The 114208-nt window shown below is 57.4% G+C and carries 103 protein-coding genes, 1 tRNA gene and 1 pseudogene; 38 read left to right on the top strand and 67 right to left on the bottom strand.

From position 1 onward, the window contains the following. The first annotated feature begins 57 nt into the window (after nt 1–57). Nucleotides 58–438 (top strand): cyclic nucleotide-binding domain-containing protein, encoded by a 381-nt coding sequence (locus SynPROS71_RS13340; RefSeq protein ID WP_186595716.1) that lies wholly within the window; start codon nt 58–60, stop codon nt 436–438. On the opposite strand, the gene speB is transcribed toward SynPROS71_RS13340, so the two are convergent. Next, nucleotides 432–1316 (bottom strand): agmatinase, encoded by an 885-nt coding sequence (gene speB, locus SynPROS71_RS13335; RefSeq protein WP_186595715.1) that lies wholly within the window; start codon nt 1314–1316, stop codon nt 432–434. The genes SynPROS71_RS13340 and speB overlap by 7 nt on opposite strands. Continuing rightward, nucleotides 1313–2176: a polyamine aminopropyltransferase gene (gene speE / locus SynPROS71_RS13330; protein ID WP_186595714.1), complete on the bottom strand. Its 864-nt coding sequence runs from the start codon at nt 2174–2176 to the stop codon at nt 1313–1315. The genes speB and speE overlap by 4 nt, the downstream gene beginning before the upstream one ends. Nucleotides 2177–2228: 52 nt before the next feature. Here speE and SynPROS71_RS13325 point away from each other — a divergent pair, with 52 nt between their 5' ends. The 3 genes from SynPROS71_RS13325 to SynPROS71_RS13315 all read left to right on the top strand — a co-directional run bounded on the left by SynPROS71_RS13325 (nt 2229) and on the right by SynPROS71_RS13315 (nt 4461). Then, a complete protein-coding gene (locus tag SynPROS71_RS13325; RefSeq protein ID WP_186595713.1) occupies nt 2229–2975 on the top strand; it encodes a hypothetical protein in 747 nt (248 codons plus the stop codon). Between the two features lie 18 nt (nt 2976–2993). After that, entirely contained in the window at nt 2994–3428 is a 435-nt protein-coding gene (gene arfB / locus SynPROS71_RS13320) for an alternative ribosome rescue aminoacyl-tRNA hydrolase ArfB (protein ID WP_186595712.1), read from the top strand. Nucleotides 3429–3720: 292 nt separating this feature from the next. Then, the gene (locus SynPROS71_RS13315) at nt 3721–4461 is read left to right on the top strand and encodes a dienelactone hydrolase family protein (RefSeq protein WP_186595710.1); all 741 of its coding nucleotides are present in this window, start codon (nt 3721–3723) and stop codon (nt 4459–4461) included. Nucleotides 4462–4493: 32 nt separating this feature from the next. On the opposite strand, the gene SynPROS71_RS13310 is transcribed toward SynPROS71_RS13315, so the two are convergent. Genes SynPROS71_RS13310 through SynPROS71_RS13300 form a run of 3 tightly spaced genes read right to left on the bottom strand, consistent with a single transcriptional unit; the run spans nt 4494 to nt 7672 of the window. After that, nucleotides 4494–6236 carry a carboxylesterase family protein gene (locus tag SynPROS71_RS13310; RefSeq protein ID WP_186595709.1) on the bottom strand — a complete coding sequence of 581 codons (1743 nt, stop codon included), beginning with the start codon at nt 6234–6236 and terminating at the stop codon, nt 4494–4496. Nucleotides 6237–6284: 48 nt separating this feature from the next. Beyond that, nucleotides 6285–7130 carry a nucleoside triphosphate pyrophosphohydrolase gene (gene mazG / locus SynPROS71_RS13305; protein ID WP_186598097.1) on the bottom strand — a complete coding sequence of 282 codons (846 nt, stop codon included), beginning with the start codon at nt 7128–7130 and terminating at the stop codon, nt 6285–6287. A 29-nt stretch (nt 7131–7159) separates the two neighbouring features. Further along, nucleotides 7160–7672, bottom strand: a complete 513-nt coding sequence (locus SynPROS71_RS13300) for a metal-binding protein (RefSeq protein ID WP_186595708.1) — start codon at nt 7670–7672, stop codon at nt 7160–7162. Nucleotides 7673–7726: 54 nt separating this feature from the next. Here SynPROS71_RS13300 and SynPROS71_RS13295 point away from each other — a divergent pair. Then, nucleotides 7727–7798: transfer RNA gene (locus SynPROS71_RS13295), tRNA-Val, on the top strand. 26 nt (nt 7799–7824) lie between these two features. Here the strand turns inward: SynPROS71_RS13295 and SynPROS71_RS13290 are convergent. The 3 genes from SynPROS71_RS13290 to SynPROS71_RS13280 are packed head-to-tail and all read right to left on the bottom strand — an operon-like array spanning nt 7825 to nt 9448. Continuing rightward, nucleotides 7825–8217 (bottom strand): transcriptional repressor, encoded by a 393-nt coding sequence (locus tag SynPROS71_RS13290; RefSeq protein ID WP_186595707.1) that lies wholly within the window; start codon nt 8215–8217, stop codon nt 7825–7827. 11 nt (nt 8218–8228) lie between these two features. Then, nucleotides 8229–9149, bottom strand: coding sequence for an oxidoreductase (locus tag SynPROS71_RS13285; RefSeq protein WP_186595706.1), 921 nt, complete (start codon nt 9147–9149; stop codon nt 8229–8231). 41 nt (nt 9150–9190) lie between these two features. Further along, entirely contained in the window at nt 9191–9448 is a 258-nt protein-coding gene (locus SynPROS71_RS13280; RefSeq protein ID WP_006042806.1) for a hypothetical protein, read from the bottom strand. Nucleotides 9449–9515: 67 nt separating this feature from the next. On the opposite strand from SynPROS71_RS13280, the gene SynPROS71_RS13275 reads away from it, so the two are divergent. Then, nucleotides 9516–9974: a protein phosphatase gene (locus SynPROS71_RS13275; RefSeq protein ID WP_186595705.1), complete on the top strand. Its 459-nt coding sequence runs from the start codon at nt 9516–9518 to the stop codon at nt 9972–9974. Nucleotides 9975–10035: 61 nt separating this feature from the next. After that, nucleotides 10036–10605 (top strand): 2OG-Fe(II) oxygenase, encoded by a 570-nt coding sequence (locus SynPROS71_RS13270; RefSeq protein WP_186598096.1) that lies wholly within the window; start codon nt 10036–10038, stop codon nt 10603–10605. Here the strand turns inward: SynPROS71_RS13270 and SynPROS71_RS13265 are convergent. Together SynPROS71_RS13265 and SynPROS71_RS13260 are read right to left on the bottom strand one after the other, a co-directional pair. Further along, on the bottom strand, nt 10556–11830 hold the full coding sequence (locus tag SynPROS71_RS13265) for a mechanosensitive ion channel family protein (protein ID WP_186595704.1): 1275 nt from the start codon (nt 11828–11830) through the stop codon (nt 10556–10558). The two genes, SynPROS71_RS13270 and SynPROS71_RS13265, sit on opposite strands and share 50 nt — an antisense overlap. Next, a complete protein-coding gene (locus SynPROS71_RS13260) occupies nt 11827–13083 on the bottom strand; it encodes a sugar ABC transporter substrate-binding protein (RefSeq protein ID WP_186595703.1) in 1257 nt (418 codons plus the stop codon). Before SynPROS71_RS13260 ends, SynPROS71_RS13265 begins: the two co-directional genes overlap by 4 nt. An 86-nt stretch (nt 13084–13169) precedes the next feature. Here SynPROS71_RS13260 and SynPROS71_RS13255 point away from each other — a divergent pair, with 86 nt between their 5' ends. After that, complete coding sequence (locus SynPROS71_RS13255; protein ID WP_186595701.1) at nt 13170–15914, top strand: valine--tRNA ligase; 2745 nt, start codon at nt 13170–13172, stop codon at nt 15912–15914. Here the strand turns inward: SynPROS71_RS13255 and SynPROS71_RS13250 are convergent, their stop codons facing one another. After that, complete coding sequence (locus SynPROS71_RS13250) at nt 15915–16604, bottom strand: response regulator transcription factor (RefSeq protein ID WP_186595699.1); 690 nt, start codon at nt 16602–16604, stop codon at nt 15915–15917. Nucleotides 16605–16703: 99 nt separating this feature from the next. Between SynPROS71_RS13250 and SynPROS71_RS13245 the strand changes: the two genes are divergently transcribed. The 3 genes from SynPROS71_RS13245 to SynPROS71_RS13235 all read left to right on the top strand — a co-directional run bounded on the left by SynPROS71_RS13245 (nt 16704) and on the right by SynPROS71_RS13235 (nt 22848). Further along, nucleotides 16704–17642 carry a PhnD/SsuA/transferrin family substrate-binding protein gene (locus SynPROS71_RS13245; RefSeq protein WP_255442534.1) on the top strand — a complete coding sequence of 313 codons (939 nt, stop codon included), beginning with the start codon at nt 16704–16706 and terminating at the stop codon, nt 17640–17642. Between the two features lie 2 nt (nt 17643–17644). After that, a complete protein-coding gene (locus SynPROS71_RS13240) occupies nt 17645–19108 on the top strand; it encodes a sensor histidine kinase KdpD (RefSeq protein ID WP_186595695.1) in 1464 nt (487 codons plus the stop codon). A 140-nt stretch (nt 19109–19248) separates the two neighbouring features. Then, nucleotides 19249–22848 carry a choice-of-anchor I family protein gene (locus SynPROS71_RS13235; RefSeq protein ID WP_186595693.1) on the top strand — a complete coding sequence of 1200 codons (3600 nt, stop codon included), beginning with the start codon at nt 19249–19251 and terminating at the stop codon, nt 22846–22848. Nucleotides 22849–22935: 87 nt separating this feature from the next. On the opposite strand, the gene SynPROS71_RS13230 is transcribed toward SynPROS71_RS13235, so the two are convergent. The 6 genes from SynPROS71_RS13230 to SynPROS71_RS13955 all read right to left on the bottom strand — a co-directional run bounded on the left by SynPROS71_RS13230 (nt 22936) and on the right by SynPROS71_RS13955 (nt 27758). Then, complete coding sequence (locus SynPROS71_RS13230) at nt 22936–24000, bottom strand: mechanosensitive ion channel family protein (RefSeq protein ID WP_186595691.1); 1065 nt, start codon at nt 23998–24000, stop codon at nt 22936–22938. 99 nt (nt 24001–24099) lie between these two features. Continuing rightward, a complete protein-coding gene (locus SynPROS71_RS13225) occupies nt 24100–25431 on the bottom strand; it encodes a mechanosensitive ion channel family protein (protein ID WP_186595689.1) in 1332 nt (443 codons plus the stop codon). Then, nucleotides 25428–26660 (bottom strand): extracellular solute-binding protein, encoded by a 1233-nt coding sequence (locus SynPROS71_RS13220; protein WP_186595687.1) that lies wholly within the window; start codon nt 26658–26660, stop codon nt 25428–25430. The genes SynPROS71_RS13225 and SynPROS71_RS13220 overlap by 4 nt, the downstream gene beginning before the upstream one ends. Continuing rightward, entirely contained in the window at nt 26657–27016 is a 360-nt protein-coding gene (locus SynPROS71_RS13215; RefSeq protein WP_186595686.1) for an AAA-associated domain-containing protein, read from the bottom strand. The genes SynPROS71_RS13220 and SynPROS71_RS13215 overlap by 4 nt, the downstream gene beginning before the upstream one ends. A gap of 20 nt (nt 27017–27036) precedes the next feature. Continuing rightward, a complete protein-coding gene (locus SynPROS71_RS13960; protein WP_255442533.1) occupies nt 27037–27399 on the bottom strand; it encodes an ABC transporter permease subunit in 363 nt (120 codons plus the stop codon). 17 nt (nt 27400–27416) lie between these two features. Continuing rightward, entirely contained in the window at nt 27417–27758 is a 342-nt protein-coding gene (locus tag SynPROS71_RS13955) for a hypothetical protein (RefSeq protein WP_255442214.1), read from the bottom strand. 30 nt (nt 27759–27788) lie between these two features. On the opposite strand from SynPROS71_RS13955, the gene SynPROS71_RS13205 reads away from it, so the two are divergent. Then, complete coding sequence (locus SynPROS71_RS13205) at nt 27789–28424, top strand: TVP38/TMEM64 family protein (RefSeq protein WP_186595685.1); 636 nt, start codon at nt 27789–27791, stop codon at nt 28422–28424. On the opposite strand, the gene SynPROS71_RS13200 is transcribed toward SynPROS71_RS13205, so the two are convergent. The 4 genes from SynPROS71_RS13200 to SynPROS71_RS13185 are packed head-to-tail and all read right to left on the bottom strand — an operon-like array spanning nt 28406 to nt 32269. Continuing rightward, nucleotides 28406–28594 (bottom strand): hypothetical protein, encoded by a 189-nt coding sequence (locus SynPROS71_RS13200; RefSeq protein ID WP_186595684.1) that lies wholly within the window; start codon nt 28592–28594, stop codon nt 28406–28408. The genes SynPROS71_RS13205 and SynPROS71_RS13200 overlap by 19 nt on opposite strands. Further along, the gene (locus SynPROS71_RS13195; RefSeq protein WP_186595683.1) at nt 28591–29706 is read right to left on the bottom strand and encodes a TIGR00341 family protein; all 1116 of its coding nucleotides are present in this window, start codon (nt 29704–29706) and stop codon (nt 28591–28593) included. Before SynPROS71_RS13195 ends, SynPROS71_RS13200 begins: the two co-directional genes overlap by 4 nt. 18 nt (nt 29707–29724) lie before the next feature. Continuing rightward, nucleotides 29725–31815, bottom strand: a complete 2091-nt coding sequence (gene ligA, locus SynPROS71_RS13190; RefSeq protein ID WP_186598095.1) for an NAD-dependent DNA ligase LigA — start codon at nt 31813–31815, stop codon at nt 29725–29727. A 22-nt stretch (nt 31816–31837) separates the two neighbouring features. Continuing rightward, nucleotides 31838–32269 carry a hypothetical protein gene (locus tag SynPROS71_RS13185; protein WP_186595682.1) on the bottom strand — a complete coding sequence of 144 codons (432 nt, stop codon included), beginning with the start codon at nt 32267–32269 and terminating at the stop codon, nt 31838–31840. 91 nt (nt 32270–32360) lie between these two features. Between SynPROS71_RS13185 and SynPROS71_RS13180 the strand changes: the two genes are divergently transcribed. The 3 genes from SynPROS71_RS13180 (at nt 32361) to SynPROS71_RS13170 (ending at nt 34114) form a co-directional block, all read left to right on the top strand. Continuing rightward, complete coding sequence (locus SynPROS71_RS13180; RefSeq protein ID WP_186595681.1) at nt 32361–32909, top strand: SprT family zinc-dependent metalloprotease; 549 nt, start codon at nt 32361–32363, stop codon at nt 32907–32909. Between the two features lie 110 nt (nt 32910–33019). Next, nucleotides 33020–33550 (top strand): RNA helicase, encoded by a 531-nt coding sequence (locus SynPROS71_RS13175; protein WP_186595679.1) that lies wholly within the window; start codon nt 33020–33022, stop codon nt 33548–33550. A 42-nt stretch (nt 33551–33592) separates the two neighbouring features. After that, nucleotides 33593–34114, top strand: a complete 522-nt coding sequence (locus tag SynPROS71_RS13170) for a DUF1269 domain-containing protein (RefSeq protein WP_186595677.1) — start codon at nt 33593–33595, stop codon at nt 34112–34114. Here SynPROS71_RS13170 and SynPROS71_RS13165 read toward each other — a convergent pair. The 7 genes from SynPROS71_RS13165 to SynPROS71_RS13135 form a co-directional block, all read right to left on the bottom strand. Further along, on the bottom strand, nt 34101–34529 hold the full coding sequence (locus SynPROS71_RS13165) for a hypothetical protein (RefSeq protein WP_186595675.1): 429 nt from the start codon (nt 34527–34529) through the stop codon (nt 34101–34103). The two genes, SynPROS71_RS13170 and SynPROS71_RS13165, sit on opposite strands and share 14 nt — an antisense overlap. Before the next feature lie 87 nt (nt 34530–34616). After that, nucleotides 34617–35177, bottom strand: coding sequence for a chorismate lyase (locus tag SynPROS71_RS13160; protein WP_186595673.1), 561 nt, complete (start codon nt 35175–35177; stop codon nt 34617–34619). A 32-nt stretch (nt 35178–35209) separates the two neighbouring features. Next, entirely contained in the window at nt 35210–35926 is a 717-nt protein-coding gene (locus SynPROS71_RS13155) for a hypothetical protein (protein WP_186595671.1), read from the bottom strand. A 24-nt stretch (nt 35927–35950) separates the two neighbouring features. Next, complete coding sequence (mnmG, locus tag SynPROS71_RS13150; RefSeq protein WP_186595669.1) at nt 35951–37930, bottom strand: tRNA uridine-5-carboxymethylaminomethyl(34) synthesis enzyme MnmG; 1980 nt, start codon at nt 37928–37930, stop codon at nt 35951–35953. Nucleotides 37931–37952: 22 nt separating this feature from the next. Continuing rightward, on the bottom strand, nt 37953–39371 hold the full coding sequence (gene dnaB / locus SynPROS71_RS13145; RefSeq protein WP_186595667.1) for a replicative DNA helicase: 1419 nt from the start codon (nt 39369–39371) through the stop codon (nt 37953–37955). Between the two features lie 97 nt (nt 39372–39468). After that, on the bottom strand, nt 39469–39927 hold the full coding sequence (rplI, locus tag SynPROS71_RS13140; RefSeq protein ID WP_186595665.1) for a 50S ribosomal protein L9: 459 nt from the start codon (nt 39925–39927) through the stop codon (nt 39469–39471). 41 nt (nt 39928–39968) lie between these two features. Then, on the bottom strand, nt 39969–40901 hold the full coding sequence (locus SynPROS71_RS13135) for a fatty acid desaturase (RefSeq protein ID WP_186595663.1): 933 nt from the start codon (nt 40899–40901) through the stop codon (nt 39969–39971). A gap of 55 nt (nt 40902–40956) precedes the next feature. Here SynPROS71_RS13135 and SynPROS71_RS13130 point away from each other — a divergent pair, with 55 nt between their 5' ends. Further along, nucleotides 40957–41682: a hypothetical protein gene (locus SynPROS71_RS13130; RefSeq protein ID WP_186595661.1), complete on the top strand. Its 726-nt coding sequence runs from the start codon at nt 40957–40959 to the stop codon at nt 41680–41682. On the opposite strand, the gene SynPROS71_RS13125 is transcribed toward SynPROS71_RS13130, so the two are convergent. Then, on the bottom strand, nt 41670–42581 hold the full coding sequence (locus tag SynPROS71_RS13125) for a fatty acid desaturase (RefSeq protein ID WP_186595659.1): 912 nt from the start codon (nt 42579–42581) through the stop codon (nt 41670–41672). The genes SynPROS71_RS13130 and SynPROS71_RS13125 overlap by 13 nt on opposite strands. Before the next feature lie 120 nt (nt 42582–42701). Here SynPROS71_RS13125 and SynPROS71_RS13120 point away from each other — a divergent pair, with 120 nt between their 5' ends. From SynPROS71_RS13120 to SynPROS71_RS13105, 4 genes are all read left to right on the top strand, one after another. After that, entirely contained in the window at nt 42702–44021 is a 1320-nt protein-coding gene (locus SynPROS71_RS13120) for a methionine gamma-lyase family protein (RefSeq protein ID WP_186598094.1), read from the top strand. Nucleotides 44022–44042: 21 nt separating this feature from the next. Continuing rightward, nucleotides 44043–44432, top strand: coding sequence for a glycine cleavage system protein GcvH (gcvH, locus tag SynPROS71_RS13115; protein WP_186595657.1), 390 nt, complete (start codon nt 44043–44045; stop codon nt 44430–44432). A 57-nt stretch (nt 44433–44489) separates the two neighbouring features. Beyond that, entirely contained in the window at nt 44490–47426 is a 2937-nt protein-coding gene (gene gcvP, locus SynPROS71_RS13110) for an aminomethyl-transferring glycine dehydrogenase (RefSeq protein ID WP_186595655.1), read from the top strand. A gap of 97 nt (nt 47427–47523) precedes the next feature. Further along, nucleotides 47524–47784, top strand: coding sequence for a hypothetical protein (locus tag SynPROS71_RS13105; protein ID WP_186583625.1), 261 nt, complete (start codon nt 47524–47526; stop codon nt 47782–47784). 6 nt (nt 47785–47790) lie between these two features. On the opposite strand, the gene SynPROS71_RS13100 is transcribed toward SynPROS71_RS13105, so the two are convergent. From SynPROS71_RS13100 to SynPROS71_RS13080, 5 genes are all read right to left on the bottom strand, one after another. Then, nucleotides 47791–47997, bottom strand: a complete 207-nt coding sequence (locus SynPROS71_RS13100; RefSeq protein WP_186583624.1) for a hypothetical protein — start codon at nt 47995–47997, stop codon at nt 47791–47793. Between the two features lie 237 nt (nt 47998–48234). Then, nucleotides 48235–49248: a DMT family transporter gene (locus SynPROS71_RS13095; protein ID WP_186595653.1), complete on the bottom strand. Its 1014-nt coding sequence runs from the start codon at nt 49246–49248 to the stop codon at nt 48235–48237. Nucleotides 49249–49253: 5 nt separating this feature from the next. Further along, the gene (locus SynPROS71_RS13090; protein WP_186595651.1) at nt 49254–49994 is read right to left on the bottom strand and encodes a pirin-like bicupin family protein; all 741 of its coding nucleotides are present in this window, start codon (nt 49992–49994) and stop codon (nt 49254–49256) included. Between the two features lie 8 nt (nt 49995–50002). Further along, nucleotides 50003–50530: an NADPH-dependent FMN reductase gene (locus tag SynPROS71_RS13085; RefSeq protein ID WP_186595649.1), complete on the bottom strand. Its 528-nt coding sequence runs from the start codon at nt 50528–50530 to the stop codon at nt 50003–50005. Further along, the gene (locus tag SynPROS71_RS13080) at nt 50527–50793 is read right to left on the bottom strand and encodes a CDGSH iron-sulfur domain-containing protein (protein ID WP_186595647.1); all 267 of its coding nucleotides are present in this window, start codon (nt 50791–50793) and stop codon (nt 50527–50529) included. Before SynPROS71_RS13080 ends, SynPROS71_RS13085 begins: the two co-directional genes overlap by 4 nt. A 93-nt stretch (nt 50794–50886) precedes the next feature. Between SynPROS71_RS13080 and SynPROS71_RS13075 the strand changes: the two genes are divergently transcribed. Next, nucleotides 50887–51240 (top strand): helix-turn-helix domain-containing protein, encoded by a 354-nt coding sequence (locus SynPROS71_RS13075; RefSeq protein WP_186595646.1) that lies wholly within the window; start codon nt 50887–50889, stop codon nt 51238–51240. Here SynPROS71_RS13075 and SynPROS71_RS13070 read toward each other — a convergent pair. The 4 genes and pseudogenes from SynPROS71_RS13070 to SynPROS71_RS13055 form a co-directional block, all read right to left on the bottom strand. Further along, a pseudogene (locus tag SynPROS71_RS13070) lies at nt 51210–51350 on the bottom strand (rubredoxin); the annotation flags it as partial. The gene SynPROS71_RS13075 and the pseudogene SynPROS71_RS13070 overlap by 31 nt on opposite strands. 96 nt (nt 51351–51446) lie before the next feature. After that, nucleotides 51447–51974 carry an NAD(P)H-dependent oxidoreductase gene (locus tag SynPROS71_RS13065; RefSeq protein ID WP_186595644.1) on the bottom strand — a complete coding sequence of 176 codons (528 nt, stop codon included), beginning with the start codon at nt 51972–51974 and terminating at the stop codon, nt 51447–51449. A 74-nt stretch (nt 51975–52048) separates the two neighbouring features. Beyond that, nucleotides 52049–53878: a diflavin flavoprotein gene (locus SynPROS71_RS13060; RefSeq protein ID WP_186595642.1), complete on the bottom strand. Its 1830-nt coding sequence runs from the start codon at nt 53876–53878 to the stop codon at nt 52049–52051. Continuing rightward, nucleotides 53878–55632: a diflavin flavoprotein gene (locus SynPROS71_RS13055; RefSeq protein WP_186595640.1), complete on the bottom strand. Its 1755-nt coding sequence runs from the start codon at nt 55630–55632 to the stop codon at nt 53878–53880. Before SynPROS71_RS13055 ends, SynPROS71_RS13060 begins: the two co-directional genes overlap by 1 nt. Before the next feature lie 72 nt (nt 55633–55704). Here SynPROS71_RS13055 and SynPROS71_RS13050 point away from each other — a divergent pair, with 72 nt between their 5' ends. Then, entirely contained in the window at nt 55705–57009 is a 1305-nt protein-coding gene (locus tag SynPROS71_RS13050) for an NRAMP family divalent metal transporter (protein WP_186595638.1), read from the top strand. A gap of 74 nt (nt 57010–57083) precedes the next feature. On the opposite strand, the gene SynPROS71_RS13045 is transcribed toward SynPROS71_RS13050, so the two are convergent. The 5 genes from SynPROS71_RS13045 to SynPROS71_RS13025 form a co-directional block, all read right to left on the bottom strand. Continuing rightward, on the bottom strand, nt 57084–57497 hold the full coding sequence (locus SynPROS71_RS13045) for an Hsp20/alpha crystallin family protein (protein WP_186595636.1): 414 nt from the start codon (nt 57495–57497) through the stop codon (nt 57084–57086). 174 nt (nt 57498–57671) lie between these two features. Continuing rightward, nucleotides 57672–58151, bottom strand: a complete 480-nt coding sequence (locus SynPROS71_RS13040; protein WP_186595634.1) for an MEKHLA domain-containing protein — start codon at nt 58149–58151, stop codon at nt 57672–57674. Then, nucleotides 58144–59046, bottom strand: a complete 903-nt coding sequence (locus SynPROS71_RS13035) for an SWIM zinc finger family protein (protein WP_186595632.1) — start codon at nt 59044–59046, stop codon at nt 58144–58146. Before SynPROS71_RS13035 ends, SynPROS71_RS13040 begins: the two co-directional genes overlap by 8 nt. Next, the gene (locus tag SynPROS71_RS13030; RefSeq protein ID WP_186595630.1) at nt 59043–62255 is read right to left on the bottom strand and encodes a DEAD/DEAH box helicase; all 3213 of its coding nucleotides are present in this window, start codon (nt 62253–62255) and stop codon (nt 59043–59045) included. The genes SynPROS71_RS13035 and SynPROS71_RS13030 overlap by 4 nt, the downstream gene beginning before the upstream one ends. Beyond that, nucleotides 62252–62677, bottom strand: coding sequence for a hypothetical protein (locus SynPROS71_RS13025; RefSeq protein ID WP_186595628.1), 426 nt, complete (start codon nt 62675–62677; stop codon nt 62252–62254). The genes SynPROS71_RS13030 and SynPROS71_RS13025 overlap by 4 nt, the downstream gene beginning before the upstream one ends. A gap of 35 nt (nt 62678–62712) precedes the next feature. On the opposite strand from SynPROS71_RS13025, the gene alaS reads away from it, so the two are divergent. From alaS to SynPROS71_RS12990, 7 genes are all read left to right on the top strand, one after another. After that, nucleotides 62713–65388: an alanine--tRNA ligase gene (gene alaS / locus SynPROS71_RS13020; protein WP_186595626.1), complete on the top strand. Its 2676-nt coding sequence runs from the start codon at nt 62713–62715 to the stop codon at nt 65386–65388. 42 nt (nt 65389–65430) lie between these two features. Next, nucleotides 65431–65781 carry a DUF3307 domain-containing protein gene (locus SynPROS71_RS13015; RefSeq protein ID WP_186595624.1) on the top strand — a complete coding sequence of 117 codons (351 nt, stop codon included), beginning with the start codon at nt 65431–65433 and terminating at the stop codon, nt 65779–65781. A gap of 27 nt (nt 65782–65808) precedes the next feature. After that, nucleotides 65809–67305 (top strand): mechanosensitive ion channel family protein, encoded by a 1497-nt coding sequence (locus tag SynPROS71_RS13010; protein WP_186595622.1) that lies wholly within the window; start codon nt 65809–65811, stop codon nt 67303–67305. A 166-nt stretch (nt 67306–67471) separates the two neighbouring features. Beyond that, nucleotides 67472–68029 (top strand): hypothetical protein, encoded by a 558-nt coding sequence (locus SynPROS71_RS13005; protein WP_186595620.1) that lies wholly within the window; start codon nt 67472–67474, stop codon nt 68027–68029. Between the two features lie 100 nt (nt 68030–68129). Beyond that, nucleotides 68130–69119 carry a fatty acid desaturase gene (locus tag SynPROS71_RS13000; RefSeq protein WP_186595618.1) on the top strand — a complete coding sequence of 330 codons (990 nt, stop codon included), beginning with the start codon at nt 68130–68132 and terminating at the stop codon, nt 69117–69119. A 69-nt stretch (nt 69120–69188) separates the two neighbouring features. Continuing rightward, on the top strand, nt 69189–69539 hold the full coding sequence (locus SynPROS71_RS12995) for a hypothetical protein (RefSeq protein ID WP_186595616.1): 351 nt from the start codon (nt 69189–69191) through the stop codon (nt 69537–69539). Then, on the top strand, nt 69536–69781 hold the full coding sequence (locus SynPROS71_RS12990; protein ID WP_186595614.1) for a hypothetical protein: 246 nt from the start codon (nt 69536–69538) through the stop codon (nt 69779–69781). Before SynPROS71_RS12995 ends, SynPROS71_RS12990 begins: the two co-directional genes overlap by 4 nt. Nucleotides 69782–69785: 4 nt before the next feature. On the opposite strand, the gene SynPROS71_RS12985 is transcribed toward SynPROS71_RS12990, so the two are convergent. The 4 genes from SynPROS71_RS12985 to SynPROS71_RS12970 form a co-directional block, all read right to left on the bottom strand. Next, entirely contained in the window at nt 69786–71009 is a 1224-nt protein-coding gene (locus SynPROS71_RS12985) for a cupin-like domain-containing protein (RefSeq protein ID WP_186595612.1), read from the bottom strand. A 101-nt stretch (nt 71010–71110) separates the two neighbouring features. Further along, on the bottom strand, nt 71111–72232 hold the full coding sequence (locus tag SynPROS71_RS12980) for a fatty acid desaturase (RefSeq protein ID WP_186595610.1): 1122 nt from the start codon (nt 72230–72232) through the stop codon (nt 71111–71113). Nucleotides 72233–72317: 85 nt separating this feature from the next. After that, the gene (locus SynPROS71_RS12975) at nt 72318–73265 is read right to left on the bottom strand and encodes a GNAT family N-acetyltransferase (RefSeq protein ID WP_186595608.1); all 948 of its coding nucleotides are present in this window, start codon (nt 73263–73265) and stop codon (nt 72318–72320) included. A 202-nt stretch (nt 73266–73467) separates the two neighbouring features. Next, nucleotides 73468–73620 carry a hypothetical protein gene (locus tag SynPROS71_RS12970; RefSeq protein WP_186595607.1) on the bottom strand — a complete coding sequence of 51 codons (153 nt, stop codon included), beginning with the start codon at nt 73618–73620 and terminating at the stop codon, nt 73468–73470. Nucleotides 73621–73652: 32 nt separating this feature from the next. On the opposite strand from SynPROS71_RS12970, the gene SynPROS71_RS12965 reads away from it, so the two are divergent. Further along, nucleotides 73653–74627: an N-acetyltransferase gene (locus SynPROS71_RS12965; protein WP_186595605.1), complete on the top strand. Its 975-nt coding sequence runs from the start codon at nt 73653–73655 to the stop codon at nt 74625–74627. Between the two features lie 37 nt (nt 74628–74664). Here the strand turns inward: SynPROS71_RS12965 and SynPROS71_RS12960 are convergent, their stop codons facing one another. From SynPROS71_RS12960 to SynPROS71_RS12940, 5 genes are all read right to left on the bottom strand, one after another. Beyond that, on the bottom strand, nt 74665–76545 hold the full coding sequence (locus SynPROS71_RS12960; protein ID WP_186595603.1) for a CHASE2 domain-containing protein: 1881 nt from the start codon (nt 76543–76545) through the stop codon (nt 74665–74667). Between the two features lie 154 nt (nt 76546–76699). Beyond that, the gene (locus tag SynPROS71_RS12955) at nt 76700–78907 is read right to left on the bottom strand and encodes an NHLP family bacteriocin export ABC transporter peptidase/permease/ATPase subunit (protein WP_186595601.1); all 2208 of its coding nucleotides are present in this window, start codon (nt 78905–78907) and stop codon (nt 76700–76702) included. A gap of 11 nt (nt 78908–78918) precedes the next feature. After that, nucleotides 78919–80040 carry an HlyD family efflux transporter periplasmic adaptor subunit gene (locus tag SynPROS71_RS12950; RefSeq protein WP_186595599.1) on the bottom strand — a complete coding sequence of 374 codons (1122 nt, stop codon included), beginning with the start codon at nt 80038–80040 and terminating at the stop codon, nt 78919–78921. Further along, nucleotides 80037–82736, bottom strand: coding sequence for an ATP-binding cassette domain-containing protein (locus tag SynPROS71_RS12945; protein ID WP_255442207.1), 2700 nt, complete (start codon nt 82734–82736; stop codon nt 80037–80039). Before SynPROS71_RS12945 ends, SynPROS71_RS12950 begins: the two co-directional genes overlap by 4 nt. Next, nucleotides 82733–83743 (bottom strand): cyclic nucleotide-binding domain-containing protein, encoded by a 1011-nt coding sequence (locus SynPROS71_RS12940; RefSeq protein WP_186595597.1) that lies wholly within the window; start codon nt 83741–83743, stop codon nt 82733–82735. Before SynPROS71_RS12940 ends, SynPROS71_RS12945 begins: the two co-directional genes overlap by 4 nt. A 333-nt stretch (nt 83744–84076) precedes the next feature. On the opposite strand from SynPROS71_RS12940, the gene SynPROS71_RS12935 reads away from it, so the two are divergent. Beyond that, on the top strand, nt 84077–88171 hold the full coding sequence (locus SynPROS71_RS12935) for a CHAT domain-containing protein (RefSeq protein WP_186595595.1): 4095 nt from the start codon (nt 84077–84079) through the stop codon (nt 88169–88171). Nucleotides 88172–88182: 11 nt separating this feature from the next. Here SynPROS71_RS12935 and SynPROS71_RS12930 read toward each other — a convergent pair whose 3' ends face one another. The 6 genes from SynPROS71_RS12930 to SynPROS71_RS12905 all read right to left on the bottom strand — a co-directional run bounded on the left by SynPROS71_RS12930 (nt 88183) and on the right by SynPROS71_RS12905 (nt 95920). Continuing rightward, entirely contained in the window at nt 88183–89841 is a 1659-nt protein-coding gene (locus SynPROS71_RS12930; RefSeq protein ID WP_186595594.1) for a ShlB/FhaC/HecB family hemolysin secretion/activation protein, read from the bottom strand. A 274-nt stretch (nt 89842–90115) separates the two neighbouring features. After that, nucleotides 90116–90691 carry a cyclic nucleotide-binding domain-containing protein gene (locus SynPROS71_RS12925; protein ID WP_186595592.1) on the bottom strand — a complete coding sequence of 192 codons (576 nt, stop codon included), beginning with the start codon at nt 90689–90691 and terminating at the stop codon, nt 90116–90118. A 57-nt stretch (nt 90692–90748) separates the two neighbouring features. Beyond that, on the bottom strand, nt 90749–91411 hold the full coding sequence (locus SynPROS71_RS12920; RefSeq protein ID WP_186595590.1) for a Coq4 family protein: 663 nt from the start codon (nt 91409–91411) through the stop codon (nt 90749–90751). 65 nt (nt 91412–91476) lie between these two features. Then, on the bottom strand, nt 91477–93393 hold the full coding sequence (locus SynPROS71_RS12915) for a hypothetical protein (protein ID WP_370586878.1): 1917 nt from the start codon (nt 93391–93393) through the stop codon (nt 91477–91479). Between the two features lie 65 nt (nt 93394–93458). Further along, nucleotides 93459–95342: a CHASE2 domain-containing protein gene (locus SynPROS71_RS12910; protein WP_186595587.1), complete on the bottom strand. Its 1884-nt coding sequence runs from the start codon at nt 95340–95342 to the stop codon at nt 93459–93461. Nucleotides 95343–95344: 2 nt separating this feature from the next. Continuing rightward, nucleotides 95345–95920, bottom strand: a complete 576-nt coding sequence (locus SynPROS71_RS12905; protein ID WP_186595585.1) for a cyclic nucleotide-binding domain-containing protein — start codon at nt 95918–95920, stop codon at nt 95345–95347. Nucleotides 95921–96102: 182 nt separating this feature from the next. On the opposite strand from SynPROS71_RS12905, the gene SynPROS71_RS12900 reads away from it, so the two are divergent. After that, on the top strand, nt 96103–96792 hold the full coding sequence (locus SynPROS71_RS12900; protein ID WP_186595583.1) for a Crp/Fnr family transcriptional regulator: 690 nt from the start codon (nt 96103–96105) through the stop codon (nt 96790–96792). Between the two features lie 16 nt (nt 96793–96808). On the opposite strand, the gene speA is transcribed toward SynPROS71_RS12900, so the two are convergent. Then, on the bottom strand, nt 96809–98719 hold the full coding sequence (gene speA, locus SynPROS71_RS12895; protein WP_186595581.1) for a biosynthetic arginine decarboxylase: 1911 nt from the start codon (nt 98717–98719) through the stop codon (nt 96809–96811). A 136-nt stretch (nt 98720–98855) separates the two neighbouring features. Between speA and ndk the strand changes: the two genes are divergently transcribed. After that, complete coding sequence (ndk, locus tag SynPROS71_RS12890; RefSeq protein WP_006042870.1) at nt 98856–99314, top strand: nucleoside-diphosphate kinase; 459 nt, start codon at nt 98856–98858, stop codon at nt 99312–99314. A 114-nt stretch (nt 99315–99428) separates the two neighbouring features. Then, nucleotides 99429–100730, top strand: coding sequence for a glutamine synthetase family protein (locus SynPROS71_RS12885; RefSeq protein WP_255442204.1), 1302 nt, complete (start codon nt 99429–99431; stop codon nt 100728–100730). Here the strand turns inward: SynPROS71_RS12885 and SynPROS71_RS12880 are convergent. Next, the gene (locus tag SynPROS71_RS12880; protein ID WP_186595577.1) at nt 100723–101850 is read right to left on the bottom strand and encodes an FAD-dependent oxidoreductase; all 1128 of its coding nucleotides are present in this window, start codon (nt 101848–101850) and stop codon (nt 100723–100725) included. The two genes, SynPROS71_RS12885 and SynPROS71_RS12880, sit on opposite strands and share 8 nt — an antisense overlap. A gap of 68 nt (nt 101851–101918) precedes the next feature. Between SynPROS71_RS12880 and gatB the strand changes: the two genes are divergently transcribed. Then, a complete protein-coding gene (gene gatB, locus SynPROS71_RS12875) occupies nt 101919–103406 on the top strand; it encodes an Asp-tRNA(Asn)/Glu-tRNA(Gln) amidotransferase subunit GatB (protein ID WP_186595575.1) in 1488 nt (495 codons plus the stop codon). Between the two features lie 5 nt (nt 103407–103411). On the opposite strand, the gene SynPROS71_RS12870 is transcribed toward gatB, so the two are convergent. The 5 genes from SynPROS71_RS12870 to coaE all read right to left on the bottom strand — a co-directional run bounded on the left by SynPROS71_RS12870 (nt 103412) and on the right by coaE (nt 107784). Then, on the bottom strand, nt 103412–103879 hold the full coding sequence (locus SynPROS71_RS12870; protein ID WP_255442202.1) for a hypothetical protein: 468 nt from the start codon (nt 103877–103879) through the stop codon (nt 103412–103414). Between the two features lie 181 nt (nt 103880–104060). After that, the gene (locus SynPROS71_RS12865; protein ID WP_255442200.1) at nt 104061–105239 is read right to left on the bottom strand and encodes a hypothetical protein; all 1179 of its coding nucleotides are present in this window, start codon (nt 105237–105239) and stop codon (nt 104061–104063) included. 217 nt (nt 105240–105456) lie between these two features. Further along, the gene (locus tag SynPROS71_RS12860; RefSeq protein WP_186595571.1) at nt 105457–105897 is read right to left on the bottom strand and encodes a hypothetical protein; all 441 of its coding nucleotides are present in this window, start codon (nt 105895–105897) and stop codon (nt 105457–105459) included. 228 nt (nt 105898–106125) lie between these two features. Further along, on the bottom strand, nt 106126–107076 hold the full coding sequence (locus SynPROS71_RS12855; protein WP_186595569.1) for a hypothetical protein: 951 nt from the start codon (nt 107074–107076) through the stop codon (nt 106126–106128). Between the two features lie 111 nt (nt 107077–107187). Further along, complete coding sequence (gene coaE, locus SynPROS71_RS12850) at nt 107188–107784, bottom strand: dephospho-CoA kinase (protein ID WP_186595567.1); 597 nt, start codon at nt 107782–107784, stop codon at nt 107188–107190. On the opposite strand from coaE, the gene argJ reads away from it, so the two are divergent. Together argJ and SynPROS71_RS12840 are read left to right on the top strand one after the other, a co-directional pair. Further along, nucleotides 107783–109075 (top strand): bifunctional glutamate N-acetyltransferase/amino-acid acetyltransferase ArgJ, encoded by a 1293-nt coding sequence (argJ, locus tag SynPROS71_RS12845; protein ID WP_186595565.1) that lies wholly within the window; start codon nt 107783–107785, stop codon nt 109073–109075. The two genes, coaE and argJ, sit on opposite strands and share 2 nt — an antisense overlap. Nucleotides 109076–109292: 217 nt before the next feature. Continuing rightward, nucleotides 109293–109538: a hypothetical protein gene (locus SynPROS71_RS12840; protein ID WP_186595563.1), complete on the top strand. Its 246-nt coding sequence runs from the start codon at nt 109293–109295 to the stop codon at nt 109536–109538. A 497-nt stretch (nt 109539–110035) separates the two neighbouring features. Here the strand turns inward: SynPROS71_RS12840 and SynPROS71_RS12835 are convergent, their stop codons facing one another. Then, nucleotides 110036–110482, bottom strand: a complete 447-nt coding sequence (locus tag SynPROS71_RS12835) for a hypothetical protein (protein WP_186595561.1) — start codon at nt 110480–110482, stop codon at nt 110036–110038. Nucleotides 110483–111069: 587 nt separating this feature from the next. On the opposite strand from SynPROS71_RS12835, the gene SynPROS71_RS12830 reads away from it, so the two are divergent. Further along, entirely contained in the window at nt 111070–111300 is a 231-nt protein-coding gene (locus SynPROS71_RS12830) for a hypothetical protein (protein WP_186595559.1), read from the top strand. 1697 nt (nt 111301–112997) lie between these two features. On the opposite strand, the gene SynPROS71_RS12825 is transcribed toward SynPROS71_RS12830, so the two are convergent. Continuing rightward, the gene (locus tag SynPROS71_RS12825) at nt 112998–113432 is read right to left on the bottom strand and encodes a hypothetical protein (RefSeq protein ID WP_186595557.1); all 435 of its coding nucleotides are present in this window, start codon (nt 113430–113432) and stop codon (nt 112998–113000) included. Nucleotides 113433–114208: the final 776 nt, after the last annotated feature.

Here is a 114208-nt window from a genome sequence, read left to right as displayed (position 1 = left end):
GTCTCTATTAGAGAATAAAAAATCATCTAAACGAGTCTGTTGCCAGCGACGACCACAATGCCGACGGCTGTGCAGCTAATCGCCGAGCATCGCAATCACGATCAATTGATCCTTCCAACCGGAAGTTTGCTGTTCGGTCGTGGGACTCCTGCCAGGTCGATCTACGCGATTGAACGCGGTTTTGTTGAGTTGTCGAGTGGGGGGCGCGATCGACTGCGCTACGGAGGTGGTGAGGTGTTTTTCTTTGAAGATCTCATTGGTGAGAGGCAGAGACACAGCCGAACAGCGACGGCCATCACGCCGATTCATGCCTTCTCGTTGGATCGCAACAGCTTTATGGAGTTGATCCATCAACACCCGACCCTGGTGCTCACCTTGTTGGGCCGGCAGCACGCCAGGCTGAGAGAACAGCGCATGGATGCGGCTCACTTTTATTGAGCCATCAGCAGCAGCAAGCTTCGGGTGACCTTGGCAGCCAGCACACTGCTAATGCCGCTCGGATCGAGTTGAGGGGCGAGTTCAACAACATCCGCTCCCACCAGGTGGTGATGCTGCAGCTCATTGATCAGAGCAGCGAATTCAGCCCAGGTGAAACCCCCGGGTTCTGGTGTTCCGGTGCCAGGCATCACCGCAGGGTCGAACCAATCGAGATCCACGGTGAGGTAGATCGGCCGTCCGCGCAGATCGCTGAGCTTTTGGCTCATCTGATGCAGTGGAATCAAGCGGCCACTGCGATGCAGTTCTGAGAATTCCTCGGCCGTTCCGCTGCGGATGGCGATCTGCAGCAGATCGCCGCTCGGCAGCACGTCCAAGCAGCGGCGCATGGCGCAGGCATGGCTGTGCCTTGCGCCGAGCCAGCTCTGCCTCAGGTCTGCATGGGCATCGAGTTGCACCAGCACCAGATCAGGATGGTCTTTGGCCACAGCTGCGACGGCGCCGGAACTGATGGAATGCTCCCCACCGAGCATCAGCGGTTTGAGGCCCAGGGCAAGAATTGTTGCCGTTGCCCGTTCAACAGCTTCCACTACAGGCTCGGGTGCTCCGAAGGCGATGTTGAGCGCGCCGAGATCGGCGTAGGCCAGGGTGTCGAGGTCTCGATCGAGCTGCGGGCAGTACGTCTCCAGACCGGGGCTGACCTCGCGAATCGCTGCAGGGCCGAATCGGGTTCCAGGGCGAAATGATGTGGTGCCGTCATAGGGCACGCCGAACACACCGACCTGACAGCCGGCTGGATCGCGGCGAGCGCCCATGAAAATCGCTCCGTCTTGGTCAAACATCTCCTCAGCGTCGAAGGCCTGCAATCGGTTTGTCGTCATGCGGCGAGCTCCCTTTCGATGCTGGCGGGGATGGCCTCAAACGCTCCCATTTGCCAACGTGGGCTCCAGATGTCACAGCCATCGCAGATCGCTGCGGCGCGTGCGGGATCGGGACTGCGGTAGCGGGGACCGTCGCTAGCCGCGAAGGTCCAGCTCCACCAGCCGCTGGGGTACATGGGGACCCAGCCATAGAGAGGGTCCGCATAACCGAAGACCTCACGCAGCATGCGCACGGTGTCGATGTGAACCGCGCGGAACGCTTCCGGTGATTCGCTTTGGGTTGCAAACACTCCACCGGGCTTGAGAATGCGGCGGCAGTGCTGGAAGAAGCTGCGGTTGAACAGCCCCTCCGCCGGCCCCGCTGGATCGGAACCATCCACCAGCACCACGTCGTAGCTGGCGTCTGAAGCCTGACTCACCCAGGCGATTCCATCTCCCACGGTGAGCTGAAAACGCGGGTCGCTCCAGCATCCACCGCCGATCGCCGCCAGATGTTTCTGGCTGAGCTCAACAACGCGACCATCAATTTCAACGAGATCGACGTGCTTCACCTCGCGATGACGCAGGCATTCACGGGCCGTTCCGCCATCGCCGCCGCCAATCACCAGGATTCGATCGATCGAGCTGGCTGCACAAAGGGCGGGATGAACCAGGGGCTCGTGATAGTGGCGCTCCTGATGTTCGGCTGTCATCCAGCAGCCATCGAGGAGGAGCCCGTTTCCGTAGCGATTGCTATGGATCACCGTGATCCGCTGGATCGCGCTTTGTTCGTCCACGATCACTTCGCCCTGAAGTCCGTAGCGCACCCCGTTGTGGTGTTCGTCGATCCAGTCGCATGCAGTTGAGGGGGCTTCGCTCATGATGTGGCGCCCAAGGTTTCCTGATTCCAGCTAAGGGCACGACGGGTTTGCCATGCCTGAGCCGCGGCTGCTGCAGACTGACGCCAACGACTCCGGCAGTGTTGTGGGTGTTGTCCAGCGGTTTTTATCGATTTTCAAGGACACCAGGGAGTGTCTGGACCCACTTCGCTTTGACGATCCAGTGGCGCTGCGCACGAACTGGACGCCTGTTGTGCATGGCGGAAATAACTTTTGCACCCATCGCTTGCTGTTGAAAAGCGGGCTAATGAGTTCCTCTGTCACCTTTCGGACCACCCCCGCCATGTTGGCGTTCTGCCTGTTGTTCCTCGTTGGCGGAGTGGGTGTTGCGGTGGCAATGCTGGTGATGAGCGTTGGGAATGGTATTCCGTTCTCAGCGGGGGTGCTGGTGCCGCTGGCGTTTGCTGTGGGTGGAGGCCTGATGCTGAAACAAGCGCGGGCTCATGAGGCCAGTTTTGATCGAACGTCGGGCCAGTGCAGGGTGCGAGCGAAGAATTACTCGATCCGTGAGGTGCACGCGTTGCAGTTGCTGCGTGAAACCGTGCGGGGGAACGATTCCAACTATCACAGTTACGAGTTGAATCTGGTGTTCCGGGATGGCAGTCGCAGCAATGTGACCGATCACGGTGCCCTCTCAGCGATTCGCAGGGATGCCAGTGGTCTTGCGGACTATCTGCAAATCCCCGTCTGGGATGCCATTGACTACAGACTCCCGGAGCATCTGCGCGGTGGCGGTGGTGATCCCAAGCTCGATCTTCTGAGAAACAATTTGGGCCTGTAAATCAAGAGGCCAGTTGCTTTGGTTCAGGAGCTGCGGATCAATGAACGCTTGGTGATTCCAGCTGCCGAACTGCAGTGGCGCTTCTCCCGTGCATCCGGTCCAGGAGGGCAGGGGGTCAACACCACCGACTCAAGAGTTGAGCTTCGATTTGATGTGGAAGGTTCCCGGGTGCTCGGACCTTTTCGGAAGGCGCGGTTGAGGGAGCAGTTGGCGTCCCGTCTGGAGGATGGTTGCCTCAGGGTTGTGGTCGCTGAGGAGCGATCGCAGTGGCAAAACCGTCAGCGGGCGATGGCACGTCTGGCGGATTGGTTGCGGGAAGGGTTGAAGCCCCCTCCGCCCCAACGCCGTGCCACCCGTCCTGGGCGTGCAGCCGTGAAACGTCGGCTCGATGCCAAGGGCCGGCGCAGCGAGCTCAAGCGCCGCCGACAAGCGCGCCCATCCGCGGACGACTGAGTGAATTCACCGATGGATTGTTAGTTATGAACTGGTTAAGCTCTTAATGGTTACAGGGTTAGGCATGGTCAATGCGATGAATAGGCGGCCGGTGGATGACCTCCTAGATCTGCTGCTGATCGAGGAGAGGGCCAGGTGCTGCTTCACGCGAGCTCAAGCGCAATTGCTGATCAGGGAAGCCGATCAGGTCAAGCGTGCTCTCTGGGGTTCCCAAGCAAGATCCGTTAACCCGCATTTCTGATCCCACCGAGCATCAACCCGGCCTACGGTCCAGTCATCGGCCAGCCGCAGTGTGCAGATCCGTCGCGACACCATCGGCCTGACTGTGGATGGGAGCTTGATGCGCCTCTATGTCGCACAGCCCCAGCCTGTAGGTCGCCGGCCTGGGGTGCTGTTCTACTCGGATATTTATCAGCTTGGTGATCCGATCACGCGCTTGGCGGATCGTTTAGCGGGTTACGGCTACGTGGTGGCCGCTCCTGAGATCTTCCACCGCCGTGAACCGATCGGCGCGGTGATCAAGCCCGATGCCACGGGTCGGCTGCGGGGGAATGACAACGCCAGAAACACCTCCACAGCAGCGTTTGATGCGGACGCTGCTGCTGTTCTCGATTGGCTCACGGATCAGGCCGCCGTCGATGGTGCCCGTCTGGGAGCTGTGGGCTTCTGTATCGGTGGGCACCTGGCCTTTCGAGCCGCCCTGCGGCCTCAAGTGCGGGCCACAACCTGCATCTACCCCACGGGGCTCCACGATGGTGTGCTGGGTTCAGATCGTGCCGATTCCCTCCAGCGTGCTGCTGAGATCCAGGGGGCCTTGCTCACGATCTTTGGCAGCCTCGACCCCCATGTGCCGGAGCCGGCCCGCGAGGCGATCCTCGCTGCGTTCGCTGCAGTGCCTGGCCTGCGGCAGACAACCCGTCTCTATGAGGCGAATCACACCTTCATGCGTGATGACGGTGAACGCTGGGACCCCCAGTGTTCAGACCAAGCCTGGGGGGACGTGATCGCCTTTCTCCAAAAGGAGCTGGGTTGACGCGTCAACCCAGACAGAGGTCTTTGGCGCCATCAGGGAAGCAACATCGGCTTCCAGAAGGCGTAACGGGCTTCGGGCATCAGCATGCCCTGGCCCACAGGGTTGTTCCAGACCACCACATCGCTGCTGGGTGTGCCGTCGAAGCGGGGATGTCCCCAGCCGCTGAGTGGATCCTTGGCGAAGCCGGCCCAGGCCGCGTTCATGGTTGCAGCCAAGGTTTTGTCAGCGTCTGATGGCGGTGGGTCACTGACGGGGATAGTCCCTCCCTCAGCGTTTTTCCTCACCAGGTCTGCCCACGCGAAGGGAATTTCATCGGTGTGGCAGACCATGTCAGCTGCTTCGCTGCAGCGCAGAAAGCCATTGAAGTCGAAGCTGGCGCGATAAGTGAAGTGGTAGCCGTACTGCGGGATGTCGTTCGCTTGGTGTTGCTGATGCACTTTGGCCGCCACCTGCAGATTGGGTGCTGCTGCCATCAGATCAGTCTGAAGCCTGGCCAGGGCGATACTCGCCGGGGTCAGACCACCGGCAGGCCGCGGCTCATAGGCTTCGGGGGCGTAGAGCAAGCGACCGTTTTCGCGGTAGTTGAGAATCTTCTGGCGTTGCGCGGGCGTAAATCTCTTGCTGAGGATCTGCCGGTATTGCTCTGGCGTGAGTGAGTTGGACTCCGCCAGGAAAAAGGCACCCTCATCGCGATTCACACCGAACACGTAGGGCTTGGCTTCAACACCTTCGCTGTAGCCCTGATTGGGTTGCTCGAGAATCGGAGCGACGTTCACCACTGGCAACCAGGGGACTGTTCCTTCAGTCAGAACTTGGGTGATGAGCCCTGGCATTCCTCCAGAGGGCAGGGTGAGGAGTTCTGCTTGGGCGATTTGTTCGGTGGTTAGGCTGCGCAGCCAAGCCCCGTCTGCGGCGCAGTTGTCGGGTTGATAACTGCTGCAGAGGAGATTGACAAAGCTTTGGCCTGCTTTGGAGGCAGTCTGCGCCGTGTTGTATCGGATTCCGTAAATGTTGGATTCCATGATGGCGGCACGAAAAAGATTGCCGCTGCTGGGGATGGAGAACAGATGCAGGCCCACCGACATTGCGCCGGCGCTTTCTCCGAACAGGGTGATTTTGTCGGGATCTCCTCCGAAGGCACTGATGTTGTTTTTCACCCATTGCATCGCCAGTTGCTGGTCCTGGATGCCGAAATTCCCCTCGATGGCCTCGTTCCCGTTCATGTAGCGCATGAATCCCAACGAACCCAGGCGGTAATGGGTAGTCACCACGATCACGCCCCGATTGGCGAATGCCGTGCCGTTCAGTTCAACTGGGCTCTGGGATGCAATGAATCCGCCACCAGGGATGTAAACCATCACTGGAAGTGGATCACTGCCGGATGTCTTCGGTTTGTAGACATTCAGGAACAGGCAGTCCTCTGACCCTGAGTAGCCCTTGAGGGCTCCCGAGGGCTGGATGCAGGCATTGCCGAAGCGAATGGCCTGGAACAGATCTTTTCCCAGACTCGCTTTGGCCACCGGGGGAGCCCAGCGTCGAGGTCCGACGGGAGCTTCTGCAAAGGGAATGCCCAGGTAGGCATGGGAGCTCTCACCCTGGGGGTTTTCCATGCGGCGGCCGCAGAGGCGGCCGCGATCATCTGGGAGGGTGATGGTGTCCACGGATGGATCGCAGCCATCCGCTTTCGGAGTGTTCGTCTGGTTGCAGGCCATGAGCAGAGCGCCCACCAAGCCAGCACTAAGGACAGGCCAGAAGCCGTACAGGCGCGGGTTCATCACCACAAAATATTTTTTGAATGATGTGGCTGCCAGATTCAGGGGTGATTAAGACGACTGAGCGCTTTCAGCACGGATCGCAGCCTTCGCTTGCTGCCACAGCTCTTCGAGCTCCTGGATGCTCCGGCCTTGCAGATCTCCGTTCAGGGCGCTCTCAACCCGGGAGAAACGATCCAGGAAGCGGTGATTGGTTGCGGCCAGTCCTTCCTCGGGATCAAGGCCGCACCAGCGGGCCACATTCACCAGGGTGAACAGCACATCGCCGAGCTCATCTTGAGCATGGCGGCGATCTCCCGAGGCGATGGCGTCCTTGAGCTCGTCGAGCTCCTCCTGCACCTTCCCCCAGACGCCGTCGATGGCATCCCACTCGAAACCGGCCTTGGCGGCCTTGCGCGAGATGGTCATGGCAGCGGCCAAGGCCGGTTGCCCTCGCACCTTGCCGGCCAGTTGATCGCTCAGCGGGTTGGAGGATTGCTCCCCTCCCGTTTGTTCCGCCCGTTCTGCGGCCTTGATGGCCTCCCAGCTCAAGCGCACGGCCTCACTGCTTTCCGCTCTGGCCTCGCCGAACACGTGGGGATGGCGGCGGATCAGTTTGTCGCTGATGGCCGTGGCGATTGCATCGAGATCAAAGCGGTTGTCTTCTTCACCAATGCGGGCGTGCAGCACCACTTGCAGCAGAAGATCGCCCAGTTCTTCTTTCAGATGCCGGTCGTCGCCATGGCGGATGGCGTCAGCCACCTCATGGGCTTCCTCCAGCACATAGGGCACCAGGGAGGCATGGGTCTGCTCTAGGTCCCAGGGGCACCCGTTCACTGGATCCCGCAGGCGTGCCACCACGCTTTCGAGGTAGCGCAGGGGATCCTGATCACCAGGAACCGTGGCGTGCTGGGCCATGGAGTCTGTCGGCGTCTGGCGCCACCCTCTCACCGGCGCCGTCTGTGCGGCCAGCGTCGGGGCCATTCAGCGGGCAGAGGATCACCGTCGAGGATCAGATGCAGCCAAACACTGGTTTCCAGCCCCAGCAGAACGGCCAGCAGGGGGCCGGGATGCTTCTGCAGCCATGCAAGAACCACCGGAAGTCCCTCGCTGGGTGTTGGGTAAGACCAGCCGGGAAGGGCGCTGAGTCCGAACCAAGCCATCATCACAACGGTCTGCATCCAGGTCAGCCGAAGCCCGGTGCCGATCAAAGGGCCATGGGAGAACAGCGATCGATGCGGGATCAGCGTCCGGTAGGGACGCCAGATCCAGCCCAGGGGGCCCCACCGCTTCAGGGCCCTGGAGCGAGTGTCGAGATCGGGAGAGAGCCAGAGTCCTCCCCAGGCGAAGGCCGCGGCGGTGAGCACGCCCAGACTCCAGCCCAACCAGAACCCCGCGAGCAGGCCAGCGGGGACACAGCCGATCAGCGTGGCGCGGTCATGGTCCCGGCCCAAAGCCATCGCAGTGTTTCATCCGTGACCCAGCCTGCCGCGATCAGGCAGAATCTCAACTTCGGGCGATTAGCTCAGCGGTAGAGCACCTCCCTTACAAGGAGATTGTCACTGGTTCGATCCCAGTATCGCCCACTTGAATTGAGCGTTCCACTGGGTTCTCAGCGACTGTCGCGGCAGCTGTGACAGAGCCCGAAAAATTCCAGGGTGTGGAAGATCACATCGAAATCGTCTGCTTCCGGAGCCTCCACGTTCAGGCCATGGATCGGGCAGTGCTCAAGACGTTCGGTCTTGCCGCAGTCCACACAGGTGAGGTGATGATGATCTCGCTCCACTGGTGCATAAAGAGCTTCACCCGTGGGCAGATGACGACAGCGCACTTTCCCTTGGCGCTGCAGTTGGCGCAGGTTCCGGTACACCGTGGCCAGGCCCATCGCCCCAGGTTTGTCTTGGAGGCAGCGATGAAGCTGCTGGCCTGTCATTTCCTGGTCAGACCGTTGCAGTTGCTCCAGCAGTTTCAGCTGGCGATCGCGGCCAGCATTTCCCCTTTCCATCGTCGTTGGTCTCACACGGCAGCGCTGTGGTGTTCAGTCAGTGATTCGCTCACTGTCCAGAGGCGTTGCCGCTGGCTTTGATCCTTGGCGGCACGGGCCACCGGCTGTTGTTTGGGAGCACCGCGCATTCCGCCCAACTGGCTTGGGCCGTAGTGCTCACCGCCCTGGGCATCGCTTGCCGTGGCGGCATAAAGCTGGGGCAGGGCTCCTTGCGCAGCGCTTTGGAAGAGAGGATCCATCAGCCGATAGGCCAGGGCTTCCTGCCAGGCTCCCGTGGCAGCCACCGACACCGGTTGCAGGTTGGTGCGTGCCAGTCCGGGGTGGGCCGCGAGGGATCGCACCGCACTTCCGGAGGCCTGCAGCCGCTGATTCAGTTCCAAGGCAAACATCACATTGGCGAGCTTGCTTTGGGAATAGGCCTTCCAGCGGTCGTAGCGCTGCTCTCCCTGAAGGTCCTCCCAGGCCATCACTCCGAAATACTGGGCGCCGGAGGTCACGGTGACAATCCGCGCCTGCGGGCGGTCGTTCATCAAGGGCAGCAGAGCCTGGGTTAAGGCGAAGTGACCGAGATGATTCACACCGAACTGCAGTTCATAGCCTTGGCGGCTGAGCATGCGTGGAGGCGCCATCAGTCCGGCGTTGTTGATCAGAAGATCCAGCCGTCCGTAACGGTCCGCTACATCTCTTGCGCAGCGCGACACGCTGTTCAGATCCGAGAGATCCAGCTCCAGAAGATCCAGCCCAGCAGCACCTGCTTCCAGCAGCTGGGCTCGGGCTGCTTCACCCTTGCGTGCGCTGCGGCAGGCCATCAGAACGGTGCAGCCACGGCCGATCAGTGCCCGAGTGGTTTCCAGCCCAAGGCCGCTGTTCGCCCCGGTCACCAGGGCGACCCGACCTCGCTGATCAGGCATGTCTTCGGTGGTCCAACCCATGGTGCGGGAGTGTCAGCACAGCGGCAGTCTCGCTGGTCGGATCAGTCCTCGGGGAACAGCAGCCCTGCCAGTTCGTCGGCATCCACGTCGTAGACCCTTGCCAGAGAGGTTTCGATGGCACTGGTCACTTCACCAGGAAGAAAGCGCATCGCATTCAGCGCGTCTTCAGTGATCTCATCGGTGAGCAGGGTGTCCTCGCTGTCGAGTTTCTCGTCGTTGATCACCGCCATCACCCAGCTCTGATAGGCGTACACCAGATCCGAGAATTCGAGTTCGGGGTCGTTGAGATCCAGGGTCATCGTCAGGCTCAGCGCGCTGCACCAGTCTGACCTCCGAGGAGGAAGATGTCTTCAGCTGAACATCAGGATGGGGTTACCGGATTCCGATCAGCTTCAGGGCACTCTGGTGGATTTCGCCCTGGGTGAGCTGGTTCGACACAACCGCGAGAGTTTTCAGCCGCTCTGGACGGTGGACAGCTGGGCCAAGCTGATGATTTGGCTTGCCCTGAACTGCGGCCTCTCCGGTGACAGCGAAAGCCTCGAGCATTTCGCCGCTGCCCTTGGTGAACGGATCACATCGCGGTTGCGGCGCACGTTTTTTGAACGGGAGCTGGCTGATCTTGATCTGCAGGTTCTTGCGGATCCGGCTGAGCAGCAGGTGTTGCTCCTGTCCCAGGATCCAGGAAATCCCGCGATCTTGGCTCCTGATCGGCTCATGCGGGCCCTTGAGAGGGTGTCTTTGACTCCCAGGGTGGTGCAGGACCAGGGACGCTGGCAGCAGCTGGAGGCGGTGGTGGCCATTCCCTGGGAGATCTGCCGTGATTGAGCAGGTCTCCTTGATCGCGTCGTACCGCAATGCCGGCTATGAGGCCGTCGCCGATGGTGTGATGGCGTTCTTTGATCGCCGCAAAGACTTGCAACGGCCTGGCGTGGCCTTTGGGCCAGGCGGTGGCGACGAGCCTGCCAAGGTGTCAACCGACATCAGCCTGGTGGCGATTGATCGCAGCGACCCCGATGCCTATGCCCTCTCCGAGGTGATCGTGCGCGGGGTGACGGCAGCCCTTGCGCAATACCTCAAGGAGCGGTCCTTATTTCGTGCGGTGTGCCCGGATCAAGAGCTGTTCGTGATGCCGATCTTCAACCTGCAGCGCTATGCCCCTGGGGAGGGTTTCCGGCAGTGGCATTGCGACTGGACGATCAGCGATGAGGCCACCGAGCCGGTGCATCGCGTGCTTGCTTGGATCCTTTATTGCGACAACGTGCCTGACGCTGGCACTGAGTTTCATTGGCAGCACCATCACGAAGTCGCCGAGCGGGGCAAGCTCGTGATTTTCCCTGCTGGACCGTCTCATATTCACCGGGGACGGGTGAACACCACCGCCAGCAAAACCATTGCCACCGGCTGGATCAATGCCGGGTCTTATCAGGCTTTTCTTGCGCGTCTCTCCCGCTCATAAGCGAGGGCCGTTCTCGAATCGTGTTCACCTGCTGCGGGAAGGGAATTTCGATTCCTTCGCGTTTGAAGGCCGTCCAGATCGCTTGATTCACCTCGCTCACGATGCCGATGTTGCTCATGGGATCGGCGATCCAGTAACGCAAGGAGTACTCGATGGCTGAGTCTCCATACTTCACCTGCAAGGCTCTAGGGGCGGGAGCCTTCAACACCCTGGGAACGTTGAGGGCGGTTTCCTCGAGCAGCTGCAACACCTGGCGTGGATCGTGCCGGTAGGCGGCACCAATGCGGATCTCGCTCCGGCGGAGGCGGTCAGTGGCGGTGTAACTGGTGGCCTGAGCTGTGAAGAACATCTGATTGGGAATCAGGAGTTCCGCGTTGTCGCGATCGCGCCAAAGCAGGGTGGCTCTGAGGCCAAGCTTGCGCACCTCGCAGGGGTCGTTATCGACCATCAGCACTTCGCCCGGACGGACGGATCCTTCAAACAGGAGCCAGATGCCGCTGATGAAGTTGGAAAAGACCTCCTTGATCCCAAAGCCCAGGCCGACGGAGAGTCCACCGGCGATGGCCACCAGAGCGGTGCCATTCAGGCCGATGTGAAATCCCACGGCCGTGACTCCGATACCAACGACCACATAACGGATGATCAGCTCCACAGCCTTCCGGCTTCCCTCGGAATAGCCGAGAAGTTTTTGCATCAACCAGGACACGCCCGCTGCAGGGGGGCCCGTACCCACGAGCAGCAGATAGCTCACGAGAAGGGAGGTGAACAATTTGCCCAAGGTCAGCGAAACGCCGAACACTTGGCCGAGTTCGATCACCGACAAATCGTTGACGTTGTCGAGCCGATTGATGAACATCAGTACCACCGTGATCAGGTACAGAGGCTTGATCAGTCGACTCTGCAGTTCATGCACGCGTTGTGCAGGCATCAGTTGCTGCAGCAGGCCATCCAGCAAGCTCAGAAAGCTCCACCCAAGCCAGCTCAAGCTCAGGTAGGTCAGCAACCCTGCATCCCAGCCCAGGCTCCTGGCGAAGGCACTGATCAGACCCAGTCCAGCTGGGGCGATCAGGAGGCGAAGCGGCCTGGGGACTTTCGCCAGCTTGGGATGTTTCCGCAGCCAGCGCCAGAGCGTTACCAGAACAATGATCAGCAGCAGCTGAAACACGATCGAGGCGCGCTGCAGGTAGCCCAGCCAGCCAATGATTTCCCAGAACAGTTGATTCATGACCCCTGGCCCAGAATCGGAATCAGTTCATCCGTGCTCGTTCGCGGCTGGCTGACACCGAACACGAGCGGAATCAGCAGGTTGGTCATCCGCCTGGAGAGCGGTCCGTCTTGGTCAATCGCGTTCAGATTGTCGCCTTGAACTTGCGATGCTTGGAGCGCCTTTTCTAGTGATGCCAGCGTTTTTGAGCTTTTCGTGGGAATCATTACGTCTGGATTCACGGGCACGAACGACATTGATAACAGCGAGAGATTTCTCTGGACCAGCGGATTGGTGACGTAATCGCTCAGTGCAATCGCCATGGAGCGTTGGCTGCTGCTGGAGTCCCGGCCCAGGGCCAGAACACGCAGCAGATGTACTGGTGCGGCGGGTGCGTCGGGCCCATTGGGCAAGGGAGCGATTCCGAAGTCGTCGCCGAGTTGCTCTCGCAGACGAAAGAACATGTCTGAAGTGCAGCTGATCCAATCCAGTTCACGCCTGCCAAGCAGTGTGGTCAGCTGTCCTTGGTTTTCAAAGAAACTGATATTGCGTTGATTGCTCGCTTGTTGAAGCCAGGTCAGCCAACCAGTGATGCGATCGCGTTCTTCTGCTGACAATGCCTGGTTTCGGGAGGCTGCAGCCAGTGCTGGCAAAGCGTTGAGGCTTCCTGCTGTCCACAACACCTCGTCCATGTTCACGGGAAGACCCACGCGGGCGCCGGCAGCACCGACTTCCAGCAGTTCGTTCAAGGTTTCCGGTGGCTTTTGGATCACCTGGGTGTTGAAACAGGCGATTTGGGGGAACATCACCAAGGGCTGCCCGGCGAGGCGCCCATCGGTGAGACGCACCTGTTCCATGAGGGTGGGATCGGTCTGAACCGTGTTGCGCTCGGTCTGGGGCAAGGGGTCCGTGAGTCCTTCGCGAAGCAGGTCTTTCGCCTGCTGGGCATCGGTGAGCACCAGGTCGGGTCCAAGATCAGCGGCGTTGCGCCTGCGCAGTTCGGAGATCAACTTCGAGCGCTGGTAGAGAGCCAGCTGCACCTGAACATTTGGATAGAGCTTCTGAAAGCTCGACACGATCAGATCGACCCGTTTTCTTGCGTCTCTCTGGGTGTCGCTGCTGATGCGGTCGTCTTTGCCAATCACCATGGCCATGTACAGCATCACCGGTTTGCTGCCGGACAACGCGCTGCAACCACTCAGAACCAGGGCAACAAGCAGCAGTCCAGCTGAGATCCGCAGATTCACGATGGAGGGTGGAGATGCTGACGCCATTGTGAGTTGGTCCTTCTTAAGTCGGTCCTTCTTGAGTTGGTCCGTTCTCCTCTTTGCGAGCATGGCGCACGCATCGCACCGCTTCCGTGCCCGAACTGGCCAAGACCTACGACCCGGTTGGTACGGAAGCGCGCTGGCAACAGGCTTGGGAGAGCCAGGGAGCCTTTCATCCCGATCCCAAAGCGCCTGGTGAACCGTTTTCGGTGGTGATCCCGCCGCCGAACGTCACCGGCAGCCTGCACATGGGCCATGCCTTCAACACGGCCTTGATCGACACGATCGTGCGCTATCAGCGCCTGGCTGGAAAGAACGTGCTCTGCCTGCCCGGCACCGACCACGCCTCGATTGCGGTGCAGACGATCCTTGAGAAGCAGCTCAAGGAGGAAGGAAAGACCCGCCACGATCTGGGCCGCGACGCGTTCCTGGAGCGGGCCTGGCAATGGAAGGCCGAGAGCGGTGGGCGGATCGTTGGCCAGCTGCGGCGGCTGGGCTATTCCGTTGATTGGAAGCGCCAGCGCTTCACCCTCGATGAGGGCCTGAGTGAGGCGGTGAAGGAGGCCTTCGTGCGCCTGCACGAGCAGGGGCTGATTTATCGCGGTGAGTACCTGGTGAACTGGTGCCCCGCCTCCGGCTCGGCGGTGAGCGATCTCGAGGTGGAGATGAAGGAGGTGGACGGTCACCTCTGGCATTTCCGTTATCCCCTCAGCAGCGGCGACGGCCATCTGGAGGTGGCCACCACCCGGCCTGAAACGATGTTGGGTGATACTGCGGTGGCGGTGAATCCCACCGACGAGCGCTATTCCCATCTGGTGGGTCAGACCCTCACCCTGCCGTTTGTGGGGCGGGAAATTCCGATCGTGGCCGACGACCATGTGGAGAAGGATTTCGGCACCGGCTGCGTCAAGGTGACGCCCGCCCACGACCCCAACGATTTCGCCATCGGCCAGCGCCACGGTCTGCCCCAGATCACGGTGATGCGTAAGAACGGCACGATGAACAAAGAGGCGGGCCAGTTCGAGGGGCTGGATCGCTTCGAGGCCCGCAAGGCCGTGGTGGCTGGTCTGGAGGAGCTGGGGCTGCTGGTGAAGGTGGAGGACTACCGCCACAGCGTTCCCTATTCCGACCGCGGCAAGGTGCCAGTGGAGCCGCTGCTCTCCACCCAGTGGTTTGTCAAAACCGAACCCCTGGCGGCCCGCTGCCGCGAAGCGCTGGAACAGCAGGATCCCCGCTTCATTCCCGAGCGTTGGGAGAAGGTGTATCGCGACTGGCTGACCGACATTCGCGACTGGTGCATCAGCCGGCAGCTCTGGTGGGGTCATCGCATCCCCGCCTGGTTCGTGATCAGCGAGACCGGCGGCCAATACGCCGACACCACGCCTTACGTGGTGGCCCGCAACGAAGCCGAAGCCCTCGAGAAAGCCAAGGCCGAGTACGGCGCGGCGGCGGAGATCGAGCAGGACGAAGACGTGCTCGACACCTGGTTCTCCAGTGGCCTCTGGCCCTTCTCCACTCTGGGTTGGCCCGATACGGGTCGTGCTGATCTGCAGCGCTGGTACCCCACCAGCACCTTGGTGACGGGCTTCGACATCATTTTCTTCTGGGTGGCCCGGATGACGATGATGGCCGGCGCGTTCACCGGCGAGATGCCGTTCCAGGACGTGTACATCCACGGCCTGGTGCGGGACGAGCAGAACCGCAAGATGAGCAAGAGCGCCGGTAACGGCATCGATCCGCTGCTGCTGATCGACCGTTACGGCACCGATGCCCTGCGCTTCGCACTGGTGCGGGAGGTGGCTGGTGCGGGTCAGGACATCCGCCTGGATTACGACCGCAAGAAAGACACCTCCGCCACGGTGGAGGCGTCGCGCAACTTCGCCAACAAGCTCTGGAATGCCACCCGCTTCGCCCTGATGAACCTGGGCGGTGAAACGCCAGCCCAGCTGGGGGAGCCAGACCCCGCAGCCCTGCAGCTGGCGGACCGTTGGATTCTCTCCCGCCTGGCCCGGGTGAACCGGGAGACGGCGGAACGCTATGGAAGCTATGCCTTGGGTGAAGCGGCCAAGGGCCTCTATGAGTTCGCCTGGAACGACGTCTGCGACTGGTATCTGGAGCTGAGCAAGCGCCGGCTCAACCCCGGTGAGAATCCCTCAGCCCAGGCCCTGGCTGATCAGCGGGTGGCCAAGCAGGTGCTGGCCAAGGTGATCAGTCAGATGCACCTGATGCTGCATCCGCTGATGCCCCACCTCACCGAGGAGCTCTGGCACAGCGTCACCGGCGAGCCGGAGACTACGTTCCTGGCCCTGCAGCCCTGGCCGGTGCTGGATGAAACCGCTCTGGATGACGGGTTGGAAGCGTCTTTCACTGAGCTGATCGCTGCCATCCGAGTGGTGCGCAACCTGCGGGCGGTGGCCGGTCTCAAGCCCTCCCAATCGGTGCCGGTGCGCTTCGTCACCGGCCGCGGCGAGCTTGCTGCTGTGCTCAACCAGGGCACGGCCGACATCACGGCCCTGACGCGGGCGGAGTCGGTGGCGGTGATGGCGCCGGCAGAGGCGGATGCGGCTCCGGTGGCCAAGGCCCTGGCGGGGGTGAGCGGTGAGCTGCAGGTGCTGCTGCCGATCGAAGGCCTGGTGGATCTCGAGGCACTCAAGGGCCGCCTGGAAAAAGACATCGCCAAGGCCGAGAAGGAGATCAAGGGCCTGGCGGGCCGGCTTGGGAATCCCAACTTTGCTGGCAAGGCGCCGCCGGAGGTGGTGGCAGAGTGCCGCGCCAATCTCGCGGAAGCCGAAGCTCAGGCGGACCTGGCTCGTAAGCGCTTGGCGGATCTGGGTTGATTACGCTTCAAGCCGAAGGGCAAACCCGATGCCGCGGATTGTCTGAATAATGCGCTCGGGTACGACGTCTTCAAGCTTCTTGCGTAAGTAGCGCACATAGACATCCACAACGTTGTCGTCACCGAAGTAGTCCTCTCCCCAAACGTGCTGAATTAATTGAGGACGGCTCAGGGCCTGGCGTGGATTGCGCATGAAGCACTCCAGTAGGTCGAACTCTCTGACGGTGAGATTGAGTGGTGTTCCGGCATAGGTGCAGCAACGTTCTGGGCCGTTGAGTTGAAGATCGCCGAAATTGAGATGATCTGCGCTGGCTGTGGAGCTGCGCCTTAAAAGTGCTTTCACACGGGCTAGTACTTCGCGGATGTTGAAGGGTTTGGCAATGAAATCGTCAGCACCAGCCTCCAGAGCAGCAATGCGATCGTCCATTTCATCGCGGGCTGTGATCATGATCACCGGAAGTTGATTGCCTGTCTCCCGCAACCGTCTGCAGACGTCAAGGCCCGTAATCATTGGCATGTTCCAATCCAGCAGAGCGAGTGCCGGTCGTGATTCACGGATTTGCGCCAGTGCCTTCGATCCGTCGTCGCAAGCAAGCACGCTGTACCCTTCGGCCTCAAGCTCCATGTTTAAAAGCATCAGGATGTTTGCTTCATCATCTGCAATCAGAATTTGAGTTTGATGGCTTTCCATCTTGAAGCGGATTCGTGAGCAAACTGTAAGCACCTTCCCGGTGAGGTGACGCGAAGGTCGATCGCTTCTAAGCTGATTGAAAGCTTCAGAGCCTTGACTGTGCTGAACAGCAGAATAAAGGCTGGACTCAGCACCGTTGCTGCTCTAATGCTGATGGGCTGCGTGCGTTCACCAGTCTCAACGACATCTGAGTCATCCTCTGAACAGCCTCAAGTCGACCTTCGTATATCAGAGGAGCCCTACCAATCGCAGGATCGAATCAACCGGCGAATGTCTGTTGTTACAGGCTATCTGAAGAAAGCAACTGGGCTTAACATTGAGTATGTGCCAGCTATTAATTACGCACATAGTCATGCAATGTTGCAGCGGGGTTTGATTGATGTTCTTAATGTAGGGGTTTATGGGGGACATCGATTACGCCAAATCATGCCCAGTGTGGAGCCACTTGTCGTTCAGAAAAAGTCGTTTCGAATGGTTTTGTTGGGTCGTCATCGCATGTTGAGGTCGATGTCTCTTTCTGGTCCAATGAAGCTCAATCAACTGGTTGGAATGCGAGTTGGGTTTGGGAGTCGTCATTCGGGAGCAGCTTTTCTGCAGCCATTACTGGAAATGAAGACTCAGGGTTTCGATTACGAATTGATCGGAGGATGTTTGCATGAGCCAATGCAGGATAATCTCGCTGATCTTGTTGCCGAAGGAATGGTTGATTTTGCGTTTGTTGCAAGTTTTGGTGGAGATCCTCTGCAACAGGTTCCGGAGAGTCTTCGATCTGAGGTCGGTGTGGTTTGGACCAGTTCTTTGCGTCGTAATGATTATTTTGCCGCTGCAGGAAAGGGAATTACCCCTCAAGTTATGGACAAGCTAGATCAAGTCCGTGATGCCCTTGTTGCATTGAATCCATCTACACAAAACGGGAAACTGGTTCTGGATCAATGGGGCTACCTTGGCTTCGAATTGCCGAGCGAGCGGTTTCCAGATCGCATTCATAGTGAGATTGATCAGTTGCTGGATGAAACCATATCGCTTCCCTCGTGCTGAGCATGTCACGAACTATTTTTAAGCGAGTCCGTCGTCCTTGGTCGATTGCTAGGCGATTCTTCCTGATCAGCTTTTTAATGATACTTGCGCAAGCACAGGTCAGTACTGCTATTTCCGACGGGCTCTTCTCGTATTTTTTGACAAGTTTTCTTGAAGACAAAATGTCTCGGCAGCTGAGCCGAACCTCCAACGTAGTCACGAAGCGCCTCGATAGTTTTTCTGTAGAACGTGCTTTTAATTGTTGTACTTTGAATGACTACCAGTTTCTGTTGCGCGGTCTCACTTTTGAAGATGGTAAAACAGCTTGGATCTATGGTTCTGCTGGCCTTCAGGCTGCTTCCGGAGCTGGTCTTTATTATTCCCACCAGGATTTGCTTGACTGGTCAAATCAAGTCATCGCTGAAGATGATGGCTTTTTAATTGTTAATCGCGACGGGAATCAGGCGATTGCACTCAAAGCAGTGAAGTTGCCGGGTGGTGAGCAGTCAGGATTCTATATCTATCTGCGTCCTGTGTATTCAATGCCTTTGCTCGTGATTATTGGTCGTATCAAGTTTTGGTCTGAAATTGTTTTGATGCTTGTGCTTGCCGTCTTAATGCTTGGTTGTCTGCGATTGATCTTTCGGCCTGTGCGTGCGATCCAGCGTGATCTTGCAGCTGTTGAACTGAATGAGCTCGACTCCGCGTTTCTCGATACAAACTCTCAGCCGTCTGAATTTCTTCCTCTACTTCAGGAGTTTAATCATATGGTTGAACGCTTGAGGCTGGCCTCTTCACGGCAGAAGCAATTTGCTTCAACAATATCTCATGAATTTCGTACGCCATTGACGGTCATATCAGGTTTTATTCAATCGGTTTTAAATCGTGAGACGATGTTGAGCTCTTCGTCGATTGAGTCCCTTGAAGTTGCCAATCGTGAGTCACTGCGCATCAATCGAATGTTAAGTGATCTGCTTGATTTGATTCGCGCTGAGAGTAATCAGCTCCAGATTCTCCGCGAATCTTTTGAGAGTATGGCCAGCGCCAATGAGGTCGTCAAACTGGCTAGAAAAGCTTATCCAGCTCGTAAGATCGTTCTGGAAAGTGAACTGTCAGCCTCTTTGCTTGCGATTGGTGACTCTGATCGTTTGATTCAATGTTTGAGCAACCTAATAGAGAATGCGGTCAAATATTCGGACTCAGACAGCGAGGTCGTGTTGAGGATCAATGCGACTGCCGAAAAGGTGATCTTCAATGTTGTTGATCATGGCCAGGGTATTCCTGAAGACCAGCATCAGCTTATTTTCGATCGATTCAAGCGTGCGCAGGGAGTGAATCTCCGGCGTGGCGAAAGTAGTTCTGGCCTTGGCTTATCGATTGTGAAAATGTTCGTGTTGGGAATGGGAGGCGAGGTGTCCGTTCAGTCAACTGTCGGGAAGGGCAGCTGCTTCAGTATCGCGCTCAACCGAGCGAATTCACCGGGCTGAAGAGGTATAGCTGCGCACATTGGCTTGGTCTTCAAGCGCACTTTTTGCGCATCTGCATGCTTTCTAGCGGTGATCTTCATCGCCCCTTAATGAATTGGTTTGCGATTTATGGCTTAGTTGAATGGTCTGCTCTTGCTTCGATGGCTTTCCGCCTTCAGCTCTTCCACCTGTCTGACCCTTCGGCAGCCAGCAATACCATCCTTGATGACATCCCCAGGTTGTCGGCCGTGTTGGCAGCGCTGCGCGGTCAGAGCGTCGGAGCTGATGCGAACCTCACTCTCGGCGGCGGTGACACGTATCTGCCGGGCTTGTTCTTCAGTGCCTCGAAGGACCTTTATGGCACCAAGGGCATTGCCGATATTGAAATTCAGAACCAGCTGGGTCTGGATGCGGCAGCGATCGGCAACCATGAATTCGACGATGGTGCTGACACGTTCGCTGAGCTGATTTCTGGTGGATCGGATGTGGGCTCCATCCTCGGGTCTGCTTTTCGGGGAACGACTTTTCCCTACCTCAGTTCCAACCTGGATTTTTCCTCTAACGCTGACCTGTCGCCTCTGGTGAAGCCTGGTGGGGCGGCTCCTCAGGGCAATTCCATCACCTCTTCAACGGTGATCACGCGCGGTGGGGAGAAAATTGGTGTGATCGGCGCCACGACTCCAGGCCTGGCTTTCATCACGAGCACCGATGGAGTGACGGCCCGTCCAGTGGTGAGTGCGCAGGATCTCAGCGCTGCGGAGATCGATGCCCTTGCGGTTGAAATTCAAAGGGAAGTGGATGCTGTTGTGGCAGCCAACCCCGGTCTGAACAAAGTCGTTCTGACCTCGCACCTGCAGATCCTTGACATTGAGAAGTCTCTCGCTCAGAAGCTCAGAAACGTCGACATCATCATGGCTGGCGGCTCTGAGGCCCGTTTGGTCGACAGCAACGACCGGCTGCGTGATGGAGATACCAAGCAGGGCGACTATCCCCAGTTCTTCACGAATGCTGGTGGCACCCGCACAGCCGTGGTTTCCGGCCCTGGTGACTACAGCTACCTCGGTCGCTTTGTAATCGATTTCGACGCCAGCGGCAATCTGCTGGATAGTTCTTACGACCCTGTGGTTTCCGGTAACTACGCCACCGACGCGCAAGGCGTGGTGGATCTCAAGGCTGAGGCTCTTGTGGATCCTGAAATCTCCAGGATCGTGAATGAAGTGCGAGAGCAGATCGCATCTGGTGAATACGGAATCCTTGGCTATTCCGATGTGTTCCTCAACGCCACGCGCTCGGGGACGGGCAAAGCCACTGATCCTGATGGCGTGCGCACCCAGGAAACCAATCTGGGCAATCTCACTGCAGACGCCAACCTCGCTGCGGCCAAAGCTTTCGATCCCACGGTTGTGCTGTCGATCAAGAACGGTGGCGGCATCCGCGCCAGCATTGGTGACTCCTCCTCACGTGGTCCGAGCGAGGCTGAGAGCGATGACATTCTCGGACTCTCCAAAGACGAAGGGGCAATTTCTCAGAACGACATCAAGTCCACTCTCGCTTTCAACAACGGCCTGCGTCTGCTGACGCTGACCCGCCAGGAAATCGTCGGCTTGCTGGAGCACGGCATCGGTGCACTGCCCGATGTGGATGGTCGCTTCCCCCAGGTCTCCGGAGTGAAGTTCTCCTTCGATCCGGCCAAGGACGTTGGCAGCCGAATTCAGGATGCATTCATCCACGACGATGACGGTGCCGTCATCGCCCAGCTCGTCAAAGACGGGCAGCTGGTTGGCGATGCAGGGGAGACCTTCCGAATCGTGACACTCGACTTCCTGTCATCGCCTCGTTTCGACGAGAACGGCAACTACACCGGCGCGGGCGATAGTTACCCCTTTCCCAACTACAACCTGGATGGTTCTGCTGGTGAAGCCACTGTTTCCCAGGAGGTGTTCAACCGCATCAATCCCGTTGATCTCAAGAAGCAGTCACTGTCGGATGGTGCGTCCACATTCGCTGCCGCCGGCACCGAACAGGATGCCTTGGCTGAGTTCTTGAAGGCGAACCACGGCTCCGCTTCCAAGGCATACAACGCCTTGGATCTTGGAGCTCCTGCCGATGCACGCATCGTTAATTTGGGCTTCTCTGGAAGCAGCCTGTTTGCCCCCGTTACCCCCACAAGCAGCATTGATCTTGGTGGGGCCGAAATTGTCACTTGGCTGAAAGGCGCCAATGTCGCTGCGGTTTCGGGCGGTGATGAAACTGTCCGTTTCGTGAAATACGGCGCAGACTTCTCTGATCCTGAAGTCGTTCTGGAGTACGAATTCGACGGCGACGTGCAGTCCGTTGCGTCGTACACCGATGATGACGGGAAGTCATACATCGCTGTTGCGATGTCGAAGGACAAGACCAAGAAGGGTCATGTTGGCTTCTATGAATTCCGTGATAACAACACGCTGAAAGAGAAATTCACCAACCGGGTGGGTTATTTGCCTGACTCTGTGGCCTGGAGCGAGAACGGTCGCTACGTGGTGGTGGCCAATGAGGGTGAACCCAATGATTTCTACGGATCGGATGATGGCTTCGACCCCGAGGGCTCCATTTCAGTGTTCAGGCTGAATGGCGATGTGGAGAAGCTGAACAACAAGCACCGCCGCTTCAATAATCTCGATGCGTCGAAGCTGCTTGCTGACGGTGTTCGTCTCTCCGGGTTGAATGCCACGGAGAATCCTTCTCTGGATCTGGAGCCTGAGTACGTCACGATTTCACCGGATAACCGTTATGCATTCGTGACTCTTCAGGAGAACAATGCGGTCGCGAAGGTCGATCTCAAGTCGCTCGACGTTGTCTCGATCAAGGGACTTGGATCCAAGAACTGGGACGGTCTTTCGGTTGATACCTCCGACAAGGATGGTGGTTACCAACCTGGGGACCGCGATTTCAACAGCCTTTACATGCCTGATGGCATGGACTCCTTTATCGCAGGAGACGGCAAGACCTATGTGTTGATGGCCAATGAGGGTGACGGACGTGTGCGTCCTGATGATGTGAACTTTGAGGCTCCCGAGGATGGCACTTACTCCTTTGGCTCCAATGATGCCGGCAATGCCACGGAACAATTCAAGGACCCTCTGACTGGCCAGACGATCTATGTGTACTCCGGCGACGCTGGAAACACCGGAAGCTTTGAGGCCGAAGAAGGCGATGAATTCTTCATCACAACCAAATATGGTGCCATCGCCGATGATGACTTCTATTCCGATGAGAAACGTGCAGGCAAGCTCGACGGCCCTCTCGACAATCTGATTGTGAGTGGTGACGGTGAAGGCCGATTGAAGACCATCACGGATCAGAACACGGCCGACAGCATCACGGCCTTTGGCGGTCGTTCCTTCAGCATTCGCGATGCGAATGGCAACTTGGTGTGGGATTCAGGTGATCAGCTTGATCGGATCGCTGCTGACTACACCCTCTATGACGATGGCCGTAGTGATGACAAAGGTGTGGAACCGGAGCACGTTGAGATCGTGACCCTGGGTGATCGCTCTTTCGCCTTCATTGCACTGGAGCGGGCCACCAGCACTCTGATTCCTGTGTATGAGATCACCGATGTGAATGCTCCGAAGCATGTTCACACCTTCTATGCCGGTGGTTCCCTCTCACCTGAGGCTTCCGTTTTCGTGAAAACTGACGATGAGTCCGGTCAGTTGCTGGTCTCCAGTGAGGTTTCCGGCACGTTGGATGCCTTCAAGTTCAACGTCAACATGGTCTGATTTCACAGCAGCACCATCAGGTTGGTATTGCCCGTTTGGAATCCCTTCAGCTCCCCCATCGTGGGGGAGCTTTTTTGTTGCCCGTCTTCAATTGCCTTTTGGCGTGATGCTGGCCCGAATCGCATCCATATCCATGTTGGGCGCTGGGTAAAGAGTCGTGCAGTTAAAGGCGAAATCAGCGTCACTTCGCTTCACGATGGCAGCGATATCAAGGAAAATTGATTGTTGGATGTTGAGCCATTCAGCCCAGACAGTCGTTTTGGTAAAGCAATACACCATCATGTTGATGGATGATGCATCCCATTGATTGAAATTCACAAGAATGATTTGTTCCTGGTCGATCTGGGGGTGATGCTTTAGGTGTTCTCGGACCTCGTCTGTAATTCCAGCGATTTTGCCAAGGTCTTCATAACGCAGGCTGATATTGGCAAGAATTCGCCTGTTGTACATTTGGCCAGGATTTTCAATCGGTTTCGTGGCAAAAATCGAGTTGGGGATATTGAGCGGCCTGCGATCAAAAGTGCGAATTCTTGTGTAGTACCAGCCAATCGATTCCACGGTTCCTTGCAGTTCGTCGACGTTGATCCAATCCCCTTCTTTGAACGGGCGATTGAAGAAGAGCATGAAGCCGGAAAGAAAATTCTGGCTGATCTGTTGCGTGGCGAAGGTGAAACCAATCCCGGCGCCACCCAGCAAGGTGGCGATGGCGGCGGATGGAATGCCGAAGTTCACCATCAAAACCGCTGTTGTGATCAGCAGCGTGACAATGGTGAAGAGCCGTCCCAGCAGATTGATGAGCATGGCTTTGTCTTGCTCATCGTCCATCTGCATCCAGCGCCGCATCGACCCCGACTGGAGAATGGCGTGCCCGACATTGAGAGCTGCCCAGCTGATGGTGATAATCAGCAGCGTGGCTGAGAGGCGCTTCAGTGTTAGCTGATCCACCACATCGATGCGCTTATCGACCCAATGGGTGATCCATGTGCCATAGAGCGACACGCCAAGACCGATCAGTAGCGGTCGCCTCAGGCTGCGCGTGATCAGGCTGCCGATGTTGCGTCCGTGTCGGCTCAGGAAGTGGAGCAGAAACCAGGCCGCGATCAGCGTCAGGGTCCCGACAATTAGCCCCGTATTGGTCTGAAGAAATCCCACGCGGTCGACCGCGTTTGTTGTGAGTTCACGGAACTCCTGAAGATCTTGGATGGGTCTAGCGCGACGAGACTCGGGATTTTAGCTGTGGTTCGTTGGCACTCAGCGTTGTGTTTCTTGATCAGTCGTTGACTGGGTGTTGAGGCTCTGTTGCAGACTCGGAGGCCATTGCATGGGATAAACCTGGCGTTGGGGGAAGGGAATGGTGATCCCTTCTTTCTCGAATCGTTTCCAGATCTCCCTACGCAGATCACTGCCCACGGCGAAGGCGTCGAGAGGGTTGGCCACCCAGAACAGCACTTTGTAGTTGATCGACGAATCGGCAAAGTCCGTGACGAAGGCTGCTGCTGGTGGGTATTGCTTCACTTTGGGATGGTCTTCTGCAATCGCGAGTAGCAGGTCAATCACCCGATCGGGATCATGGTCGTAGGCAGCTCCGACGACCACGCTGTCGCGACGTGCCGTTTCAGCCGCTGTGTAGGACGCTGCTTCCTGCGTGAAGAAGGTCTGGTTCGGGATCAGTAGTTCGGCGCCGTCACGGCCGCGCTTCAGCTGTGTTGCCCTGAGTCCGAGCTTGCGCACCGTGCAGGGATCTCCATTGATCATCAAGATTTCGCCAGGACGTACGGAACCTTCAAACAGCAACCAGATGCTGCTGATGAAATTGGAGATGATTTCCTTGATTCCAAAACCGATCCCCACCGATAAACCACCGGCGATGGCGATGAATGCATTGCCATTAATGCCGATGTAATACGCCACACTGACGATGCCGATGGCGATCACGCTGTAACGGAATAGCAATTCCATGCCACGCCTGTTTTGCTGCCGCACCCCGAAGATCGTGCCGCTGGCCCAGGCCATCAGTGCGGCAGGGCGCGATGCAATTGTGACGATCAGATAAATCGCCACAATCGCTGTGTACACCTTGCCCAAGGTGATTTCAACACCAAAGAGGTTGGCGATGCCGACCCGTGCGAGATTTTCGCGGCTACCGAGCAGGCTCAGCATCGAAACTGTGGCTGTGATTACATAAACCGGTTTGAAAAATGTGCTTTCAAGTTCTTCGATCGGGAACTGTGGATTGACACGTTTAACCAGTAATTTCAAGGGTGTGAATAGATTCCAGCCCAGCCAGAGCAGCCCGAAATAACGCAGCAGGCCGAAGGGTGCTTGGCATGTGGCAAAGACAGCCGCAAGGATCAGGATTAGTGCAGGACCGAGCAGAACACGGATCGCTTCTGGAACCTGTTGATGCAGGCGGTACCGATTGAGATGGAGTTGGATGCTGCGCGTGCGTGCCAGAAGCACGATCACAGCCAGCACAAGCAGTTGGGACAGCACCGACCAGCGCTGCAGAAAGGCCAGCCAGCTCAGCATTTCCACAAGGATGTCGCGGGGGGACACCGTCAGGAGGAGGTGGGTGATGGTCATGACGATGGGCCCAGTTTGGTGTTCAGTGTTGCGGCGCCTTGGCTGGGGGTTTCAGTGCCAAAAATCACATCATTCAGTGTGAGTTGCATCGCTTGCTCAAGTTTCGGATCTTGATTAAGCGCGGCTCTGATTTCATCGCCAATGCGGACATCCTCCTCGTCGGTGCTCAGATAAAGGTCTTGGGTTCCAGGGATTTCGCGATTGATGATTTGTGCGGCGGCTGGGTTGACCGGATAGGAGGTGCGATAGCGCAGAGCCCATGTTTTCTGGGCCCAGGGAAGAACGATGAATTGCATCAGTTCTGTGCTTTTCAAGCGCTGTTGATGGCTGGAATTGCGTCCGAGGCCCCACACCTGCAGTCGGCTCACCGGCGTGGCTTTTCCTGCTGGTCCCGCTGGTAACAGCCCAACGCCGAGATTGTCTTTCAAGGCCTCGCGCAGTTGGGGAAGCTGGGAGCTCCAACAGCTGATCCAATGCAGATTGCCATTGATCAGCTGTTGCCTGAGGGTGGCCTGATCGTTCATGAACAGAACGTTCTGCTGAAAGCTGGCTGCTCGCAGCCAGGTGAGCCATTGCACCAGCTGGTTCACATCCTGCGTTGTTGGTGTTTCCCCACGCAGGGAACTGATCAACGCCTTTCCAGCGCCGTAGCTGCCCACACTCCAATAGAGATTCTCGAAATTTTGGGTGAGACCGAAAATGTTGCCCTCACTGCTTTGCTGGGCCAGTTCGCGCAGAGTTTTCGGTGCACTTTTGAGTTTGCGTTTGTCGTAGCAGGCCAGTTGGATGTACTGGGACACCGGCAATCCAGTAAGGGTGCCGTTGTCTGTGCTGACGCGTGCGAGTAGCTCCGTTGGAATGGCTTGGCGTTGTTCAGGTGTGATCGGGACGGGATCGAGTAGGCGTGCTGCGAACAGGGCCTGGATGGTCTGGGCGTCGCTGATCACGAGGTCGGGTCCCAGTCCACTGTTGGTCTGTCGTTGCAGTTCCGACTGGACGCTGGTTGCCGAATAAAGAGAGGGTTGGATGCGCAGTCCGGGGATCACAGCGCGCAGGTTGGTTTGAAAATCGCGCAGCAGTTTGCGATCGCGTGCGCTTTCCTCCCCCGTCACCACCTCGTTGGCGGGCAACGTGCGCACGACCCGGAGCAAGGTGGAGCGGGATTCGTCACTGCTGCTGCAAGCGCTGAGCAGACCAACCGCTGCGAAGAGGGTGAGTGATCGCTTCATATCTGTTCGCTCGTGTCAGCAGGGCGTTGAAACCGCTGTGTGTCGTCGCTGTAGTGAGCGATTCCCGTGAAGCGAAGCCAGCTCACCAGGGTTCGGAACGTCTGATCCACTTGGGGGGTTGTGAGGTGTTCATCCATGAGATCCAAAATGATGGCGCCACTCACGCCACTGCGTCGGTTGCGAGTCAGCAAACGCTCCACGGTTTGCACGAGGGGGATCCTTTCGCGCAGTTGTTTGGCCAATAACTGCCGCTCCCCGCTGGAATCGGCTTTACGCAGTTGGCGGCCCAGGCCGGTGAGTTCCACCTGACTCCCCTTGGTCTCAAGCAATCCCAGGATGACACCAGCTTCTGCCAACGGCAGCAGGCTGTCGTCGCTCAGTCCCAGGACCCCAACCCCGGCAGGGTGTAGTCAGCGTTGTTGACGCTGATCGCTTCACTTTGTGTGGCGAAGAACCAACCGCCAGCGAAGCTCATCATTCCGTTCCAGACCAGATTGATGCTTCCGGCCGGGAGATCCAGCTGGGTGAAGCGCTGCCAACCACTGAAGCGATAAAGCGTCGCTGCTTCGCTCAGATCGCTCGGCACCGTGCGCAGCGATTGGTAGTAAGAGAAGATCAGATTCCACAACTGGCCGGTCACGATTGCGAAGATCGACGCCGCCTCAAGCCCCAGCAGGCTGCCGCGGAACAGATGGATGAAAAAGGCCACGGTGATGGCCAGAAAGCCCAGAACCGGCACCGATTGCAAGATGTCGACTAGGGGATGATCACCCGTTCGGCGATGGCATTTCGGGCAGCCAGGGTGCCCACCACCAGACAGATCCCTAGGGAGATGCCCAGGCCGATCAACATGCGCAGGCTGGAGCGTGCGGCATAGGCGGGCAGATGGATTGGATTGAGATCAATGCCGGTGAGGGTGGAGGCCTCTGGATGAAAACTCACGGCCATCTGGCTGCTGAGGCTTGCGATCCCGGCGACGAGCGCCAGGCCGAGCACGAGCAGGGCCAGGTCAAGAATCGGCGTTCCCCCGAGGTGAACACTGACAGTTCCATGGCGTGGTGGCGCAGGGTTGGCAGTTGCGCTGAACAGCTTCTCCATGGAACGGTTGTAAGGCGCAAGGGTTAAGGAATGGCGAGTGATCTGCTGAGCACGGAGGCCGTTCTGCACTGGCTGCAGTCTCCGTTAGGAGCCCTGGTGTTTATTCCCCTGTATGCGCTTTGGGTCACGCTGCTCTTGCCTGGCATCTGGGCTTCGATGCTGGCGGGTGCTCTCTACGGCACCTGGTGGGGCAGCGTGATTGTGTTCGCTGGAGCCACGCTCGGGGCGGAAGCTGCGTTTCTGCTGGGGCGCCACCGCTTGCGCGGTTGGGCACAACGTCGGCTCAAGCGCTTCCCAAAACTGTTGGCAATCGAAAAGGCGGTGAGCCGTGAAGGGTTCCGGTTGGTGTTGCTCACCCGCCTGTCTCCGGCTTTTCCGTTCTCTTTGCTGAACCTCGCCTATGGACTCAGCGACGTGAGCCTGCGGGATTACAACCTGGGCCTGATCGGCATCATTCCTGGCACGATCCTGTTCTGCGCACTCGGTGCACTGGCTGGAAGCGCTGCGCGTTTCGGGGAGGTGTTGGCTGGGGAGACGTCCCCTCAGGCCTGGGTGTTGCGGGTTGTCGGTGTGCTGGCCACCGTTGCGGTTGTCTGGCTGGTGGGTCGCGCTGCTCGCAAGGCGCTGCAGGAGGGATCAGAGCTGGATCAAGATCCGGCGGGTTGATCGGGATCCGTGAGGCGCCAGTCGCGGATCGCAGCGATCAGCACAAACCAGATCAGCCGGCCTCTGGCCCGCAATCCCTTGCGTGCACTCAGGTCGGCATATTTGGCGCGGCCGCAGTCGGTTTTGATCCAACGAAACACAGAGGGCCGTTGTTGATCCTGTTGATTCACGACGATGGCTGCGACGTTTCGCTGTATTTAAAGATCTGATTGGGGATCACGCTGATGGTGGTCCTGATGTCGTCCAGGCCCAGGTCTGTCTTGGCGCGATCGGCGAGGCCCTCGTACACCTCCTGCGCCAGTCCGTCTGTGACCAGACCTTCTGGAGCGCTGAGCACGAGATCAACGGTGGCTTTGTTGTCCACAACCCGGATATTGCTGTACAGCATCCGCACCTTTTGCCAAAGGTAGGGATTCTTGCGGGTGAGTTCGAACTGACGCACTCGACCGGCTTTGAAGCTGGCGAACTGACCATCCAGTTGCTGTTTGATGCTGAAGTCGCGCAGGGATGAGGACAGGGGGATCGAGAGCAGGCCCAGAAGACCGAGCCACACCAGAAGATTGCGCCAGCTCTGCCCCACCGACCCGTACCGCTGGATCAAAAAGATGAACAGGCTGGCCACGGTGATCCCGATCAGGTTGGCCAGGAACAACAGGAATGAGCCCTCGGAGATCTGATTGGTGATTCCCGCCACCGTTCCCCGTCCGAACACCGCCACCACTTCCTGGCCCAGGCTCAAGCCGATGCCGCAGACGCAGAGGGGAGGCACCAGGGCCACAGCGATGGCCACACCGGCGATCGAGTTCGACAGCCCCGCGCGCGTCATGCTGAAGGAACCGGCAATGGCGGCGGCAACGGCAATGCCGAGATCGATCAGATTGGGAGCGGTGCGGGAGGTCATCTCCCGATTCACCTCGCTCACGTCGAGCAGCATCGACAAAATCGCCGCCGTGCCAACAACGGTGAGCACACCCAGCAGGATGGTGAGCAGGGATCGCTTTGCCAGGGTGTTGTTGCTGATGGCCAGAGCGAAGGCCAGGCTCAGGATCGGATCCATCAGCGGTGCCACGATCATGGCCCCAATCACCACGGCGGTGCTGTTGGAGATCAGCCCGAGTGTGGCGATCACCGCTGAACACACCAGGAGTACGAAGAAACCTAGGGACGGTTTCGATGACTCGATGCGTGCTTTGTAGAGCTCTTTGCGTGGGACGCGCTGCTCGAGGTTGATCTGCCACTCACCTGTGAGTGCTTCGACTGCTCTTGTGATCGGCGTTGGCATGGGGTCAGCTTCGTTCTTTCAACGCGGATTGAAGGAGTCGGTGCTGGCTTGAATCAGCCGCTGCAGTGCTGTTTCGTCGAGCACGCGGATTCCAAGGGTCCTGGCTTTTTCCAGTTTGCTTCCCGCTTCGTCGCCAGCCACCACGAAACTGGTTTTCTTGCTCACCGATCCGCTCACTTTGCCCCCTGCTTCTTCGATCAAGGCCTGGGCCTGAGACCGGGAGAGCGAGGGCAGGGTGCCGGTGAGCACGAAGGTCTGGCCGCTGAGGTGCCCCTTGCCGTTGTTGCGATCTGCCAGGGCCTGACGCTCCTGATCCGAGGCCGCCAGCGTGAGGCCGACATCGCGCAGCTGCTGAAGCAGATCCTGGTTGGCTGAGGTGTTGAACCACTGCTCCAGGCTCTGGGCGATCTCCGGACCAATGCCGTGCAAATCGGTGATCGCCTCCGGCTTGAGCATGGCTGCGTCAGCAAGGCTGTGGGCGTCGGCAAAGGCAGAGGCCAGGGCTTTGGCATTGACCTCGCCAACGTGATGGATCCCCAGGCCATAGAGCTGGCGCGACCAGGGCTGCGCGCGGGATTGGGCCAAAGCGGCCACCAAATTGCCGGCACTTTTTTCACCCATGCGCTCCAGGCTTGTGAGCAGGGCGGTGTCGAGGCGGTACAGGTCGGCAATCGAGCGCACAAGGCCACGCGCAACCAGTTGTTCAATCAGCTTGCTGCCGAGGCCATCCACATCCAGCGCACCCTTGCTCACCCAGTGGCGCAGGGCCCCGCTCAGGATGGCGGGACAACTGCTGTTCACACAGCGTGTGGCGGCTTCACCGCTTTCGCGCACCAGATCCGAGCCGCAGGAGGGGCACTGCTGCGGCAGCTCCAGGGGCAGGGCACCCTCCGGACGCAGTTCGGGGAGAACCCGCAGCACTTCAGGGATGATCTCCCCTGCCTTGCGCACAATGATCGTGTCGCCGCTGTGCAGATCAAGCTCCTGCAGACGATCGGCGTTGTGCAGGGTGGCGCGACTGACGCTCGTGCCCGCCAAGGCAACCGCCTCGAATTCCGCTACTGGGGTGATCACCCCAGTGCGCCCCACTTGGCAGCTGATCCGCAGCAGCTTGCTAGGGGCTTCCTCCGCCGGATATTTGAGGGCAATTGCCCAGCGCGGTGCTTTCTGGGTGAAGCCAGCAGCGTCCTGCAGGCGCAGGTCGTTGAGCTTCACCACCACCCCATCGGTGGCGTAATTGAGATCGTGGCGCCGGCTGTCCCAGTCGCCGAAAAACTGCTCAACGGAGTCAACGTTTGGCAGCAGGGCGGCGTTGGGGTTCACGCGGAAACCTGCATCTTCCAACCAGCGCAGGCTCTCCCATTGGCTGGTGGGGCGTTCCCCCGACCAGTCCTCGGGGAGGTGAAGGGTGTAAGCAAAGAAGTCGAGGTGCCTTGCAGCCACCACCTTCGGGTCCAGCTGACGCAGGGTTCCTGCGCAGGCATTGCGGGGGTTCGCGAAGAGGGGCTCGTCGCGCGCAGCTCGCTCCCTATTAATGGTGGCAAAGGTGCTGTCGGGGATCAGGGCTTCGCCGCGCACCTCCACCCAGGCGGGTGCGGGGTCGAGGTGCAGGCGCAGGGGAATGGAGGCGATGGTGCGCACGTTGGCTGTGATCTCTTCTCCTTGATCGCCATCCCCCCGGGTTGCTGCGCGGACCAAAACGCCGTTTTCGTAGCTCAGCGCTAGGGCATTGCCGTCGATTTTCAGTTCTCCCACCATCGCCAGGGCCGGCAGGGGTGAACCCGATGGGGGCTCGCGGTCGAGCACCTTGATCAGTCGGTTGTACCAGCCCCGCAGCTCGTCAGCACTGAAGGCATTGTCGAGGCTGAACAGAGGGATGCGGTGGGTGACACTGCGAAAGCCTTCGGCCGGAGAGCCGCCCACCCGTTGGGTCGGACTATCGGTCTCGACCAGCTCTGGGTGTGCTGCCTCGAGATCGAGCAGTTCTCGATAAAGCCTGTCGTAAACAGCATCCTCGAGGTCGGGGGCATCAAGCACGTAATAAGCGTGCGCGGCTTTGTTGAGAAGCTGCCTCAGTTCGGCGGCGCGCTCCCTCAAACCCTGCGGCATGGAAGTGGGCACGGCCGGGCAGTCAACTCTTGGCGTTTGCGTTGACGGTGGCGATGCGGTCGATCTTCCAGTTGTCGTCCACCTTGGTGAAGGTGAAATCGAGCGGCATCTCCTCTTTGTCTTCGGCGATCAGCTTCACCGTGAGGATCATGTTGCCTTCCTGAAGCCGGGGACGGCCTGATTTGAGGTTTCGGAAGCGATTGAGTTTTAGTCCGGCCAAATAGCGGATGAACTGCTGGCGGTTCACATGCTGGCGATAGGTCTTGGTGGTGAGGAGGTAGGCCGCGTCGACCCGTCCAGCGGCCACCTGGGTGAAGAACTGCTTGATCAGAGGATTGATGCCGCGGGCGCTGAGCACCAGCTTCACCGCGGTGATCGTCCAGTAGAGGAGTAGGGCGCCACCACCGGCGAGCAGTGCCTTGCTTCCGATTTCCCGCACCAGACCCAGATCCATCAGCCCATGCCATTTGGACCGTGAGTCTGACTGACGATCCGCTGGATGGAGGCAGACTGGGCCGACCTCCCGCGTCCGGCGCCTGCCGACCATGCCGCTCGAGCCGTTGTTGCCGCTGTTTCATCGGCTAAACCGTGAACACTTCGAGGGCTCGCTCACCCAGGGGAATCAGCCCCTGGTGGCCGTTCGCTGGAGCGATGGCCGGCTTCGGCGCACCGCCGGTTTGTATCGACGTGGTGTTTCTGTGGCGCCACCCCTCGGTCGGGAGATCGTGTTGTCGAGACCCCTGTTGGGGCCACTGCCGCGCGAGGCCACGGAGAGCACCCTTTGCCACGAGATGATTCATGCCTGGGTGGATCTCGTGCTGAAGAGCAACGAAAGCCATGGCCCCAATTTTTTGGCGCGCATGCAGGCCATCAATGCGGATCAAGATCGCTTTGAAGTGAGCGTTCGGCATCGGTTTCCGGTTCCGCAGCAGCCACCGCGCTGGATTGCTATTTGCCCGCGCTGCGGACGGCGGACGCCCTACCGGCGGCGCATGAAACAGGCCGCTTGCCGCCAATGCTGCAATCAGCACCATGGCGGTCGTTGGCATCCCAGTTGTCTGCTTGGCTATGTGCCGGCCCAAGAGGACAGCTGACGTTTATGGATCTGTTTCTCTGGGTTTTGGAGATTGGCGGTGTGTCCATCGCTTTAATCGGCTTGCAACGGGAACGTTGGTTGGTGCACCGGCGTCGGTAACGTTTGAGGATGGATTCACGTCGACAACGCCGCCAGCGTGGTGCTGAGCCATTGGATTCGCGATTTGATCAATGGATTGAAACGGGGCGGCAGCTGGTGGATGGCGTCTCCGGTACCCGTCCTGGCCGTCGTGGTGGTGGGCGGCCGCAGGTCGGATCCCGCCTTGATGCCGTGGGCCGGTGGGTCGGTGATCGGGTGGAATGGCTTCTGGATGAAGACGACGACTGGAGTGAGGGTGTGTCTGCTCCAGAGACCCCCGCAGCGGCGAGGCCCCGGCCCTCGGGCAAGCGTCCTTTGGATGCGATGTCGCGGCGGCAACCGTTGTTGACGCCTCCGACTGAAACCAGCGCCCTGCCGCTTGAAGAACCCATTCAGGAAGACTGGCCCGACGATGAGGATTTCCGCGTTGAACGTTGGCGACGCTCGGAGAGCACATCCGCACCTGCATCCCCACCGTCCCCGCCGGCGCCCACTCCAGAGTCGCGAACGTCGGTTCGTCGCTCCTTCCCCCGCTCCAGTCGTCGGCGCGACGGAGCCTGAGGCTCGATAGCCCTTAGGCTCCGACCAACTGAATCAACCGACATGAGCAACCTGGTGGTTGTGGGCTTCCCGAAGGTCTCTGAGGCTGAGGACGTTCGGCGTGAGCTGGTCACCATCCAGCAGGAGCATCTGATCACCTTGGAGGATGCGGTGGTGCTGGAGCACGGTGATGATGGTCACGTGCATCTGCGCCAGGCGATCAACATGACCGCAGCCGGTGCCATGGGCGGCACCTTCTGGGGTTTGCTCATCGGTTTGATCTTCGCCAATCCCCTGTTGGGTGCAGCGGTGGGGGCTGGCGCCGGTGCAGCTTCTGGTGCTCTCAACGACATCGGAATCAACGACAAGTTTCTCGAAGAACTGGCGGAGACGTTGCCCCAGGGCAGTGCTGCCCTGGCTCTCTTGGTGCGCGACTCCACCCCGGATCGGGTGATTGAGCGCCTGCGCCGCCATGCTCCCCATGCCCGGCTGATCCATACCAACCTCAGCCACACCGATGAGGAGGCTCTCAAGGCGCAGTTGGACACGGCTCGCAAGCAGGCTGAGGCTCTCAGGCTTTCTTGACCTGCCTGTGCACCTGATACCGGCAACCGCGGCGGTTGAGTTGCTGGTTCACCGCGTCGACCAGATTGGAAGGGAGTTCCTCGGCCATCTGATCGGCGCTGGTCGTGATCGAGGCTGATCCAGCAGCCATGGCTTCAAGCAGATCCGTCCATTGGTTCACGTGCTGGTCTTGGCTGAGAGGGTGATGTCCCTGACGTTCGAGAACGACAGAGCAGAGCTCGGCATTCCAAAGTGCGGAGCGTCCCTTTCGGTGGGGAGCCCGTTGCTCGGCTGCACCCATATCAAGTGCTGCGGGGGTAGGACACCCATGGCGGTCCCGCCAGCCTTCCCGCTCCAGCACGCGTCCGCAATGACGGGCGGAGATGCCGAACTTGCGGCCCAGATCGTGGAGGTTCACCCAGGTGGAGGTCGCCATGGAATCGTTGCCGATAGGCGCATGATTGCTTGAGCACAACAGCAAGCAAGTTGTCAAGTGCAAATCCCCATCAAACGCTGGATTTCTTCATGACGCTGCATGAAGCGGCCGGCGCGGAGCTTCTCCCAGCCAGCGTTCTAGGGCTGGGCTGAACACTTCCCTGATCACGGTGAGTTCCTTTCCCTGGCGGAAGAAGCGGTAATGGCGGCTCCAGAAAGGTCCTTGCTCACCAAAGCCCTGTTCGAGCCAGGGGGCTGTCACCAGGGCCAGGCCATCCACTTCTCGGAAGAGTTCTGAGCGCCCCTGGGTGAGGCTGATCCAGATCGGCAGGTTGCGATTTTGGAGGTGCTGCTCCGCTTCGGTCTGGTTCCACCAGCTCTCCGCCCAGGCGAGAGTAATGCCGCCGCACTCCAGCCACACCTGGCGTCGCAGCAGGGGGTGGCTGAGTTCGCGCACTTCGGTCGGCGCGCCGTCCAGTGCTGTGTCGGCCTCCATGGCGCTCACGCGCACGGCGACCGGATGGCTTGTCAGCAAACGCAGGTGCCTGGTTGGGCTGCCATCACCAAGCAGCATCAACCGCCAGGGGCCAGGGAGCCAACCGGGTTCTTCACCTGCCAAAACAGCCGCTGTGGGGGCCTCCCAGAGCACAGCTGGCGAGGGGGTCAGGGCGTCGATGGGGTTCAGAAGGCTCCTCCCACTGAGAGTGACCGGCTGGTGCCGCCCCGTTCGATCACCGCACCGTTTGCCGTCACGCTGCGCAGGGACCAGCCACTGTTGCCGATGCTTTCCCCTGGGGCCGCCGACAGGGACTGCTCACCGACCTGAAAGATGGCGGATCCCTGGCCGCCGCCGCCGTGGACCACTCCCACGAGGAGGGGCTCCGGCGTCACGGGTACCGTTGCCGCAGCAGACTCAACCTGTGCGGGTGTTGGCTCCGTTTCTGCCGGGAGCGGTAGGGAGCGGATGGGAATGGTCACCGGCTCCAATTGCTGAATCACTGGCGGGGCTGGAATCGGCTCCTGGGCGTCCTGAATCTCCGTGGCTGTCTCTGCGGGCGGAGTGTCTGGTGTGCGCTGACGCAGCTTTTCAATCAGGGCCAGGTTGCGTTCCCTCTGCAGCGCCTGTTGGGCGCTCCACCACTGGAGACCCAAGGTGAGGGTGCCCAGCACTCCAATCAGGGTCAGCACCAGCAGGCTGATCAGCACCCGCGGGCTTGGCTGGGTGTCCTTCGAGCTGGACGTTGGCGTCGAGGCGGAGGCTGGCGGTGGCGCTTTCACTTCACGCACCTGCACCTGCACAGCCTCCAGGGTGCGTTCCCCGTCGCTGAACACCCGATCCATCACCTGCTCAGCGCGCAGATTCCAGTAGGCCCGGGATGTGGGAAGGCGTGGAGACACCGCAGGTTGTTGACTCCATCAACGCTATCGAGCCTGGCCAGTGGGGGCGAGGTCTGGAGCGCTGGGTTGACTGCGTCGTTGCTGCAGCTCGAGCCACATCAACAGAGCTGTGAGATCGGCTTGGCTCACACCAGGGATCTGGCTGGCCTGCCCCAGGGTGAGTGGGCGTACTGCTGTGAGTTTTTCACGTGCTTCCTGCGACAAGGTGCTGATGCTGGCGTAGTGGATCGTTTCAGGAAGCTTGCGCCGGCCCTGGCGCTTCACCTGATCGATCTGCTGCTGTTGGCGAGCCAGGTAACCGCTGTATTTGATGTCGATTTCGGCGCCTTCGCGCACGGGCAGGGGGAGGCCTGCATCGGCCAGGCCGTGGCGCACCAGGTCGGCGGCATGCATGCCCGGCCGGCGCAGCAGGTCGGCCAGGGTGATCGAGCCTTTAATGGGAGCACCGGTTTCCTGCACCACGGCGGGGGCGACGGGGTCACTCACCTTGAGGCGCACGGTCTCCAGTCGCTGCTTTTCGGCCTCCATCGCCTGGAGTTTGTCTTCAAACAAGCGCCAACGACGGTCGTCGATCAAACCGAGCTCACGGCCTAGGGGGGTGAGGCGGCGGTCGGCGTTGTCACCCCGCAGCACCAAACGGTATTCACTGCGGCTGGTGAGCACCCGGTAGGGCTCGCGCAGATCCTTGCTCACCAGATCGTCGATCATCGTGCCGATGTAGCTGCCTTCCCTGGGAAAGTGCACCGCTTCTTCAGCGCGGATGCGGCGTGCGGCATTGAGGCCTGCCACCAGCCCCTGGGCCGCGGCTTCCTCGTAGCCCGTGGTGCCATTGAGCTGGCCGGCGCTGAACAGCCCTTGCACGCGTTTGGTTTCCAGCGAGGGCAGCAGTTGGGTGGCGGGCAGATAGTCGTAATCAACGGAGTAGGCCGGGCGCAGCATCACGGCTTGTTCCAGGCCAGGCAGGCTGCGCAGCAGTTGCAACTGGATCGGTTCGGGCAGGCCGGTGGAGAAGCCCTGCACGTAGATCTCCGGGGTGTCGCGCCCCTCCGGTTCGAGGAAGATCTGGTGGCTGTCTTTATCGGCGAAGCGCACGATCTTGTCTTCGATTGAAGGGCAGTAGCGCGGCCCCTTGCTGTCGATCACGCCGCCGTAGATGGCGGTGAGATGTAGGTTGTCTTTGATCAGTTGATGGGTTGCTGCCGTGGTGCGCGTGATATGGCAGCTCATCTGCTCACCACTGGACCAGGCGGCGGGGTCAAACGAGAAGAAGCGATCGGCGGCGTCGCTGGGTTGCTCTTCGAGCTGATCGAGGGCAATGCTGCGCCGGTCCACCCGCGCTGGGGTGCCGGTTTTGAGTCGGTCGGTGTGGAAGCCCAGTTGCTGGAGTGCTTCGGTGAGCCCTTCGGCGGCCTGCTCGCCGGCCCGGCCTGCAGCCATCGACTGGTGGCCGACCCAGATGCGACCCCCAAGAAAGGTGCCGGCGGTGAGCACGACGGCCTTGGCGCCGTAGACGCTGCCGAAATAGGTGCGCACACCGGTGATGCGGGCGGCGGGCCCTTGGCTCGGCTCCCAAGACTCACCACCGCCACTGGGATCGCCTTCGATCTCCAGCCCTGTGACCATCGCCTCACGCAGGGCCAGGTTGGGGGTGTGCTGCAGCAGCTGCAACATCTGGCGGGAGTATTGGCGTTTGTCGGTCTGGGCGCGTAGGGCCCACACCGCCGGGCCGCGGCTGGCGTTGAGGATGCGTTTTTGAATCGCAGTGGCATCGGCCAGGCGGCCGATCACGCCACCGAGGGCATCCACTTCATGGACGAGCTGGCTTTTGGCGGGGCCACCGACGGCAGGGTTGCAGGGCTGCCAGGCGATGCGATCCAGATTGAGGGTGAACAGGGCGGTGTTCAGCCCGAGGCGAGCACTGGTGATGGCGGCTTCACAGCCCGCATGGCCACCCCCCACGACGATCACGTCGAAGGATTCCGTGGGAAAGGAGCTACTGGCCATCGCTCCAGTATCGGCAATCGGCTTACGCCGCCAGGTTGCGGAAGCGGGTGAACTGAGGCTCGAACAGCAGCTTCACGGTGCCCACCGGTCCGTTGCGGTGCTTGGTCACGATCACTTCGGTGATGCCGCGGTCGGGGGTTTCCGGGTTGTAGTACTCGTCGCGGTAAATCATCAGCACCAGGTCGGCGTCCTGCTCGATGGAGCCGGATTCGCGCAGGTCGCTCAGCATCGGCCGTTTGTTGGTGCGCGACTCCACACCACGGCTGAGCTGGGAGAGGGCGATCACCGGCACGTTCAGCTCCCGGGCCATGCCTTTGAGGGCCCGGGTGATGCGGGAAATCTCCTGCACGCGGTTGTCAGGGCTCGATCCCTCCATCAGCTGCAGGTAGTCGATCACCACCAGACCAAGCTCCTTGCCCTGTTCCGCCATCAGGCGCCGGCAGAGGGAGCGCATCTCCAGGACGCCGGAGTTGGGTTTGTCGTCGATGTAAATCGGCAGTTGCCCCAGGGTGTTGATGCCTTGGCCGAGCAGCGGCCACTCCTCCTGTTGCAGGCGACCGGTGCGCAGGCGACCGGCCTCGATGCCCACTTCCATCGACAGCAGCCTGTAAGTGAGCTGCTCCTTGCTCATCTCCAGGGAGAACACGCACACCGGCAGATCGTGCAGCTGGGCCACGTTCTTGGCCAGGTTGAGCACAATTGAGGTTTTGCCCATGGCCGGTCGGCCGGCCACGATGATCAGGTCACTGCGTTGCAGGCCCTGGGTCATGGCATCGAGGTCGTAGAAATTCACCGGGATGCCCGCCACCGAGGTGCCCAGCGACCGGCTTTCGATCTCGTTGAAGGTGCTGGTGAGAATTTCGGCTGTGGGCGTGAGGCCCTTTGAGGGCTTCTCCTGGCTGATCGCAAAGATCGTTTGCTCGGCTTTGTCGAGCACCTGCTCCATCGGCAGGCTTTGGTCAAAGCCCAGCTGAATCACCTCGTTGCCGGAGCGGATCAGCTGCCGGCGCAGGTACTTGTCCATTACCAGGCGGGCCACCTGCTCGATCGAAGCGGTGGAGGCCACCCGCTCCACCAGCTCCACGAGCCGGTTGCTGCCGCCTACTTTCTCGAGCGCTCCTGTGTCGGCCAGCCAGGCGGTCATGGCCGTGAGATCGGTGGGTTTGCCCTGGCTGTGGAGCATCACCGCAGTGCGGAAGATCTCCCGATGGGCACCGAGATAAAACGCCTCTGGTTGCAACACATCCGCCACCCGGCCGATGGCGTCGGGGTCCAGCAGGATGCCGCCCAGCACGGCTTCCTCTGCCTCCACATTCTGGGGCGGAACGGAATCGGGCAGGGCCTCGAAGTTGGGTTCATCCCTCCGGCGCCCCTTGCCGAAACTGCGGCGATCCCCGTCGGCGGACTCACCGCCGGCATCCGTCAGGGGAACGCTCACCATGGACCTGACCTTTCAACGCCGACGCCCACTCTGGCGTACTTGCGCGCACGCAACAGAGTGGGCTGTGACGGCCTCACATATCCCCTTGCGACCTGGGTCAGTAGCTGACCACTTCCAGGTTGATTTCAGCGGTGACTTCACTGTGCAGCTTGACGCTGACCTTGTAGTTGCCGGTGCGGTGGATGTCGGGAACGGTGATGTCGCGGCGGTCCACCTCCTTCTTGGTGGCTTCTTCAATCACTTCGGCCACGTCGCCATTGGTGACGGTTCCGAACAGCACGTCGTCATCGCCGGTCTGCTTCTTCACGGTGAAGCGACCGATGGTGTCGAGGGCGGTGCGGAAGGCCAGGGCGTCTTGCTTGAGTGCGGCTTGGCGCTCAGCCTCCTTGGCCCGGCGATGCTCCACCTGCTTCATCACCGCTGGGGTGACTGGGACGGCTTTGCCGTAAGGGAGAAGGAAGTTGCGGGCATACCCGGGGGCAACTTCCACCATGTCGCCATCCCTGCCGAGGCTGAGAACGTCCTCATTCAGAACGACTTGTACGCGCTTGGCCATGGCGATAATTCCGGACGACGTCGAATAAGCGATCGGTAATTTTACGACGCGACGGGCAGGCGTATTTTCGTGGCCAGCCCAAGGGCCCGCATCAGCCGGATGTGCTCCCAAGTGAGGTCGATCTGCCCTGGCTGAAGTCCGTGGCGGGCGGAGTGCGGATACGCGTGGTGGTTGTTGTGCCAGCCCTCGCCGAAGGTGAGGGCGGCCACCCACTTGTTGTTACGGGAGGCGTCACCGCTGTCGTAAGCCACGGTTCCCCAGCAGTGGGTGGCGGAATTCACGAGCCAGGTGACGTGATACACCAGCGCCAGGCGCAGGGGAATGCCCCACAGCACCAAGGCCCAGCCGCCAGCTCCGGTGGCGGTGCCAATCCAAAACAGCAGGCCGGCCAAGGGCAGCTGCAGCAGCAGGAAATTGTTATTGAGCCAGCGGTAGTACGGATCCTGTGCCAGGTCGCCGGTCATGCGGGGCACGGCCTTCATGGCTGGGACGGACTCGAACATCCAACCCATGTGGCTCCACCAGAAGCCGCGGTGGCTGTTGTGGTGATCCGCATCCGTATCGGAAAACTTGTGGTGATGGCGGTGCAATCCCACCCAGTCGATCGGCCCGTGCTGGCAGCTGAGGGCGCCGCAAGTGGCGAAGAAGCGTTCCAGCCAGCGAGGGAGCTGGAAGGATCGGTGGGACAGCAAGCGGTGATAGCCGATGGTCACGCCTAGGCAGGCGGTGACCCAGTAGAGCACCAGCAGGCTGGTGACGGCCTGCCAGCTCCAGAACATCGGCAGCAAGGCCAGAAGGGCCAGGCTATGGATCACGATCATGAAACCGATCGTCAGCCAGTGAAGTCCCTTTTTCGGTGCCGCTGAGGTCTTGCCCCGGCGAGGCTGTTGCAGCAGGGTTGCAAGCGCCTGGGCCCGGTGCGAAGCTGCCGGTCGACTGGGGGGTGATGGCGCAGTGATGACGCTTGAGGCCATGGCCTTATCTGGTTGATATCCGCAGACTATACGCAATACGGATCCGTATCAAGCAATGAGCAACACCAGTGATGCTGATCATGTGACCAGGGGTTACCGCGATCAGCTGGCCGAGGGGCGTCAGGCAATGGCCCATCTCATTCACGTCTGGCATGAGCGCAATGGCTGGTCGCACAAGGTGTTGCCTGCCTTGGCTGATGCGCTCGATCTCGGGCGTGTGCACAACTCCCAGATCTCCAACCTGCGCAACGGCAAGCTCGCCTCTCCAGGGCCTGAGGTGTTTTTGGCTCTCGGTCAGGCCAATACGGTGCTTCACGCCGGTCTGGCCCCAATCAGGGAGCACCTGGCTGAGGTGCATCCCGATCTGCTCAAGGTGCTGAAAGACGGTGCAGTGCCCCTGCTCGATGCGCAATCAAACCCCCTTGGTGCCGGAGCCTTGTTCGAGATCTTTGTCGGCTTGGCGTCCCTGCCGCCCGGCTTTGATTGGCGGATTGCGCCCCAGGAGTCGTCACTCCTCAGTGCCGCCATTGCCGACAGACTCTGCCGCGGGCAGTCCTGGCGTCAATGCCGTGATCTGGTGATGGAGGCTTATCCGGTTAGCAAAACCCAGCGCCGCGAGCGTTTTGCGGAGGTGATGGCGGGGATGCGTGACTACAGCGCCGAAGAACTCGACGGCGAGTTCCTCGATCTTTATGCCACGCACCTCAAGCTGGAGGGCCGCCAGGGGCTCAGCGCTGAAGCTTTTCTCGCCGAGCTTCGCGCGACCACTCAGCCGGGGTAACGCGCCTGGCGCACCCGGCGGGTCAGCCCCAATTTCTGCAGCAGTCGGATGTGCAGCCAGGTGATGTCGACTTCGAACCAACGCAGGCCATGACGGGCGCTGGCCGGATGGGCGTGATGATTGTTGTGCCAGCCTTCGCCGAAGGACAGCACTGCCACCCACCAGCAATTGCGAGAAAGGTCCGGACAATTGAAATTGCGGTAGCCGAATGCGTGGGTGGCGGAATTCACAAGCCAGGTGACGTGGTAAACGACCACCAGGCGAAGGGGAATGGCCCAGAGCACGAGTCCGAGTCCGCCGCCGTGCACGTTGGCCGCATTGCCATACCAATACAGCGCTAGACCCAGGGGGATCTGCAGCAGCAGGAACCAACGGTCGAGCCACACATAAAAGGGACTGCTGAGCAGATCCCCGGCATAACGCTCCTTGTGCTCCAAGGCTGGAATTTCGTGAAGCATCCATTCGCTGTGGCTCCACCAGAGGCCACGACCGGCGTCGTGGTGATCATTGGGCTGGTCGGAGAAGCGATGGTGATGGCGGTGGAGTGCAATCCACTCGATCGGCCCGCTCTGGCAGGCCAGGGTGCCCATGATCACCAATGTTTTCTCCAGCCATGACGGCACCTCGAAGCTGCGGTGTGCCACCAGGCGGTGCAGACCCAGGGTCACACCGAGAACGGTCATCCAATACAGAACAGCGAAGACGGCGATCCCTTGCCAGCTCCAAAACCGCGGCAGTAAGGCCACGGTGGCGAGCACGTGCATCACCACCATGAAGCTCGTGGTTCCTCCCTTCAAACGTCGCTGCCGGCGCGGCAACGGCGCTCTGGGCGCCATGACGGCTGCGCGTAGGCGCAAGTCCCGTTGGCTGCCGGTGTCGGCGGGGCTGGTGGTAACCAAGAAGAATCTCCATGATCCGATCCAGTTGCAGTCCGAACGGACACAGAAGGAAAGGAAAAAGACGGTTGGAGATGTGAATGTAAAAGAACGCAGCAGGTTCTCCGCGGGTTTCCGATGGCAATGGGTTCAGAACGGTCGGGGGCACATCCCCCTAAAACTCCTTTGGAACCCAGCGAGGCACTGGCTTTAGCGCGAGCACGAGTTCAAGCTGTTCGCGAGCGCTTGGAACCTGTCGCCCGAACGCGAACCGCCGCTGTTGCCCCCCGGTTGCGAAGGGTTCTGGACGCTTTTGCGGCGGAACGGGTGGGTCCGCAGCACTTCGCCTCGGTGAGCGGTTACGGCCACGGCGATCAGGGGCGGGAGGTGATCGATCGGGTGTTCGCCCGGGTGTTGGGCGCAGAAGCCGCAGCGGTCCGATTGCAATTCGTCAGCGGTACCCATGCCATTGCTGCAGCCCTGTTCGGAGTGCTTCGCCCGGGCGATCGCATGGTGTCCATCACTGGGCGTCCTTACGACACCTTGGAAGAGGTGATCGGTCTGCGGGGTGAGGGGCAGGGATCCCTTCGGGACTTCGGCGTTGCCTACGAGGAACTTCTCCTGCGTCCGGACGGTTCGGTGGATGAGGAGGGAGTGGATCAGATGCTCGATCAGCCCTGCCAATTGGTGTTGATTCAGCGCAGTTGTGGGTACAGCTGGCGCCCCTCTCTCAGCGTGCAGACCATCGGCAGGCTTTGTGAGCGAATCCACCGTCGCCAGCCCGACTGCATCTGTTTTGTCGACAACTGCTATGGCGAGCTCGTGGAAGAGCAGGAGCCGCCTGCAGTGGGAGCAGATCTGGTCGCCGGTTCGCTGATCAAGAACCTCGGAGGCACGATCGCTCCAGCCGGTGGTTATGTGGCTGGCCGCAACGATCTTGTGGAGCGGGCCTGTTGCCGTCTCACAGCTCCGGGCATCGGCCGTGAGGGCGGCACGGGCTTCGATTTGCATCGGTTGCTGCTCCAGGGGCTGTTCCTGGCTCCGCAGATGGTCGCGGAATCCCTGATCGGTGCTGATCTGGTGGCCGGAGTGTTCGCAGATCTGGGCTATCGCGTACAGCCAGCCGCCGGAGCCTTGCGCAGTGATCTGATTCAAGCGGTGCAGTTGGGAGATGCCGAGGCGTTGAAGGTGGTGTGCCGTGCCTTTCAGGCCTGCTCACCGGTGGGCTCCTATCTCGATCCGGTGCCTGCAGCCATGCCGGGTTATGCCAGTGATCTGGTGATGGCAGGCGGCACGTTTATCGATGGCAGCACCAGTGAATTTTCCGCTGATGCACCCTTACGGGAACCGTTCAATCTCTATGTGCAGGGCGGCACGCACCGGGCCCACGTTGAGCTGGCTTTGATCGATGCCCTGCAGGCACTGGCTGCGGCAGGACGGCTGGATCTGGCCCACACTAGGTAGGCATTGCTCAATGCTGGCCCGATGGCCTTCGACTTCCCCGATTCGTACCGTTACGCCGACAGCCACGAATACGCTTGGCAGGACGCCGATGCAGTCCGGATCGGGCTCAGTGCCTACGCCGTCGACCAGCTCGGGGACATTGTTTTTGTGGATCTGCCGGAGGTAGGGGCTGAACTCAACCGCGGCAGCAGCTTCGGAACCGTGGAGTCGGTCAAGGCCGTTGAAGAGATGTATGCGCCCCTCAGTGGTGTCGTGCTGCAGCGCAACGATGCCTTGTTGGCGAATCCGGAAGAACTTCAAAATGACCCCCACGGCGAGGGTTGGCTGCTGGTGATTCAACTCAGTGACCCGGATCAGATGGATCAGCTGATGGATGCGGCCACCTACGCGGCCAAGGTGGCGGCCATCTGACGCCCCGAGCCGGTCGATCTGGAAGTTTCTTACAGTTCTTCAGATTGCTCTGGCCCCATGACCCTGCTCGATCAGCGGACGGCGGCCTCAAGCACTGTTGAACCGATCTCTCCTTTCGTCCGCCGCCACATCGGACCTGAATCCCAGGCTGTGGACCGGATGCTGCAAGCCCTTGGATTTGCAGACCTTGACGCCTTCATCCAAGCGGTTGTTCCCGGCGACATTCTCGACTCACAGCCGCCCCGTGCTGATCTTCCTTCAGGAGTCGATGAGGCTCCTGCCCTGGCTGAATTGCGAACGATCGCCAGTCGTAATCAGCTGACCCGTTCTCTAATCGGTCTGGGTTATTTCGATACCGTCACTCCGGCTCTGATTCAGCGTCAAGTGCTGGAAAACCCAGCCTGGTACACCGCTTACACCCCCTATCAGGCAGAGATCGCCCAGGGGCGCCTGGAAGCACTGTTGAATTTTCAGACTCTGATCAGCGAGCTGACGGGACTGCCGATCGCCAACGCCTCCCTACTCGACGAGGCCACGGCCGCTGCTGAGGCGATGTCGATGAGCTTTGGTGTGTGCAAACGCGAGGGGGCATGCCGTTTCTTGGTGGATGCCGCCGTGTTGCCGCAGACCCTGGCAGTGCTGCGCACCCGCTGTGAGCCCATCGGTGTGCAGTTGGAGGTTGCTGAGCCAGATGCCTTCCGCTGGGGTGATGACGTTTTTGGGGTTTTGCTCCAGCTTCCCGGACGTTGCGGCCGGCTTTGGGATCCACGCGCTTGCATTGAAAGGGCCCACACGCACGGTGCCCTGGTCACCGTTTCGGTTGATCCACTCGCGCAGGTGCTTCTTGAGCCCGTGGGTGCACTGGGTGCGGATATCGCCGTGGGCAGTGCCCAGCGCTTTGGAGTTCCGATGGGAGGGGGCGGACCCCATGCAGCGTTCTTCGCCACCCGGGATGCCTACCGTCGTCAGGTGCCTGGCCGGTTGGTGGGCCAGTCTCGCGATGCCGAGGGGCGTCCTGCTCTGCGCCTGGCCTTGCAAACCCGCGAGCAGCACATCCGCCGGGACAAGGCCACCAGCAATATCTGCACCGCCCAGGTTCTGCTCGCCGTGATGGCGTCGTTCTACGCCATCCATCACGGCCCCGAGGGCCTTGAGACCATTGCCAACCGAATTGTGTTGTTGCGTTCCCGTCTGGAGGTGGGGTTGGCTGCAATTGGTTTCCCTGTGCCAGGTGGTGCTCGCTTCGACAGTGTCGACGTGCATTGCCCCCAGGCTCCCCTTGTGCATCGCCTGGCGGCTCGCGAGGGTTTCAATCTGAGGGTGCTGCCCGACGGTGTGCCGGCGGACCAGGCCCTCGGGTTTGGAATCAGCCTTGATGAGCTCAGTGATGAAGGCGAGATTCAGAGCCTGCTCTCCATCTGTGCGGAGGTTGTTGAGAAGGTTCCAGCAACACCGGCGCTGCCATCAACTCCAGCGGAGGTGATGGCTGGGGTTCCCTTGCGTCAGCGTCCCTGGCTTCAGCAGAGCGTGTTTCATCGCTATCGCAGCGAAACCGAATTGATGCGCTACATCCAGCGTCTCGTCAGCAAGGATCTGTCGTTGGTGCACGGCATGATCCCCTTGGGCAGCTGCACGATGAAGCTCAACGCGGCGGCTGAACTGGCTCCAGTGAGTTGGCGTGAGTTCGCTGCGATCCACCCCTTTGCTCCCTTGGAGCAACAGGAGGGATTTCAGGCGCTGATCCGTGATTTGGAGCGTTGGCTCGCCGCTCTGACAGGTTTCGCCGCTGTTTCATTGCAGCCCAATGCCGGATCCCAGGGGGAATATGCCGGTTTGTTGGTGATCAGGGCGTGGCATCGGTCCCGCGGGGAGGCCCAGCGGGATGTGTGCCTCATTCCCACCAGCGCCCATGGAACCAACCCTGCCAGTGCGGTGATGGCTGGACTGCGCGTGGTGGCCGTGGCCTGTGATGAGGATGGCAACGTGGATGTTGAGGATCTGCGATCCAAAGCCAGGGAGCACGCCGATGTGCTCGCTGCCTTGATGGTCACCTATCCCTCAACCCATGGTGTGTTCGAAACACGGATTCGAGAGATCTGCTCTCTCGTTCATGAGCATGGCGGCCAGGTGTATCTCGATGGCGCCAACCTCAATGCCCAGGTGGGGCTGTGCCGCCCCGGTGCCTTCGGCGCTGATGTCTGCCATTTGAATCTGCACAAGACCTTCTGCATTCCCCACGGTGGCGGTGGCCCCGGGGTGGGTCCGATCGGAGTTGCTGCCCATCTCCAGCCTTTTCTGCCAGGCCACCCCCTGATGCAGTGCGGAGGCGATCAGCCCATTTCATCGGTGTCTGCAGCGGCCTGGGGTAGTGCCGGAATCCTGCCGATCAGCTGGATGTATCTGCGCATGATGGGCGCTGAAGGTTTGCGCACCGCCACGGCGGTGGCCTTGCTATCGGCCAACTATCTGGCTCATCGCCTGGATGCGCACTATCCCGTGCTGTTTCGCGGTGAAGGAGGTCTGGTGGCCCATGAATGCATCCTTGACCTGCGCGGACTCAAGCGCAGCGCAGGGCTGGAAGTGGATGATCTCGCGAAGCGTTTGATGGATTACGGCTTCCATGCCCCCACCGTGAGCTGGCCTGTGGCCGGCACCGTGATGGTGGAGCCCACAGAGAGCGAAAGCCTCGACGAACTCGATCGTTTCTGTGACGCCATGATTGCCATCCGGGAGGAGGTGGCTCGCATTGAGAGCGGAGAAAGCGATCGCGACAACAATCCCCTGAAACGCTCCCCCCACACTCTGGCGGCAGTGACAGACGATCACTGGCAGAGGCCCTATTCGCGACAAGAAGCTGCTTTCCCGTTGCCTGGCCAGCAGCAGACCAAGTTCTGGCCTGCCGTGGCCCGCATCGACAATGCCTTTGGTGATCGCAACTTGATTTGCACCTGCCCGAGCGTGATGGATCTGGCTGAATCGCCCTCAGTGCGATAAATTTTCACTGAAATCGAAAATTAAACGTTCGATTTTTGTTTGTGTCGATGGTTTCATCACCACACTGCACAGCATCTCGTCGCATTCAAGAGGATTCATGATCAGCGACACACCCAACGATTCATTGTCTGCAAAGCAGGAGGGTGAGGGGCTCCAGCTTCCTGAAATCCCAGGATGCCTCGAGGAAGCGCTCGGTCGCGGTCATACCCTCCCCATCGAGGGCACAAATGTGTTGCGGGTACCGTTTGGTGTGCGCCAAGCCCGTCGTCAGCGCCCTCAGCGTCCCGAACGTTGGGCCACCTTGGTGCTCCCTTTCCAGCCCCAGGGTTCACCCACCCCTCCCCCGCAAGCCGCCTGAGCGGCTTCAGGCAGCTGAGAGCAGGCTTGTTTCCTGCTGAAGCCGCCAATCAACCAATGCTTTGACATCCTCTAGCGAGCAGGTGGGTGTACGGAAGGGAAGAAGCGTCATCGGGCTGCGTTCTGGTCGAACCAGCCAGCTGTGGTTGCGTTGTTGCAGCAGAACAAAACCGCGGTAACGAACCGCGTACTGAGGCTCTTCCTGGAATCCCATTCTCGAGGGGACAATGTGTGGTGACGATGCCATTTCAGGGCACAACATGTGGTGTGTGCGCGAATTACTGATTCTCTTCGGGATCGGGTTTAAATTTGTTTATCACGCTTGCGTTGGCTTGCTTTGAAGCCAGGTGATCTCAAGTTTACTGATTAACTTGTGGTAAATATTGTTTTTCTTGCTAGCAGGATTCTCTGAGGTCCGGTCTCGATGAAGACTCTATCGGTAGTGTCTTGGTCAGGGGCACGCGCTTCCGCCAATTGGATGGTGTGAATCCGCCAAAGTCACTTTCTTTTCAAGCGCTTCGTCATGGCTGCTCGACTCTGAGTGGGTCGGTTTGAACGTGGTAACCGTTACTCCGAGAATGATCACAGCCGCTCCAAGCAGTTGTGATGTCGTTGGTCGGTCCCCATTGATCAGGAAGGCGGCCATCAATCCGATCAGCGGGCCTGGTGCTGCCCACCGGCCCATGCTGATTGTGCTTAAAGACCGTGAGGATTGATACCAGAGGTATTGCGAAACCACGATCAGAAGCGCGGCATAGAGCAGCATGATCAGCCAGAAGATTCCTTGGCTGAGGGGTTCAAACTGTTGAAAACCAAGCAGTGATCCTGCAACTACAAAGAACAGCAGGCTGGACACAACATTGCGTGCGAACAGCAGCAGTTCAACCTCCACAGCATCTTTCACAGCTGCTTTGCCGATGATGGATGAGAGGGCAAAAACGATGGTGGAGATCAGGATCAGCAGATCGCCTCGGCGGATCATCTCGTGATTGCCGATCAGCACGATTCCCATCACCCCCACGATGATGAATCCGTAGCCGAACCATTCCTGCGTCAACACGCGAGTGCGGAAAAACACGGCGCCGAGCAGTGCATAGAGCACCGGAGCTAGACGACCGATGAGAATGGCATTGCTGGCTGTGGTGGACTCCAGCCCCACGAAGATCAAGGCTGATAACGACGAGGCCAGCGCGGCATCCACCAAGATCAACAACCAGGATCGCCAAGACGTTTGGCGAGCTTGTTGCAGCATCAGGCCCGGTTTGTGCCACACCAGCAGGAGCAGGGCAGCACAGAGGTTTCCTGCGAGCAGGGCATTCCATGGGTTCCACGGCACGAGCACATGGGCCACACCGGGGCCCAGTGTCATGGCATTGATCACGAACAAGGAAATCACCACCGGTCGCATCGATGCCATGGAGCGCGACACCAGCACCTCGAGTTGAGGCGAGATCAATCCTTTCATCGTTATCACTCCAGTGCGAACAGCAGCACATCGCTGCTGTCGCTGTGGCTCTGCAGGATCTTGAGATCGGAGGATAATCCCCTGAATCCCAGCCCGTCACCCTTGCGCAAGCGAATGCTTGCAGCCGATGGTCGCGGTAGCTCAATCTCGCCCTCAATCATCTGGATCCAGCCGCGCTCGATGGATTGGACAGGCCACGGCAGGGTCTGACCAGCTTTGGGCTTTGCGCGCCAAAGGCTCACCGGGCGTTCGATCGCCATCACCGAAGGGTCGTTCGGGGCCAACAGTGGTGTCCAGGTGTCGGATCCGATGTTGGGCGTCCGCTGTTCGTAAGCCGGTGAGAGTCCTTCGTCGCTGGGCTCGATCCAGATCTGCAGCAGTCGGCAGGCCTCATGGCCTTCATTCATCTCGGAGTGAACGATGCCGGTGCCAGCACTCATGCGCTGAACATCGCCTGCGTTGATCACGCCGCTGTTGCCCATCGAATCCCGATGGTTCAACTGGCCCTGGATCATCACTGTGATGATTTCCATGTCGCGGTGCGGGTGCATGCCGAAGCCCCGACCCGCAGCAATCGTGTCGTCGTTGATCACGCGCAGGGGGCCAAAGCCCATCCAGTCAGGGGAGTAGTGGCCCGCGAAGGAGAAGCTGTGCCAAGACTCGAGCCAGTCGTGGCAGCTGTGGAAGCGTTCTGCGGCTGGGCGGATGACGAAGCCGAGATTGTTGGTGGAAAGAGGTGCGGGCATGGCTCGGCTCAGAGTGCAAGTGGTGTCATTTGCAGAAGACGCTGCAGCAGATCAGTGATGCTCTCGTCCTTGGGGGGCTTGGCGTAGTTGCTGAGCAGCTGGCGGCCCACCACTTGGGCGCCCAGATGGGTGAGTTGAATCCGCAGTGACAGCAGCAGCTCCATGCCACCACCACCGGAGAAGGTGGCGATCGCAATGGGTCGCCCGTTGAACAGGCTGCGGAAGTCTTCGCCCTGCACCGAAAGCCATGCGATCGCGTTTGTTAGCGATGGAGGGATCGAGCCGTTGTATTCCGGCGCGCAGATCACCCAGCGTGCTGTGTTCATGAGCTGCTGCTGCAGAGGCGCGACTGCCGCTGGAATGCCGCAGTCTTGGGCTCTGGGGGTGAAGAGAGGCAGGTCGATCCTGGTGAGATCCAGCACCTCGGCGTTTTGTCCAAAGGCTTTGGCGTGCGTCGCGAACCGATCCGCCAGCTTGAGGTTTTCACCGTTGCTGGCGGTGATCACCAGTAGGCCTGTGTCGGGAGCGTTGTTCATGCCCAGAACTTCCACCAGGGTGTGCTTTGAGTGTTGCCGATTTGACTGTGACTGCCATCGCAGAACGGCATGTTGCTGCTGCTGCCACAGGAGCAACTGACGATTGTTTTGGCGGTGTCGAGTTTCAGGATGTGCGGAGTCTTGTCAGTGCCTTGGTGGCTGCCATCGCAGAAGGCGCCGTTTTTGCTGAGCCCACAGGTGCACAGTGCGTGGGTTCCTGCGTCCAATGAAAGGACGGTTGGCTGGTTGCTCGCTTGAGGCATGGGGGGATTGCTTTGGCTTCCTGATGGTCAGCTGATGGCTTGCCATTGCACAAGGACGCACCGCAAAGTGGTTCGGTGACCTCGAGGTAACCCATGGATGAAGGCACTGGGTTCAGCGCTGGACGCGATCACAGCAATTGCAAGGCCGAGTTAGCCATGAAAGTGATTCAGGGGCGCTGGAAGTTGCTCATCCTTCGTGAATTAGTGGATGGCATCCAGCGCTTTTCTGATTTGCAGCGGGCACTGAATGGTGTGAGTCAGAAAGTGTTGACGGCTCAGCTACGCGATTTAGAGGCCGATGGCGTGGTGCATCGGACGATCCATCCCGAGGTACCGCCGCGCGTGGAGTACACGCTGACGAACCTTGGGAATGAGCTATTGCCAGTGTTGAACTCTTTACACGCCTGGGGGGAGCGTCAAGCGGATTTCAATTCCGCTTCCCGGTAGGGCTCAAAGCTAGCCTTGCGGGCGCCGCAGATCGGGCAGGCCCAGTCGTCGGGAATCGCTTCAAAGGGGGTGCCTGGAGCACTGCCGGAGTCGGGGTCGCCCAGGGTGGGGTGGTCACCACGTAGAGCGCGCAGCTGATCCGCCACAGCATCGATCGGCTGGAGGTGAAACTGGTTCAAGCATGTAAGAGAAAGGGGGTCCTCGGCTCAGAGGCTCAGCGGTTCCATCTGCATCAGCCGGTTCAGCAGATCCTGCAGGGAGCTGTCCCGGGGCGGACGGTTTTGGTTACCCGCCAGGGTGCGGCCTACAACCTGGGCTCCGAGATGGGTGAGCTGGGTGCGCAGCACCATCAGCAGTTCGATGCCAGGGCCTCCCGAGAAGCTGGCCATCGCCACGGGCCGACCGTTGAACAGGGCACGGAAATCGTCCCCCTGCACCGACAGCCAGGCAATGGCGCTGGTGAGCACTGGGGGAATGGACCCGTTGTACTCAGGGGCGCAGATCACCCAGCGCGGGGCTCCCATCAGTTGCTCATGCAGGGGACGCACACCATCGGGGATGCCTGTTTCTTTTACCCGAGGGGTAAACAGCGGCAGATCCAGGGTGGTGAGATCCAGCAGGTCAGCGGACTTGCCTTGCGCTTTGGCTTCGTCGACGAAACGCTGCGCCAGCTTGAGGTTCTCGCCATTGCTGGCGGCGATCACCAGAACATCGGGATTGCTGGCGGTGCTCATGACCGGATGAACCGTTGAAGACACTGCATTTTGTCGGGTTTTGCCAAGGCCTGCCCGATTTCATCCGGCCAGGCTCAGTAATTTGCGCCACTACGGCGATGGTGCACAGCAGTGTTGGCTTCACTGTCAAACAAGCCCCCATGGAGAACTTCCGCATACACAAGCCAGTGATCGCCGCATTCCATCCGTTGTTTCACCTCCCCCTCCATCCAGGCCAGGGCCTCGGGAAGAAGCGGTTGCTCGGAGGGACTCGACTGCAGCTCAAGTCCCTCAAACCGATCGGCTCCGGGTTCGAAGGGTTGGAGGAACTGCTTCATCGGCCCACTCTCCCGGCCTTCCGCCAGCACGTTGAGGGCAAAGCGATCGCCTTTGTGTAGCAAGGCCTCCACAGCCCGATCTTTGGCAACCGCCACAGTGATCCCCGGAGGCGCAAAGCTGGCCTGACTCACCCAGCTGGCCACCATGGCGCCACTGAGAGAGCCCTTGCGCGTCGTGAGCACGCAAAGGGAGCCCACCACCCGTCCGAGGGCCAGCACTGCCGGGTCACTGCGACTCTCACGCAGACCACCACCACCGCGCCGCTGTTGTTTGCGCTGTTCCTGGCGCAGGGAACGGCCGAAGCGCGTTCCAGTTTCCTCGAGGGTGCGCACGGTGGCAGCGTCAGGACTGAATTTGATCCGAATCGGCTCGAAGGCGAAACGGAACCCACCGTCTCTGAGCTTGGTTTCCAGGAGGTCAATGGCCTCGCCGCTCCAGCCGAAGCTGCCGAACACACCAACGGGCTTGCTGCGGTCTCCTTCAGCCAGCAGGGTGCCAAGGGCCGAGACGATCGGCGTGGGGGCGTGACCGCCCAGCGTGGGGGAGCCGATCAGCAAGCCATCGGCCGTCTGAATCGTGCGCACGAGCTCATCTGCTGGGGTGAACTCGCAGTTCAGGCTTGTGACGCGTACCCCTGTTCGGCTGACGCCCTGGGCGAGGGCATCGGCGATGGCCGCGGTGTTGCCGTAGGCACTGGCAAAGAGAAGAGCGACCGAGAGCGAGGCCTGCTGCTGGCTTTCCCCCCAGCGCCGGTAGTCGTTGAACAGACTGCGCCAGCTGGTGTCGATCGCCGGCCCATGGCCGGGAGCCACGGTGCGGATGTCCAGTTCCTCAAGGCGCTCCACCAGGGCATCCACCTGGCTGGCCATCGATGCCATCAGGCAGTCGTAGAAATGGCGGCGTTCCTCCTCGGTCTCGCTGCGGTTCAACTCGGCCCATTCCGACGTGCAGATGTGGGCACTAAAGAGCTTGTCGCTCATCAGCAATCCGAGGGTCTCCTCAAAGGCCAGCAGTCCACCGGGCCACCGAGGGGTCGGGGCTGGAAGTACATGCAGCTGATGACCGTGGCTCACGGGCAGCGTCTGCTCCTGACGGATCACCTTGATCTCCGGTAGATCCGGCAGCGGTGGCTGGGGGTTCTCATCACCGGGGGCCGGTGGGCGGCGCAGGCTCCATAACTCCCGCAGCAGCTTTGCTCCTGCATTGGAGGCCACCAGTTCCAGGCCTGAATAAGCCGAGGCCAGATCCCTGAGCAGGGCTACGCGGTTGGGATTCACATGACCCACCACCACGACCAGTTTGGACGAGGGATCTGGCAGGGCTTGGTGAAGCACCGGCAGGAAGACGGACGCGTAGGCCGCTCCCGGTGGGTGGACCAGAACGGCGGCTTGCGGGACACCTGCCGTGTCAGCACCGGCTGCGAACAGGAAGCTGTTGGCCGTGCTTCCCCGTTCCAGGGCGTACTCCAGCTCAAACCGCGAGCGTTTGGGGCTCAAGCCGCGAAAGCAGGTGAGGCCGTCGGCGATCGGCAGTGTGATCATCTGCCGCTCCGCGCTGGCCGCAGCGGGAGACACGGATGTTGCCATCAGTAGTGATTCCCCACTTTGCGGTGATGCACCGCTGTGGTGGCGTCGGCATCGGCCACATTGCCTTGCTCCACCTCGGCGTAAATGATCCAGTGGTCTGGACCTTCGAGCCGCTGTTCAACCCGGCATCCCAGATAGGCCAGTGCATCACCGAGCACTGGTCCGCCTTTGGCCTCATGCTCAAGCAGATTCACCCCTGCAAATCGATCGGCTCCAGGCGGGAAGCGCTTGAGGAAATGCCGCATCAGCTGCTGGTGGTTGTCGTCGCGCAAGATGTTGAGCACAAAGCGATCACCGACCTGCATGAGCGCTTCGATTGCCCGGTCCTTGGCCACCGCCACAGTGATCCCCGGTGGCGAGAAGCTGGCCTGACTCACCCAGCTGGCCACCATGGCGCTGCGCCGCAGGCTTTCACCTTCCCCTTGACTGGCAGTCACCACGTAGAGCCCACCGCTGAGACGGCCCAGGGCCTTGTCCAGATCACCATCGAGACTCTTCATGGCTGCGATGGTTTTCTCTCGAGTGAGCAGTTGTCCGAGATCGGTTCCAGCTTCTTCGCAGCGTTGGTAATCCGCACCTGAAGGGAGCTGACGAATGCGTAGGGGAGCAAAGGCCGTTTTTTGGCCTTGAGCCCGCAGCTGATCGGCCACGGCATCGATCGGCTCGTCATTGCCGCCGAAGGCGTCGTACACCCCCACCAGCTGCTTGCTGTGCAGGGCCGCCAGCAGGGTGCCGATGCTGCTCTGCAGCTCCGCATCTGGTTCGGCTGGCCAGGTGGGAACGACCACCGCTTTGGCTTCTCCGACCAGGGCCGACAGTTCCTGGGCATCGGTTGCGCGCAGGTCAACGAGCTGAACCTGGGCGTCGGCCTTGCCGATGCCATGGGCGATGGCCTGGCTGAGGCGATCACTGAACCCGTATTGACTCACGTAACAAACCGCCGCATAACTGTCGCCCTTGCTGCGCTGGCTGCTCCATTCCCGGTAGTCATTGAGCCAGTGACTGACGTGCTGCCGCAGCAGTGGCCCGTGGCCTACAGCGATGGTGTTGATCGCCGGCAGTCCATCCATGCGTTTCATCGCTTGGAGCACGCTGCGGGCGTTGGGACCCATCAGGCACTCGTAATAGAAGCGAAAGTCCGGTGCGATGGCCCCGGGATCACTGTCGAAAAGATCCTCTGAGCAGTAGTGCAAGCCGAAGGCGTCACAGGTGTAGAGGATGCCGCTGCCGTGATCAAAGGAAAAGATCGTGTCGGGCCAGTGCAGGTTGGGAGCGCTGAGAAACTCGAAGCGATGCTCCACTCCGCTCTCGGGGTTTGTTCCGAGATCCAGGCTGTCGCCACTTTTCACGGCGCGGGAGCGGAACGGACGGTGCACCTGATCCTTCAGAAACTGGAGGGCCACCTTTGAGCCCACAATTTCGATCTCGGGATTGAGATCGAGAAGATCAGCGATCAAGCCGGAGTGGTCGGGCTCCGTATGGCTCACGATCAGATGGTCGATCGCCTGCGGGTCGACTTGCTCCTGAAGCAGGGGAAGCCAGGTGTCCCGAAATTTGGCGTGACTGGTGTCGATCAGCGCCGTGCGCTCGCCATGCACCAGGAAGGCGTTGTAGGTGGTGCCGTTGCGGAGGCCGAACTCGATGTCGAAGCGGCTGCGATCCCAGTCAAGGGAACGGATGGCTGTGCTGTCGGATGCGATGGTCTGGCACTGAAGGCTCAAACGTCCGGCGACGGCCTGAGTGGAGGCGGCCATGGCAGCAAACACGACGGTTCTCGACTGTAAGAACTCCGGGTTGGAAGATGGCACGCAGTGCGATTTGCTGTCATGACCTCCAGCGCCGCTGCCGCGATCTCCGGATTGCGGCGCAGCATCGGTCCCGGGATCCTGCTTGCGGGGGCCTGCATCGGCGGATCCCACCTGATGTCGTCCACCACGGCAGGGGCCCGTTTCGGCTTTGCTCTCGTGGGCCTGATCCTGCTCACCAACTTGATCAAGTACCCCTTTCTCAGGGTGGGCAGCCGGTTCACGGCCGCAACCGGTCTCTCGCTGCTGGAGGGATTCCAGCAGCGCAACAGGACCTACCTGCCGGTGTATCTGCTGGTGAGTCTGTTCACGGGCACGTTCACGATTGCTGCAGTGAGTTTTGTGGCCGGCCTGTTGCTCACCAATGTGCCGGCTTTGGCCCAGTTCGACCCTTTTGCCCTGGCGATCGCCGTATTGGCTGGCTGCGGGTTGATCCTGCTCATGGGTCACTACAAGGTTTTGGATCGGCTCTCGAAGCTGCTGGTGGCCCTGCTCACCCTGCTCACGGGAGTGGCGGCGATGTCGTTGCTGGTGCGGGGCCCTGCAGGGGATGTGGCGTCCAGTTGGCTGGCGGCCGATCCATCGCCCTGGCAGATGGCTGATCTTGGCTTTCTGATCCCCCTGATGGGGTGGATGCCAGGGCCTGTGGAAATGTGCGTGTGGCCGTCGCTCTGGATGTTTTCCCGCGCTCGTGACAGCCAGCACACCGCTTCGCTGCAAGAAGCGGAAACGGATTTCAATCTCGGTTATGGCATCACGGTGCTCACAGCAGTGTTTTTCGTGATCCTGGGTGCTTACACCATGTATGGAAGCGGTGACGGCCTCTTCCAGGGCAGTGGCGTTGCGTTTGCTCAGAACCTCATCCGCCTTTACACCGAGGCGATGGGTTCCTGGGCGGCCTGGATCATCGTTCCAGCCGCGTTCGCCGCCATGTTCAGCACCACGTTGACCTGCCTGGATGCCTACCCCCGCAGCATCTCAGCGATTCAGGGGCTCTTGCAGGGAGTGGACCGGGGCGATGCCGCTCCCGGGCCCCAGCGTCGCCGTCTCGGACTCTGGATTGGTCTCCATCTGTTGGCGGCCCTGGCGGCGCTGCTCTGGGCCTACAGCGGTGGCATCGGTGTGAAGGATTTCGTGTTCGGGGCGATGACGGGCAGCTTCCTGGCGGCTCCGGTGTTCGCCTGGATGGCCATGGACACGATGAACTGTGAGCTCGTGGCACCAGACCATCGCGATGGTCCTTTGATGCGCGGCCTCAGTTGGTTCGGCCTGGTGTTTTTGATCGGTTTCAGCCTGCTGTTTCTCGGTTGGTCCCTGACGCGCTGACACTCAAAAAAACCCCCATCGGCTGATGGGGGTTTGGATTTCTCGTTCTCTGGCCTTCACCTCAGGTTTCCGCTTCAGGCGTCCACTGCCACCGTCACGCTGGTGTGGCTTTGGACCTTGGCGGCAGTGATCTCCAGGACGCCATCCCGGTAACTGGCCTGAACGGCATCCCGGTTTAACCCCTGGCCGAAACGGAAGCTGCGGCTCCAGGTGCCGTAGCGGAACTCGCTCAGCCGGGCCGTTTCGTCGCTTGCGTTTTCATCAGCGGCGTTCGTGCTCTCGGGACGACGGCGTTCGGCACTGATGCTGAGGGTGCGATCGGTGGCTTTGACGTCGATCGAGTCGCGGCTCACTCCAGGCAGCTCCAGGCGCACGGTGTAGTGATCGGCCGTTTCGTGGATCTCTGCTGCTGGAACACGCTCAGCCTGCGACAGCTGCTGGTCCAGCCGTTCAAAGAGATCGAATGGTGATTGACGAAGGGTGATCATGAGTGACTCCTCAGGAATGGTATGTGGTGGGTGTTTGCATCACCCGCAACGACAATCTGCGTGTGGTTGATCAATCTGATCAGGGTGAGAACCGTCCTTTTTTGTACGGTCTAAACCACTCAGTTCGGTTGTCACAACTGGGATGTCGTGTGAACCGAACAGTGAGTGAGCTGATTACAGCCACCACCAACTGGAGAACGCTGCCGCCTGGCCACAACGACGTCCTTCCTCATCCCAAAGCGTCCAGATTCGGGCGTTGCGGATCATGAATTGACGCCCGTGGCGATCCACGCGAAGGCCCGTATAGGTCTTGATCGCATCCTGTGCGAGAGCCTGCTTGAGCGAGGCCGCCCGTTCCCGCCGTTCCGACTGCGCTGCGGTCAGGCGCGAGGGCATGCCGATCATCTGCGTCCAGGTGCGTTGCCAGAGCTTGAGGGCGGTGGCATTGGCATAGGTCAGGGCTGGGTCGCTCGTGTTGTCGTGAGCCAGCACGGCCATGCTGCTGTTGAAGAGCTCCTGTGCGCTCAGGCGCCGGGATGTTCCCGGTCGGTCGCTGGCCAGCAGGGGGCTGTCGAAGGCACGCCGATGGGAGAGCAGAAGAATCGTCACGAGGCCCTGGATCTCCAGGGTCTGCCAGGGGGCGGTTTCAGTCACCTGCTGTCATGGCTTCCACCATGGCCCGTTGCGCAAGCGCCTGTCCTTGCTCCCGTAGATGGGAGAGGAAGCGTGGCCGCGCCTCTGGAAAGCGCGGTTCTTCGGCCAGAGGGAGATCCCCGGCCGCATCGAGGCCGGTGTCGCCCTCCATGGCCGGTGTGATCACCACAAGATCACCGTCAAGGCTGGCGTCGTAGCGCCACCAGAGCGTGGGATCGAGAACAGCCGGGTGGGGAGGCGGCGGTGCGTCGGCCGTTGGCGTGACGGCTTCAGTGGTGGCGCCTTCGCTGTCTTGCTCATCGCTGGCCAGCCTGGTGTTGAGAGCCTGCAGCCGATGTTCGGCTAGGTCTTCCAGCAACTTGGCCCGCGTGCGTCCCCGCAACTGGAACAGCACGAACGGATCCTCACTGAACCGCTCCCCCATCAGGAAATACACGGCACTGATGTGTTTGCAGGGATTGGCTTTGTCGGGGCAACTGCACTCGCTGCGCACCTCCTGAAGCTTGAAGGGAAACAAACGCCGGCCGCTGGCGGCAAAGGCACGCTCGATGTCGGACGGCATGATGCCGGCGAGCAACTGGGCGGACCAGCGCGCCTTTTGGGTCAGAGCCTCCAGCACGTAGCCCCAGTCCTCGTCGCTGAGCACATCCAGCCAGAGCTTCACCTTGTACGGGTCTTCACCGGTGCCCTGCACGCGGGCATGCACCCGTCGCCCCTCGAAGCGAATCGAGGTCACATGCCCCTCCCGGGCATAGGCCCAGGCGCGTTCCAGGCGTTTTTTAAAGCGGTAAGAGTTGATCAGCTCCATCCACTGTTCCACCCACCAGGGTTGCTGGCCGAGGCCGTCGTCCCCGAGGGAGGTGTTGATGCCCGGAGTGGAGGGGGTGATGGTCATGGGTTGCGCGTCTCGTTGTCCTCCAGGCTCACCAGTTCTTTGAGTTGGCCCATGTCGAAGCCGCCGAGCCACTCCTCGCCGGAACCGACGATGTCTTCCGCCAGTCTGGACTTCTCTCGGATCATCCGGTCGATCTTCTCTTCCACTGAGCCACTGGTGATGAACTTGTGCACCATCACCCGGTTGGTCTGGCCAATCCGGTAGGCACGGTCAGTGGCCTGGTTTTCAACCGCGGGGTTCCACCAGCGGTCGATGTGGAATACGTGGCTGGCCCGGGTGAGGTTCAATCCCACACCGCCAGCCTTGAGGGACAGCAGGAAGAGCTGGGGGCCGCGCGGGTCTTCCTGAAAGCGATCCACCATGGCCTGGCGTTCTCCCTTGCTGGTGCTGCCGCTCAGGAACGGCACCTCGCTGCGCCAGCGGCGTTGCAAGTAGCCCTGCAGCAGATGCCCCCATTCCGCGAACTGGGTGAAGAGCAGGGCTCGATCCCCCGCTTCAATCACCTCTTCGAGAATCTCTTCGAGCCGCTGCAACTTCACCGATCGCTGCAGGAAGTCGTCGCCTGCCTCGTCTTCCTTCAAGGCCAGGGCCGGGTGATTGCAGATCTGTTTGAGGCGCGTCAGCAGTCCCAGCACCTGGCCATGGCGTTTGCCGCGGGGGGCTCGGGCGATGGCATCGAGGGTGTCCTCAACGGTTTTTGCATACAGGGATTTTTGTTCCTTGCTCAGACCCACCCATTCACTCAGCTCCACTTTTTCGGGGAGGTCGGAGATGATCGCCTTGTCGGTTTTCAAGCGCCGCAGGATGAACGGTCCCACCCGCGATTTGAGATCGCGTAGGGACGACATATCGCCGTAGCGCTCGATCGGCATGCGGTAGCGCTGCCGGAAAAATTCCTCTTCCCCAAGCACGCTCGGATTGAGGAAATCCATCAGGGCCCAGAGCTCGCTCACCCTGTTCTCAACCGGTGTGCCAGTGAGGGCAATGCGGAACCTGGAGCCCTTGCGGGTTCGAGCCAGATCACGGGCGGCCTGGCTTTGCTTGGCCGAAGGGTTCTTGATCGCCTGGGCTTCATCGATCACGGTGCCCTGCCAGTCGAAACTCTCAAGCAGCTCACTGTCTCTCTGCAGGAGCCCGTAGCTGGTAAGCACCAGGTCAACGTCTTTCAGGGCTTTTTTCAGTGCCGCAGGGGTGGAGGGACGCTTGGGGCCGTAGTGCTCATGGACCGCGAGCTCGGGGGTAAAGGCCGCGGCTTCCCGCTTCCAGTTGGTGAGCACGGATGTGGGAGCCACCAGCAGCACCGGCCGTTTCAGTTCTTTCTCCACCTTCAGGTGCTGGAGGAAGGCCAGAAGCTGGATTGTTTTGCCCAGGCCCATGTCGTCGGCCAGGCAGGCTCCTTGATCGAAGCGGTGCAGGAAGGCCAGCCATCCCAGGCCACGTTCCTGGTAGGGCCGAAGCTGACCGCAGAAGCCCTCGGGCGCAGGCAGCGGATCCGGTGCTTTCTGCTGGTGGTATTGCTCCAACACCCCTTGAAGGCGAGGGCCAGCATCAAACGCATGCACGGGGAGGCGCATCAGCGTGTCCCCTTCGCTGGCCGTGAGGCGAAGGGCATCGTCCAGGCTCAGATCAGGGTTGGCGGCACAGAACCGTTCTGCGTTCTTGAGATCATTGGGCCTGAGTTCGATCCAGGCTCCCTTGTGGCGCACCAAGGGGCTGCGCTTGCCGGCCAGCCGTTCCAGCTCCCGCAGCGTCAGGGTGACGCCGCCGATCATGAGCTCCCAGCTCCAATCGAGATTTTCTCCGAGCGTGAAGCCTCGTGAACGTTTGGGAAGCTCGGCCTTGATCGCCAAACCGAGGCGGCTGGCTAGGCCTCCCGAGAGGCTGGGAGGGAGGTCCACACCAACGCCCACGTCCCGGAGTTGACGGGCGGCGGTGCGCACCAGCACGAAGGCTTCCGCAGGGGTGAGATGCATCGCTTCCGGCGTGGCGCTGTCTAGGCCCCGTTCGATCGGTGCGAACACCGTGAGAGCGCGACCCATGCCCTCGAGCAGCACCTCGCCGGGATGCTCCACAGGTATCTCTCCGAGTTGAAGGCCTTCGGGTCCAGCGGCCCAGGCTGCTCCGGCCGGTACTTTCAGCGTTGGATCGGCTTCGGCCTGCAGGTAGAAGCGCAGATCCCAGAGGTCCTCACCGTCGTTGGGGGTGGCGAGTTCAAGGCAGGCCCTGGCTGCCGCCACATTGCCAGCGACTCCCTCGCGCCAGTGGTGGCTGGCCGTGGCCAGTCGTTCGGCATCTTCGTCGTTCAGATCGATCACCCCGTTCTCTGAACTCAGGGCGTTTTCCCAGGCACAGAGCAGGGGGTCGAGCCCTTCGTCATCGGGATGGAAGCCCTTGCGCAGCTGGGCATCCACCAGATCTTCCAGCAACGTGGCCACCCGCAAGCGACCGCTGCGGGGACGACAGCAGGCCACGGGATTGGCAGCGCGCATGGCCTCTGGGCGCAGCCTGGTGATGCGATTGCTGCGTTTGCCTGTGGGCTCTCTCCAGGGCAGTGCACAGGTGGCCACCAGGGGCAGACGGGCGGCGAGGTCTTCCAGGCGGCGCCGGTCGTCCTCACGGTTGAGAAGCGGGACCCAGCGGGCGCGGTGGGGATACCCTTCGCCCCGGCTTAATTCCACCTGGGGCAGCCAGCGCCCCCGGGCCACCAGGCTGAGGGCCCATCGCTGCATATGACTCCACCAGCGCAGCTCATCGGCCAGGTCGGGGTGATGGCCAGAGAGAGGAAGCTTGGCCAGCCATGCTGTGGCCGCCATCGGTTCGATCGCCAGCCCCTGCACCTGCCAAGGCCACCACTCGGTGGTTTTCGGAATCGGTTCGCCGGCTTGCAACGGCAGCCCGCACCAGGGGGGCTGCTCCTCTGCTGGGGGGGTGGCGGCAGCCGAGCCCCGGGGCCGTCGTGGTTTCACACTGCGGCTCGGCAGGGTGAGGCATGCGGTGGCGTCGATGATGCCGTCGGGTAGCAGATCGCGTTCTGTGAGCCAGGCGCGCAGATCCTCCGCGCTCAGGGTGAAGGGATGAAGGGCGGGTGTGGCTCCGGGGCCGAGGGGCTCGGCCACACGCCAGGTGTCAGCCCACACCAAGAGGGCAGCTCGTCCGGAGCTGCTGGGGGTGCGAATGGCGGGTAGCCAGGTGGCGTGCAGCAGGCTCATGGCCGCGACGCAGACAACATGCGTTGGGTTCCGTGGAGCAGGAGCGCACTGCCGATCAGTGGCAGCCACCCCACGAGGAGATCCGTCACTAATGATGCCAGGGCGCCTGAACCCCCCCAGGGAAGCGGAAGGGGCATGCCGAGGCTGCGCACCCCGCAGATCGCGCCCACTAATCCAGCTTGCAGGTGGGAATCCTCTGGATCAACCCGTTCGAGGTGAAAGGCGAGCAGCCCATAGAAGAGCCCGCAGCCTGTGGATCGCACCGCTTGCTCCAGACCAAAGGGGAGGCTGATCAGTCCGGCGCTGAGTCCGGCCAGCAGGGCCCAGCACACCGAGCGCCAGCGCAGGTTCGCCCGGTTTAATTCTTTGCTGCTTTCCGCGCTGCTGTCGGCCAACGTGATCGGCGGCTGAAAGGCGATCATGGCTGCTGGACCCGCTTTTCGAGCCCGAACTCGCCATGGCTGTTGCACGATCGTCGCGAACCGATGCAGCGCGTCCCCGCACGGGTGCGGAGATCCGAGAAGCCTTTCTGGCCTTTTTTGAGGAGCGCGGCCACAAGCGCATGCCCAGCGCGTCGTTGGTGCCGGAAGACCCCACGGTGTTGCTCACGATCGCGGGGATGCTGCCGTTCAAACCGATCTTCCTCGGCCAGCAGGAACGTCCAGCCCCCTGTGCCACCAGCTCCCAGAAGTGCATTCGCACCAACGACATCGAGAACGTGGGGCGCACGGCCCGGCACCACACCTTCTTCGAGATGCTGGGCAACTTCTCGTTTGGTGATTACTTCAAGCAACAGGCAATCGAGTGGGCCTGGGAGCTGAGCACAGGTGTGTTCGGGCTCGACCCCAAGAATCTGGTGGTGAGCGTCTTCCGCGACGACGACGAAGCGGAGCAGATCTGGCGTGAGGTGGTTGGAGTGAACCCCAAGCGGATCATCCGCATGGATGAGGAAGACAACTTCTGGGCCTCCGGTCCCACCGGACCGTGTGGGCCCTGTTCGGAGATCTACTACGACTTCAAGCCCGAACTGGGCGACGACGGCATCGATCTGGAAGACGACGACCGTTTCATCGAGTTCTACAACCTGGTGTTCATGCAGTCGAACCGCGATGCGGAGGGCACGCTCACGCCGCTGGCGAACCGCAACATCGACACCGGCATGGGGCTGGAGCGCATGGCGCAGATCCTGCAGAAGGTTCCCAACAATTACGAAACCGATCTGATCTTCCCGCTGATTCAGGCGGCGGCTGATCGGGCCGGTGTGGACTACCACCAGCTCGATGAGAAGGGCAAAACGTCGCTCAAGGTGATCGGTGACCACAGCCGAGCGGTCACCCAGCTGATCAGCGATGGCGTCACCGCCAGCAACCTGGGCCGCGGCTACATCCTGCGGCGCCTGCTGCGCCGGGTGGTGCGCCATGGCCGCCTCCTGGGTATCGACAAGCCCTTTCTCCAGGCCATGGGTGAGGCCTCCATCGCCCTGATGCAATCCGCCCACCCGCAGCTGAGCGAGCGTCGTGAGGTGATCCTGGCCGAACTGCAACGGGAAGAAGCCCGTTTCCTGGAAACGCTGGAACGTGGCGAGAAGTTGCTCGCGGATGTGCTGGCTGCCAAACCGAAGCAGATCAGTGGTGAGCAGGCCTTTGAGCTTTACGACACCTATGGCTTCCCCCTGGAGCTCACCCAGGAAATCGCTGAAGAGCACGGCCTGGCGGTGGACCTTGCCGGCTTTGAGACGGCGATGGAGCAACAGCGCCAGCGTGCGAAAGCGGCCGCAGTGAGCATTGATCTCACCCTCCAAGACGCGATCGATCAGGTGGCTGCAGGTCTGCAAGACACCGAATTCCGGGGCTACGAGCAGCTGGAACAGAGCAGCAGCATTCAGGCCCTGGTGGTGAACGGTGAGCCGGCGCAGACGGCTGTCGCTGGTGATGCCGTTCAGGTGGTGCTGGATGTCACGCCGTTCTATGGCGAAGGCGGTGGCCAGATCGGTGATCGCGGCACCCTGGTGGCGGATGGCCAGGCCGGTGATGGCCTGATCGTGATGGTCGAGTCCGTGAGCCGCAATCGCAGTGTGTTTGTCCACAGCGGGCGTGTGCAGCGTGGTGCGCTGGCGGTGGGCGATGTGGTGCATGGCCGGGTGGATCGTGCCTGCCGCCGCCGGGCCCAGGCCAATCACACCGCCACGCACCTGTTGCAAGCAGCGCTCAAACAGGAGGTTGATCCCGGAATCGGTCAGGCCGGTTCTCTGGTGAGTTTTGATCGCCTGCGCTTCGATTTCCACTGCCCGCGCGCCGTCACTGCCGAAGAGCTGGAGCGCATTGAGAGCTTGATCAACGGCTGGATCGCCGATGCCCATGCGCTTGAGGTTCAGGAGATGGCGATCGAGAAGGCCAAGGCCGCCGGCGCGGTGGCGATGTTTGGTGAGAAATATGCCGATGTGGTGCGTGTTGTCGACGTGCCTGGGGTGTCGATGGAGCTCTGCGGCGGCACCCATGTGGCCAACACCGCGGAAATCGGCCTGTTCAAGATCGTGAGCGAAAGCGGTGTCGCCGCCGGCATTCGCCGCATCGAGGCCGTGGCTGGTGCTGCGGTGCTGCCCTATCTCAATGAGCGTGATGCGGTGGTGAAGCAGCTGGGTGAGCGCTTCAAGGCCCAACCCGGCGAGATCATCGAACGGGTGACGGCCCTGCAGGACGAGCTCAAGGCCACGGGCAAGGCGCTGGCCGCGGCGCAGGCTGAGCTGGCGGTGGCCAAGTCAGCAGCCTTGGCCTCGAAGGCGGTAGCTGTGGGGGACTTCCAGCTGTTGGTGGAGCGGCTTGATGGTGTGGATGGCACTGGGCTGCAGGGGGCTGCGCAGAGCCTTGCTGATCAACTCGGTGATGGTGCTGCAGTGGTGCTGGGTGGTCTGCCGGATCCTGCCGATCAGGGCAAGGTGATCCTGGTGGCGGCCTTCGGCAAGGCGGTGATTGCCCAAGGCCAGCAGGCCGGCAAGTTCATCGGTGGCATCGCCAAGCTCTGTGGCGGCGGCGGTGGCGGTCGGCCGAACCTGGCCCAGGCTGGAGGCCGTGATGGGGCTGCACTGGCTGGCGCGTTAGAGGCGGCATTGCATCAATTGAGGGAGTCTCTTTGATCCCTATGAGTCACGATGTTGAACCGTGGCTCTCTTTGGTGAATGCTCGAGATCTCCCTCCCTTCAGATCAACCCTTTCAGTTGTTGATCTTGCTGATTCTTGGTCATTTTCTGGCTGACTTTCCGCTCCAAGGAGATCGGATGGCCGTTGAAAAGTGTCCAGGAAACGATGTTGTTCTCGATTGGCGTTGGTGGCTTTCGGCCCATGCTGCGACCCACGGATTCGTCGTGGCACTGCTAACAGGCATTCCCGTTCTTGGCTTGGCTGAAACTTTTTTTCATGCCGCCATTGATTATGGCAAATGTCGTTTCCGATACACGCTCATTGTTGATCAGCTCATGCACTGGGTGTGCAAGTTGGTTTGGGTCTTGCTTCTGACAAACTGGTCTTAGGCCCTAGCTGAGGTTCAAAGCACCGTGATGCTGTTGGTTTTGCTGGTTTTGCTATGGCTGCTCACCTTTGTGCTGGGTCGTGCCCGTCGTTCGGAGAGTTTTAAGTTTGCCCAGTGGATTCCGGGAATGTTGTTTTTCCGGATTGCCTTAACGGCAGCTGTGTTGAGCCGCCTGCTGTTGATGTTTGAACAGCAGGGCGAGGTGCTCGTCTGGCTGCGATTGGTCGAGAGTGCTGCTCTCTATGTGGCTTTTGTGGAGTTCTCGCTCGACCTGCTCTGGATCGTTTTGGCCAGGGTGAGCTCGCGAAAAGTGGCACCGCCAAGGCTTTTGAAAGATCTGCTGCTTGTTACGGCAGTGCTCTTGGCTGTTGCCGTCCAGCTTCAGACCCGAGGTTTGTTGACCACGTTGGGCTCTGCTGCTGTTTTGGGTGGTCTGGCGTTCGTTGTGGGTCCAGGAACTGCCTCTCAAATTAGTAATATTTCTTCTGCGCTCACCTTTCAGGCTGAGCGACAATTTTCAGTGGGTGATTGGGTGGATATCGATGGTTCTGTTGGGCGTGTTGAAACCGTCACTTGGAACAGTACATATTTGTACGATAATATCCAAGATCGAATTATTATTCTGCCGAATTCGCTGATTGATTCCAGTAAGGTCGTTAATTTTTCTAAGCCGGCGTCAAATCGATACCGTGTCGATGTTGAGATGGGATTGCCTTACGAGGCTCCTCCCCAGAAAATTATTTCTATTTTGCTCGATGTTTTGGAGAATCAGCCTGGCGTCGTTCGCTCCGCGCCATGTCATGTATTAGTTGAGTCGTTTGCAGACTCATCAATCAATTATAAGTTAAAGTTTTTTATTTCTAATTATGCTGAGCGACATGCTGTTAAATCGGATATTTTCTCAAATGCATGGTATGCGGTTCATCGAGCTGGATATTCGTTCCCATTTCCTGTTGAAGATGTGAGGACGTTTGCTGAGACCGAACGTAGAGATGCAGATCTATTGCAACAGCTGCAAAAGGAGAGTTTTGCGGTTTTGCGCCGTGAGCCGCTCTTCGCCTCGCTCACGGATGCTCAGATCAGAGATATTGTTGTGCACGATGCTGCTCTGGCGTTTGGCGATTCTGAGGTGATTGTTCGAGAAGGGGATGTTGGAGATTCGATGTACGTTGTTCTCGAAGGAATCTGCTCTGTGCAGGTCAAAGCCAGTGGTGGGCCACAAGAGCAGATTCAGCTCGCTGAGTTGCGTCAGGGAGCTGTGTTTGGTGAAATGGCTGCGCTCACCGATGAGCCCCGCAAGGCATCGGTCTTGGCCAAGGGGCATGTGATGGTGCAGAAAATCAGTCAGCGCATGATCAATGATCAGTTCCTGAAAAACGGTGATGCCATGGAAGCCTTCGCAGCGGTTATGGCGAATCGAGAAGCACGCCGACGCGAGTTCTCGGTCGACCAGGCACAGACTTACGAGCTTGACCTGATCGAGCGGATGCGCAAGACCTTTACGCGACTGTTTGCTGCCAGTTGACACGACACTGATGCATTGGTGCCTTGGCTTGTGTTTTGGACAGTCGACTGGATTGTTGCCAAAGTGATTGCTGGTGGACACTCCTCTGCATATGGGTCGCTTTCCAGTTCGATCAACGTTGCTTTCCGCAGCCGTTGGCCTAGTCACGTGCAGTGGCTTCGCGGTGATGGTCGAAGCTCAGGCCAATCCACGCAGCACCTTCCCTGGTCGTCGTGTGGGAGGAGGAACCCGTGGTGAGTGCAGTGCTCGAACCCTCGTTCATCTGGTTCCTGAGACCAGTGTTTACGCCCCCGATGCTTCTGGTCTTGTGGGTCTTGTTCAGGGCCCTTCCGACAGTCCTGTGAGTTTGCAGGTCACCTTGAAGCCTGAGGATGGCTCTGCTGAAAGCACACGCACACTCGCTGCTGCACCGGCAAGCGTTGTGTTGTTTGATGTGAAAGTCAAGCGTCCTGCTGTCTGGGAGACGAGCTTCAACTGTGGGTCTGGAGATGGTGGAGACAGTGCCGACCCCATGGCATTCGTGCAATCCACATCACCTCCAGCACTGAGTTTGTTGGTGTCGGGTGCTGAGCCCAGCGATCAGTCGCTTCAGACGCTTCTCAGTGCACTGCGTGCCAAGTGTGGTGCCAGCGTGTCCACTGCCGACACCATGGCGAAATTGGGTCTGTCTGAATTGGCCACAGCCGATTGGCCTAAGCAATTGCCTATTCGCTGCGAGTCTTGATTGTTGGCCCAACTTGTTTGAGCCGTGTTCCAGATCGCATGGCAATTGTTGTACGCACTCCTTCACAAAAATATGGTCAGCAGTCGTATCGTGATCGTTCATGTCGTCCAAAACGGTTGAACGCATGAAAGACCAGTGGGATGTCTCTGTTCGGCGCTTACAAAAGCAAGCGAGGATTGATTACCCACTCAATCGTTGCTGGCTTTCGTTCCACTTAGGCCGACACCTTTCGGTGATCATTGCTGCAATTGTCATTTCGGAATATCTCCAGAACTGGTCTATTTATATTGTCGCTGTGATGTTGATAGGTGCCCACCAGTTGGGTCTGGGCCACATTGGCTATCACGAGCGAACCCATGATTTGATCTCACATGATTCGCTATGGAATGATCGCATTGGCGCAATCTTGATTCATCTTGTTGGTGGAAATATCATCATGGGCTATGAGAATTTTCGGCCACGGCATCTGACCCATCATCGCTATCTCAACACGGATCTTGATCCAGACGCTTGGGCCCCCAAGGCATTTGCTTCAACACCCTTGCACCGGCATGTTTTTGATGTTGCGTTGATTCTTTCTGGTCTTGCTTATCTGCGCCTCCTCAGAGCCTTTGTTTCCAAGCATCTAAGATTTCGCAGTTATGGGAGCATTACTGGTCTGGCGATTGCTGGCCTAATTGTTTTCAGCGGGCTGCTTTCTGGATTTTACCCTGCAAAGATATTTGTTCTGTATTGGCTGGTCCCGGCTGCAACCTGGTGCTACTTCTGTTTCTTTGTGCGGAGCTATGCAGAGCACCCGGTCGTTGGCGGTGATGCCAATGTTTCGTTGATGGTGTTCACGCGCGAAGTGAGGCCTACATGGTTTGATCGCTTGTTTGTGGCGACGAGCGGATTTAGCTTTCATCTTTCGCATCACATCGCACCCTTTGTGCCTTTTTATCACTTGCATCACTTTCACGAGCAAGTGGTCCGTGACTCTTCGATCAGATCGAAGATGGTGTTGTATCACGGATATCATCACTTGTTGTTTGCATCGCTTCGAAAGCGTCGGATGAAGCAGTTAGGCTACGATTTTTTTTCTGTCAGTTAGAATCTTTGCAATAATCATTGACTTCCTGCGCGCAATATACTTATATTAGAATTGAGTTAGGCCGTATCTATGGCTACTAAGTTTGATTCTGTTGTCGAGGAGTTGCAGAAGGATGAAAACTCAGACCTTTATACCTCGATTTGTTCTGCTTTCCTCGAGGATGAGCAGCGCGGTGCCCAGATGATCGTTTCATTCGCCGCAGAACGCGGAACGGAGTTCGGGATTGATGAAGTCATTGAATACGTCAACGAGATGGATGACGATGATTGGGATATTGAGCTGACACCGGAGATGCTCACCAGCGTTGCAGGTGGAAAACGAGCTGCGTGTGAGGAGGAAGCCCATGATGAACCATGGGGTCGATGTCCTGGGATGCGGCCGATGCGCAAATGGCTGTTTGGTGGGGTCTCAGAAGCATGAATCAGTTGGATGCTTTCAAAGCTCTTCCCGAGCACCTTTCACTTGATGAAAAGCGGGAGCTTTATCGCTTGTTTGTGGCTAATCCTGAACAGGGAGTTTTAAAAGTGGTCGAACTGGCAGAAAGCCATGGTTTAAATCTCAGCACCGCTGAAGTTGCCGAATTGATTGCTGATGTCGATCAAGATGGCCATACGCGTGAGGTGTCTTGGGATGAAGCAATGCCAATAGGGTCAGCCAAGTAGATCGTCAATCAAGCCTCCTCCAACACATCCATATTCGATCCAAATCACCTCGGCTCGACTGATGGCTTGATCGTTCAAAGTTCATCGTCATCTCTTTGAGTAGGCTCTCACTGTCCGTTGGTTGTTGAGCCATAATTTTGTTTGTATTCAGTTTGATTTGATCTTCAGAGAGTGTCTCAAGCCAGCCGTGATCTGTGCTTAGTTGATCTCCCCAGCGTGTGGCTACAGCAAGGGTGCGTGCTTCTAAATTCCTCACACTGTGCCAATAATAAGGGGGGATAAACAAGACATCTCCCGGTTCGAGGATGACTTCTTGGTGCGGACAGTATTGAAATAGCCTTGCTTTTGGATCAGGCGTCATGTCATATTGATCAATCAGGCTTTCTCCATAAGAAGGTTCCGGCGGGATCACTGGATAGAGCAACAGTGTGAAAATAGGATCAATGAATGTCCATCGTTTTCTACCTTCAATTTGAAAGAAAAGATTGCAGTCCCCTGATAAGTCATTGTGACATGGCGTGCCGAGGTCCGGATGGTCACTCATAAACAACTGATAGGACGTCAGGTATCGAGGCGACTGTCGCTCAGCTCGAGACCACAGACGCTTGCAGCTGATGGGTGCGAAATAGGCCAGGAAATTCGCAATGTTGTCTGTGAATCGACCTGAGTTGGCTAGGTATAGGTGATTCCCTTTGATTTCTTTGAGTGCCTGATTTTTAAGTCCATTCCCTTGTTCGGTCAGGAGAAACTCTTTCTCGCCGTATTTTTTTAAGATCTCGTCAACTGTCCAGGATTTTGCCTTGAATGAAAAGTTTTTAACGACGGCGGGGTGTTGAGAACGGATGCACTCAAACAGGGATCGCTTTCCAGACTCTTGATTGTAGTAGCATGTTTTTATTGTGTTTGGGCTTTGGCGTGAATATCGAGAGATTTCTCGAAATAGGTCTGATTCAAGCTCTCCAACATAGTCACTTGCGAGGTGATTATTGTGCGTTTTTGCCCGCAGTAAAAGGATAGTTTGTAATTGGATCTCTAGCGAACGAATGATTGGATTGCCCTTAAAGTGCTTTGATAATGTTGCCTGAACGGCTTTGGAAAAAGGAGTCTTCTCGTTACCATGCAGTTCTGATACCAACTTCTCCGAGCTTGATCGGCTTAACGCTTGGCATAGCCGATGCCAGGCGATTGGAGGTAAAGCTGCTTGCTGTCGTTCAAGCAGCACATCCATCCAAGTATTCAGTTCTCCATTGTTTCCTATCATCAGTGCCTGAGTGCTGTTGACGTGATTGCGAGGCTCGCTGTGCGCATTTTCTCAGACATGGTTTGTGCTTAATCGATATGTTCTGATCCGTTGCTCTTCATCCGTACGTGCCCAGTCATGGCTAACAGCCGAAGACATTGATAAGCGATGTCAAGCTCAAACCAGCGCTTGCCGAAGTTCGGGTGCTTGGGGTTGTGGTGATGATTGTGATGATGACTTTCTCCTAAATTGAGAAGAGCCAGCACAGGCGTGTTTCGGCCGATCCTGAAGGCATTTTCACGGCTTTGGGAGCTGCAGTAGCCAGCAATATGCGATATGGAATTAATCATATTGGTTAGTTCTTGGACAATGACGAGTCTCGCAAGGTATCCCCAAACGAGGCCTGATAATGCACTGGCTGCTAATGCATGACTTGATAGCGTTTGATCTGTATATAAGATTTGACGGATTGAGCTGATCGTGACTGATAAGACGATGGGTGCGCCGAAAGACAAGAGCCAGATGGCTGGATAATATCGATCGAGTGTGCATGTGATTGGATCTTCTTGAATGTCTTTGGAATACCAATCTCTTAAGTCCCAGCCCAACCGTTTTAGTTTGAGGTCCGCTCTGAGCTGTTTGGTGTAGGCAAATGCATCTTTGCATCTCCCCAGTTTGTATAACTTTCGTGTTCCTGTGCTTCTGAAGTATTCGCTTCGCTCATCTAGCTGCCAGAACCAATGAGCCCAGAGAAATGACCGCAGTGTTACGGTCCTGGTCCCATTGCCATGTTCATCCATTTCAAACGGAGAGTGTGGATCGTAGATGGAGTCTGCATAACGATGATGCAGGCGGTGTGTGGCAACCCAGTGCTTCAATGTCCCTTGCGCACTGAGGAATGCGGTAATCCCCAAAGTAACCACCAGCGGACGTGAGGCTTGAAAGGATCGATGCGTGAAATAGCGGTGATATCCGAGGGTCACACCCATCATGCTGATGAATGACCAGGCGATCAGATTGAAGCCAGCATTGGGCAGGCTGGTGAGCTGATGGCCAAAATGCAGGGAAAGTACCAGCAGGATCAGTGCGCTCATAGCATACAAACGTGTTTGATTCCTGGTGATGTGATCACCAAGCAGGTTAAGTTTCTGATTGATCAGATTGTCCGTGTGCACTCGGTGATGGTTTTTTGTTTGGATGAGTTGAATCATGATCAATGATAACCGCCGCTGGATTTATTGAAACCGAACTGCTTTTGGATTGCATTGATCCGAATTGTTTTGCCCAGCTCTTCGCTCATTGCTTTGATCCACTAATGTGCTTTTCTCTGTAGATCAACTTAATGCCTTGGCTTGCTCCCTGCGCTAGGCGTTTGGCGGTGAAGTTAGTCATGGCATCGTTGTCGGCATGCATGAGGCAGAATCCTTTCGGCCAAGGGATCCCCAGGTCGTTGTTATCGCCCAAGGTCTTCATTGCGCTGCTTTCTTGAAAGTGTGCTTTTCGAATCACCTCTGCCAAGGCTTGGATGGCGACTCCTGTGTTTCGTTGCCTACCATCGACCCAAAGAATGCGATAGTCCAGAATTTCGTTGGCAAGTGGGAAGGTGATGAGCCAGCCAACAACTTCGTTGTCTTTGACGAAAATACGTGAGTACTCGTCGATTGCCTGATTCACATTGAAAGAGTTCAGTTGTGCCCATTCGGGGACATGCTTTGCGTTCGAGGCTTGGAGCAGGTCCTGTTGCTTGCATTCAGAGAGCGGTTTGATCTCGGTCTGGTGCTTCCGGCAAGCCATCGTCTGCTCGAGCTTCTGTAATACAGGTTCCATTGCTGTTCGACTCGTGAATGTGTATCCATTGAGTTGTTCTCCCTTGCTCCAGCCCTGCTGGCTTTTGGTCAGTGCGTTCATGCCATCGTTCTGATGATCAAATGTTGCTGTGATTGTTGTGATCCCCTTGGCTTTACAGTCGCTCACAAGTCGTTGAAGGAGTGCATGCCCAATTGATAAACGTCTCCACATCGTCTTGACGTGGATGGATGTGATTTTGACTGTTGTGCTTTGGTTGTATTCGGCGATCAGAATGCCGAGGCTTTTAACTTGCTGCTGATCTCTGGCGATGAGGATATGGTAATTTTCGAACTGGTCTGTTGTTTCGATGCCGAAGCGCTCCAGTAAGGCTTGGGTCGTTCGATCCGCGCTTGCGATCGTTTCGAGTTGGTCGACCCTAAACAGGCGTGATGGCATGTCTTTTACCTCTTATGATTAAGGTACTGCACATGCGCGAGACGAACAGTGTTGAATGAGTTTCGTCTCTTGTCTCCTTCTGAATCTAGCCACTGGTGTGATGTTGTGCTAGCCGCTTCAAGTTATTGGAAGCGAAGGGTGCGTGGCATTGATTTTTATGCATTAACTGCTTCTTGCTCATTGAATGTTGATGACAATGGTTTTATTTCTTTTCGTTCTGGGCTGGGCAAGTGCTATTTGCTCTGAGGCGATATTTTGCTATTTTATAGAAATATTGATTCTCTTCAGCTTTCCCCAAGGCGCGATTCTCGTCGTGGGCGAGGTCTGTGCCAACCTTAAGTTTGGTGGCTGCCATGGTCGTGATTCCTGAGAGCTGAGCGCAGAACAATGTCAGCCAGTTCCTTGTTTCAATGCCGGAAACTCGATGCAAGCTCACTTCAGAGCTGGTTTCATCTCATTTCGCCTGTGTTGCGCACCTATGTCAGCGCCGTACAGGGTTCGCCGGGGTCGGAGCACAACCACTTGTTAGTCCTCGCGATGGAAGGCGAGGCCAGTGAGCGTGCAGCCTTGCTGTTGGCTGAAGTGGCCGACTGGTCAGGCCATGAGCAGACCAAAGACCAACGTCTTTGCATTCTCACGCTTGTTGTGGCGAAGCCTTATCGGCGTTTGGGATTGGCAGGCGCTTTGTTGCGCCATGCCGAGCATTGGGCCAGATCGCACCAACTCAGCGGGCTGCATCTACCGGTGCCATTGCAGGCCAATGTCAGTGATGTCTTGCGGCGCTTGAGCCCCAGCGATCAGGGTTGGGTCGCCACGCCAGGCAAAGTGGTTGTTGGTCTCTCCATCAGCCCAGCTGTTGAGGCTTTGTTGCAGCGTCTTGAAGATGTGGTGAGACGTCAATCTCGCCATGCCTCATGGCAAATTGCCCCTTTCACTGAACAGCACACTGCCCAGTTGCAACAACGCATCGTGATGGCGAGTAGCGGTCAGTTGGCTGCTCCCTGGGATCCAGAGGCCGATGATTATCAATGGCATCCAGCAGCTCAATACAGCTGCCTTCTCTTCCACCAAGGAGTGATTATCGGTTGGCTGATCACTCACTTTGTCTCCCCTGATTGCTTGCGTTATGCCAAGTTTTGGGTGGATTCAGGCTGGGAACGCTCGGGTGCTCCCTTGGCGATGTTGGCGTTTGTCATGCGTTCAGCTCATTTCAGCGGCGAGCCTCGCGTCATTCCAAAGGGTTGCTTTATTTCCCATCCAACCAATCTCAATCTCCACCACTGGGTTCAGAAGCAATTCAGACCCGTCTGTGAAAGTTGGGTTCAAATTGAAAATCGTGATCTTGTTTTTCTTCACTCATGAGGCGAGGCGGCTCCAATGCCTCTGTCATCAGTGACGCCTATGAGGCGTTGTCGAGTGAAGTCCTGTTAAATTTCAATTCACTTACATCCAAAGGTTCGTCTCGTCCTTTCACTTGAACGGGGCCCCAATAGTCAAGGTGCAACGAGTCGCGGAATTCTGTTGGCAGGAGTTCCAATGTGGTGCTGGAGAGCAGCACCCGCAGCACTCCTTCATGGCGATTTTTGTCATAGCTTTCCAGCCGTGATGCGCAGTTCACGGCATCGCCGATCACGGCATATTCGATGCGCTCTGCACTGCCCATCGACCCCACCAGAGCCTCGCCCGAGTGAATGCCCATGCGCACGCGCATGCTGGGGGCTCCTTCGGCCTTAAGCGCTTCGTTGAGCTTTTCCAGCCCCGCTTTGATTTGGAATGCGGCCTCGATCGCCGCTTGAGCTTCTGCCGATGGATCTCCTAGCAAGGGCACGCCGAACACGGCCAGCATTCCATCGCCGGTGAATTTGTTCACCATGCCGTCCCTTTCGGTGACGGCGGGCACGCAGATCTCCATGCCGCGGTTCAGCCAGTCCATCAATTCCCGTGGGCTCATGCCTTCCGACACGCTGGTGAAGGAAGCCGTGTCCGTAAACAGTGTGGTGATCGGCAGCTGCTGTCCTTGGAAACGCCCGTCACTCAGCAGGGAGTCCCGTTGTTCCCACAGTTGTTGTGCCACCGCGGGTGAGGTGGTTTGCCCGAGCAGTTGTTGAATCTGTTGGGAGTGCTGTTGGCTTTCCACGCCACGGCGTAACCAGGCTGCTCCGCTGAAACTGAGCAGACCTGTCAGCGGCATGGCCATACCGATCCAGATGTGATTCCAGAGCAGTGCTCCAAGTCCTGCAGCAGCTCCGCCGGCCACGAGAACCACAACAAGAATGCTGATGCGTTGTTTGGGGATGCGCTCCCCGAGCAGCAGTCCGGCGCCGGCGAATCCGATCACCAGCAGCAGGTTCCCCCAGCCAGGCATCAGCCAACCCTGTTGAAAGTTGCCATTGCGCTCGTCGATCAGGGTGGCGAGGCGGTTGGCATGCACTTCCACTCCGGAAATCGTGAACAGGCTGTCACCCCTCGCAAATCGCGTGTGCGGCACTTCGAACAGATCGCGCAGGGAGGGCGCGGTGCTGCCAATCAACACGATGCGATCGCGAAGCATGGTGTTGGGCACCTCACCGTCGATGAGTTCAGCCAGGGTGTAAGTCGCGTAACTGCGTGGCTCGCGGAAGCGAAGCAGGCGTTGGAGCCCAAGTCCTGCGTCGATTTCGTTGTGGTATCCGCCACCATCAGCCGACAACCATGGGCCAGCATTCGTTCCTGCATCCAAGGCGTCCCGCAGGGATCGATCGCCGGTCGCGACTTCCAGCACGCGCAAGGGGAACGCCACCGTGGCTTCGTCTTGTCCGGTGACATGCACCAGGTCACGACGCACCACACCATCACCATCCAGGCTTAGGTCGTTGTACGACTGGCGCTCGATCGGTGTGCCGGGGACTGCGGCAATCCCAGCGGCCACGTTGAAGATAGAGACCAGTGTGGGCTCATCACGGAAGCGATCACGCAGGCATTGCTGCTCGGCCCCCACGCCTTGATCTCTGTAGATGTCGAAGCCGATGGCTGTCACGCCGCTGGCATTGAGTGCATCGAAGGCATCGCAAAAGATGCCGTCGTCAATCGGCCAGCCAAAGCGCTGGATGTCGCTTTCTTCGATGCCCACCAGGGTGATCGGCTGGTCTTGGCCTGAACCCTCTGAGCGTTGACTGGTGATCAGATCGTAGATCACCAGATCAAGGGTTTGGGCGAGGCCAGTGCTGCGAAGCAGCACCAAAACGACGATGGCAGCGAGATAGGGGCCGGTGGATTGCAGCAGATTGCGGAAGCGTTTCATCGCCGTTTCAACGTTGGATGCGCCTGATTGCCCCCAGCCTGGCTGCGCGCGTGTGGGTGATGGGCTTCTTGTTGGCGATCTTCAACGGCGGGAACCTTCGCCCTGTTGCTGATCTCAAAAGCCACGGGCGAAAAGCATGAAGCCTGGATGCATGTCATTCGCTCTCCTGCAGCAGAAGCGCATAGGGACTGCCTGATTCCTGAATCATCGTGTGGTGCTGCCCTTGTTGGACCACCTGGCCTCGATCGAGAACGAGAATTAGATCAGCATCGCGGATGGTGCTGAGTCGGTGGGCCACGATGATCTGAGTGCAGCCACGACGCTTTAAATTTTCAATCACGTTGTGCTCGGTTTCGGCATCGAGTGCCGATGTGGCTTCGTCCATCACCAGAACACTGGGATCTTGAGCGAGGGCACGGGCGAGCTCAAGGCGTTGCCTTTGTCCGCCCGATAGGTTGCTGCCCCCTTCGCTGAGGATCGATTGGAGTCCTTCAGGCAGTGATTGAATGACGTTAGAAATTTCTGCATCATCACAGGCTTTCCATAAATCGGTCGGAGTGATGGAAGGATTCCAAAGAGAGAGATTGTCCTGTACAGAACAGCCATAAATTTGAACGTCCTGCTGCACCATGGCTAGAGATGTGGTGCTGATAGCCCTCGGGATGTCGACAAGAGATGCTCCATCAAACAGAATCTCCCCGTCTGAGGGTTGGTGAAGGCCAACAATCAACTTGGCTAAAGTGCTTTTACCGCTGCCGCTGCCGCCAATCAAGGCAATGCGTTGGCCCGGATGAATGGTCAGGCTGAAGTTTTTGATCAGGGGCTCTTTAATTGCGGCAAAGCCAAAGCTCACGTTGTTGAGAACGATTTCTCCACTCAAGCGATTGTTGGTTGGTCTCCAGTCACGGCTTTGCTCTTGGTTAATCAGTGGGTCATGAGGCTGCTCAAGCACATCCTCGAGCCGTAGCACTTCGGCTTCAAAAGTTGGTAGTTGCTGAACGAAGGTCATGACGCTGTCGGTTTGATTTTTTAGCGACAGCGCGATGGTTTGTGCGGCAAGCAGCATGCCCAGCGTCAGTTCACCTTCAATCACCAGAAAGAAGCCCAGAATGAAGATCGCAACCTCATTCAGCGTGGTGAGGGCATTGGGGATGACTCGGATTTGAGCGTTGCGCAGCTGCAAGCGCTGAAAGGTGTTCAGGAGCCTGCTTTGATATCCCGAGTAACGGCGATAAATATCGCTTTCAAGTGCCGAAGCCTTGACTGTTTCAATGCTGCTTATGGCAGCAATCGTAGTTGCTACTGCTTTGGCCCCATCTTTTTGCAGGGTGAGATTGGAATCTTTCTGAAGTCTTAAGTTGGCTTTCACAACAGCGGCATTCACCGCTGTTGTTGCCATCACCAAGAGACCGAGCCAAGGACTGTAGAGAATGGTGAGGATGAGATAAAAAATCAGCAACACCACCGATGTGGCCATCGGAATCATGCGACTGCCGATGAATTCAGCGATGCTCGCATTGGCATCCATTCGGCTGGCTATATCGGATGCATAGCGTTGGCTGTAGAACCGCTCGGGTAGCGACAGCATCTGATGTTCAAAATGCACACTGAAGCGTCGTGTCAGACGTCGTTCCAATGTGCGTGTACCCAGGAGCTGCAAATACTGAAGTGCGGTTTGGAGTCCGATGGTGATGGCCATCGCCCAGAGCATCGGTTTCAGCCAGCTCTCCATGCCATTGCTGATCACTTCATCGATGTAGATCTGGGCGTACACCGGCATGATCAATTGGGGCAGGATCAGCAGCAAGCCACAAATCAAGATGAAGGCTGCTCCGTTTGGTTCCGAGAGCAGACGTCGCCACACAATTGGCCAAACAGTGGGCACTTTGCCTTCGCGAACAAAGCTTTCGTTTGGACTTAGCGTGAGAACAATGCCTGTGTAACTGGTCTCAAACTCTTCAAAGCTGACAATTCTTGGGCCAAGAGCGGGATCGTTAAGGGCAATTTTCTCGCCAATAAAACCTTCAAATACAAGAAAGTGATTAAATTCCCAGAAGACGATTGCTGGTGGTTTAATTTTGCGGAGTGCTTTAATCCCTTTTTTAAAACCTTTTCCTTTGAGGCCATAGCTCTTCGCCGCTAAGATCAAATTTGCAGCATCGCTTCCATCCCTTGAGACGCCACAACGCTCTCTGAGTTGTGTCAGTGGAACGTAGCGTCCGTAATGTTGGAGAATGATTCCTAACGCGGCTGCGCCGCATTCGGTACTCTCCATTTGCAGCCGGGTCGGCGTCTGAACCCAACGTCCCTGAGCTTTTGCATCACGCCTGTCTTTGATGTCTTTGAGTGCTTTGATCAGCATGGTGGACGCCGTTAATAAATCCCGGTTAAATCGCGCAGGATTGGGATCACGTAGCTGATCGGACGCCTCTCTTCCACCAGAACGCGAACATTGGTGGTTGTACCCGCTGTGATTTGAATGTTGGGGCCTTTGCCGCCTCCCCAGTTGTATCCGCTGATCGTGTTTGAATCGCGTTGAAGGCTTGTGCTCACCTCAATCAATGGAGCTGATTGTGAACCCTGGACCGATTCGAGGAGTGATTTCACGCCCAGGCGTTTGATGAGAGCATCGTCACGAATTGGTAATAAATTAATCTTGGTCACTTGTCCCTCAATACCTCCATGCCGTTGTTGTTTGGTTGTAGTTGGACTCACTCTGACGCGTTGGCCGATTTCTAAGCGCTTGCCATCCTTGGCAGGAAAGAATGCCAAACTTTGAAGGGTTTTTGAATTGGTTTGGTTCTGAATGGTAAAGAGTGTGGTCCCGGATTGCACGACTTCTCCCGCATGGATTCCGCGATCAACCACACATCCGCTCACTGGAGCACGAATGATGCTGGTCCGTTCAATTTCTTCTTGACGAGCGACAATCTGATTCTTCTTTTCTTGGATGTTTTGCTCACGCTGGCTATTCGCTGCTTTGATCTCATACCGTTGTTGGATGAGCCTGCGATTGCGTTGGTTGATTTCGTCAGTTGAGATAGCCCCCGTTGCGGATAAAGGTTTGACGCGTTCGATGTCTGATAGTAATTGCTGCAATTGTTGGTCTCCAAGTGCATCTTGAGCTTTGTCTTGGATGATCATTTGGTTCAGGCGAACCTTGGCAGCTTTGATCTCGATCTCCTCACTCACAGGATCAATCCTTGCCATCAGTTCGCCCTCCGAAAAGCAATCTCCAACCTGTGTTGGCACATCAATCACTTGTCCGCTTGTTTCGCTCTGCACAACGGTCAGGCTGTTGGGTTGAATGAGCACGCCTTTGCCGCTGATTCGCACTGGAATTTTTCCAAAGATGGACCACAGCAGGATCGTCACGCTAAAGCTGCCCAAAGAGATCAGAAGCAGCCATTGCGTCGGACGAAGCAGCTGAAGAGGTTGATTGAGCTGCTCTGGCGTGGAGAGTGCATCGAGAGCCGTTTTTCTGAAAAGACTCATTTGATTTGCCGCTCCATTAGGCGCTTGAACAGTCCTTTTTTGACCATGAGCGTGTCGTAAGTTCCCTGCTCTTTCACTTGTCCACTCTCCATCACAATGATTTGATCTGCATGGCGGATTGTGCTCAGCCGGTGGGCGATTACGATTCGAGTCACTGACAGTTTATCCAAACTTCGTGTTACGACAGCCTGACTGTGATTGTCGAGCGCGCTGGTCGCTTCATCAAAAATCAGCAGACGTGGTTTGCGTACAAGGGCGCGAGCAATGGCAACACGTTGCTTTTGCCCTCCTGAGAGTGTTCCTCCGCCGTCAGGAATCACGGTGTGCATGCCCATCGGCATCGCTCGGATGTCATCGGCGAGTCCGGCGAGTTCGGCAGCATGCCAGGCCTCGTCTTCCTGGATCACGGCACCTCCAGCAATGGCTTCCATCATTGAGGCACTGAAGAGGGAGTTGCTTTGCAAAACGGTGCCGATTTGGCGCCTCACGCTTTTCGGGTCAAGGCCTGCCAAAGGTCGGCCATCAAACAAAATACTTCCGTTTTCGGGTTCGGCAAAACCCAAGAGAAGGCGCACCAGTGTTGACTTTCCAGATCCAGACGGTCCAACGATTGCGACATACTCACCTGCCTTGGCCGCAAAGCTGACCCCATCCAGGACCAAGGGCAACTCTGGCTGGTAGCGGTAGCTCACGCGATCCAACTGAAAGTCGCCATGTAAGAGACCAATTTCTTTGCTGTTGTCCTGCGCTTCAGGTTGTTCATCCAGGATCGGTCTCGCGCGCTCATATAACACCGGCAGATCGAAGGCGCCTGCGAAGAGACCGGCCAGTCCGGCGATACCACCGATATACGTGTTGAATGCAGCAAAAAATCCCAATTGCTCACCAATGTTGGGAGCATTAATCGTTTTGGATATTGCTGCCTCAGCGATTAATCGCGTGATCATGATGTAAATCAACAAAGTCCCAAGATTGGGCATCACACTCTTGATCAGCTCTGCGGCTGCCTCTTTGGCATCGATTGCATTTTCCAAGCTCACAACTTGTTTGTAGGGCTCAGCCCACCAACGGGCTGCTTTTGTTTCAGCCCCAGCAACTCGTAGTTTACTGACTGAATTAATTAATTCAAGATTCCGACTCTGTGCCTCTGATTCGGCAATCTCTTGATGTCGTTTTAGTTTTCTTGATTGGATGGCGAGTAGGATTGTGGGAAGAGCAATAAATGCGGATAAAGTAATGGCAAGGAGTGTTAACTTCACACTGATCTTCAGCATGAAGAGCACATAGGTACTGATCAGAAGCAAGCGCACAAGGCCTCCCTCTGTCATGGTTTGAATTTCAAGTCTGATATCTTCAAATGCTCCGAAACGAAGTTGTAAATCACCAATGCTGCGTAAACGGAAGAACTCTGTTGGCAGGCTCAATAGCCTGTACATTCCCGCGAGCTGCACTTTTGCTGCTCCTTGGTGCTGGGTTAGGAGAACATCCCGGCTTTGAAGCCATTCCAAGGCGACGCGTGTCACACCTGCTGCAACCATGACGAGGCTGATTTGAAGCAGGAGTCCTAGATCTTGGTCTGGCAGCGCATTGTTTGTAATAATCGTATTGAATGTTGGCGTCAGCATTGCAAGGCCTGTCGCGATTGCCATCAGGGCAATCCCACTGCGGAAACCTTGACTGACGTAACCCAACGCAGCACCTAAGAGTCCTCCACTGGCAGCCAATGTGAAAATCCAGCGTGATGCACCAATATCGCGTCCAATCGACAGAAGAAAACCGGCAGCCAATCCGATCAGCAACCCGGCGATTACGAATTGGCCGAAGTTCTTCGATTCACCGAACGCAAATCGCAGAAGGCCAATGGTGCTCAAATCTCGATTGCTAAGGGACCGGTTGATCGCCACCATGCGTGGACTAAGCTTTTTGAGCACCCCGGGACAGTTGTTGATATACTTGCCAGATTCCATCTGCATCGGGTCAAATATCTGATAGCCTTGACCTGTTGTTTTGAGCAATATGGGTGCATCGTTCTTTTCTTCTTCGAATGCGATTAAATCCCCGCAATCACTCTTTAGATTTTCGCTATTAATGAGAACGTCGCGACCAATTAAGTTGTTGTGTTCAAGTAGTTGCTGAAGATGACCTCGCGTGTTTTTGTGTTGTGATTTAACCTCCGTAATATCCTCTACATCGATACCCTTTATTTTTGCCAGCATGCAGGCTAATTTGCTGAAATTAGTTTGCTTCTGTGCTTTTGCATCGAATTGTTCGCTGCGCTCTAGTGTGCTGAAAAGATAATATTCTGCTTGATTTCCTAGTGATTGATGGCTTCCAATCTTCTGCTGTTTCTTTGATTGTTCCAGCTTCATCAGTTCTTCAAGAAGCTCGCAGAGATCGTCTATTGAGGAACTCGTGGGTATGTTTTTTGTTCGGTTCAATCGTCTAAGTATCTCACTGTTCAACCACTCTGTTCCTTCTAAAGCGGTTGAATTGATTGGCTGAATCAAGTTGTTTTCTTGTGTTGCGATTAATTCAAGCTTTAGGTTTTGCAGGCTTTTAAGTGGAAGGCCCGGTATCACAAGATTCGGTTTGATGCGAATGAACGGTACCCCCTGCATTGCTCCTAGTAAGTGATCCTGAGTTGTCGAGAAGTTAGCGACGGGCCATGCGATCCTCTCTCCTGGGTTGAGGTTCATAGTCTTGTTTCCCCTCCGCTCTGAAATTTTTGGCAGAGCGTGTGAAACCGTTGTCCCGCTCGATTAATGCCTCCAAGTTGACCCAAATCCAGTTCGTCGTCATCATCATCAGCTTCTGCACTTCGACTGCGCGCTGCCAGCTGACGGGCCAGTAATTGATCACGGCTTCTCTGCGACATCATGCAGCTGAGGCTGCGAAAAAACCGATCTGCAAACGCGGGAGTTTCCCTGAGAGCTTTTTGTAAGTCATTTTTATTAATTTCGAGCAGCTCCATTCCATCAGTACTACTCACCGTGGCTGACGCTCCCTGCGATTCGGACGTTAAGAGTGTGAGTTCTCCGAGCAATTCTCCTCTCCTCGACGTACCAACTTTTTTGTTGATTCCTTCAATGTTGACCCAAATATCTGCTTCTCCTGCAAGAATTAAATAGATTGATGGCACCTCTTCGCCTTGCTTGAGCAGAATGTTGCCAGGTGCAATACGCCGCAGTGATCCCATTTTTGCGATTTGCTCAACATCAAGATCGTCGAGAACTGCAAAAAGCACCAGGACTTTTCTTAGCGGTTCAATCTCTTCTCCAGGCCCTTCATAGCGATGGATCCATGCATTCTGGCTCTTGATTTGAGCCGCTAACTTTCTGGCAATCAGACGTTGCCACTCCGCAGCGAGTTCCGGTTCATCATTGCTTAGCTTATCCAGCAGATCAACGCTGAGAAAGAGAACCTCGCTGTCGGCTTCTGCAATCACATCTGCTACTGCTGGACGTTGCTCCAGCCAACTCATTTCACCGACGATCGCTCCTTGGTTTAGAACAGCGAGACGCTGGGATGCACCATTCTGATCAGTAGTATTGACAGCAATTTGCCCTTTCAACAGCACCAAAACGTGCTCACTAATCAAGCCTTCTTCAATCAGCTTCGAGCCGTTGCTTTTAACTTCTCGTTTCCCGTTCTCACGAAGCCATGACTGGAGGCATTGGCTTGCTTCAACCGTATAGTCAAACATTGATTAGCCACCTACTTTCACTAGCGTATTTTAGCGAGCAGGATGTTTTTGACAACTCTATCCATGCAAAGTTAGTCTTTTGTCCTTGTGTTCTACCTTGTTTGAACCACGATCTTTTGTTCTATATCGATCGAAGTCTGTTTATTAAGGCCTCGTCAGTTCATTGTATTTTTTTGATCAGCCGTAATCCTTTCCTTTCGTATTTGTCTCTTTAAGCATGTTGCTATTCTCTTATTATTCCTATGACCTTTTTGGCTTTTGAATAATTTTTGGTTTTGGTGTATAATATAACCGCTTTGCCCTTTTTGGGCACGTTCTTTTGCTGATTGGTACATGTCTGGGCTTCCTCTTAAAAAGATATTTTTGTCTTTCGGACTTCCTTTTGCTGTTTTCGCTTCGGCTGCTCAGCCAGCACGATCGCAAATTGAATCCGACGGTCGGTTAGGGACTTCAATTAATGGTGGTTCTCTTGACGGTCAGTCTTGTACCTCTGGAGTTTGCCAGATCACAGGTGGTACTGATGCTGGTTCAAATAAATTTCATCGTTTTACCCGTTTTGATGCAAATCGTACCGGGTCAGCTATTACTGGAGTGACGATTGAAGCGGATTCTCAGAGCAATGTCATCCTTGGTATCGCATCGTCATCCAATGGCTTCAATCTCAATGTTCCTTTGAGTCTTGATTCTGGTGCTAATTTGTTCATTGTTTCTCCAGATGGCATCACTTTGTCGTCTGGCGCTTCTTTCTCCAACGTAACGAACTTAACCCTTACGAATCGGTCTTCACTGCCCATCGGTCAAAGCCAATTTTCGGTTAATTCAAGCTTCAGCGAAACCTCGTTGCTGACTGGCACACCGTCGCTGAACCGGCAAGTTAATACTCTTTCAAATACAGCATCTCCCATTACGATTGGCGGGCTTACTTTGTCAATTGATGGTTCTCTGTACGTGCATGCAAATTCTGATTTAACGCTTTCAAATTCAACATTAGATGTACCAACGTCTTTGGATGTTGGTGGCGACTTGTCGATTTCTGATGTATCACTGACGGATACATCGCCTCTCTATTTGTACTCCGTTGGTGATTTATCTCTTTACGATTCTACGCTGGACAATCATTCGCTAGTTAAGATCGATGCCGGTGGTGCTTTGACGATCTCAGATTCAATGAGTTCGGTCGACACTGGTGTATCTATCAGTAATAATACCTCGGTTGTCGTTGATTCGATAAGCAATTTCAATATCTATAACGCTTCAATTGACAGTAATGGTGATGTTGCCATTGACGTTAGTGGTAATTTTTATGCAGATAGCAATCTTAATGTTAACGATTCGGGCGTATCCCTTGACCAGAATACGACCCTGTCCTTGACCGCAGACGGAACTATTAGTCTTTACGATTCAAGCATCAGCGACAACCAATCTGCCACAATCACATCGGGAGAGGATTTGAATGCAGGTTCTATTAATCAGTCGGGTGCCTATGCGTATGGAGTTTCGTTTAATCGAAATGCGTCACTCGCGCTGACAACAGTTGGCGATATTAACATTGTCGATTCAAGTATCAATGACAATACTATGATTACCATCAGTGCTGGTGGTGATTTTAGTTTCTATGGTTCTGAACTTCTGCGCAATTTGCCTTATACATCTGATCAATACTTCTCAGATTTTGATGTTGTAGACGAACTTCCCTTCTTTACAATTGATGCAGTAGCCATGGTCGATATCGACGATTCGAGTATTGATTTTAATGGCCCATTTAGGCTGATATCTTCAACTTCAGATGTTAATATTACCAATTCCGACTTTTTAGATAATCTCTATCCTTATATTGAGTCGGTAACTGGGGATATCTTTATTGCAAGTTCCTTGCTTTCTCGTAACGCCTATATTGATGCGTTTGCTTTAGGTGATGCTTATGTGTTTGACTCGACTGTCGTTGGGAACGACTTGGTCATTGGTGCTGAACAGGGTGATGCTGCAGTGATCAGTTCCGATTTGGAGGACAATACGGTTGTTGTTAGTTCTGAAGATGGAGATTCCTTCGTTATCGATTCGAGTTCAGTCGGTAACGTTCTCGATGTCGACTCGGTAAGCGGCGATTCAGTCATTATTGACTCTGATGTCGTCGATACCGACGTTGTTGTTTCTTCAACTGATGGCGATTCAGTTGTGATTGGTTCTGATGTGATTGATACCGATGTTGTTGTTACATCTACGGATGGAGATGCAAGCGTCTTTGACTCATCGGTAGACAACTCCACATTGGATGTGGAGACAGAAACAGGAGATGTTGCAATCTCTGAGTCTGATGTGTTTGGTAGTGACGTGTTTGCAGTCTCAACAGAAGGTGATGTTGTGATTGTGTCTTCTAATGTCGATGAAAGTGTTTTTGAGGCAGCAGCTCTCGTTGGTAATATTGATGTTTTAAGCTCAGACTTTGCTGACAACCAGCAACTGGCTTTTACGGCAGACTTCGATGTTACCATTTCCGACTCTGCTGTTAGTGGTAACGAATTGGTCGTGATTGATGTTGGTAATAACGCCACGATCGATTCATCAAGTGTCGGTGATAGTGATTTATTTGTTGTTGATGTTGGCAATGAATTCCAATCTGAATCTTCAACGTTCACTGATAACGATCAAACGACGATCAACACCGGCAGTGACTTGTCTGTTGCATCTGTGGCTGATGGCGACGATTCTTCCTTCGATGTGTCACGTTCTAATGACACTACCTCGAATGTTGCTTCTGACTCTCAAGTTGCTGTTGCGTCGGATGAGCAGTCATCAAGTCAAGAGAATTCGTCATCGCAAAGCTCTTCTGTTTCAGCTTCAGACAGTGATGGTGCAGATGATTCCTCCGCTAGTTCTGAATCAGAATCAGCTACTGACAGCCAATCAGATTCGGAGTCTGATGGCGAGTCAGACGGAGATTCTTCATCAGAACGTGCCAGCTCCTCAAACTCACAAGATGAGTCGTCTGCATCGCAATCCGGTGAGTCTGAGTCTGCAGAGTCTGCGACACCAAGTGTTCAAGTCAGTACACTTGACAACACTGTCGTGGAGTCAAATTTAGAAAATTCGCTTGCTGCCAATGCCAACCAAGTTTTGTCAGCTCTTGGTTTGGACGACTTGAGCCCAACCCCAGCCAGTGAGCTCACACCAGCAAAAATCTCGCAAAGTTTGAGTGCAGCGCGCCAGGTTTATCAGTCAAACCCCAGTTCTTTTTCAAGTTTGTCAGGAGTGTCTCTTGCCTCTGCAACAACGCAAGGATTGACTGCTGCTCCGTCAAAGAAACTCCCCTTTAATCCCGCATACTTAAATATTGCTTTTACTAAGAATTCAGATTTAGGAGTCGGCAATGTAGATAATGGCTTTGTTGATCTGACGTTGATCACGTCAGATGGAACCGTGGTGGGTCGTCGTTCGGAGCTCTCTCTTAAGGAGTTTGCAACCTTACTCCGCGGCTTTTATGGAAAGATCACCAGTCAGCGCCCTTTAGCGGCATCGAATGCTTCCTCAGAAACTTCAAGACTCTATTCATTGTTTATTGAGCCCATTGATGAGATCTTAGATCGCGAACAAGTTACATCTGTTCTGGTGTCTGCTGATCGTGGTCTTCAAGCAATTCCTTTTGCAGCACTTGCGCGTCAAGGGAACTACGCCGTTAATCAAACCTCTTTCTCGTTCACTCCATCTTTAGCTCTAACCGATTTATCTGTTCCAATGGCAGATCCCAATTCAGATGGCATTTTGATTATGGGTTCCTCTGAGTTTTCTGACTTGGCACCGCTTCCTTTTGTAGGCCAAGAGGTTGACAACATTCAACAGGTGTACGACGGCTTGGTTGTTGTTGAAGATCAATTTACTTCACAACGCGTTTTGGCCGACTTGAAAAGCTCAACGCAACCGCTGATTCATCTTGCAACCCATGCTGACTTCAAGGGTGGTAAACCTGATCAATCGATGATTCACACCCGAGATGGTTTCATTTCTTTTGAAGCATTTAAGTCTATTCGCCGAGAGAGAAAATCCGATCCAATAGATCTTTTCGTGCTCAGTGCTTGTCGTAGTGCTCTCGGCGATAGTGATAGTGAAATGGGGCTTGCTGGTATGGCTCTACAAGCTGGTGCAAAGAGTGCGATTGGTTCACTTTGGTACGTTGATGATATTGCTACATCAGCATTCTTTTCTCAATTCTACCGTTACCTCAGTCGCGGTATGACGAAGTCAAGTGCTCTGAGCATGACACAGCGCGATTTTGCTTCAGGATCAATCAAAATTGCCGGATCAGATGTTGTTGCTCCTTCTGGAGATGTCTTATTGTCTAACCTGTCTGCAGCGCAAAAATTTAATTATCCAAGAGGTTTCCGTCATCCTTTCTTCTGGTCTGGATTCGTACTCCTCGGCACCCCTTGGTAAGTCGTTTTTTATTAGAACCGATAACTAACTTTGGTGTAAAGCCCATTTCCTAGCGTCCATTCGTTCCAAAGGCCTGCATTGTTTTCAACATTAATTTGTTTTGCCCAGCCTAGGTCAATACTGAGCTGATTTTTGTGGAGCCACCTTACTAAAACTCCATAGGAACCGACAGTGTCGTTAAAGGTAATTCCTAAGCGTGTTGTTTGAATACCACCAGCACCACCAAAAGGAACCAGTTTGAATTCGTTGTTTTTGGTTTTCTTCAAAGACCACTCGAGCTCTAAGTTTCCAATCCATCCGTTGTCTCCACTAATCAATGTTCCCGGTAAGCCTCTTAATCCATTATCACTGCCAACACTAAATCCCATGCTGCTCGTTAATGGATGAAAGGCATACTGGCCTCCAGCAATTGCTTTCGCAATGAGTTTTTGATTGATCGCCCATAGACCAGTTGCATACGCACCGATGGCCCGGGCATTACTGGGTTGGATTCCAACCACATTTAACGCATTGAGTTCTTCCGCACTACTCAATGAACTGATTCCTTGCAGTCCATAAATTTGTCCTGTCCATAACATCGAATTTTTGACTCCTTGATGGCCGAGTCCTATCCGAAGGTATCCAGTTGTGAGATCTCCATCTAAGCCACCTCCGACAATGATCGGGAATGATTCGTTTTTGTAGTAGCTGTTGTTGTGATTTGCACTCACCCCAGCAAATACATACGTATTCGATGAGTCTGTTTGTTGTAAGGTCCAATTGGTTTGGATTAACCCCTGGTATTGTCTAAAACTTAAGTCTCTGAAAGGTTCTGGGAATTCAACTAGGTAGCGACGATTGGCTCCAAAGGATGCTGTGATATCGACTGTTTGGCTGAGCGGGTATGTATAACTCAGTGAGCCTATGCCTGCGCCGAGTTCTGGGTCACTGTCTGCATTGAGTTCACCATAAAATTGAAATTGATCACCCCTTGCTAACAGATCTTTTTTCTGAACAATAGCGACACCTCTCCATTCTCCACTTCCTGTATTGCCATCATTGCGTATTGATGTTTCTCCTCTCCAAAGGCTTGGTGCTGATTCTACGGTGATATTAAGTGTTGCTTTTGTTGGATTGCTGCCGAGTTTTCCAACGCTACCTGTGATCTTGCTGGCGATTCCACTGCGCTCTAGATTCAGCAGGTTATTTTTAATCGTGATGATGTTGAAGGTCTCATCAAGCAGTGGCTTCAGTTTGTTTTCAATTTCTTCACCGAGTTTTTTGTCTTTTGCATTGACGTTGATTTCAACGAGCCTTCCCGGGATGATGATGAGTTTGGTCGTGCCATTTTTTGTCTCCGCCACGACCCGTGAGTTGATATAGCCATCTTTCTGTAATCGAGCGTTGAGTTTGTTGACGCAGTTGTCTGCGTTGCTTGAGTCGAGTGATGGATCGCAGTTTCCGAGAATTTCTTTTGTTTGATCATCGCTGTAGGGAGATTTTCCCTCAATGTTGATGCTGTCTTCGTTGTTATTCTTTGGCCCCTCTCCGTCTTTCCTGCCGTCATTGGCTTCATTGTCAATATCGAGTTGAATTGTCGCGGGCTGGCTTGTTGGGATCTCACGTTCTGGTACCCTTGCTGGTCCTGGCTGTATTGGTGGTGCTACGAGTTGGGCAAGGAGGATGATCACTTGGTTTTGTTAGAAGTTTGATGGGTTCGCTTAGTCGGCTCCTAACCTCCAAACTTCGCTCAAAGGTTTGATGAGACTTCTTGACTCTATGGTGTTGATTCGTGATCTTGCGTGCGCATGTGTCAGTTTTGTTGATGTGTCAGGGTCACTGCTCAATTTGGACTGTTCTCTCCAGCCTTGTTTTGTCTACTCCTAGGCTCCTGATTGTTCGTTTTTCGTGAGTCGGTTATAGCCTTCTCGACGTCAATCCTCTGATGATGTCTTTCTTTGTTGGTTAGGTGGGTTGAGATGTGCTCGTTTGGTGTAGGCGTTGCAATTGGCGACTGGCTTTGGCAATGCAGAAATGGATCCCACCCAGCTCTCTTGTTGTTTGCTCGAGCCGCTCTGTTTCGTGGTCATGCACTGCTTCGATGCCGCTGAGTAGCAACCCGATCACCCGGTTGCCCCTTCGGCAGCGTTCACTCACCAAGGCCAGCATCTCGACGGCCAGGTCGCTGTCGAACAGCATCGCCTGCAGGAGGTCTTCCCCTGACAGGGCGAGGAGTTCGGCGGCACCATCCACGACGCGAAAGTCGGCATAGTGCTGGCCATTGGCGAAGAAGCCCACCTCACCTAGTAACTCCACAGCTTCCACTACAGCCAGGGTGTGGCGTTCGCTGCCTTGATGCACATCCACAGCCACCTTGCCACTGGTGAGCAGCATCAGGGTGTCCACCGGATCCCCCTGGCGAAACAGCACATCGCCTTCTTTGGCAGTGATTGGTTTGGGATTGAGTTCCTGCTGGTGGGCTTCCAGGAGCAGTTTCAAGCGTTCGCGGAACGCTTGCAGCTGCGGTTCATCACCCCACATGAATGGATCACGGCTTCTTTCTTGATACTCCTTGGGAGCTGGCCATGCACCTCCGCTTCAAGTGCTGGTTTGCGTAGGAAGCTTGAGCTCCTGGCGCCAATCGGCCAGCGGCCGATCCCAGCCATCTTCAAGTTTCCGCGCAATCACCAGGTCTGCATCCAGGCCCATCTGAAAGCCCTGGGCCAACGCCCGCAGCATGGGCGCCAGTGGCTCGTCGTTCTGCAGGGCTGAGAGCATCCCCCCGAAGATCAGCATCACGGCCAGTGGTGAGCGGTTCTGCGCGAGGTTGAATCCCTGGAGCCCCAGTTCACTGGCGCCATCAATGCCAAAACCGGTCAGCACATGCACGATGTCGTGGGTTTCCTTGAGTCGGTGAACGACGAATTCTTGGGGGCTGGTGACTGGAGAGGGATCGATCAAGCTGTCGGGGGTGATGCCCTGGCTGATCAGTTGATCGGCGTACACCCGACCCAAGCTGCCCTCGGGCAGTTCTTGCAACTGCTCGAGGTTGATCGGTGCAGGCCGCCAGCCTTCGTCGACCAGTGATCGGAATTGGTGGTCCTCCAGCAGGTGCTCCACCATTTGTTTGCCGAGTGGGCTGTCCTTGAGGCTGGCACCTACAGCAAAAACGCTCTCCAGCGAACCGGGATTTTTCAGGAAGGTAGCAAGTCCTGCAAGCAGTTTCAGGCTCTGGAGACGTTCCTGCAGTTTGATGCGCATCAGAGAAAGGCTGATCCTTGCAGTTTGGTTGGTTTGTTGTGTCCGTCAGTCAGCACTTGGACTGTTTATAGGAATTGAGGAATCGTGACTTCATTGCCATCGGATCCAGCCCCTCGTCCTGAACAGGAGACCTCAGACGAGGATCGGGTTTGGAAACGTACGGCTTGTGACAGGCTCCCGCCCGTGAAGCCGCCGGTGTAATAGGAAAAATCAGGATTGCCACTGAAGGCACGGCACACGTAGGTGAGCAGAGGAGGTTCGGGCTCCGGCTCCGGCTCTGGTTCGGGTTCGGGCTCTGGTTCGGGCTCTGGAGTGTCGTCACCTTTTTCTTCGTCGTCTTCCTTCTCTTCGTTGTCTTCTTCAATTACTTCTTCTTCTTCTTCTTCTTCAATCACTTCTTCTTCTTCTGGCTCAACTTTGGCTTCTTCTCTTGGCAACTTATCGGCAGGCACCACTAAGTTGTTGGCTCCTCTCAGCCTTGGGTAGGGAGTGCGGGCGGCGATCAGCCAGTCGGAACCGAGAATCCCAAGCAGTTCCCGTTCGGGAAGCCCGTACATCTGCTGATAAACAAGGTTGATGACGTGGCTTTCAGGCAGAAGGTTTTGGCCGCTCATGGTGTCGATCACCAGCTGAGAAAAGCGCTCCTTGCTCATCGTGTCTTTGCTGATCAAGGCACCGTCTTGACTGAAGCTGGCTTCCTCTCCGGCTTTCAGGCGTACCACTGGTTCAGCCTGGCTCGTCAGACTCTCGAGTGGGGAGGTTGGCGTCGCCACGACCCCATCCACCGCTGCTCCGTTACGGGCCAGTGCCAGCTGCATCGGTCTGCCGGTGTTGAAGTCGCCGGCCTGCCATGGCAAGGGGGAGGCAGGACCTTGCGCAGAAAGGTTGGGGTCACTCACAAAACCACCATTCGTCGCGAAGCGGTAGCTGATTTGGCCTCCGACCACGGTGTCCAGAAGGTCGTCGTATTGCCCGTAGGCAGAGAGGGTGAGCTGGTTGCTCACGGGGACGGTCACCCCAACACGCCCACCGCCAAACGAATCGCCAATGCCGTGGATGACATAGGGAGAGAGGGACAGAGTGATGGATTGGTCACCAACATCAGCCAGCGGAATGCCCAGCTGACCAATGGCATAACCAAGATTGTTGAGGCATCCATCCAGAGGAACACCACCCGTGGCACCCAACTGCCAACGGCCTTTTTGCCAGAGTCCGCCCACAGCAAGCTGGGAGTGGAAGCAACCGGAAATATCCCAGCCGTCGTAACCGATCAGCAGCGAACTGATGCTGCGATCGTCGGGGTTGAACCACTTGTACCCAAGTTCGGTGCTCGCTCCCCAAGCGCCATCGAAATTCGTGTTGCCCGTTGAATAGCTGTAGAGAAGGCTGCTACCCAAACTCTGGCTGAGAGGCAGAAAAAAGGACGCATCGCCAAGAATCAGGCCAGCAGCTTCGCCCAATGTTTCGCCTGATGCGTTGCTGCCCCAGGCACTGGATCCAATGCCGATGACAGGATTGAGCGTTGGATACAGGGAGAGGATGTCTGGCTCTTCAATGGTGGTCGGTTGAGCCTGTGTTTCATCGGCAACAGTGGCTTCGCCGCTCAGAACCGCCAGGTCATACCCACCGTCGTCGCGCACACTCAGCACATACGTTGTGCCGCGAATGCCGAGAACCTTGCTTCCCAGGCAACTGTTTTGAGGCCCGTTGACCAAGACCTGACCGCGATCGAGCCGGAAGCAGTCTTCCCCCAACCGAATCAGGCTGTTGTTTCCGAGAAATCCCAGCGCCCGTCGATCGAACAGGACTTCAGCCCGGCTTTGACCTGTACTCAGTTCTTGGCCGCGATCAGCGGTTTGATTGACGGCAGCTTCCCGCTTGTCGATGAACACTTCCCGGCCATCGATGATGCGGCGGATGGTGGCGTTGTTGAACGGAGCAGCGTTTGCTTCGGGGATGACCAGCGCTGCCGCAAAAGCCATTAACAGCAGCTTCTTTAACACCAGCGTCCCGAATCACGATTGGTCATTTCTTAGTCATGAACGCGTCATCGTTCGTTCTGATCAGTGTCACTTCGCAGTGCGAACACCCTCTGCAGTCCCTGGCCTCGGATCTGGAATGTTCCGAGGTCCTGCGTGCAGAGTTCGCTGGGGAGCATCTGAGCGACGGCTTCGCTCATCACGATCGACGCTTTGCACTGTTTGGCCACGGCCTCCAGGCGGCTCGCGGTGTTCACCGCATCGCCGATCACGGTGTAATCCATGCGGTTGCTGCAGCCGATATTGCCGCTCACGACCCAGCCATAGCTGAGTACGACTACTTGCTCCCAGGCAGGTTGCCCTTCGGCTGTCCATTCCTTGTTGAGCCTGGCCAGGCGTTCCTGTAGGGAGAGAGCAGCGCGGATGGCGGCCCGTGCGTTGATTGGCGCTTCCCGTGGCAGAGGTGCGCCGAACACAGCCAACACCGCATCGCCGATGAATTTGTCCACCGTGCCCTCCTCGGCATGCACGGCATCCACAACCTCGCCGAAATAGCGATTCAGGCGTTCCACAAGCTCTTTGACCCGTCCTTGGTCAGTCATGGTTTGGGTAAAAGCGGTGAATCCCCGGATATCACTCATCAGCACCACAACATCCACCAAACGCCCGCCGAGAAGGCCATCGGCTTCCTCCGGCTGATCCGCGATCTCTGCAGCCACAGCAGGGGAGAGGTAGCGACCCAAGGTGCGGCGCAGGCGTCGGCGCTGCCATTGCAGATGCACGGTGGCCTCCCCACTGCTCAAGAACCCCGTGAGCGCAATGCCAGCGGCGAGGCCGACAACGGGCAACTGCAGACCTGCCCAGACAATGAGTGCAGCGCTCACTGCCGTTAACAGCCCTGCAGCGCCGAGCAGATAGCCCATTCTCGGCAGCGGTCGATCCCAGCGAGCTGCCCCTAAACCAACGGCGATGACAACGGCTGCTAAGACCCAGTTCCATCCGGGCGGTGCGCTGATGGAACGCAGCGATCGACCGTCGAGGCGATTGGCAAGTTCGGTGGCATGCAGCTCCACCCCAGGCATTCCTTCAGCTCCTGCGAACACCGCCGGATGCAGGTCTTGAAAGACGGCCGCGGTGGGGCCCACCAGCACGATGGCCTCCTTCAACAGTCCTGATGCCTTGACGCTCTCGAAGGCAGTGGGTTCCAGAAGGTCCCAGATCGAGATGGTCTTGATTGTGCGGGGCGGTCCGTAGGGATCCAGCAGGGTTGTCCCGCTGCTGCTCAGATTCGCATCGCTATCCACTCGCTTTAAGAGCGCGTTGGCGAGACCATCCGGAACGGATGTCCCTAGTTGACGCCGAAAGAACGGCACTGCATTGCCGGGAAGACGTCGGATCACCCCATCGCTGTCAGGTTCTCCATTCAGCAGGCCCCGATGCAAAGGCGGCGATAACCGACTGAGTGACGGTGCCAGGTCGAGAAACGACATCCCCGCTACCGGTCCTCGGGTGGAGAGCACCTGGGTCCCCAGCACCACACGCTGCTGCTGGCGTTGGAGAGCGTCCGCGAACACCTGATCGTCGTCGGGGCCATAACTGCTGGGTGCTTCAAACAGGAGATCGAATCCCACAGCGTCTGCGCCGGATTCGATCAAACGCTCCAAAACCGTGCCGTGCACCCGTCGAGGCCAGGGCCACTGGGACAGGGATCTGAGCAATGGGTCGTCGCTCAGATCGGCATTGTCGGCCTGTTGCAGGCTGAAATCATCGATCGCCACGATCACGACCCGGTCAGGACTCGTTCGTCGCCCCCGCAGTTCCTGCACCCAGCCGGCGAAGCGAAGGTTGAGCAGATGAAGAGTCGTGGCGTTCAGCGAAGCCACGATGGCAACGACACCCCCGAGCGTCAGCACGAGGGTATGGCGGCGAAACCATCCCAGAGGCCCCGCCATGGTCAGGCTGTCTCCGCGTCCCGCCCTAACGCGTCGAGCAGTCCGGCAGCGCGATGCATCGCGGGGTCAGTCGTGGATGAGAGTTTCTGGCAGCACCGGCGCAGTGTGGGTTGATCTCTCGCCAGAACGGCTGCGAGTGCTTCAAGCATCAGGGCGAGCTGTCCACTGGTCCGCCGGCACCGGGCACTGCTCAATGCCAGCAACTCCATCACAAGATCGCTGTCGTAGAGGGCGGCTTGTAGCAGATGGTCGGTCTGAATAGCCAGCAGCTCGGCTGGCCCGCGGCTCACGCTAACGGTGGCGCTGTGGTGAGGGTCACCAATCAACGTCATCTCGCCCAATAGCTCGCCCGCACCGGCTGTGGCGATCAGTTGCGCTGCTTCCCCGGCTTCCTTGCGGTGGATGCAAACCTCCCCCGCTTCAATCAACAGCACCCGTTCGGCGGGGGCATCTTGTTCCAGAACGACGGCTCCCACTGGTGGGGTGATGCGTTCGTGGGGCAGGGTCTGCAGGTGGGTGGCGATCAGCATGCGTAGGCGTCCCTTCACATGACTGTCTCGAGTGTGGTCGCTCTCCATGGAGCCACGGGGAGGCGTTCATTGCATGCTGGCTGCACTTGGGCAAACGGTCACGTTGCCTTGGTGGAGCGTCATGTTCTGACGTTGTCCAGCCGTGAGCATCGGTTTCAATCTGCTGCTTGGCTGGGCCGCATGGCACATGCACGCCATCATCGATTGCGAGAGCCAGCATTCGCTGATTCATGTCACCGCTTACGCCTGAGGATCTCGGGGCCATGCCCCTGTTCTCCGATCTCAACGAGGATCAGCGGATCCTTCTTCTTGATCGTCATCGTGAAACAACCCACCAGCTCGATCAGGTGATCGTGATGGAGCAGGACTGGGGTGAATCTCTCTTTCTGATTAAGGATGGCCTGGCCAAGGTGCGGACCTACACAGCTGATGGCGATGAAGTGATCATGTCGCTGCTCGGGCCTGGCGACGTGTTCGGAGAGATGTCGGCTCTGGACGGGGCCTCTCGGTCTGCGGATGTTGTGGCGTTGACTCCTCTGCATCTGATCAAGATGCGTTCGGCTCCTTTCGCCTCTCTGCTGGGGCGGGAAGCGCGCTTTGCACTTGCACTGGCGCGGCTTGAAGCTGGGCGTTTGCGGGATCTCAACCAGCGCTTCGCCTTGCAGAGCGCTGATGCCACTACCCGATTACTCGATGCTCTTGCCTATCTGGCACGTAAAAGCTCAGGTGGGCAAGACCTCTCCGTTGAGCTCCCACCCCTGGCGCAGAAGGAAATCGCCCTAATGGCAGGTCTGGCGCGGGAGACGGCTTCACGCACGTTGAGCAAACTCCGAACCCGAGGAACGATCGCTGAAAGCGGAGGCCGCTTGAGGATTGTGGATGACCAACCGCTGATTAAGCGGGGATTGCTACCGGGCTGAGCCGGGGAGCAACGGGTCAGCCCTGGAGATAGGTGGCCTGCTGAAGACTGCTAGCCACGTGACTGATCAGCAGTCTGGCGTCGTTGACCGACAGCCGCTGTTCGCGGATGGCCTCCTCACTGGCCAGGCGGAGGCGTTCGAGCATCAGATCAGGATCGTGCTCCATCGCTTCGAGCACATCGGAATTGGTGTCGCCGCGCACCACGTGGTCGAGCAGATAGCCACCGCCTGGGGCCAGGCGGATGTGCACAGCATTGGTGCTCCCGAACAGGTTGTGCAGGTTGCCCATCACCTCCTGGTAAGCACCGGCCAGAAACAAACCAATGAGGTAAGGCTGATCCGGCTGGGGGCTGTGCAGTTCCAGCAAGGGTTTGCTTTGCCCGCCTTGAATGAAGCGAGCCAACTTGCCATCGGAGTCACAGGTGAGATCAGCAATGCTTCCGAGCTGGTTGGGCTGTTCATCGAGGCGATGAATCGGCATCACGGGAAACAGCTGATCGATCGCCCAGGTGTCGGGTGCCGATCGAAACACTGAAAAATTGCCGTAGTAGGTGCTAGCCAGGCTGGCGCGCAGGTTGCGCAGCTCCTCGGGGCTGCTGTCATCCGCTGGCAACAGGCGACTGATGCGCCGCGCACAGGCCCAGGCCAGTTGCTCGGCCCGCGCCCGCTCCGGAAGGCTCAGGTATCCCAGGCGGAACGCGCTCAGTGCATCGCCTTTGAATTTGAGAACGTCGTTCCAGGCTTCCTGCAGGTTCGCGGTGGTGATGCCATCAAAGGTTTCATGCAGGTTGCGCAGGATCAGCGGATCGTCGTCCATCGGTTCCGGCCGCTCATCCGGTGCGGCACCGGTGCCGAGGATGTCGAACACCAACACGCTGAAATGGCTGGCCAGGGCGCGACCGCTTTCGCTCACGAGCGTGGGCACGGGAACACCGCTGGGTTCACAGCATTCCTTCACGGTGGCCACCACGTCGTTGGCGTAGTTCTGAAGCGAGTAATTGGTGGAGGCGGCGGTGGCGCTGCGGCTGCCGTCGTAGTCGACCCCCAGGCCACCACCCACGTCGAGGAAGCCCATGGGAGCACCCAACCGGTGCAGTTCGCCGTAAATCTGTCCCGCCTCCTGCAGGGCATCTTTCAGCACGGCGATGTCATTGATCTGGCTGCCGATGTGGAAGTGCAGCAAGCGCAGTTCCTTCAGAAGCCCCGCGTTGCGGAGTGCCTCGGTGGTATCGAGCAGTTCGGGGATGGAGAGCCCAAATTTGGCGCGGTCTCCCACGGAGCTGCCCCAGCGGCCCGTACTACGGGTGGAGAGGCGTGCCCGAATTCCAATCATCGGTGCTGCACCCAGGTGATCGCTCGCCCGGATGATCCGCTCCACCTCGTCGGGTTGTTCGATCACCACCACGGGCTGACGCCCGAGTTTGCGCGCCAGGATGGCCGTTTCCAGGTACCGCTGATCCTTGTAGCCATTGCAGATCAGCAGAGCGTCCGGATCGTTCAGCAGTGAGAGGGCAATGAGCAGTTCCGCCTTGCTCCCTGCCTCCAGACCGAAGTGCCAGCGCTGGCCGCTTTCCACGATGCGTTCCACCACGTGGCGCTGCTGGTTGCACTTCACAGGGAACACGCCCTGATAGCGGCCCGCATAGCCGTAGTGCGCGATCGCACGGTCGAAGGCTGCATGCAACCGCTCGAGGCGATCTTCAAGGATGTCGTCGAAGCGGATCAGCAGTGGAAGGCCGAGATCCCTGGCCTGCAGGCCCTCAACGAGTTCGATCAGGTCGATGCTGCCGCCCCGCTCGCCCTGGGGTTGCACGGTGATATGACCGCGGGAGTTGGTCGAGAAGTAAGGATCGCCCCACCGATCCAGTCCGTAGAGATCGGCACCGTCCTGCACGGTCCATGGTCCAGCGGTGCTGGTGTGGGCCATCAGTGTCAAACGGTGCTCTCCAGGCTCTGTGCCGCGAATCTAGGCAGGGTTCATCGCTTCAACAGCTCGGCGCAGTCCGCTTGCTTGCCAAGCGGGCCGGCTGCCACGGACGATGGCGACGGTTTTTTGTTTTTCCATGGCCTCGGAACGCACCTTCATCGCCATCAAGCCCGACGGGGTTCAGCGCGGTCTCATCGGCGAGATCCTTGGGCGTTTCGAGCGCAAGGGCTTCAAGCTTGTGGGCCTCAAGCAGCTCACCCCCAGCCGTGAACTGGCGGAGCAGCACTACGGCGTTCATAAGGAGCGTCCGTTCTTCGCTGGATTGGTCGACTTCATCACCTCTGGGCCTGTGGTGGCCATGGTGTGGGAAGGCGACGGTGTGATCGCCAGCGCCCGCAAGCTCATCGGCGCCACCAAGCCTCTGGAGGCAGAACCCGGCACCATTCGCGGCGATCTGGCGATCAACATCGGCCGCAACGTGATTCACGGCTCTGATGCGCCTGAAACGGCTCAGTTCGAGATCGGTCTCTGGTTCCAGGCGTCTGAGCTGAGCGACTGGACTCCGTCTGATCAGGGATGGCGCACCGAAGGTTGAGTCATCAGCCTTCGCCATGTCTTCTCCCTAAGTGCAACGCATCATGAGAGGACTCGGCAAGCTCGCGTTTTGAGTGATGCTCATTCCCACGCGCTGCAGCCCTGGCTGAAGCGCGTGGCGATCACCTGGGTGAATCATGCCGGCGCTCCCTTGGTGAAGGTGGTGCCCCGCCGCCATCTCGACACGGCCGCCGATCTGGGTGTGGGGTTTTCGCCAGTGGCCGATGCCTTCCGGGTGGATGGATGCATCGCTGCTGCGCATCGTTGCGCGCGACCGGATGAAGACCTGCGTCTCCATGCTGTGGTGGAGGCGCTGGTTCCGCTCGAGCCCGATCGCGGCTGGGCCTGGGCCCCTGGGGAGCGGCGTTGGCGCGATGGACGGGCCTACGAGGCCGATCAGCGCAGTTTCTGCCGGCTGCAACAGGATCGTTTCCAGCAGCAAGGGCTGACGCTGCAAGCGGGCTTCGAGCTCGAGTGGATGGTGCTGGCAGCCGATAGAGGAGCCCAGGGGTCTCCCGCATTTCCCGGCGGGCCCTATGGGGCTGATCGCTTGGTGGAAGGTCTCGACTACGCCTCTGAGGTCTGTGACGCCCTGGATGCCGCTGGCCTGGACTGGTTGCAGTTTCACCCCGAATACGGCGCGTCCCAGTTCGAGTTGTCTTTGGCCCATGGGTCGGCTGTGGAAGCCGCCGATCGCCTGGTTTTGGCTCGCCTGGTGATTCAGCGCGTGAGCCGGCGATTGGGGTTGCGTTGCAGCTTCACGCCCAAGCTCACCACGGATCAGGTCGGCAACGGCGGTCATGTGCACTTCAGCCTTCTCCGGCATGGTCAGCCCGTGCTGCAGGGAGGCGATGGCCCAGGTGGCGTGTTGCCGGAGGGTGCGGCGCTGATTGCCGGTGTGCTGCATCATCTGCCGGCGTTGCTGCCGATCGCCTGTCCGCTCTCGGCCTCCTACGCCCGTCTGGCGCCCAGCTCCTGGTCGGCGCCCTATCAGGTGTGGGGAATTGAAAACCGTGAGGCGGCCTTGCGTTTGGTCCCAACTTCTGTCGATCAAGTGCCCGCCCACCTCGAACTGAAAGTTGCCGATCTGGGGGCCAATCCCTATCTGTTGCTTGGATCGTTGCAGGTGTTGGCGCTGGCAGCTCTCAGCGACGTCGTGCCCCTGCCGGCGCCGGTGCGCGGTGATCCGGCGCGCGCGGACGGCAGCACAGCGGCCCATGCCCGTCTGCCCCAGTCCTTGGCGGAAGGGCGCACAGCCTTGGCATCCGATGCAGTGCTGTCGGCGGCGATGGGGGAGCTGCTGCATGGGAGCGTGCTCGACAGCATCGATGCCGAGATCGACCGTTGTGCGGGTTGGCCCGCGGATCAAGTGATCGCCAGCACCCGTTGGTGGCCGCTGGTGGGAGACCTCAGCTGATGTCGGTGTCAAAGCGCTGCCATTGGAAACAGGGCAGCAAGCGGTCGAGGTCATCGCGGGCATGGCCCTGGCTTACGCAGTCCGCAATGGCCTCGGCTGTGGCTGCAGCCATCAGCACCCCGTTGCGGTGATGGCCGCAGGCCAGCCAAAGGCCAGAGAAGGGGCCTCGGCCAAGCAAGGGCCCCTCGTCCGGCGTGCAGGGCCGGAATCCCCACCAGCGTTCCATCGGGGGCCAGCCCGAGGCTTCCGGAAGCAGCGAGGCAATGCCCTGCTTGAGAGTGCTTTGCCCTTGTGGGGTGAGGCCCTCGGCAAAGCCCGCGTCCCGCTCCGATGTGGCGCCCACCACCACAAGGCCGTCTTCTCTGGGCACTAGGTAAGTGCCAGGTCCGAAGATCACGCGTTTGAGAGCGCCCCGGGGAGCCTGGAGGGAGAGCATCTGCCCTTTCACGGGAAAAATTGGCAGCTGAGGCAGGAGCTGGCTGCTCCAGGCTCCGGAGCAAAGCACAGCGATGGCACTGTTTCGTTCCGTAACCGTACCCTCGGCGTTACGGATGCGTGCTGTAATCCGTTGGTTGCCGCTTTGCAGCAGGTCCAGCACTTCCACGCCTTCAAGAAATTGCACCCCCCGTTCCACGCAGGCGCTTTCCAAGGAGCGCATCAACTGGCGGCGGTTGTCGATCTGTCCGTCCTGCTCGAACAGCAGACCGGCCTGCCAGGTTGTGGCGATGCCGGGTACTTCCCGTTCCAGTTGCTGGCGGTTCAGGGCTGTTCCGAAGGATGCCGTGGGGTAGCGATCCCGCTGTTCACTGGTGCTGAAGGGCACCACAATGCCTGTGGACCGCAGCCCGCAGGGCAGGCCGCTGTCGGCCTCGATCTGGGCGACCCAGCTCGGCACCCGCTCCAGGCTCAGTTGACCGAAGCGCAGCTGGTCACCGCTCAGGCCTTCAGCGTGGGGAGCCAGCATGCCTGCCGCCACGAACCCTGCGGCCTCACCGCGCCGCCGGCTAATCACGCACACAGGATGGTCACGCCGGGCCAGCTGATGGGCGATGGCCAGCCCCATCAATCCGCCACCAAGGATCAACGCGGCGTCAGTGGCGGGTGGGCGCAAGGCGGTCATGGCTGATGGGGGCTGCGGTTCGCGGTCTTTCCATAGGATTGCCCTGCTCTGAACGTTCCACACAGCGGATGGCGGCACCTGCAGCAACAGATCAGGCCTGGGAAGCGGTGATCGGTCTCGAGACCCACGTTCAGCTGGGCACCAACAGCAAGATTTTCACGGCTGCATCCACGGCGTTCGGGGATGACCCCAACACCCACATCGACCCTGTGGTGTGCGGGCTGCCGGGAACGCTTCCTGTTCTCAATCAGAAGGTGCTGGAGTACGCCGTCAAAGCGGCGATGGCACTCAATCTGAACATTGCCGAACACAGCAAGTTCGATCGCAAACAATATTTCTACCCCGACCTGCCCAAGAACTATCAGATCTCCCAGTACGACGAACCGATCGCAGAGGACGGCTGGATCGAAGTGGAGGTGGCCGAGAAGGGGAAAGACACCTATCTGAAAACCATCGGGATCGAGCGCCTTCACATGGAGGAGGACGCCGGCAAGTTGGTGCATGCCGGCAGCGATCGTTTGGCTGGCTCCACCCATTCGTTGGTGGATTACAACCGCGCCGGTGTTGCCCTTGCGGAGATTGTGAGCAAGCCGGATCTGCGCACGGGCCGGGAAGCGGCGGAATACGCCTCGGAAATCCGTCGCATCATGCGCTACTTGGGCGTTAGCGACGGAAACATGCAGGAGGGTTCACTCCGCTGTGACGTGAACATCTCCGTGCGCCGAGGGCCGGAGGCGCCGTTCGGCACCAAGGTGGAGATCAAGAACATGAACTCGTTCTCGGCCATTCAGAAGGCCTGCGAGTACGAAATCCAGCGCCAGATCAAGGCCTACGAAACCGGTGAGCCCATCGTTCAAGAAACGCGGCTCTGGGATGAGAGCAAGCAGCTCACCAAGAGCATGCGCAGCAAGGAGGGGGCCAGTGATTACCGCTATTTCCCAGATCCGGATCTCGGGCCGATCGAGGTGAGTGCTGATCAGCGGGAGTCCTGGCGGGCTGAGTTGCCGGAGCTGCCGGCTGCCAAGCGCCACCGCTATGCCGAAACTCTGGGGCTGTCCCAATACGACGCCCGGGTGCTCACCGATGAGAAGCTGATGGCCGACTACTTCGAGGCTGTGGTGGCGGCAGGTGCCGACGCCAAGCTTGCGGCCAACTGGATCACGGGCGATATCGCCGCCTATGTGAACAGCAACCGGCTCAGTTACGCCAACCTGCCCTTCCGCCCCGAACAGCTGGCTGAGATGGTGCAGTTGATCGACGGCGGCAAGATCAGCGGCAAGATCGCCAAGGAGATCCTGCCCGAACTGCTGGAGAACGGCGGCTCACCCAAGGCGATCGTGGATGAACGCGGCCTCGGCATGATCAGCGACCCGGCTGCGATTGAGGCCATCGTTGATGAGCTTCTGGGCGCCCATCCCGATGAGGTGGAGGCGTTCCGCGGCGGTAAGACCAAACTGCAGGGCTTCTTCGTTGGCCAGCTGATGAAGAAAACCGGCGGCAAGGCCGACCCCAAGCTCGCCAACCAGATCCTGAGCAAGAAGCTCAAAGGGGCCTGATCCCGTCAGTTCTGACGGGACTCCACCACTGAACGGCCGTCTGGGGCAATCACCACCACGGTGGTGATTGTGGGCTGTTCGCCGCTCTGCTCCCAGCCAGGGGGGCCTCCGGGAATGGTGAACACAATGCCGGCACTGTCCGAGCGAGTGATGCAGGGATTGTTCATGGCGCTGGCGAACATGCAGCTGCCCGGGCGGTATTGGCCCAACCCACCGTTGAGGGCGACAGCCGTGTTGCGCGCCAGGTTGATGGCCCGTCGGCCGGCCAGTGGGTCGGTTGCAGCCTGCTGGGGAGAGGATGTGGAAGGGGCCGTGGGCGTACTTCCGCTGTCGGTCTGCTTCGACCGACAGCTCACTGTGGGGGTGCTGATGTCGATCTCACTGATGGCGACTTGCTCACCGGTGCTGCGGTCGAAGCATGCATAGGTGCTGGCTTCCGCTGCTGGATTGAAGATCATCATGCTGCTGCTCATCAAAAGCAGAGCTCCAGCTCTTGGCGAGACGGGCCCCATGGGGAGAAAGCAATTGGAGAGAGGCATCATCGTTGCTTGGTCATGGTTTGTCTGGTGCTGGGGCAGAGCTTTCTGCCATGGGAAAGCCCCCGCTTTGCGGGGGCTGCTTTGGAGCTTGGATGCAGTGAGCAGGCTCGGTTGATCAGCGGCTCCAGCTGCTGTTGCCGAGGGAGCCTGTGTGACTCATCCGCACCAGCTTGGATCCGTTGACGACCTTGAAAGTGAGACGCCCCGAATTCTGGGTCTGACTGCTGGCGGTGTCCTGCCAGAAGCCACTCACAGTGTTGCCTTGGCGCTGACCGATGAAGATGTTTTTGAAATTGCCTCCTCGGCCGCTCCAGGAGACGATTGATCCTGTCTGGCGAACCACATACGTTCCGCCGTTGTTGCCCCGCCAGGTTCCGTTGAGGTTGCGCGCATCGTTGCAGTCGGGTCGGCTGCTGATGGATGCGGGTTTTTGTGTGGGTGTCCAGGAGGTGTTGAAGCCAGGGTTGCCGCCGACTTTGACGAGTCGATTGCGTTCGATGCGCAGCTTGAGGCTGCCGGTGCTGTTGTTGCAGTAGTTCTTCCAGGACGCATTGATGATGTTTCCCTGGATGGTGCCGGTGATCAGGTTGAAGGGTTTGCCATTGAGGAAGCCTTTCATCTGGAAGTTGTTGCCGCTGCGCTGAGCGGAATAGACACCTTTGTTGTTGCCTTTGAGCCAGCCATTGAGGTTGACCTGCTGCTGATTGGATGGCGGAGTGCTGTTCGATCCAGACCCAGATCCAGCGCTCACACGGATCATTCGGTACTGCAATGCCTTCGGCACATTGCCTCCAGCGGTAGAGGCATTGGCGTGCAGCATGTTGTTGGATCGTTGAATGACCCACTGCCTGTTGGAGAGGGATTGCAGTTGCAGGGTGTTGCCCACCTTGTTGGCCACAAACAAGCGGTTGCGGCTGTTGGTGTTGCAGCCCCTTTTCAGTTTGAGCGCCTTGTTATTGGCAACGCTCACCCAGCGATTGGGGTCCTGTGTGCTGCGCAGGGCATAGGTTCCCCCATTCAATCCATTGCGATTGCCGAGGTCGTAGATGTCAAAGGTTTCCCAGCTTTTGTTGCCACCGATGCGGCTGCTGGTGGCACCGACGGCGGAATCGGCTCCAATGCCGGCACGGATGTACTTGTTATTCAGATTGGATTTCAGGGCGTAGCGGCCCAGCAGGGTGCCGCCTGAGCAGCGGGTCAGGGCTTCAGCAGGAGCTGGGCTGAGGGCGGTGAAGCCACTGAGGCCAGCGGCGGCAGTGAGGCTGAGGGCGAGGGCGGCTTTGCTGAATTGCATGGGTTTGAGGGTGTGAGGAGAATGACTGGCCTGTGAGATTTCCTTGGCCATGCACTTAGTTTTGTCGCTTGCTTTCGCTTCGCTGTTGACTTGCGTCGTCAGCGCTTGTGATCTTTGTCACAGTTGATTCTCGGTTAGTTGGCATGGAAAAGCCTCCCGTGGGTGCGGGAGGCTCGATGACGGATCACTGTGCGAAAGAGTGGGTTTGTAGTTGTAATTAGCGGAAGAGATCAGAGAGGCCTTCGACGAGAATTTTGCCGAGATGTTCGCCAACAGCGGAGCCGAGTTTTTCGCCTGTGGATTGTGAATCTTCCAGGTCAGCGACGTCATCTTCAAAGTCATCAGCTGTTGAGTCGTCAACAACTGAATCTTCAAAAAAGTCTGCGTCTGGGTCGTCCTCGGAGATGGTGTCGCTGATTTCGAGCACGTTGTCATCGCTGGGCCAATCGGGGTTGCTGGCGACCGTCCCACCTGGAACGGGTAAGCAGCTGACGGCTGGGCTGGTCATGTCGACGGCGCTGCGTGCGACGAGCTGGCTGGTGGTGCGATCGAAGCAGTCGAAGGCGATGGCCATGGCTTTCGACTGCGGAGCATGGGCGATGACGAGAGTGATGGAGCTGAAGGTGAGGGCGGAGAGAGCGGAGAGGGAGCGGTTCATGGTGTGGAGGAGTGAGGAAAGCTGGTGGCGGTGTGTGCGTTCCGCCGATGAACCCAAGATCACCGAGATTGTGAGTGGGGTTGATGAGCGAGATCGCAGCGTGCTGTGAGGTTGATCACAGTGTTCGAGACAGGCTTGGCTGCAGTGGTTCTGAGCGATCGGTGATGGGTGTGCGCCCATAAAAAAAGCCCCCATTGCGCGGGGGCTGGTGTGCGGTGTGGGCGGCGCTCAGCAGGCTGGAGTGATCGAGCGCGGTGTGCGGGTTGTGCGCTGGGAGACAGGCACTGCACCGTTGCCCTGGGTGGCGCTCAGCAACACATCGGTGGATCGGTAGAGAACGGTCTGGGCCATCCGATGGCTGTTGCAGCTATGGCGCCATTCCCCATCGAACTGTTCTTCGCGGTTTGATTGATCGCTCAAAGTTCCTTTGAATTCTCGGACGGGTCCAACAAGCTCTCCATTGCCCGTGTGGATGAACTGGATCATCCGCAATTTTGAACGATCCGAATTCTGCTGCACTTTGTACACATAGGTCTTTTGTCCGCGACGTCCAACCCAGGTCCCTGCGATGGCGAATTGAGAGCTCAGCGTGGCTTCCTGTCCAGACCCCTGCCCAGACCCCTGGCCCGCTCCCTGCCCGAGCTCCACCATCAGCAGTTCGGTGCGTCCGTTGGCATCGCGGTACTTGGCTACCAGCTTCTTGTCGTCGTCCACACCGATCCATCGGTTGTTTTTCAGCGACTTCAGTGAGAACTGCTGGGCGGAACCACTGGCTTTGAAGAGCTTGCTGGTGGTGGTCGACGTGCAGCGTCGGGCTTGGAGCTTCAGTTTGTTGTCATTGCGCTCGATTGTGGCCCAGCGGTTGGGGTCTTTGCTGCTGCGGAGGGCGTAAAGGAAGCCCTCGTTCACATTGCCGCCCACGACATACACATCAAAACTGCCCCAGCTGCCGGCACGAGGGGTTTGCCGTTCCTTGGCCTTGAGGCGTTTGTTGTTGCCGCGAGCCTCCAGAAAACGGTTGTTGTGCGTGGATTTGAGCGCGATGCGGCCCAGGCGGTCTCCTTGGTCGCAGGGGATGCCATTGCCGGCGATGGCAGGAGTCTCAGCGAACAGGCAGCCGGTGGTGATGGTGAGTGCTGTTGTGCCGAGGGCCAGGATCTGACGTTTGATGGAAGCCATGGGAAGGAGTTGAAACAGGCCCGGGTTGCTGTCGCTCCCGGTGATGCATGCACTGTCCTCAGCTCGCGTGCTGCAGCCCGTGACCTTGATCCCGAGGTGGTGTGATTGTGCTCACAGCAAGCTCAAAACCTGGGCTTGCCACGCATCCGGTTCGCCGCTGTTGTCGATGATCTGATCCGCCAGCAGGCATTTGCGTGCCAGCGGCCATTGCGCCTCGATGCGTTGATCGGCCTGCTGAGCCGAGAGCCTGTTGCGCTGAATCAGCCGTTGCTGTTGTTGCTCCTTGCTGCAGCGCACAACCCACACTTCCGTGCACAGGCTCTCCAGGCCGGATTCATAAAGCAGAGGAACCATCAGCACGACCGCTGGTGTGAGCTCCAGCTCGCCGAGAGCGGTGTCAAAGGCCTGCCGGACGAGGGGGTGGACCAGCCGTTCGAGCCATCGGCGCTCCACCGCATCGGCGAACACGATGTCGGCCAGGGCCGATCGATTTAGCTCCACCACGTCGGCTCGTGCCCCACGGGCAGCTACAGCGGGTCCGTACCGCGCCAGCACGGCTTGGCAGCCTGCACTGCCCGGGGCGAGGGCGTCCCGGGCATAGCGATCGGCATCCAGAACCGGGAGTCCGTGGTCGCTCAACCAGCGCCCCACGCTGCTTTTGCCCGATGCGATGCCGCCGGTGAGACCGATCCGGCGTTGGCTTGGCATGGTGCGGCGGCAGGATGCTTTCAGTGTCTCGCGTACAGCCGTGGTTGACGCCGCTCGCAGGGTTTCGTCCGACTGGTTGCCGGTGGCGGGGGGGGTGACCGCGCCGACAGGATTTCAGGCCTCAGGGATCACCGCTGGCCTGAAGGCTTCTGCCAAGCCTGATCTGGCCTTGGTGCTGGCCCCCGAGGGTGCGGTGTGCGCAGGGGCATTCACCCGGTCGGTGGTGCGTGCCGCCTGTGTGGATCTCTGCGCTGAACGACTGCAGGACGGGGGCGGTCAGGCGCGGGCGGTGCTGATCAATTCCGGTCAGGCCAACGCCTGCACAGGCGATCGCGGTTTGATCGACAGCCAGCGCGCCACCCAGGCGCTGGCGGATCGCCTGGGTGTGGATGGGGAGGCGGTGTTGATCTGTTCCACGGGGGTGATCGGTGTGCCGATCCCGATGGAGGTGCTGTTGGCAGGCCTGGATCCTCTGGTGGACGGGCTGAGCCCGGAGGGGGGATCCGCCGCAGCGCAGGCGATCCTCACCACGGATCTGGTGGAGAAGCAGATCGCCTTTGAGGCCGAACTCGCTGGCCGCACTGTGCGCATTGGTGGCATGGCCAAAGGATCAGGAATGATCCACCCCGATATGGCCACCATGCTCGGCACCATCAGTTGCGATGTGGCCGTCCCCCCTCTGACGTGGAAAGCCATGGTGCAGCGGGCGGTAGAACGCTCTTTCAACGCCATCACCGTCGATGGCGACACCAGCACGAACGACACCGTGCTGGCCTTCTGCGCCGGTGAGTCCCTGCCGGAGTTTTGTGAGGACAAGCTGGAGGAAGGACTCACTCTGGTGGCACAACATCTCGCTCGTGCGATCGCCCGCGATGGGGAAGGAGCCACCTGTCTGATCGAGGTTCAGGTGGAGGGAGCCTCCACTGAGGCCGGAGCCCTGCAGATGGCGCGCACGATCTGTGGCTCCTCGCTGGTGAAGACGGCCGTGCATGGTCGTGACCCCAACTGGGGCCGCATCGTGGCGGCGGCCGGTCGTTCCGGAGTGGCCTTTGAGGCTGACGCCGTTGCCCTCTGGATCGGGCCCTATCAACTGATGGCAGCGGGCCAACCCCTGGTGTTTGATCGCTCAGCTGCTTCGGCGTATCTCAGTGAGCGTGCCTATGGCCGCTACTTAGTGGATGATTCGGTCCAGATTCGTCTTGTCGTTGGTTCCGGGGCCGGAGAGGGCCTGGCCTGGGGATGTGACTTGTCCGACCAATACGTGCGCATCAACGCCGACTACACAACATAGGCAATAAGTTTAGTTGTTGCAGTCAATGTGAGAGGTCTTTTGATGCTGCTCACACCATGCTCACGCTAGACACGCAACGTAAATCGACATATATTGATTCTGTTGAGTCAAGTGATTTGCGTCCTTGTTCAACGCTCAAATTGAATAAACGCCACTGAAATCATTGCTCTGGCGAGAACAACCAATGTCTAAATGTTCCTTTCTCCAACGATTAAAAATGACTAACAACGAACTCACTACTTACTCTGTGTCTTGGCAGGTATTTGTTCTTCTTCCTGCCCGTATGAATGTCCAAGCGCCTGCTGGTCTTGATGAGCAAGATTTGATCCAATACATCCGTGAAAACTGTCTTGCTGATTTCAAGATTGATACGGACGAATTGGATTACGACAATGGTTTTGCTGATCTTGAAAACTACTTCGATGCTGAAGTTGTTGAAGAAGGTGAGGATGATGTTGCTTGACGAGTGCTGGTGACGCACTAATGCAGACCCTTCTGAGTGCTTGCTCTGTCGTCTGGGTTCTCTCAGATTAAAGACTGGGTTTCTCAGAAGGTATCTACTACTTTGAGTTGAGTCCTGAAAAATGAATACAGCAACCGTCAATCGCAGAATTAAGGATTATCTGCGGGACCTTGCTGATGAAGGAACCTTCCGTATGCGTAAGAAGACAGGGCATCCTGTCTGCGTTGCTTCCTATGGGGGTGAGCAGAGATCCTTTACCCTCTGCTCATCCCCTGGAAGGAACTATCAGAAGTATGTGATTTGGAATCTGAATCAGTTTGTGCGGTCTCTTCCTTTTGATGAGACGCCAAGGTTCTCTCTATATAAGTTCTTCGAGGACCTCTGACCCTCGTAAAACCCTGGTTCGGGGAGCAGGAGACAGACAGGTAATAACTCCCCTTCATTCTTTACTCAACAAGACACTCTGATGACCACGTGGTCAATGGGTTTGTGAAACCTCAAGCATTACGAGGGGGCAGGAACATCTCTGCCGCAACCTTCGCAGAAGCACCCGCCTTCTTGGACAAGGACTTATTCGCCCGTGCCTCTGCGAACGACTTAGCGACCTTCTTAGGGAGTGGGCAGGACCATCCATGCCCAGCAGCACGGTCCAACCTCTCCCAGCGATAGGTCGCATACCAATCAGCAACCGCTTCACCGTTCGGGAAGTTCTCAAGAGCGAGCAGGTACATGGAATTGCGGAACTCTTTGCAAGCAATGCACTTGAAGCAGTAACCCTCGCCGTTCTGATGCTTAAAGATGCTGCCAGTTACCTTTCGTGTTCTGTCTTTCGCTTTGCCACTGTGGTGACCATCACAATAAGGGCAGATGCAGCGATATGGGGTATTCACTCTTGGGGTGATCCCGAGACTGAATGGTGCCTGGGTCAAAAGCAACTCATCCAACTTGTAGATCCCTTGCAGTTGCTGAGGTGTATGGGAAACGTGATAAGTCATACAGAGCAGTATTTCTAACTTCTAGTTGATATATTGTAACACTAAGTTCTGCTAGTTGTCAAGCACTTTCCCAAGGGACTGTGGATGTTAGGTATCACCTATTTCACACAGTTCTTGACAAACTAGAGAAAATCGTGTATAAATATCGGTAAGACCGATGAAACACAACTTGTAGTTCTTTAGGGTATTTAGAGTTCTTCTGGGGCGCTCAAGGGTTCCGCGTAGCATTAAAAAAGTTTGATAAATAGTTCAGAGCATGTGCCCTTAGGCACTCAACACAGGACTGAAGGAAAGACTGAAATGAGAAATTCCACACTTTATGATCAAATTAAATGTGAAAAGAATGAGCACACCTTTGTGCCCAAGATGTCCCACAAGGTTCATCTGTCATTCAAGGAAGATGAACAAGACCTAATGCGAAAAGAGCAACGGGTCATGAAGCACTTTGGTCTTGGAAGGTCTGCTTCTTATAAAAGAATGCTTCAGATCGTTGATGAACTTATCTTCCCACAACAAAAACACAAGATCTAGAAAAAATGAATAATGCAGAACGTGAGAAGAAGGAACAGTTAATCAATCATCTAATCAAGAAGAGAGATAGGGTTGATAGAGACACTGCTGGCAGACCAACACCTGACAACAGAGACACTTACAACTACATCTGCGATGAGATCGCAAAACTCAAGATGGAACTGTTCCAGGTTGAGTACAAAGATTACGAGCAGAACCTAATCCACGTTCTTGGAATTGGAAGAGTAAGCAAATGAGTTACACATACAGTGATTTCATAAAGACCTTGTACAAGGCATACTTAGAGGATCGTGGGATCATCAAAACGCTTAGGGACAAGATCAAAGATGGTTCTTACATTCAAGATCTAGAGGATGACCCTGAGTTGCAAAATTGGGATCAGATCAATCCACGAGCGATTGACCCAAGAAAGCATGGTCGGTCAAGGTATTACCCCAATCCTCACAATCCGCAAGAAGGAATAAGGGTATTTGAAAGCAGAAAGCGTAAAGCAGTGAAAAAGGTTATGGAATGCTACGACAGGAAGAACAGAAATGGCACAAAGGAACATCCCTAAATCAATTGAAGACAGGATCAAAGTGATCCTCACGAAAACTGATTTTTACGACTTCTTTGGTTATCTAGATGCAGTCACTGCATCACATGAGAAGTTAGCAAAAGCGAATAAGAAGTTGCCACTATGATTACCTTTAAACAGTTCCTGGATCTATGTGAGGACTACAACCCAAATGCTGAGTTCGTGATCTTCAACAAGAAGACACGAGCAGTCCTTGGAACAGCAAGAGGATTTGATCAGGCAAAGACCAAGGCAACAAGCATCAGGAAGCAACGTGGTCTGAAGTTTGATGATGTCTCGTTCATGACCAGTAGGAGGTTCTACGGCGGTTCTACGGGGCGTCAAGGGGCATCTGGTGCCTCCACCACTCAAAGGGTTGGTCTTGGTGTCAGCAGGGACGCTAGGACCTTCACCAACGCCTATGGAAAGCGATACCCCGTGGAGTATTCCAGGACCTACAACCCATCAAAGCGAGGCAGGTTCAGAGGTTATACCGATGCCCAGGGCAATTACCATGATTTAGACTAGTAAAGTCCACTCGATGTGCATATGCCCAATTCTAGAACTGTACGCACGTTTTTTTGCATGGTCGCAGTCGGATCGTTTGTTTCTCAGGTAAAGGCGGAATATGTATGCCCTTCTAATCAGTCTCTTTCGTATTCAAAGAGTAACTTGATTCTCGGTAATAGGTCCTTCTACATTATTCCCTATAGCGGTGATCCAGATCAGATAAATATGCATAAGACCCTCCGCAATCTCGTCTACAATCGAAATATTAATTTTACCACTCCAGACATTGTCTGTGTTTTGAAAACTGCGAAATGGGATGCCTGGACTAATATCAATAATCCTAGTCTTAATCCGAGATTTTATGGAACTAAGCAACAGGACTATTACGAATGTTTGGATCGAAAATCGGGTGTCAAGTACCCGAATCCAGTCGACATCGATTGCTCTATTAATTGCGCTCGTGAGAGTGGCGGGAATCCTGCTGGAACTTATTATGACACTAGCATAAAACGAGAGACGGGGATGATGTATCCCGCCCATGATGGGAATAAACTTGTGGATAAGACTGGTAAACTCTTTAATATATACACTGGAGATTATGCTTCCAATTACAAGGAACGCTTGACCATAGTTAATTGCGACTGGACAATTCCGAGTAGACGGCAATTTGTTCTCAGACCCCTTTATTGGTTGTCTACCGATAGAGAAAAATTCTCATATACCGGAAATTTGTTACTCACTGTTACTCACTACGTCATCTCAAAATTTAAAAAGTCTGAACAATTCAATGGTTTGTAGGTGGATGGTTGTCGGTTAGGACTCGACTCATTGGGCGATATCAATTATATGATTTAAAGATTGCCAAACCTATTTGAGAATATATTCTGAACCAATGCATACCCCCTTGGTGGTAACTTCTTCGTCGTATTGCTCTTCACCCTGTACATCTTTAACGATTCCGTTCTCATCAGTTGTCTGGTAGTCGGTTGGGCGTGTTTTGGTAATAGTTTCTGATTCTGAAACTAGATCTTGTATGTCTCTAGATGACAACACCTCGCGGTTAGGCATTGCCTCCGAAAAACCATTCTTGAGGCATATCCCCCAGATTTTATTGATAACTTCCTGAGGGCATGAAGTAATATTATTAGAACAGACGACTCTATCCAGCACTTTTACGACGTTCGGAGGATTTGTACTGTCAGGATTTGACGTACTGCCATTGGTCTTGGAGTCATGTGCGTTACAGGAAGCAAGGAGCATACCTGCTGTTGCTAACGCGATAAAATTAATTCCTGAATTCATCGTTGGATAGGTTGCAGATTAATTGTATAGTCGTCCCTTTGTTTTGCAAGGTGTCCTTTATGACCTCCAAACGCTTCTACGGCGGTTCTACGGGGCGTCAAGGGAATCTGGTGCCTCCACCACTCAAAGGGTTGGTCTTGGTGTCAGCAGGGACGCTAGGACCTTCACCAACGCCTATGGAAAGCGATACCCCGTGGAGTATTCCAGGACCTACAACCCATCAAAGCGAGGCAGGTTCAGAGGTTATACCGATGCCCAGGGCAATTACCATGATATTGACTGACAGATCTCCTCTCTCGTTGTTATCAGGGTTTAGCGGGAGATCTTGAGATGCTTGGACAAGTAAGCATTGCCTTTGATTATCAGTAAGGGTTAGGTAAAAGAGCAGAAAGCACTGCCCTGGAATGAGTCTTGCCTTTTCTGGATTTGAGACGGTGGGATCTCAGTCGCCATCTGGGGTGCCCAATCGGAACCCTTGTGACTACTTGTGTCTCAACTAATTTGCCCAGAAGGGGTTGACGGGTCAGGGGGGGATGCCCTATAATAACCCCACAAGCGAAAGACGCCCCAGCGACTTAGTTCTTAGGGAGTAAGTCTTCAGTTGTTCGGCAAAAACCGCTAGAAATACCTATACCTGCTCAGGTTTAGAGCAATATCAAATCTACGCCCACGGAGGCATTTATGGACGCGCAAACTGCTTACAAACTCTGGAGTTACGATTTTACTCATTATGTGCCATTCACTCCTAGGGGAGGGGGTGATATCCAATGGACCAA

The sequence above is a fragment of the Synechococcus sp. PROS-7-1 genome, assembly GCF_014279795.1.
Classification (GTDB): domain Bacteria; phylum Cyanobacteriota; class Cyanobacteriia; order PCC-6307; family Cyanobiaceae; genus Synechococcus_C.
This window is presented reverse-complemented; position numbering and strand designations above follow the sequence as displayed.

Bases quoted from the DNA above. Each gene is read 5' to 3' on its own strand.
- SynPROS71_RS13225 (WP_186595689.1), bottom strand. From the start codon at position 25,431: ATGACCATCACCCACCTCCTCCTGACGGTGTCCCCCCGCGACATCCTT.
- speA (WP_186595581.1), bottom strand. From the start codon at position 98,719: ATGGCCCACACCAGCACCGCTGGACCATGGACCGTGCAGGACGGTGCC.
- SynPROS71_RS13955 (WP_255442214.1), bottom strand. From the start codon at position 27,758: ATGGAGAAGCTGTTCAGCGCAACTGCCAACCCTGCGCCACCACGCCAT.
- SynPROS71_RS13135 (WP_186595663.1), bottom strand. From the start codon at position 40,901: ATGGCCTCAAGCGTCATCACTGCGCCATCACCCCCCAGTCGACCGGCA.
- gcvH (WP_186595657.1), top strand. From the start codon at position 44,043: ATGGCCTTCGACTTCCCCGATTCGTACCGTTACGCCGACAGCCACGAA.
- SynPROS71_RS13265 (WP_186595704.1), bottom strand. From the start codon at position 11,830: ATGAATCAACTGTTCTGGGAAATCATTGGCTGGCTGGGCTACCTGCAG.
- SynPROS71_RS13220 (WP_186595687.1), bottom strand. From the start codon at position 26,660: ATGAAGCGATCACTCACCCTCTTCGCAGCGGTTGGTCTGCTCAGCGCT.
- SynPROS71_RS13250 (WP_186595699.1), bottom strand. From the start codon at position 16,604: ATGGAAAGCCATCAAACTCAAATTCTGATTGCAGATGATGAAGCAAAC.
- SynPROS71_RS13090 (WP_186595651.1), bottom strand. From the start codon at position 49,994: ATGCCCGCACCTCTTTCCACCAACAATCTCGGCTTCGTCATCCGCCCA.
- SynPROS71_RS12940 (WP_186595597.1), bottom strand. From the start codon at position 83,743: ATGTTTGACTATACGGTTGAAGCAAGCCAATGCCTCCAGTCATGGCTT.
- SynPROS71_RS12915 (WP_370586878.1), bottom strand. From the start codon at position 93,393: ATGGCTTTTGCGGCAGCGCTGGTCATCCCCGAAGCAAACGCTGCTCCG.
- SynPROS71_RS13010 (WP_186595622.1), top strand. From the start codon at position 65,809: ATGCTGTTGGTTTTGCTGGTTTTGCTATGGCTGCTCACCTTTGTGCTG.
- SynPROS71_RS12830 (WP_186595559.1), top strand. From the start codon at position 111,070: ATGAATAATGCAGAACGTGAGAAGAAGGAACAGTTAATCAATCATCTA.
- SynPROS71_RS12825 (WP_186595557.1), bottom strand. From the start codon at position 113,432: ATGAATTCAGGAATTAATTTTATCGCGTTAGCAACAGCAGGTATGCTC.
- SynPROS71_RS13270 (WP_186598096.1), top strand. From the start codon at position 10,036: ATGGCGTTCTTTGATCGCCGCAAAGACTTGCAACGGCCTGGCGTGGCC.
- SynPROS71_RS13185 (WP_186595682.1), bottom strand. From the start codon at position 32,269: ATGGATCTGGGTCTGGTGCGGGAAATCGGAAGCAAGGCACTGCTCGCC.
- SynPROS71_RS12985 (WP_186595612.1), bottom strand. From the start codon at position 71,009: ATGGATGTGCTGCTTGAACGACAGCAAGCAGCTTTACCTCCAATCGCC.
- SynPROS71_RS13260 (WP_186595703.1), bottom strand. From the start codon at position 13,083: ATGGCGTCAGCATCTCCACCCTCCATCGTGAATCTGCGGATCTCAGCT.
- SynPROS71_RS12990 (WP_186595614.1), top strand. From the start codon at position 69,536: ATGAATCAGTTGGATGCTTTCAAAGCTCTTCCCGAGCACCTTTCACTT.
- SynPROS71_RS12905 (WP_186595585.1), bottom strand. From the start codon at position 95,920: ATGGAGAGCGACCACACTCGAGACAGTCATGTGAAGGGACGCCTACGC.
- SynPROS71_RS13080 (WP_186595647.1), bottom strand. From the start codon at position 50,793: ATGCCTCAAGCGAGCAACCAGCCAACCGTCCTTTCATTGGACGCAGGA.
- SynPROS71_RS13175 (WP_186595679.1), top strand. From the start codon at position 33,020: ATGGATTCACGTCGACAACGCCGCCAGCGTGGTGCTGAGCCATTGGAT.
- SynPROS71_RS13075 (WP_186595646.1), top strand. From the start codon at position 50,887: ATGGATGAAGGCACTGGGTTCAGCGCTGGACGCGATCACAGCAATTGC.
- SynPROS71_RS13180 (WP_186595681.1), top strand. From the start codon at position 32,361: ATGCCGCTCGAGCCGTTGTTGCCGCTGTTTCATCGGCTAAACCGTGAA.
- SynPROS71_RS13085 (WP_186595649.1), bottom strand. From the start codon at position 50,530: ATGAACAACGCTCCCGACACAGGCCTACTGGTGATCACCGCCAGCAAC.
- SynPROS71_RS13015 (WP_186595624.1), top strand. From the start codon at position 65,431: ATGCTCGAGATCTCCCTCCCTTCAGATCAACCCTTTCAGTTGTTGATC.
- SynPROS71_RS12935 (WP_186595595.1), top strand. From the start codon at position 84,077: ATGTCTGGGCTTCCTCTTAAAAAGATATTTTTGTCTTTCGGACTTCCT.
- SynPROS71_RS12910 (WP_186595587.1), bottom strand. From the start codon at position 95,342: ATGGCGGGGCCTCTGGGATGGTTTCGCCGCCATACCCTCGTGCTGACG.
- SynPROS71_RS12925 (WP_186595592.1), bottom strand. From the start codon at position 90,691: ATGTGGGGTGATGAACCGCAGCTGCAAGCGTTCCGCGAACGCTTGAAA.
- SynPROS71_RS13030 (WP_186595630.1), bottom strand. From the start codon at position 62,255: ATGAGCCTGCTGCACGCCACCTGGCTACCCGCCATTCGCACCCCCAGC.
- SynPROS71_RS13205 (WP_186595685.1), top strand. From the start codon at position 27,789: ATGGCGAGTGATCTGCTGAGCACGGAGGCCGTTCTGCACTGGCTGCAG.
- SynPROS71_RS13045 (WP_186595636.1), bottom strand. From the start codon at position 57,497: ATGATCACCCTTCGTCAATCACCATTCGATCTCTTTGAACGGCTGGAC.
- ndk (WP_006042870.1), top strand. From the start codon at position 98,856: ATGGCCTCGGAACGCACCTTCATCGCCATCAAGCCCGACGGGGTTCAG.
- SynPROS71_RS13100 (WP_186583624.1), bottom strand. From the start codon at position 47,997: ATGGGATTCCAGGAAGAGCCTCAGTACGCGGTTCGTTACCGCGGTTTT.
- SynPROS71_RS13165 (WP_186595675.1), bottom strand. From the start codon at position 34,529: ATGGCGACCTCCACCTGGGTGAACCTCCACGATCTGGGCCGCAAGTTC.
- SynPROS71_RS12920 (WP_186595590.1), bottom strand. From the start codon at position 91,411: ATGCGCATCAAACTGCAGGAACGTCTCCAGAGCCTGAAACTGCTTGCA.
- SynPROS71_RS13000 (WP_186595618.1), top strand. From the start codon at position 68,130: ATGTCGTCCAAAACGGTTGAACGCATGAAAGACCAGTGGGATGTCTCT.
- SynPROS71_RS12975 (WP_186595608.1), bottom strand. From the start codon at position 73,265: ATGCCATCACGCCTGTTTAGGGTCGACCAACTCGAAACGATCGCAAGC.
- SynPROS71_RS12870 (WP_255442202.1), bottom strand. From the start codon at position 103,879: ATGAGCAGCAGCATGATGATCTTCAATCCAGCAGCGGAAGCCAGCACC.
- gatB (WP_186595575.1), top strand. From the start codon at position 101,919: ATGGCGGCACCTGCAGCAACAGATCAGGCCTGGGAAGCGGTGATCGGT.
- SynPROS71_RS12995 (WP_186595616.1), top strand. From the start codon at position 69,189: ATGGCTACTAAGTTTGATTCTGTTGTCGAGGAGTTGCAGAAGGATGAA.
- SynPROS71_RS13095 (WP_186595653.1), bottom strand. From the start codon at position 49,248: ATGAAAGGATTGATCTCGCCTCAACTCGAGGTGCTGGTGTCGCGCTCC.
- argJ (WP_186595565.1), top strand. From the start codon at position 107,783: ATGGTGCGGCGGCAGGATGCTTTCAGTGTCTCGCGTACAGCCGTGGTT.
- SynPROS71_RS13280 (WP_006042806.1), bottom strand. From the start codon at position 9,448: ATGACCCTGGATCTCAACGACCCCGAACTCGAATTCTCGGATCTGGTG.
- SynPROS71_RS13290 (WP_186595707.1), bottom strand. From the start codon at position 8,217: ATGGAAAGGGGAAATGCTGGCCGCGATCGCCAGCTGAAACTGCTGGAG.
- SynPROS71_RS13310 (WP_186595709.1), bottom strand. From the start codon at position 6,236: ATGAACCCGCGCCTGTACGGCTTCTGGCCTGTCCTTAGTGCTGGCTTG.
- SynPROS71_RS12945 (WP_255442207.1), bottom strand. From the start codon at position 82,736: ATGAACCTCAACCCAGGAGAGAGGATCGCATGGCCCGTCGCTAACTTC.
- rplI (WP_186595665.1), bottom strand. From the start codon at position 39,927: ATGGCCAAGCGCGTACAAGTCGTTCTGAATGAGGACGTTCTCAGCCTC.
- SynPROS71_RS13120 (WP_186598094.1), top strand. From the start codon at position 42,702: ATGGGTTCAGAACGGTCGGGGGCACATCCCCCTAAAACTCCTTTGGAA.
- SynPROS71_RS12880 (WP_186595577.1), bottom strand. From the start codon at position 101,850: ATGACCGCCTTGCGCCCACCCGCCACTGACGCCGCGTTGATCCTTGGT.
- speE (WP_186595714.1), bottom strand. From the start codon at position 2,176: ATGAGCGAAGCCCCCTCAACTGCATGCGACTGGATCGACGAACACCAC.
- SynPROS71_RS12955 (WP_186595601.1), bottom strand. From the start codon at position 78,907: ATGCTGATCAAAGCACTCAAAGACATCAAAGACAGGCGTGATGCAAAA.
- SynPROS71_RS12840 (WP_186595563.1), top strand. From the start codon at position 109,293: ATGACTAACAACGAACTCACTACTTACTCTGTGTCTTGGCAGGTATTT.
- SynPROS71_RS13065 (WP_186595644.1), bottom strand. From the start codon at position 51,974: ATGAGCACCGCCAGCAATCCCGATGTTCTGGTGATCGCCGCCAGCAAT.
- SynPROS71_RS13170 (WP_186595677.1), top strand. From the start codon at position 33,593: ATGAGCAACCTGGTGGTTGTGGGCTTCCCGAAGGTCTCTGAGGCTGAG.
- speB (WP_186595715.1), bottom strand. From the start codon at position 1,316: ATGACGACAAACCGATTGCAGGCCTTCGACGCTGAGGAGATGTTTGAC.
- alaS (WP_186595626.1), top strand. From the start codon at position 62,713: ATGGCTGTTGCACGATCGTCGCGAACCGATGCAGCGCGTCCCCGCACG.
- coaE (WP_186595567.1), bottom strand. From the start codon at position 107,784: ATGCCAAGCCAACGCCGGATCGGTCTCACCGGCGGCATCGCATCGGGC.
- dnaB (WP_186595667.1), bottom strand. From the start codon at position 39,371: ATGGTGAGCGTTCCCCTGACGGATGCCGGCGGTGAGTCCGCCGACGGG.
- SynPROS71_RS13060 (WP_186595642.1), bottom strand. From the start codon at position 53,878: ATGGCAACATCCGTGTCTCCCGCTGCGGCCAGCGCGGAGCGGCAGATG.
- SynPROS71_RS13105 (WP_186583625.1), top strand. From the start codon at position 47,524: ATGATCAGCGACACACCCAACGATTCATTGTCTGCAAAGCAGGAGGGT.
- SynPROS71_RS12950 (WP_186595599.1), bottom strand. From the start codon at position 80,040: ATGAGTCTTTTCAGAAAAACGGCTCTCGATGCACTCTCCACGCCAGAG.
- SynPROS71_RS13035 (WP_186595632.1), bottom strand. From the start codon at position 59,046: ATGACCATCACCCCCTCCACTCCGGGCATCAACACCTCCCTCGGGGAC.
- SynPROS71_RS12860 (WP_186595571.1), bottom strand. From the start codon at position 105,897: ATGAACCGCTCCCTCTCCGCTCTCTCCGCCCTCACCTTCAGCTCCATC.
- SynPROS71_RS12900 (WP_186595583.1), top strand. From the start codon at position 96,103: ATGTCACCGCTTACGCCTGAGGATCTCGGGGCCATGCCCCTGTTCTCC.
- SynPROS71_RS13275 (WP_186595705.1), top strand. From the start codon at position 9,516: ATGGGGTTACCGGATTCCGATCAGCTTCAGGGCACTCTGGTGGATTTC.
- gcvP (WP_186595655.1), top strand. From the start codon at position 44,490: ATGACCCTGCTCGATCAGCGGACGGCGGCCTCAAGCACTGTTGAACCG.
- SynPROS71_RS13285 (WP_186595706.1), bottom strand. From the start codon at position 9,149: ATGGGTTGGACCACCGAAGACATGCCTGATCAGCGAGGTCGGGTCGCC.
- SynPROS71_RS13005 (WP_186595620.1), top strand. From the start codon at position 67,472: ATGGTCGAAGCTCAGGCCAATCCACGCAGCACCTTCCCTGGTCGTCGT.
- SynPROS71_RS13340 (WP_186595716.1), top strand. From the start codon at position 58: ATGCCGACGGCTGTGCAGCTAATCGCCGAGCATCGCAATCACGATCAA.
- SynPROS71_RS13195 (WP_186595683.1), bottom strand. From the start codon at position 29,706: ATGCCAACGCCGATCACAAGAGCAGTCGAAGCACTCACAGGTGAGTGG.
- SynPROS71_RS12865 (WP_255442200.1), bottom strand. From the start codon at position 105,239: ATGCAATTCAGCAAAGCCGCCCTCGCCCTCAGCCTCACTGCCGCCGCT.
- SynPROS71_RS12970 (WP_186595607.1), bottom strand. From the start codon at position 73,620: ATGGCAGCCACCAAACTTAAGGTTGGCACAGACCTCGCCCACGACGAG.
- ligA (WP_186598095.1), bottom strand. From the start codon at position 31,815: ATGCCGCAGGGTTTGAGGGAGCGCGCCGCCGAACTGAGGCAGCTTCTC.
- SynPROS71_RS13300 (WP_186595708.1), bottom strand. From the start codon at position 7,672: ATGGCTTTGGGCCGGGACCATGACCGCGCCACGCTGATCGGCTGTGTC.
- SynPROS71_RS12960 (WP_186595603.1), bottom strand. From the start codon at position 76,545: ATGAAACGCTTCCGCAATCTGCTGCAATCCACCGGCCCCTATCTCGCT.
- mazG (WP_186598097.1), bottom strand. From the start codon at position 7,130: ATGGCCCAGCACGCCACGGTTCCTGGTGATCAGGATCCCCTGCGCTAC.
- SynPROS71_RS13240 (WP_186595695.1), top strand. From the start codon at position 17,645: ATGTCACGAACTATTTTTAAGCGAGTCCGTCGTCCTTGGTCGATTGCT.
- SynPROS71_RS13055 (WP_186595640.1), bottom strand. From the start codon at position 55,632: ATGGCCGCCTCCACTCAGGCCGTCGCCGGACGTTTGAGCCTTCAGTGC.
- SynPROS71_RS13025 (WP_186595628.1), bottom strand. From the start codon at position 62,677: ATGATCGCCTTTCAGCCGCCGATCACGTTGGCCGACAGCAGCGCGGAA.
- SynPROS71_RS13130 (WP_186595661.1), top strand. From the start codon at position 40,957: ATGAGCAACACCAGTGATGCTGATCATGTGACCAGGGGTTACCGCGAT.
- SynPROS71_RS13325 (WP_186595713.1), top strand. From the start codon at position 2,229: ATGCCTGAGCCGCGGCTGCTGCAGACTGACGCCAACGACTCCGGCAGT.
- mnmG (WP_186595669.1), bottom strand. From the start codon at position 37,930: ATGGCCAGTAGCTCCTTTCCCACGGAATCCTTCGACGTGATCGTCGTG.
- SynPROS71_RS12855 (WP_186595569.1), bottom strand. From the start codon at position 107,076: ATGGCTTCCATCAAACGTCAGATCCTGGCCCTCGGCACAACAGCACTC.
- SynPROS71_RS12980 (WP_186595610.1), bottom strand. From the start codon at position 72,232: ATGATTCAACTCATCCAAACAAAAAACCATCACCGAGTGCACACGGAC.
- SynPROS71_RS12965 (WP_186595605.1), top strand. From the start codon at position 73,653: ATGTCAGCCAGTTCCTTGTTTCAATGCCGGAAACTCGATGCAAGCTCA.
- SynPROS71_RS13050 (WP_186595638.1), top strand. From the start codon at position 55,705: ATGACCTCCAGCGCCGCTGCCGCGATCTCCGGATTGCGGCGCAGCATC.
- SynPROS71_RS13235 (WP_186595693.1), top strand. From the start codon at position 19,249: ATGGCTTTCCGCCTTCAGCTCTTCCACCTGTCTGACCCTTCGGCAGCC.